This is a genomic window from Chryseobacterium viscerum, from assembly GCF_002899945.2.
Classification (GTDB): domain Bacteria; phylum Bacteroidota; class Bacteroidia; order Flavobacteriales; family Weeksellaceae; genus Chryseobacterium; species Chryseobacterium viscerum.
The window spans coordinates 517161-599917 of the sequence record NZ_PPEG02000002.1 but is presented as its reverse complement, the minus strand read 5'-3'; the positions used below and the strand labels follow the sequence as shown (position 1 = coordinate 599917).

General features: G+C 38.9%; 72 protein-coding genes (1 of these 72 only partly in view). 49 read left to right on the top strand and 23 right to left on the bottom strand.

The features are described from left to right. Positions 1-136 precede the first annotated feature (136 nt). From C1634_RS06345 to C1634_RS06325, 5 genes are all read right to left on the bottom strand, one after another. On the bottom strand, positions 137-1522 hold the full coding sequence (locus C1634_RS06345; protein ID WP_109738062.1) for a phage tail sheath family protein: 1386 nt from the start codon (positions 1520-1522) through the stop codon (positions 137-139). Positions 1523-1544: 22 nt separating this feature from the next. Continuing rightward, on the bottom strand, positions 1545-1976 hold the full coding sequence (locus C1634_RS06340; protein ID WP_109738061.1) for a phage tail protein: 432 nt from the start codon (positions 1974-1976) through the stop codon (positions 1545-1547). Positions 1977-2011: 35 nt separating this feature from the next. Beyond that, on the bottom strand, positions 2012-3739 hold the full coding sequence (locus tag C1634_RS26280; RefSeq protein ID WP_103234550.1) for a phage tail sheath family protein: 1728 nt from the start codon (positions 3737-3739) through the stop codon (positions 2012-2014). A gap of 76 nt (positions 3740-3815) precedes the next feature. Next, positions 3816-5486: a phage tail sheath family protein gene (locus tag C1634_RS06330; RefSeq protein ID WP_103234549.1), complete on the bottom strand. Its 1671-nt coding sequence runs from the start codon at positions 5484-5486 to the stop codon at positions 3816-3818. Positions 5487-5532: 46 nt separating this feature from the next. Next, on the bottom strand, positions 5533-6099 hold the full coding sequence (locus C1634_RS06325) for a DUF4255 domain-containing protein (protein ID WP_109738060.1): 567 nt from the start codon (positions 6097-6099) through the stop codon (positions 5533-5535). 737 nt (positions 6100-6836) lie between these two features. Between C1634_RS06325 and C1634_RS06315 the strand changes: the two genes are divergently transcribed. The 6 genes from C1634_RS06315 (at position 6837) to C1634_RS06290 (ending at position 14172) form a co-directional block, all read left to right on the top strand. Beyond that, positions 6837-7073 carry a hypothetical protein gene (locus C1634_RS06315; RefSeq protein ID WP_123921398.1) on the top strand — a complete coding sequence of 79 codons (237 nt, stop codon included), beginning with the start codon at positions 6837-6839 and terminating at the stop codon, positions 7071-7073. Between the two features lie 55 nt (positions 7074-7128). Continuing rightward, a complete protein-coding gene (locus tag C1634_RS06310) occupies positions 7129-8580 on the top strand; it encodes a contractile injection system tape measure protein (RefSeq protein ID WP_103234546.1) in 1452 nt (483 codons plus the stop codon). An 87-nt stretch (positions 8581-8667) separates the two neighbouring features. After that, positions 8668-10122, top strand: coding sequence for an ATP-binding protein (locus C1634_RS06305; protein ID WP_103234545.1), 1455 nt, complete (start codon positions 8668-8670; stop codon positions 10120-10122). Between the two features lie 42 nt (positions 10123-10164). Beyond that, the gene (locus C1634_RS06300) at positions 10165-13350 is read left to right on the top strand and encodes a peptidoglycan-binding domain-containing protein (protein ID WP_109738058.1); all 3186 of its coding nucleotides are present in this window, start codon (positions 10165-10167) and stop codon (positions 13348-13350) included. After that, positions 13340-13783: a hypothetical protein gene (locus C1634_RS06295; RefSeq protein ID WP_103235512.1), complete on the top strand. Its 444-nt coding sequence runs from the start codon at positions 13340-13342 to the stop codon at positions 13781-13783. Before C1634_RS06300 ends, C1634_RS06295 begins: the two co-directional genes overlap by 11 nt. Next, entirely contained in the window at positions 13780-14172 is a 393-nt protein-coding gene (locus C1634_RS06290) for a hypothetical protein (protein ID WP_103235511.1), read from the top strand. The genes C1634_RS06295 and C1634_RS06290 overlap by 4 nt, the downstream gene beginning before the upstream one ends. A gap of 304 nt (positions 14173-14476) precedes the next feature. Here C1634_RS06290 and C1634_RS06285 read toward each other — a convergent pair whose 3' ends face one another. Next, complete coding sequence (locus C1634_RS06285; RefSeq protein ID WP_103235510.1) at positions 14477-14947, bottom strand: S41 family peptidase; 471 nt, start codon at positions 14945-14947, stop codon at positions 14477-14479. A 360-nt stretch (positions 14948-15307) separates the two neighbouring features. Here C1634_RS06285 and C1634_RS06280 point away from each other — a divergent pair, with 360 nt between their 5' ends. Continuing rightward, positions 15308-15556: a hypothetical protein gene (locus C1634_RS06280; RefSeq protein WP_109738057.1), complete on the top strand. Its 249-nt coding sequence runs from the start codon at positions 15308-15310 to the stop codon at positions 15554-15556. A 78-nt stretch (positions 15557-15634) separates the two neighbouring features. Here C1634_RS06280 and C1634_RS06275 read toward each other — a convergent pair whose 3' ends face one another. Continuing rightward, complete coding sequence (locus tag C1634_RS06275; protein ID WP_103235608.1) at positions 15635-15931, bottom strand: hypothetical protein; 297 nt, start codon at positions 15929-15931, stop codon at positions 15635-15637. Positions 15932-16517: 586 nt separating this feature from the next. Here C1634_RS06275 and C1634_RS06270 point away from each other — a divergent pair. The 6 genes from C1634_RS06270 (at position 16518) to C1634_RS06245 (ending at position 22925) form a co-directional block, all read left to right on the top strand. After that, positions 16518-17351 (top strand): RteC domain-containing protein, encoded by an 834-nt coding sequence (locus C1634_RS06270; RefSeq protein ID WP_109738055.1) that lies wholly within the window; start codon positions 16518-16520, stop codon positions 17349-17351. A gap of 287 nt (positions 17352-17638) precedes the next feature. Continuing rightward, positions 17639-17980 carry a helix-turn-helix domain-containing protein gene (locus C1634_RS06265; RefSeq protein WP_109738054.1) on the top strand — a complete coding sequence of 114 codons (342 nt, stop codon included), beginning with the start codon at positions 17639-17641 and terminating at the stop codon, positions 17978-17980. Between the two features lie 20 nt (positions 17981-18000). Continuing rightward, the gene (locus tag C1634_RS06260) at positions 18001-18315 is read left to right on the top strand and encodes a helix-turn-helix domain-containing protein (protein ID WP_103234138.1); all 315 of its coding nucleotides are present in this window, start codon (positions 18001-18003) and stop codon (positions 18313-18315) included. Positions 18316-18391: 76 nt separating this feature from the next. Beyond that, positions 18392-19924: a DUF3945 domain-containing protein gene (locus tag C1634_RS06255; protein ID WP_109738053.1), complete on the top strand. Its 1533-nt coding sequence runs from the start codon at positions 18392-18394 to the stop codon at positions 19922-19924. A gap of 104 nt (positions 19925-20028) precedes the next feature. Continuing rightward, on the top strand, positions 20029-22104 hold the full coding sequence (locus C1634_RS06250; protein WP_103234136.1) for a type IA DNA topoisomerase: 2076 nt from the start codon (positions 20029-20031) through the stop codon (positions 22102-22104). After that, positions 22104-22925: a DNA adenine methylase gene (locus tag C1634_RS06245; protein ID WP_103234135.1), complete on the top strand. Its 822-nt coding sequence runs from the start codon at positions 22104-22106 to the stop codon at positions 22923-22925. Before C1634_RS06250 ends, C1634_RS06245 begins: the two co-directional genes overlap by 1 nt. 74 nt (positions 22926-22999) lie before the next feature. On the opposite strand, the gene C1634_RS06240 is transcribed toward C1634_RS06245, so the two are convergent. After that, positions 23000-23632, bottom strand: coding sequence for a TetR/AcrR family transcriptional regulator (locus tag C1634_RS06240; RefSeq protein WP_103234134.1), 633 nt, complete (start codon positions 23630-23632; stop codon positions 23000-23002). 300 nt (positions 23633-23932) lie between these two features. On the opposite strand from C1634_RS06240, the gene C1634_RS25900 reads away from it, so the two are divergent. The 5 genes from C1634_RS25900 to C1634_RS06225 all read left to right on the top strand — a co-directional run bounded on the left by C1634_RS25900 (position 23933) and on the right by C1634_RS06225 (position 28073). Then, positions 23933-24088 (top strand): hypothetical protein, encoded by a 156-nt coding sequence (locus C1634_RS25900; protein WP_165835273.1) that lies wholly within the window; start codon positions 23933-23935, stop codon positions 24086-24088. A gap of 51 nt (positions 24089-24139) precedes the next feature. Beyond that, complete coding sequence (locus tag C1634_RS25895) at positions 24140-24289, top strand: hypothetical protein (RefSeq protein WP_165835272.1); 150 nt, start codon at positions 24140-24142, stop codon at positions 24287-24289. A 64-nt stretch (positions 24290-24353) separates the two neighbouring features. Then, complete coding sequence (locus tag C1634_RS26505) at positions 24354-24785, top strand: CPBP family intramembrane glutamic endopeptidase (RefSeq protein WP_103234133.1); 432 nt, start codon at positions 24354-24356, stop codon at positions 24783-24785. A gap of 14 nt (positions 24786-24799) precedes the next feature. After that, positions 24800-25882, top strand: a complete 1083-nt coding sequence (locus C1634_RS06230) for an HlyD family secretion protein (protein WP_103234132.1) — start codon at positions 24800-24802, stop codon at positions 25880-25882. A gap of 37 nt (positions 25883-25919) precedes the next feature. Next, entirely contained in the window at positions 25920-28073 is a 2154-nt protein-coding gene (locus C1634_RS06225; RefSeq protein ID WP_109738051.1) for a peptidase domain-containing ABC transporter, read from the top strand. A 356-nt stretch (positions 28074-28429) separates the two neighbouring features. On the opposite strand, the gene C1634_RS06220 is transcribed toward C1634_RS06225, so the two are convergent. Continuing rightward, entirely contained in the window at positions 28430-28606 is a 177-nt protein-coding gene (locus tag C1634_RS06220; protein ID WP_103231283.1) for a histone H1, read from the bottom strand. Positions 28607-28760: 154 nt separating this feature from the next. Between C1634_RS06220 and C1634_RS06215 the strand changes: the two genes are divergently transcribed. The 3 genes from C1634_RS06215 (at position 28761) to C1634_RS06200 (ending at position 35532) form a co-directional block, all read left to right on the top strand. Continuing rightward, positions 28761-29198: a DUF1896 domain-containing protein gene (locus tag C1634_RS06215; RefSeq protein ID WP_103231284.1), complete on the top strand. Its 438-nt coding sequence runs from the start codon at positions 28761-28763 to the stop codon at positions 29196-29198. Beyond that, positions 29185-34638 (top strand): N-6 DNA methylase, encoded by a 5454-nt coding sequence (locus C1634_RS06210; RefSeq protein WP_103231285.1) that lies wholly within the window; start codon positions 29185-29187, stop codon positions 34636-34638. The genes C1634_RS06215 and C1634_RS06210 overlap by 14 nt, the downstream gene beginning before the upstream one ends. Before the next feature lie 633 nt (positions 34639-35271). Further along, positions 35272-35532, top strand: coding sequence for a helix-turn-helix domain-containing protein (locus tag C1634_RS06200; protein ID WP_103231286.1), 261 nt, complete (start codon positions 35272-35274; stop codon positions 35530-35532). Positions 35533-35713: 181 nt separating this feature from the next. Here C1634_RS06200 and C1634_RS25795 read toward each other — a convergent pair whose 3' ends face one another. The 10 genes from C1634_RS25795 to mobA form a co-directional block, all read right to left on the bottom strand. Beyond that, complete coding sequence (locus C1634_RS25795) at positions 35714-35926, bottom strand: hypothetical protein (RefSeq protein WP_103231287.1); 213 nt, start codon at positions 35924-35926, stop codon at positions 35714-35716. Between the two features lie 411 nt (positions 35927-36337). Next, positions 36338-36970: a TetR/AcrR family transcriptional regulator gene (locus tag C1634_RS06190; protein ID WP_103231289.1), complete on the bottom strand. Its 633-nt coding sequence runs from the start codon at positions 36968-36970 to the stop codon at positions 36338-36340. Between the two features lie 80 nt (positions 36971-37050). Further along, entirely contained in the window at positions 37051-37218 is a 168-nt protein-coding gene (locus C1634_RS25890) for a hypothetical protein (RefSeq protein WP_165835270.1), read from the bottom strand. Between the two features lie 86 nt (positions 37219-37304). Further along, positions 37305-39452, bottom strand: coding sequence for a S8 family peptidase (locus C1634_RS06185; RefSeq protein WP_103231290.1), 2148 nt, complete (start codon positions 39450-39452; stop codon positions 37305-37307). A gap of 115 nt (positions 39453-39567) precedes the next feature. Beyond that, a complete protein-coding gene (locus C1634_RS06180; protein WP_123921396.1) occupies positions 39568-39957 on the bottom strand; it encodes a hypothetical protein in 390 nt (129 codons plus the stop codon). A 327-nt stretch (positions 39958-40284) separates the two neighbouring features. Further along, positions 40285-41175 (bottom strand): PorP/SprF family type IX secretion system membrane protein, encoded by an 891-nt coding sequence (locus C1634_RS06175; protein ID WP_103231292.1) that lies wholly within the window; start codon positions 41173-41175, stop codon positions 40285-40287. Between the two features lie 119 nt (positions 41176-41294). Beyond that, positions 41295-47213, bottom strand: a complete 5919-nt coding sequence (locus C1634_RS06170; RefSeq protein ID WP_103231293.1) for a T9SS type B sorting domain-containing protein — start codon at positions 47211-47213, stop codon at positions 41295-41297. Positions 47214-47279: 66 nt separating this feature from the next. Next, complete coding sequence (gene mobC / locus C1634_RS06165) at positions 47280-49274, bottom strand: conjugal transfer protein MobC (protein WP_103231294.1); 1995 nt, start codon at positions 49272-49274, stop codon at positions 47280-47282. 182 nt (positions 49275-49456) lie between these two features. Then, a complete protein-coding gene (gene mobB, locus C1634_RS06160) occupies positions 49457-50728 on the bottom strand; it encodes a conjugal transfer protein MobB (RefSeq protein WP_109738047.1) in 1272 nt (423 codons plus the stop codon). Position 50729: 1 nt separating this feature from the next. Continuing rightward, complete coding sequence (gene mobA / locus C1634_RS06155; protein ID WP_103231296.1) at positions 50730-51167, bottom strand: conjugal transfer protein MobA; 438 nt, start codon at positions 51165-51167, stop codon at positions 50730-50732. 301 nt (positions 51168-51468) lie between these two features. Between mobA and C1634_RS06150 the strand changes: the two genes are divergently transcribed. From C1634_RS06150 to C1634_RS06025, 25 genes are all read left to right on the top strand, one after another. Further along, the gene (locus C1634_RS06150; protein WP_123921394.1) at positions 51469-51660 is read left to right on the top strand and encodes a hypothetical protein; all 192 of its coding nucleotides are present in this window, start codon (positions 51469-51471) and stop codon (positions 51658-51660) included. 332 nt (positions 51661-51992) lie between these two features. Further along, positions 51993-52760: a ParA family protein gene (locus C1634_RS06140; protein ID WP_103231299.1), complete on the top strand. Its 768-nt coding sequence runs from the start codon at positions 51993-51995 to the stop codon at positions 52758-52760. Positions 52761-52765: 5 nt separating this feature from the next. After that, a complete protein-coding gene (locus C1634_RS06135) occupies positions 52766-53164 on the top strand; it encodes a DUF3408 domain-containing protein (protein WP_103231300.1) in 399 nt (132 codons plus the stop codon). 11 nt (positions 53165-53175) lie between these two features. Further along, positions 53176-53448 carry a DUF3408 domain-containing protein gene (locus tag C1634_RS06130; protein ID WP_103231301.1) on the top strand — a complete coding sequence of 91 codons (273 nt, stop codon included), beginning with the start codon at positions 53176-53178 and terminating at the stop codon, positions 53446-53448. 2 nt (positions 53449-53450) lie between these two features. After that, positions 53451-54077: a conjugal transfer protein TraD gene (locus tag C1634_RS06125; protein WP_109738046.1), complete on the top strand. Its 627-nt coding sequence runs from the start codon at positions 53451-53453 to the stop codon at positions 54075-54077. Positions 54078-54120: 43 nt separating this feature from the next. After that, positions 54121-54597 carry a hypothetical protein gene (locus C1634_RS06120; RefSeq protein WP_123921392.1) on the top strand — a complete coding sequence of 159 codons (477 nt, stop codon included), beginning with the start codon at positions 54121-54123 and terminating at the stop codon, positions 54595-54597. Positions 54598-54666: 69 nt separating this feature from the next. Then, the gene (locus tag C1634_RS06115; RefSeq protein WP_103231304.1) at positions 54667-55305 is read left to right on the top strand and encodes a hypothetical protein; all 639 of its coding nucleotides are present in this window, start codon (positions 54667-54669) and stop codon (positions 55303-55305) included. 107 nt (positions 55306-55412) lie between these two features. Continuing rightward, positions 55413-55727: a hypothetical protein gene (locus C1634_RS06110; protein ID WP_103231305.1), complete on the top strand. Its 315-nt coding sequence runs from the start codon at positions 55413-55415 to the stop codon at positions 55725-55727. Between the two features lie 244 nt (positions 55728-55971). Continuing rightward, positions 55972-56346, top strand: coding sequence for a hypothetical protein (locus C1634_RS06105; RefSeq protein WP_123921390.1), 375 nt, complete (start codon positions 55972-55974; stop codon positions 56344-56346). A 411-nt stretch (positions 56347-56757) separates the two neighbouring features. Beyond that, complete coding sequence (locus tag C1634_RS06100) at positions 56758-57063, top strand: DUF4134 domain-containing protein (protein WP_103231307.1); 306 nt, start codon at positions 56758-56760, stop codon at positions 57061-57063. Between the two features lie 11 nt (positions 57064-57074). Then, the gene (locus C1634_RS06095; RefSeq protein WP_103231308.1) at positions 57075-57407 is read left to right on the top strand and encodes a DUF4133 domain-containing protein; all 333 of its coding nucleotides are present in this window, start codon (positions 57075-57077) and stop codon (positions 57405-57407) included. Beyond that, positions 57404-59902 carry a TraG family conjugative transposon ATPase gene (locus C1634_RS06090; protein WP_103231309.1) on the top strand — a complete coding sequence of 833 codons (2499 nt, stop codon included), beginning with the start codon at positions 57404-57406 and terminating at the stop codon, positions 59900-59902. The genes C1634_RS06095 and C1634_RS06090 overlap by 4 nt, the downstream gene beginning before the upstream one ends. Positions 59903-59959: 57 nt before the next feature. After that, positions 59960-60589, top strand: coding sequence for a DUF4141 domain-containing protein (locus C1634_RS06085; RefSeq protein ID WP_103231310.1), 630 nt, complete (start codon positions 59960-59962; stop codon positions 60587-60589). Between the two features lie 36 nt (positions 60590-60625). Beyond that, positions 60626-61618 (top strand): conjugative transposon protein TraJ, encoded by a 993-nt coding sequence (gene traJ, locus C1634_RS06080; protein WP_109738044.1) that lies wholly within the window; start codon positions 60626-60628, stop codon positions 61616-61618. Between the two features lie 74 nt (positions 61619-61692). Continuing rightward, entirely contained in the window at positions 61693-62316 is a 624-nt protein-coding gene (traK, locus tag C1634_RS06075; protein WP_109738043.1) for a conjugative transposon protein TraK, read from the top strand. Positions 62317-62327: 11 nt separating this feature from the next. Continuing rightward, a complete protein-coding gene (locus C1634_RS06070; RefSeq protein ID WP_103231313.1) occupies positions 62328-62633 on the top strand; it encodes a nitrogen regulatory IIA protein in 306 nt (101 codons plus the stop codon). Further along, positions 62623-63966, top strand: a complete 1344-nt coding sequence (gene traM / locus C1634_RS06065) for a conjugative transposon protein TraM (RefSeq protein ID WP_109738042.1) — start codon at positions 62623-62625, stop codon at positions 63964-63966. The genes C1634_RS06070 and traM overlap by 11 nt, the downstream gene beginning before the upstream one ends. Before the next feature lie 24 nt (positions 63967-63990). Beyond that, a complete protein-coding gene (gene traN, locus C1634_RS06060; protein WP_103231315.1) occupies positions 63991-64920 on the top strand; it encodes a conjugative transposon protein TraN in 930 nt (309 codons plus the stop codon). Positions 64921-64938: 18 nt separating this feature from the next. Next, positions 64939-65502 (top strand): conjugal transfer protein TraO, encoded by a 564-nt coding sequence (locus tag C1634_RS06055; RefSeq protein WP_103231316.1) that lies wholly within the window; start codon positions 64939-64941, stop codon positions 65500-65502. Positions 65503-65519: 17 nt separating this feature from the next. After that, positions 65520-66005: a DUF3872 domain-containing protein gene (locus tag C1634_RS06050; RefSeq protein ID WP_165835268.1), complete on the top strand. Its 486-nt coding sequence runs from the start codon at positions 65520-65522 to the stop codon at positions 66003-66005. 566 nt (positions 66006-66571) lie between these two features. Beyond that, positions 66572-67093, top strand: a complete 522-nt coding sequence (locus C1634_RS06045) for a hypothetical protein (protein ID WP_228410000.1) — start codon at positions 66572-66574, stop codon at positions 67091-67093. A gap of 6 nt (positions 67094-67099) precedes the next feature. Then, on the top strand, positions 67100-73444 hold the full coding sequence (locus C1634_RS06040) for an RHS repeat-associated core domain-containing protein (protein ID WP_109738041.1): 6345 nt from the start codon (positions 67100-67102) through the stop codon (positions 73442-73444). Between the two features lie 2 nt (positions 73445-73446). Further along, a complete protein-coding gene (locus tag C1634_RS06035) occupies positions 73447-74007 on the top strand; it encodes a hypothetical protein (protein ID WP_103231319.1) in 561 nt (186 codons plus the stop codon). 120 nt (positions 74008-74127) lie between these two features. After that, positions 74128-74736 carry a DUF4304 domain-containing protein gene (locus tag C1634_RS06030; protein WP_165835267.1) on the top strand — a complete coding sequence of 203 codons (609 nt, stop codon included), beginning with the start codon at positions 74128-74130 and terminating at the stop codon, positions 74734-74736. Between the two features lie 85 nt (positions 74737-74821). Then, a complete protein-coding gene (locus C1634_RS06025; RefSeq protein WP_109738040.1) occupies positions 74822-75421 on the top strand; it encodes a porin family protein in 600 nt (199 codons plus the stop codon). 278 nt (positions 75422-75699) lie between these two features. On the opposite strand, the gene C1634_RS06020 is transcribed toward C1634_RS06025, so the two are convergent. Further along, positions 75700-76077 (bottom strand): hypothetical protein, encoded by a 378-nt coding sequence (locus tag C1634_RS06020; RefSeq protein WP_103231321.1) that lies wholly within the window; start codon positions 76075-76077, stop codon positions 75700-75702. 479 nt (positions 76078-76556) lie between these two features. Then, the gene (locus tag C1634_RS06015) at positions 76557-77039 is read right to left on the bottom strand and encodes a hypothetical protein (RefSeq protein WP_103231322.1); all 483 of its coding nucleotides are present in this window, start codon (positions 77037-77039) and stop codon (positions 76557-76559) included. Positions 77040-77462: 423 nt separating this feature from the next. Here C1634_RS06015 and C1634_RS06005 point away from each other — a divergent pair, with 423 nt between their 5' ends. The 3 genes from C1634_RS06005 (at position 77463) to C1634_RS05995 (ending at position 80201) form a co-directional block, all read left to right on the top strand. After that, positions 77463-78245, top strand: coding sequence for a helix-turn-helix domain-containing protein (locus C1634_RS06005; RefSeq protein ID WP_109738038.1), 783 nt, complete (start codon positions 77463-77465; stop codon positions 78243-78245). 158 nt (positions 78246-78403) lie between these two features. Next, positions 78404-79873 carry a MauE/DoxX family redox-associated membrane protein gene (locus C1634_RS06000; RefSeq protein WP_109738037.1) on the top strand — a complete coding sequence of 490 codons (1470 nt, stop codon included), beginning with the start codon at positions 78404-78406 and terminating at the stop codon, positions 79871-79873. Between the two features lie 67 nt (positions 79874-79940). Then, positions 79941-80201 carry a DUF6520 family protein gene (locus C1634_RS05995; protein WP_103234252.1) on the top strand — a complete coding sequence of 87 codons (261 nt, stop codon included), beginning with the start codon at positions 79941-79943 and terminating at the stop codon, positions 80199-80201. A 16-nt stretch (positions 80202-80217) separates the two neighbouring features. Here C1634_RS05995 and C1634_RS05990 read toward each other — a convergent pair whose 3' ends face one another. Beyond that, complete coding sequence (locus tag C1634_RS05990) at positions 80218-82731, bottom strand: alpha/beta hydrolase family protein (protein WP_103234251.1); 2514 nt, start codon at positions 82729-82731, stop codon at positions 80218-80220. A gap of 1 nt (position 82732) precedes the next feature. Further along, on the bottom strand, positions 82733-82757 hold the final stretch of the coding sequence (locus tag C1634_RS05985) for a RagB/SusD family nutrient uptake outer membrane protein (RefSeq protein ID WP_103234250.1). The gene runs 1349 nt beyond the window's last position; only the last 25 of its 1374 coding nucleotides appear in the window; its start codon lies beyond the right edge, outside the window — the gene reads right to left on this strand; its stop codon occupies positions 82733-82735.

Below are 82757 nucleotides of genomic sequence, written 5' to 3'. Positions count from 1 at the left end.
AAAGCAGTTTCTGCATTCAATCCTGTTACTTCCTGAAAACCTACCTTTGTTCCGCCCCAATCTACTTCAAAGGCAAATTTTACTAATGGATATGTACTCATAATTTTATTTATATTTAATTGTTATTTAATTTATTCTATGCTTCTTGTAATTTGTGTGAAAAACGCAACACAATAAACTCAGCAGGACGCACGGCAGCCATACCGATCTCGATGTTCATTCTTCCTTCTAAAATATCCTGAGCAGACATTGTTTTGTTCAAACCAACACTTACGTAATAAGCTTCTTCTGGCTTGCTTCCGGCTAATGCTCCGTCTCTCCATTGCTGATCAAGGAAGTTTTCGATCATAGTCTGTACACGGATCCATGTGTTGGCAGTATTGGGTTCAAAGACGAAACGTTCTGTAGATTTCTTCACAGATTCTTCCACCATGTTGAAGAAACGACGTACGGATACATATCTCCATTCATTGCTGTTTCCATCCAGTGTTCTTGCTCCCCAAACCAATGTTCCTTTTCCTGTAAAAGTTCTGATCGCATTGATTGATTTCCCCCCCGTTGGATCTACATTAAGATTCTCTTGTTCTTCATGAGAAATTTTTACTGTAGGTGCTACTACGAAGCTAAGTCCAACGTTAGCTGGTGCTTTCCATACTCCGGAAGTGCTGTCTACTTTAGCATAAACTCCTGCCATTGCTGATGATGGAGCTAAAACCACTCTTTTAGACTCAATGGCTCTTTTAGCCAGGTTGTACAATTCTGAATTGCTCAATTTTAAGTCAGCTAATTTTGTAGCAGTAGTTGTAACAGGTACAAGAACTCCTGAACCATTGGTTTCTTTATAACTCGTGATCGCAACATCTGCATCATCAAAGCTATAGCTCAAAACGGTTTCCAATTTTGGATAATAGGCTGCTCCATATTTTAAACGTTCACCACTTGGCCCAGAAGTAGGCCCAGAAGCTCCTTTAAATGAAGCAACATCTCCAACCACATCCATGATAACAAACCTGTCTTTCATGTCTTCAGCCTGATCTAAAGCCTTATTGTATAACTGGTAAGCATTTGCTCCTAACGCTTCAGCATCCGGGAAAACAATCAATGTAGGTTCGTCTTCTTTTTCTAATGATTTTAATCCGTATAATAAACTGCCAGCCGTAGTTTCTGTTCCTAAAGATGGAGCTGTTCCATACCCGTTTACAGAAACGATATAACATGGTCCGCCACCGTTAGCAAAATACATTTGCATAGCATAATACATTTTAAAAGTACTTACATTGCTATTGTTGACATTTGCCGTAACAACATTATCTTCAATCGAAATAGAGATTGCTGTTTTTTCTTTGTTTGCTGCTCCAAAAATTGTTTCGTATTCCAACATCGAAGCAATTCTTGTTGGTTCATTTCTTGGCCCTTTGTCTGTATGTCCAATAAAAGCTGGGATGGCCGTTTCTACTTGTGCTACTGATGGTGGAAATTTCGCAATTTCCTCTACGTAGGCTCCAGGTGTTTTGTAATTCATTTGTTAAAATTTTAAGTTATTATTAATTATTTTCAATAGTTAATCCTTCGTGTGCAATTTCTAAAGTTTCCACTGCTACCTCATTACCTTCAGCTTTCAAATCTGTTGACTGTAATTTTAGTGGGAATGCATTTTTCACTTTCCAGGTAACTGCCGGTTCTCCGTTCTCATCTAAAAGAGAAATCGTAATGGATCTGCGCTCTACTGTATTAAGCTGAATCGTCTTGAACCACTCAAAATACTCGTTATCACTCTTGAAAGTTCCTCTTTTTAAAGTGATGTTACTGAAGCTTGTCATTCCAGGCATTTTAATCTTGCTAAAATCCGGGCTTGCCCCATGTCTGTATTCAATTAAAGCAGTTTCTGCATTCAATCCTGTTACTTCCTGAAAACCTACCTTTGTTCCGCCCCAATCTACTTCAAAGGCAAATTTTACTAATGGATATGTACTCATAATTTTATTTATATTTAATTGTTATTTAATTTATTCTATGCTTCTTGTAATTTGTGTGAAAAACGCAACACAATAAACTCAGCAGGACGCACGGCAGCCATACCGATCTCGATGTTCATTCTTCCTTCTAAAATATCCTGAGCAGACATTGTTTTGTTCAAACCAACACTTACGTAATAAGCTTCTTCTGGCTTGCTTCCGGCTAATGCTCCGTCTCTCCATTGCTGATCAAGGAAGTTTTCGATCATAGTCTGTACACGGATCCATGTGTTGGCAGTATTGGGTTCAAAGACGAAACGTTCTGTAGATTTCTTCACAGATTCTTCCACCATGTTGAAGAAACGACGTACAGATACATATCTCCATTCATTGCTATTTCCATCCAATGTTCTTGCTCCCCAAACCAATGTTCCTTTTCCTGTAAAGTTTCTGATCGCATTGATTGATTTTCCTGATGTAGAATCTACGTTAAGTGCATCTTGCTCTTTATTAGAAATTTTTACCGTTGGTGCTTCTACGAAGTTCAGTCCAACATTAGCTGGTGATTTCCATACTCCGGAAGTACTGTCTACTTTAGCGTAAACTCCTGCCATTGCTGATGATGGAGCCAATACTACTTGTTTAGATTCAATTGCTTTTTTAGCCTGGTTATACAATTCTGAATTCGCAGATTTCAAACCGGCTAGATTGGTAATACCAGATGCACCAATCACTAAAACATCAGCATCTTTAAAATCATAGCTTAACACTGTTTTCAGTTTTGGATAATAGGCTGCACCATATTTTAAACCTGCAACACTTACTTTACTTCTAAAAGTAGTATCATCTCCAAGAACATCCATGATAACGAATCTGTCCTTCAATAATTCTGCCTGATCTAAAGCTTTGTTATACAAAGAGTAAGTTAAACCGATAGCAGTTCCATCGTTAGATCTGTTAACAACTAAAGTGCTGGAAGCAGCAGCAGCGGCAGCAATAGTATTAGCGGTAGTAAGGTCTGTATCGTAAGCAGTAGCAACAGCCTGGGCAGCAGCCTTAACAGTAACAATACTAGCATTACTAACAGCAGCAGCAACCTGAGTAGCCACTACAATAGCCTGAGCAGCTTGAGCCGCAGCAACTTGAGAAGCATTACTAGGATCAGTAATGACATAAGTAGCAGCCTTAGCAATAGCAGCAGTAACAGCAGCATCTGGAGTAGCAGCTGCTGCAACAACGTCTGAAACGGCTTTAGCAGAAACTTTAGCAGCATTAGCTGCAATTTTATTATTATCTGTAACCAGAGCAGCAGCCTGAGCAGCAGCGACATCTGCAGCTGCAGGAACCAGACCTTGAAGATCCGGGAAAACGATCAATGTAGGCTCGTCTTCTTTCTTTAACAATTCAAGACCATATAATAAGGTTCCTGCTGTTGTAGGTGTTCCTACAGTCACCGCACCCGTGTAATCTCCTACAGAGACGATATAACAAGCACCACCGCCATTAGCAAAATACATTTGCATAGCATGATACATTTTAAAATCGCTGATCTTAGTTTGTGTTGCCGTTGCAGCACCGTCCTTGAAAGCTACAGCGAAAATCTCCGGGTTTGATTTTCCAAAAAGGTCTTCATACTCCAACATAGAAGAGATTCTCGTTGGCTTATTTTTTTGTCCTTTCGCAGTGTACCCAATAAAAGCGGGAATAGCTGTTTCAACTTGCGCTACGGAAGGGGGAAATTTTGCCTGCTCCTCTACGTAAACGCCAGGGGTTTTGTAATTCATTTGTTAAAATTTTAAGTTATTATTAATTATTCCACGAAGTAAAACTTCGAATGTTCATTTGTGATTGATTGTATTTTTAGAATTGTTGTAATTTGTGCGAAAAGGTTAATAAGATAAACTCTGCCGGGCGTACTAATGCTATTTTGATTTCTACATCCATCGTATGAGAACCTTTGATTCCATCAACTTTTACTTCGTATGCTTCTTTCGGAGTGCTACCCGCTAATGCACCATCCATCCATTGTTCGTGAAGAAAATTTTCTATCGTAGCTTTTGCTCTTAGCCATGTGGAGAGTATATTGGGTTCGCTAATAAATTTTTTATCCAGTGCTTCACTGATTGATTGCTTAACCATATTATAATAACGGCGTACCTGTATATACTTCCATTCATTATCTTTCCCATCTACTTTTTTATCGTTTCCTTCAAGCGTTCTGGCTCCCCAAACTAATGTTCCCTTTCCTGTAAAAGTTCTAATAGCATTGATTGATTTCCCTGAAACATCTATGTTGAGATCCGCCTGTTCCTGATCGGAAACTTTTTCTGTGGGACTCATCACATAATTAAGACTTACATTTGCCGGAGCTTTCCACACTCCTTTTGTACTGTCTATTCTACCATATACCCCTGCCATTGTGGATGATGGAGGCAGAATAACTTTTAAAGATTGAATAGCCTCTTTTATTTGATTGTATAATAATGAATCAGAAGTCTGCAGATTTTCCAATGTGATCCCGTGTGCATTTCCAAAAAGGTCTTTTGCTGCTGAAACGCCCTCAATTAAATCATTAAATTCATTTAAAAAGTTGATATCCACGCTGTCAATTGTCCCGTTTTCTATTGCTTCGATGGTAGCAATGGGCTCAATAAGATCAACTTTCTGATCTGCCGTTTCATTGATCTCTTCTACAATGGCTACCGCCTGAGCTAATAAATCAGCAAGTACAAAAACATTGGCAGATGCAAATAATATTTCATCACTGGCTAGTCTTCTTAACTCCTGTAAAGCCTTTTTCTCATTCGCATAGAAACTATCACCATTACTTATTTGCCCGTCCTGCAGACCTTTATGATCAATAATAGCCTTATCGTCAAAAGTATAGTTCAAAATCGTTTTTAAGTAAGGAAAATAAGCTGCAGAATGGCTCGTTGAGTTTACCTCTTTTCTAAAGTTCACAATAGTGTTGAACCCTTTTGAAAGGGCTGTAGAATTTCCATAATACGTATCTAATAAAGCAAATCTATTTTTTGTTTCATCTTTTGCTTTACCAATTACTTTATTATAAATGATATAAAAATCGTCTTCATTGGGTAACGAGATGGCATCAGGGACAAGAATAAGGATTGGCTTTTTTATAGCTTCGATCATATTGAGCCCATCATTCAGTGAAGATAATAACACACCTCCTGTCAAAGGATATGTCCCTACAGAAACAATATAACATGGCCCGCCACCATTAGCAAAATACATTTGAAGCGAATAGTACATTAAGAATTGTACCTGAGGGGCTACAACAGTTATTCCTTTGCCTTCTACATCTTTTAGTTGGAGATTTTCTTTTTTTGCTTTTCCAAAATGATGTTCATACTCCAAAAGAGAATTGATTTTTAACGGCTTATTTTCGCCAGAAGGCATTAATTCGGTATACCCAATGAATGCCGGTATAGCCGTTTCTACTAATGCAACTGAATATGGAAGTTTTGTAATTTCTTCAACTGAAACACCCGGTGTTGTTGGATTTAACATGTTTAAAAGTTTAGATTAATGGTTATTAGTTTTTTGTTTTTTATGGTTAATTAACTTTAATACCTTTTATATTAACGTCGTTAATTAATTCAATAGTGGAAGTACCTTTAGCAACGATTTTTACTACGCTGATTTTGTATAAGGCAGAAGGCATTATCTTTCCGCCCAACAATCCCCAGATATAGCTCAGCTGGTCAAAAGGAATGGAGTGCAGTTCGATTCTGAAATCGACATCTTTTGTCGTCTCAGGGTCAATATAACTCAGCACATTGTTTGTTTGAAAAACTTCAATAACTTTTGAAATATTTATTAAAGCATTGGAATATCTGGTCCTGTTGGCAGAGATCATCACATACAGGTTCAAATAGGCCGGAGCATTCTCCTGCTGCATATCATATCGGGTTGGATTATCGCTTATTTTCTTCTTGGTGTAGCGCGATCTGTTTTTCAATGTTGACTCTTCCTCAACGTTCAGCAGAGTAATGACTACTTTATTTTCAAGACCTGAGGTATCATCATCATGCTTTGCTATGTCATCAACAACAACAATATCACGTAAATCTACTGAACTGTTCAGCTGATCTTTTAAAACTGTTAATACATTATCAATCATAATTTCTGTTTCTTAATTATTATGATGCAAACATACAATCCCCCCCTCCCAAATGACAAATATTTTGAGGTATCAATACAGTCTTTGCAGTAAATAGGATTTTTGTTTTTATGAAAAATTAAAAAAAACAGAACCATCAAAAACCTTATAACCAACTTATTAAGTATTAAAATGAAAAATAAAAATTTAGTCTAAGAACTTTGTTAATCCAATAATGACGAAGTTTGAGCTTATTATTGAAGTCTGTTTTGTAGATAAATTACTGATGCTGTTTAAGCTTTTTACAACCGCAAAAGGCACAAAAGTTTTAATGCTTAAATCTTCGTTTTTGCCTGATATAATAACTTAAGAGTTGAAAATTTTCTTCTTCCGGAGGGGCTGTAAATTGAAGACTGACTGGATGATAAAAATTTCGAATCCAAAATTTTCAGCTTCCAAAATCAAAACCAGTCACTCTTCCCGAGCTCAGGTCTGTTTTCTTATTTTCCTCATCAGAAATATTTCTTTTTTGCACCCAACAATTTCTAAAAATTATAAGCCTTCATCATGAGGAAGTGATTTTGTCTTTTACTGCAAAGACAGAATGCAGGGGTCTTATAATTCGTAAAATGATTTCCCTTCTTCTAATTTTGACCCAATAATTTTTAAATAGTAATCACATGAATCTCAAAAATCTTTTTGGCAAGCGCAATGAAATCATTGGCGGCCATTTCAATGAACTGCGCTCAAAAATGGGCATGGCAGATCAAAACGAAGAATCTATTTTCTCTTTAAGAGAAGAAATCTGTAACGCATGCCCTTTAAAAAACGGCAACAACTGTAATGCTATGAAATGGCTTAATCCTGAGACATTGGAAGTGCTAGATGGTCCACAAGAAGGATTTATCAGAGGTTGCGGATGCAGACTGAGTGCAAAACAAAGATCCAAATTAAGCGTTTGCCCTGCGGGTTTCTGGGGAGGAGAATTCGACTAAAAATAAGATGGTTTGGTGACCATCAATATTGTATAATTAAAACCTATTTAATGTGATGCAAGATCATATCATTCAGAAAGTTGTTGTTGAAATTACACTCAACAACAAAGAAAAAGCATTGAGCATAAAAGAAGATATCAATAGCTTTTTGTCTATTGACGTCTTTCCAAAAATAGAACAATACATCAACGCTTTAGAATATAATTTGACTGATCATACGCTACAAATCCCCCGTTTAGAATTGGATCTGGATGTAAAAAGCAGCTCATTAAATACGGAATTAAAAGATAAAATTGCTCAACTCTTTAAAGAAGAACTGTCAGAAGTTATTAAACCCATTGTAGGTCCGGATCAAAAAACAGAAAGCGAATCTAAGGCATACCTGATTGGCAATCAGGAAAAAATACTCCAGGCTTTTATCCATTTCTTAGAAAAAGGACATATGCCATGGTGGAATTCGGATAGAAAAAGCATTACCTTTTTGGAACCCGCAGTATTTGACATCCTGATTCTGGCTGACAACTTTCAAAAAAGGATCATCCCTGTTTTGTCGAAACCACACGTTCAGGACCGAATGATCAATCAGCTTTCAGACAAGCAAATTGCGCAGTTATGCCTGACAATTGTACAAAATAAGGAGCTAACAATCAATGTAGAGGCTGATATACTTCGTCGTATATCAAACCTGGGCCATCCTGACAGACTCATCGTATGGCGTTTGGTCTTCAAGCTACTATCAGAGTATTTGAACTCATCCAATACTAATCTTCAGGAATATCTTTTACAACAAATATCAAAAATAGAAACAGCTGGTTTACCACAAGCAAAAAAAACGAACCAGAATTGGAAAACCGTAGTTGAGATATTCCCTTTTATTAAAGAAAATGAAATTCTTGAAAGCATCAAGAACAATACAATTGACAGCCCGGAAAACCAAAGAACTTCAGCAGAAACTCCAATGGAAACCATTCATCAAAACAATGCAAAAATCCAGGAAGATCTACTCCAGAACGATGGACAGTATATTCAAAATGCAGGGCTTATTTTGATCCACCCATTCATCAAAACCTTTTTTGAACATTGTGATCTTCTGCATCCAAAAACGCAGCAGCTTACTGACCCTGAATTGTGCGCTCATTTATTACATTATATCGCTACCGGAAATACAAACGCTCCTGAATATGACATGATTTTTGAAAAATTCTTATGTAATATTCCAATGAGCCAGACCATTAACAAGCATGTAAAACTTTCGCGCAAGCACAAAACACAAGCTAAAAATGTAATAGAAAGTGTTCAACACAACTGGAGTCCGATGAAAAAATCATCTGTAGCATTACTGCAAAACGAGTTTTTCCAGCGGCCAGGAAAATTGGCTACCACTGACTATGATTATACCCTTACCGTAGAACGAAGAACACAAGATATTTTACTTGATAGGCTTGGTTGGGGAATCGGTCTTGTTAAGCTGCCATGGCAGGAAAAATTCATATTTATCAACTGGTAATGACCTTTTTATTGATGGGTTTATACAATCCCAAATCTACTGCAGCCCTATCATTCTATTTCAACAATATCAACTCAAAATAAAATTATGGAATCTCTTATTCACCATGAACAGAAATCATTAATAAAAACAAAAATTAATGAAAAAACAGAACGAACCCATCACTTATTTCAAGCCAATGAGGTAAATCACAACTCATTAAATGAAGAAATGAAATGGTTACAATCGCTTATTGAAATACGGTGCAAGGAACTGTTTTTGGAAGATGAGATAGAATTGAATGTAGGGTATGAAATACCTGAACCACCAGAATCAGATGATGAATCACCTTACTCGGTTACGATAAATACTCATCAACTTACCGTTGTAGACAGAATAATTTTAGCGTTGGGTATTGCTTCGGCTCATTATCCATCTATCCTAAAAACATTTGTGCAAATAGAAGAAAGCAGTCATGCATTTGCTATTGAAGCAGGGGGTGAATATGATAAAATCAACCGCAGCTTTAAGCCAACTTTTCAAACCTCACTTTTTTTGCTTGCTGGCAAAGATTTATCCCTGTGGTCACAGTATGGTGCACAGCTCATAAATGGAAGTGTACTCTTGAAAAACGACATTATTTACAATCGTTCTTCCACAGAGTTTATTCATGGAAAAATTGAATTGGATACCGCTTATCTCAACTATTTTTTATCCGGTCAGAAACCACAATTAGACCACGGTTCTTACTTTCCTGGGAAGCTTTACACGTCTGATCTCACCATGGATGATATTATTTTAGAAGAGAATGTCAGAGAACAAATAAAACCCATTGGACATTATATAAAAGCATTGGAAAATGGATTTTTCACAACCAATGAGCACAGCTTTAAACCTGGCTTTATCGCTTTATTCTACGGTGCGCCAGGAACGGGAAAAACGATGTTGGCAGGAATACTGGCCAATACATTTGGTATAGACATGTATCATGTAGACCTCTCACAAGTGGTCAGCAAATACATTGGTGAAACGGAGAAAAATCTTGAAGTGTTGTTCAACAGGCTGCAAGGTAAAAACAGCATGTTATTTTTTGATGAAGCTGACGCTTTATTTGGAAAACGTTCTGATGTAAAAGATGCTCATGACCGCTATGCCAACCAGGAAGTTTCGTATCTGTTGCAGCGAATTGAAAAATTTGACGGATTAACAATCCTTGCCTCCAATTTCGAGAACAATATGGATGATGCTTTTAAGCGCCGTATAGATGTATCTGTAAATGTAATACGACCGACAGAGACGACCAGAAAGACCCTTTGGGAGCATTATTTACCTAAAAATATAACCTTTGAAAGTGATGAGCTTTTAAAATATTTAACGAAGGAGTATTCTTATACTGGTGCTAATATCCGCAACATTATGAAAAATGCAGCTATGGCACTCTATGACCGTAATGAAACCATTATTACGTATTCATTAATAAGTACCTATTTAATGATAGAAAACGAAAAGGCTTTCGGAAAAAACCAGTCTCGTCTGAGCCCATTTGTACAAAAATCAGAATAAACCCTTAGCACATTATAATGAACTTATCTAATAACCAATAACATGAGCAGACTTAAGAAAACATTTGCGCCGAGGGCTGGCAGGTCCGAAACGCAAACCGATGATAATAAAGAGGATGAAAAAAAATATGAGCAGATCACCGATCAGGACAGCAAAATATCTCTTGCAAAAACAGAAGTTACCCAAATAACATACCTCCCTTTCAGAAACAGGGCATTTAATAAAATTGAAAAAGGCTCATCCAGAATACAGTTTTCAAATAGCGGACTGCATGTATTGGCTCTCAATAAAGCACTCAATGCATTAGGCCACAAAGTACCTGAAAACGAAGCTTTTTTTGGGGATACAACGAAGATTGCACTCATCAACTTCCAAAAACAGAATGGTATTACAGGCTCTGGAATTTTTGATAAGGAAACTTTATTGAAAATGAATGAGGTATTAGAAGCAAGTAAAGATAAAGCTAGCAATAATACTGTCTTATCGGCAAAACCAGAAAAGCCTAAGATCATTGATTCTAAAGACTCAGATTCTATTCCTTATCCTATTGTTGTAGTAAAAAATCAAAAATTTAATGGAAAATTAATTCAAACTGATGAAGACCTTAACCGCTTTGCTGAGTATAAGATGAAGATAACGCGCCCTCTTACATGGAAGCCAAAATTTACGGATGAATATGTTAAAGATTTGGTGTCTAAGGGCGGATCTGTTATATATACAATATCTTCGAAAACAAATAATGCAGAAAAGGAAGTGGAAGCACTTTCACCTGCTAAAAAACAATTTATCAGAAATGCAGCAAGTATTACCGATTACATTCAAAACATACGAATACTTGATTTATTAAAACAATTATCAGAGGAAGAAATAGCCGATTATAAGAGTAAAGTTTCGGCAGAAACAGCTAATATGGCTGCAATTGAAGCTTCACTTAAAGCTTATATTAAAGCCCGGGATAAAAACCAGAAAGATAATGACGAATTAGAAACTGTAAAAACCAAGCTTTATGGCTTAGAAGACTTGTATAAAGAATATGCAGAATACAAATCGCTTCTAAGTTATAATAAACCTGTCCATTCCGGTCAACGTTTTAGTACGAGTAAAATAGAAAATGATCGTATTGCTGCCATCAATGCACGCAACAATGTTGCTGCACAAAAACTTACTGAAAATTTACATAAAAATGGATTTAAATCTATTTCAGAATTCGAAAGTTTTATAAAAAGATATGAAACGGCTTTTGAAACCGAAACCGTCCGCATTGGTGTAGAAACATTACAGCATTACAAGCATACTTTATATAAAGAGGCACAAAAGCTAAACGACAATGTCTTTTTAGATAATCTATCGCAAAGTATTATAAAATCAGGAGCTAAAGAAAATTATAAAAGAGGGGCTGAAATCAAAGAAAGCTCAAAAAGAGTACTTGAACATGGAATAACTTATATTGATCATGAAGAATACAATCTTGGACAAAGCAAAGTAAACAATGCCGATAAGTCGATAAGCACACTGTCAAGCCAAACACCATTAGTTAACGATCCTAGTTTTGATAAAGAAGAATTTGCAAAAGTTGGTAACAAAAAAGATTTAAAAATATTTTTACAGAAATACATCACTTCACAAAACCAAAAAGTAGATAGTGTTATCAATAATATAAAAGAGAAGCCAGAGCATATCTATGAACTCGATAATTTATTTAAAGCCTCTTATGCAAAACAACGTATTGAAAAAGGAACTATTTACGATCGGATTATTACGGCAAAATATACAGAATTAAGCAATTTAAAAATACTATTGGGTATTTGCACAGCTATTTTTGCCATTGCTCTTATTGCAGTTACTTGGGGGGCAGCCGCTCCGGTAGTTCTTGCTGGTGGCATTTTATCTCTGGCAGTTAGTATTGATGTTGCTTATGACACCATCAATGAATATAAAAACAACAAAGAGTTTCATGATGTAGGCTTACTCTCTGATGACCCAAGTTTGGTTTGGGTGGTAATTGCCATTGCAGGGGTTGCCTTAGATGCAGCATCGTTAGCAGTAGTATTAAAATCGGCCAAACCTATTTCTGAAGCTGCCAAAGCTTTTAACCAGGCTGAAGACACCGCCAATGCATTAGCTAAGCTGGAAAGCGATTTAGCCAAAATCAAAGGTCTTGAAGACAAAGTACAACTAAATATTGTTAAACAAGCTAAAATACAAGCCCAACAACAAAAAATACTAACCGGTTTTGTAAAATCCAGACAGCTTGTCTACGCAACAATACCATATTTAGAAAAAACAGGTGAGTTATTAGCCCGGGCAGTATTTGCCATTCGAAAAGGATTTGTTACATTTGATAGTTTTGTAGCCGAACTCAAACTAGCTAAGTTAATAGAGGAAACAGGATTAACCTCTCAAGAACTACTTCTGGTAAAAAGCACCTTTGAAAGAGCAAAAACCTTAGCTAAAGATGATAAGCTATTTATTGAACTCGAAAAAGCAATAGCAGATAATGATCTTGCCAAGGTAAAAAATTTATTCGAAGAAAATGGAAAACTGACAGGCGGAAAATTGCCAAAAGATGCTGATTTTAACCCGAAATTAAAAAACATTACATCTGATGAAGAAAAAATAGCAAAAGATATAAGTAAAGCAGAGCCAACAGGAGATTTTAGTAAAAAAGGAACCAAGAAAAGTAGGTTTGAACAAACTGAAGATATTGCCCCTGGAAAATTACCATATGGAGAAGTGCGAATAATGAAGGTAAAAACAATTAGGCTTATGCAGAATTCCATCAGCAACCCTACAGGAGATTATTTTGTGCTTGAAAATGCGTATAGACTATATAAAGGTGAAAAAATACCTACAAGTAATATAAAAGTATGGTATAATACGGCAGAAGATGCAGAAGGAATTTGGACCGTTGACCACCGACGATTAGCCGCATATAAAATTGCAGGACGGGAAAACATTCAGGTCGAATACATATATCCTAAAGAGCTTATGTCTAAAAACACATTCAAAATGACTACAGAAACCAAAGGAACAGATATGAGTATTATCGTTTATTTGGATGAAAATGGGAAATTTGTAAATAATAAAACGGCGCCAAAGGACATTATTATTAAAAGAGAGGAATGGAAATTAATCGAACAGGAAAATGGAAGCATGATTATCAAAAATAACCAAGGAAAAACAGTACCTATAGAAGAAATAAAAAATTATTTACCTAATGAAAAATAACATGGAAGTTTTAGAAAAAATTCAGGAAAGTCTACCAGCAGACTCTATAGATCTTACCTATATTGATGGAGTTTTAAATAAAATAATAATTAAATTTATAGAGGATAAGAAAAATACTGTACTTATTTTTTATAATATTTTAGAGTATAATCAAAAAGCATTTGAAAGTAAAGATAATTTAAATACCCTTTATATTGTCAAATCAGATGTATGGTTAAATAAATACAAAGAAAATTTTAATAAAGAAAAATCAGAAAAGAAAGACATATGGGAAGAAGCAGAAATAGTTATAGAAGATTTTTCCGTATTTAATCATTATATTTTAAATATTGAAGGTTATGAATTTAATATTTTAGCCGAGGGATACAGTATTAAAGAAAGTAATTTCGAAAGATATAGGGATCAAAAAATAATAAAAAAACTAGTATCATGATAACATTTCCAGAATATACAAGAAAATTCAGCCCTGTATTCCCGTTTTTACAAGAAGGAACACAAATGTATAAAGGTAAATCTTTAGAGTATTACCCTACTTCTAAAAAAGCATTTTCAATTGCTAAAATATATAATACAAAAGTAGAAAAGACAATCAATGCTGGTTTTCTATTTATAGATGTACAAGAAATATGTCAGAAATATAAATGTGAATCTCTTGAAAATGAATTAAATTGTGATAAAGATGATTTACTCCTTTCCAGCTATATCCATTCAATAGACAATACATCTGAAATAAAAACCTACATTTTAGACTTCGGAGAAAACATTGTTTTAATAAAAGCAAAAGATGTTCAATTCATTGAAGAAGACATTTATTTTGCGTAATTATACAAGTTTCATAAAAAAACAAAGATATGATCTATCTGTTTTCATATTGAAAATATCAACCTGGCAGGTGATCTGTTATATGGCTTGATAAAAAACCGGTTGGGTGGAAAATCTATCTAATTGGAATAAAAATTTTGTGAGAAAAGGAGACCTGTAAAGTAGCCTGCACACCAATAATATAAAACCACAACGCAAAAAGTTGTGGTTTTACTTTTTTAGTGAACTATGAAATACACTCTATCTATATTACTTTATATCCCAATGTTTTAACTATCAAATCACCTATCTAAATACTATTCACTTATTGCTGTAATCTATGAATAAGACTTTTTATTTCCGAGGGATTCAACTCTGTTTTCGTATCTGTTGCTAAACTATTTTTCAGAATTCTAATCTGGGCAGCCTTTAAAGCATCTTTAGCTTTTACCTCCTGATCGGGCATTACCCCAACGTGCTCCCAATTCTTATGACTGACCAGGGAGGTTACTTTTCCTGTAGGAACAAGTAATAAATATTGATTTTGGATTACAAAATGATCTACCGGATTAGCGGCCCCGGGTGTCTTCTCCCCTATTACTTCAGCCAGTTTATGTTCCTGTAAAAAGTAAGCAAGAGCTTCTGCTGCAGAAAAAGTACTTTTACTGGTAAGGATACAGATTTTTTTATGAAGATATTTCGCTCCCAAAACATCTGGTTGTGTACTGTTGACTACCGTCTTGTCTTCATACCTGAAATAAGTCGTATAAAGATCTGTTTTTTTTATAAAAAACAATTACAAATAATAAAGTAGCTTATATACAGTATTTTACAGAGAAGCTTAAAGAGTCAGGTAACGATTTGGTAATGGTGCTGGTTGCATCCTTTTGTTTCTATTTTCCAAGTAACTTCCTGACAAAAATACGATTTATTTTTCTATTGAACTAAAAATATCAGTGCTTCTTACTTTTTGGAAATGACTCATTTTGAATGAGCAACACGCCTAATCTTACAATTATTTATACTGATTCAATACTTGTCTTTTGTTGGCGGTTAAAATGACATTATGGTTGTTCAACAAACCGGGAGTACTTCAACATGATATTTTATCGAATATAATATATGTAGTTTTAATTTATACATATTTTGAAATACTATGCTTACCAATAAAAAATATAAGTCTGATAAAGTAGTAATTCCTTTACTTGGTATTTTAGTAGTTGCCCTTTTCTTTATCCCCAAGGTTTATACCGCTTATTCATTAATAGTATTTGTCATAATTCTTTTAGGGATCATTATTTTTCGTTATCTCAAAGAGAATAGTAAAAAATGGGCTTTGTATAATATACTGGGCTTAATAGCAGCTTATTTAATCATCGCTTTATATGAAAACCTGGCACATTAAATCACACAACATTCTATTATTGGGAGATGGAGAACACACTGCTATCTTCACTTCATCTAAACAAATCGTTTAAGCCATTTATCCTAAATTGGTAGTTTTTCCTTTTCTAATTTTTTTTTCTTCCTTAATCAGTTCTATGTACGACTTGCAGCTTATCTTTTCATTTGATATCCCTTCCTTCTCAAGACCAAACATTATTTCAAGTTTTCTCCCAATTTCATAAGGAATATCTTGTCCATCCCCAATCTGGATTTTTCTATAATTTTTAGCCGTGTTCATACTAACTCCTAAAGCTTTATGCAAAATTCTTGACAATATTTTGTAGTCTCCGTGATTTAATTTCTCGAAGCAGCTATTTATTTTGTACTTATCCATTTAATTGATAGTTTAATATTGTTCATAAAAAGCAATGATAAAAAAACTAATTTGATTATACAAATAATTGATTTTTAGAATGTTCTAATTTTTCTGCCAAATGATACAGTAATCATTATAAAAAAGCATTATTCGAAATGGCAAGTGGAAAATATTTTACGGGAATTTAAAGGCAAAAAATGCCCTGAACACATTACCCGGTGCAAAGTAATCACAAGTAAATCCAACGGTATGTCCAATAAAAAACCCCGGCATCCACCGGGGTTAGATCTCTATTGATACACTTGACTTACGCCTTGTGAATTCTAAAGTTAAATAAAAAACAAATAAGTTGGTTGGTTCCGATTCTTTATTTCAGTCTGATTTACAGCGTAAAGTGCATTTTATTTCTCAAAGATATTATATATAGTAAGGATCAGTTTTTAGGGAAGCTCGCCTTCCTTTGAGTCTAAGGTTCAATGGATTGCATTAATATATTTTTCATAGAATGTTTTTCACAATAGTGAGAAATATGATTAAAAGTATTAAGTTGAATGCACTAAATCGCCCTCTCGGGGAATATTAATATTCACTTAAAAACTATAGCATGGTACAACGTATCTACAGGGATGCTCTATTGAGTATCTCGCAGCATGAAGACAAGGTCAGTATCGAATCTACACACCTCATTGACGAATCCTACCGGATGACGGTATTTCTTCGGGAGCTGCTCTCCCAGATGAAGGAACACGTTTTGAGCAATGGATTTGCTACTAAACATGAAGAAATAGAATTCTTCAGAAAAATCAAACCTCAAATTTTAGGGAAGCTTATTTATTACAACAAACTCTACCGGATCGAAGCTTCGTGTCCTTTTTCGAGTGGAAAAATGCATCAGAAATACTATTCCGGCGAATTACAGAGCTTAAAGCAGGAATACCAGGACCAGATCTGTAATTCTGATTTTTTTCGCTACTACCGCTCCGGTCGAACTGATCTTGACCACGAATATTTTGAACTCGGAAAGATCAATTTCAATGACGGTCTCAACAGTTATGTTTTTGAGATTGATCCCCATTTTTCTACCTATTATGATTATAAGGTCTCCCGAATTATCGCCAACGAATTGCTTTATTCGTATTTATTATCCAAGGTCACCCCCGGTGATGTGGAAGCCAAGGTAAGTGATAAGGATTTTTATTGGACGGATTCCAAAAATGCACTTATCGAGCTTATTTATGCGCTGTGTGCATCAGAAAGCATCTCAGGCGGTAAAATAGGCATCCGGAAGATGAGCATTGTATTTCAGATCGTTTTCAGGATTCCGCTGGGCGATATTCATCATGCGTTCCACCGGATGAAGGATCGCGTGGGAAGCAGAACCGCTTTCATCGATCATCTTAAAACCTCCCTGGAAGAATATATGGATAAAGACCTGTAGTAAGGTTTTATCTGTCACCATTAATTTTGCCCTTATTTCTTATAAAGGCAGGTATTCTTGGCTCATTATAACAAGATCTATTTTCTCCTCTCCGCCCATGCCTGCCAATTGGCAACAATCGTCCCTTTTTAAATGAACAACGCTCGAAAACACAAAAATTACTGATTTTCAATGCATTATAATAATTGATGTAATTTAAAAAATCTTTGTTTTCCATTGGTGGCACTTGGCGGATATTTCCGGACAGGCTGCTGAATTTTGTATGGTAACTAATCAATACTTATACAATGAAAATCATCACCATTGAAGAAGAGGCCTGGCAGCAGCTCAGTGACCGCATTATCTCGATAAGCACTTATATTAAGAAACAGGAAGATACAAGCTATGATTCCTTATGGCTTAATAATCACGAGGTGTGCCAATACCTGCACATTAGTGAGAAGACCCTTTGGAGAATGCGCTCTAAAGGCGAGATCCCTTATTCCAAAATCTACGGGCAGTACTTCTATACTATTGGAGCGATTAAGAATATGCTCAATGCCAATGCTGTTCAAACCGGAGATGAGTATGTCGAAGAATTGATGACTATAGCCCGCAGCTATGTTCAAAAAGGCAGAAAAATTAAATAACCCCTTGATCTGATATTGCTATGGAAATCGATAAAATGGAATTTAACTTCTGGATGAAACGGATCATGGAACGTTTCGATGTTTTGAACGATCAGCTTGGGGTGAATAATAAGCAACTCAGCTCTATAGACGGTGAACAGCTTCTGGATAATCAGGATGTACTTCAAAAGCTAAAAATAAGCAGACGTTCTCTGCAGCGGTACCGTTCTTCCGGTCAATTACCGTATTCGACCATTAGCGGCAAACTCTATTATAAGCTCTCAGACGTGAATCAGTTTGTACGCGGGAGTTTTTCTAATTCCATTGAGAAATCAGCGCCAAAGAGCGCCAAATAGAGCCTCTGAGGGACAATAGCAGGCTGACACCTGATACGTCTGTTACTTTTAACAGCAAATTTTAAAATCATACATCATGAGCGAATTAGAAAATCCGACACAGAAAACTGTAGATCAGTTGTCACCCGATCAGTTATCTGATATTTTATTAGTACTGAACAAGGAAAAAATGAAATTAGAAGCGGTCAAAGGGATCGGGAAAAATGGTGAACTGGAAACGGTCCCTGTAGATAAGAAAAACCAAAACCAGTTCATGAAAGTGGACAAACACGGGGATGTCTTCTCGAATTTCTTTTCTAATTTCATGAGTCAGCTTAAAAACCCGACCAACTTTTCATTCTTCAAAGTTCCCGGAACCTCAGTAGTCAAGGCATCTAATGAGATTCAGAAAGCCATTGATAAACCCTCTCCTGAAGGAGAAAAGGTTTTGTCAAAATATGAAGTGAATGCCAATAAACCTGTAGAAAAGCAGGAACAATCTCAGCAGAAAACAGAATCGCAAAATGAACAGCAAAATCAAGCTCCTATGGAAACTACACAGACCACAGCAACCCCTGAAACAACTCCTGCCACTGTACCCCAAACCGATGGATACCGCTTCAAAGCGGAAGATATTGATTGGGAAACGATGTCCAATCTTGGACTGAGCCAGGAGAAACTGGAAAAAATGAAGCTTCTCGATCCCTTACTTAAGGGGTATAAGAGCAATGAACTCGTATCGATCAGCTTAAATTTAGGGACGGCTATTGTCCGAACGGATGCAAGATTGTCATTACAGCAGAACAATGAAGGAAAAGTCGTTATGGCAATTCATGGCAAACGACAGGAGCCCTCTTTAAATTACAAGTTCTTCGGTCACGAATTTACAAAGGAGGACAAGGATAATCTGCTAAAAACCGGAAATATGGGACGCGTTGTTGAACTCACCAACGGCAAGACGGGTGAACAGATTCCTTCCATTATCAGCATTGACAGGCTCACCAATGAAGTTATTGCTCTGAGAGTGGATAAGATCAAAGTGCCGGATGAGATCAAAGGGGTACAACTTAATGAGCATCAAAAGCAGACTCTTATAGAAGGTAAACCTCTTCATATAGAGGGAATGATCTCCAAAAAAGGGGAACCTTTCAAGGCTGATGTACAGTTTAATGCCGATAAACGGTATGTAGAATTTCTGTTTGACAGAAGTAATTCCAATAAACAGACCCAAACATATCAGCAAAGCATATCAACGGAAGTCCCTACCGTCTTTAGAGATAAGAGGCTTGATGATGAGCAATACCAGAAATTAAAAGAAGGACAAACAGTCTATGTAGACGGGCTTATTGATAAAAAAGGCAAAGAATACCAGGGGTACATCACGTTTGATAAGGAAACAGGCAAGACCGGTTTTGATTTTAAAAATTCAGATGCATTAAAAGATAAGATACAACCTAGAGAAGAAAATAAGACTCAGGTGGCTGTCAATTCAGAGGGAAAAACCAATGAGTCGACCAAGAACAGTCCTGAACCGTTGAAACCGGAACAGTCCAATCCCGATACTAAAAAGCAGCAGCAGCAAAATGAAACACCTAAACCACCTGCTAAATCCAGAGGCAGAAAAAGATAATCAGAAACATCTTAAAATTAGAGAATGCCTACTACCCGGTAGGCATTTTTTATAACCAATATAAAGGTAATCCAGAGAAAAAACAAACCAAAATAGATAAAGATATGAAAGCAATAATAGCAGAAAAACCAAGTGTGGCACGCGAGATCGCGGCACTTGTAGGAGCCACAGAAAAGCATGACGGATATTTAACAGGTAGCGGCTACGAGGTGACCTGGGCACTCGGGCACCTGATTGCATTAGGAATGCCAGAAGATTACGGAATTCCGGGATTTCAGAAAGATGTGTTGCCTATATTACCCAATCCCTTTGTATTAACGGTACGGAAAGTAAAAAAGGATAAAGGATATACTCCTGATACAGGAGCTTTAAAACAAATAAAGATCATCGAGCAGGTTATCAGCCGATGTGACAGCATTATTGTGGCAACGGATGCGGGTCGTGAAGGAGAGTTGATCTTTCGCTATATCTATGATTTCTTGAAATGCAAGAAACCTTTTGAGCGGTTATGGATCAGTTCCCTGACCGAGAAAGCCATCCGTCAAGGATTTGACAGCCTCAAACCCGGCAGTGATTTCGACGGATTGTATGAAGCTGCAAAAGGGAGAAGCCGCGCCGATTGGCTGGTGGGAATCAATGCTTCACAGGCATTAAGCATTGCCGCCGGAAGCGGGATCTATTCTTTGGGAAGAGTACAGACCCCGACGCTGGCTCTTATCTGTAAACGATATCTGGACAATAAAAACTTTGAGGTTCAAAAGTATTGGCAGATTCAGTTGGAGCATAGAAAAGATTTTATAGATTTTAAAAGCCTTTCGGGCACTAAGTGGGATGATAAGAAAAAAGCAGATGAACTGTTACGCTCTATTGAGCGTAATGGAACTGCAACAGTTACGGCTGTAGACAGCAAAACGATTTCAGAACAGCCGCCGTTATTATTTGACCTGACAGGTTTACAGAAAGAAGCCAATAAAAAATTGAATCTTTCTGCCGAACAAACCCTGAACATTGCCCAAGGTCTCTACGAGAGTAAATTCATCACCTATCCGCGTACGGGAAGCAAATATATTCCAGAAGACCTGTGGGTAGAAATTCCACATCTTGTCAGAGCCCTGGGAGAGAGTTCTTCTTTTAAAGAGGCGGTTTCAAAATTGAAATGGGGACGTTTTAACAAGCGTATTGTCAATGATCTAAAGGTAACCGATCATCATGGCTTACTCGTTACGGATAAGATTCCTTCGGCACTGCCGGCAAAGGAAAATGCTGTTTACGAGATGATTGCGTTTCGATTAGTGGAATCTCTTTCGGGGGCTTGTTCCAAAGAGATCACCAATGTAACCTTAGATGTTCTGCATTGTGATTTTTCGGTGAAAGGAACTAAAATACTGGAACCCGGGTGGCGCAGCATAAAGGGACACTTTTCGGAAGAAGACACCGAATCGGTGCAGGAACTTCCCCAATTGAAGATCGGAGATGAACTAAAGATCAAAAATCCTGTGGTACTGGACAAGAAAACGGCTCCGCCTGTTTTATATACAGAAGCCGGACTTCTGTCCGCTATGGAAACAGCGGGAAAGGAAATTGAAAACGAAGCGGAACGTAAAATCTTACAAAATGTGGGAATCGGAACTCCCGCTACCAGAGCTTCGATCATTGAAACCCTATTTACCAGGGATTATATCAACAGGGAAAAGAAATCGCTTATTCCCACCGGGAAAGGATTACAGGCTTATGAGCTGGTAAAAGACAAAAAGATAGCTGATGCGGCAATGACCGCTGAGTGGGAGCTTATCTTGCAAAAGATTGAAAACGGGCAGGCTGATGCCGGAACCTTTCAAAAAGAAATGGAAATCTATTCGGCTTCTATTACCCAGGAATTATTGGATACCTCTATTGTCGGAGCAAACCTGCCGGAGCTTGTCTGTCCTAAATGCAAAAAGCAGCAGCTACTCATCCGTGACAAGATCGTTAAATGTCCTGACGAAGAATGTGAGTGGGTGCAGTTCCGTACGATCTGTGGGGTGCAGATCAGTATTACCGACATTGAAAATCTCATTAATAAAGGAAAAACCTCGCTTATTAAAGGAATGAAAAGCAAGGCAGGGAATAATTTTGATGCCTATATCGTATTGGGTGATAAAGCAGTGACCTCTTTTGAGAAACCGAAAAAAAAGAAATAATGGGCATCAAGACACCCTTAACCTATTATGGAGGTAAGCAAGCCCTTGTGCCCATCCTTCTTCCCCTGATTCCCGACCATGACACGTATGTAGAGCCTTTTGTCGGAGGTGGTGCTTTGTTTTGGACAAAAGAACCTTCCAAAGTAGAGGTAATTAATGATAATAACCGGGAGCTGATCAACTTTTACGAAATTGTACAAAATGAGTTCGTAGACCTTGAAAAAATGATCCGTATCAGTCTTCACAGCAGATCTTTGTATAATGATGCAACGGTCATCTATAATAATCCGCACTTGTTCAATCGGATTAAACGGGCGTGGGCGGTTTGGATACTAGCTTCACAGGCATTCTGCAGCAAGTTCAATGGCAGCTGGGGATACGAGAAGACACAAAAAAAAATTAGTGGAAGTATCTTAAAAAAAAGAGAAGGTTTTACAGAGGACTATGCGATAAGACTCCAATCCGTTCAGATCGAATGTACAGATGCACTGCGGGTGATTCGGAGCCGGGATCATGCTAAGGCATTCCATTATTGTGATCCGCCGTATTTCAATTCTCATTGCGGACACTACAATGGTTACAATGAGGATGATTTTAATGCCCTTTTACAAACATTGGAAGCGGTACAGGGAAAGTTCTTGTTAAGCAGCTATCCAAGTGATCTTTTGCTCTCCTATACTCAAAAAAACAGTTGGAACACTCAATACCTTGAAAAAAAGGTGAGCGTTTCAGTAGGTCTGGGTGTGACAGGGAAAAGAAAAATTGAAGTGCTGACCGGTAATTATAACCTGGATGCGCCCAATGATGAGTTGCTGAAATAGTATACTTTGTGTTTGATATTTCAATACCAGACATGTAATGCGATAAAAACCTTTCTGCTCAGAAAGGTTTTTATTTAAGAGTAAGTCCATTCAAGAATCTGTTTCATAGCATCCTTTATTTCCTGTTGTCCTTTCTTTTTTTTAAGGTCAATTCCGTTGAAAGTATTCCCATTCTTATGGGCATTTAAGGTCAGGTAATATATGCTGCTCATTAAAATAGCTTCTATTGCCTGTTTGTTTTTGTCAGGATCTTTACCATGGTCCCTGTTTTCCTTATTGAATAGCTGCTTTCTTGATTCCTCACGTTCCCTAACCTGTTCTTTGAGCTGTTGCCGATGCTCACTTAACTCCCAGGCAATAACTCCACGCATTTCAGGATCTTCAATTAGGCTGTCAAACTGATTTTCCAGCAATTGGTAGATTCTATCTTTCTCTGAATTAGATTTGGAATTATTTTTAGTGCTTTTTATTTCGATTGGACTAAGATCTCCAAAATTTCTGGCATTAAAGTATTCTTTTACCAGTTCATCACCCCCTCCGAAGTACTCATAAATCAGCTTTTTGTCATGCTTTACATATCGGGCAATGTTGCTTACCGTAATACATGAAAACCCTTCTTGCGCTATAATTTCACCCACAGAATCGATGAGTTTGTTTTTGGTTCTCTCCTTATTTCTAACAGTACCATTGGTGATTTTTCTCGTCACTTTATTGTATTTGCAAGGATGAATGCAATTTCCATACCTCTCTCAATTCCAAACTACGGACAATTAATAGGGCTTTTACTCCAACCTTTCGGATAATGGAGGTTTCGGAAAAGATTGTTTCATGCAACAGGTCAGCAGTATTTCTTAATTATGTTTCAGCGGGCATAAGAATATTTATAGAAAATTAATACTTAAAAAAATCATATACCTGCGAAAAGACACAGTTGATCTTATAATATTCCAACTATAACTTTATGATATTCAAACAATTAAATAATTTACTAACAAAAATTTAGAATTATGGAATTAAAAAACTTAAACCTGGTTGAGCTGGATGCTCACCAAGCAGAACAAATTGATGGGGGTATTTGGGGGTATTTATTTGAACAAATATCCAGCAATTGGAAGGAGATCAAAAAAGGGGCTGTTGACGGATGGAACGGAACTTATCATTAGAAATAGGCCGTAATTAATCAATTTTTTAATAATTTAACTAACACTATTATCATGGAAAATTTAGAAATGCTTACGGATGAAGAATCAATGAATATTGATGCAGGAGGAGGATTCTGGTATGATGTTGCTTACGGACTAGGTCGTTTTGCCAAAGGATATTGGGAACATGCAGGAAGATGGGGCGGGACGGCTGCTCTTTAAATAGCTGATTGTATACCATTACATTTACAAGGCTATTTCAATACAATGGAATAGCCTTTTACCTATGAAAAATACTTATATATTCATATCTTTTCTGTTTATTGCTATTATCAATGGCTATTTCTTTAATTTTTTAAATGATTCTTTTTTTCATTTAAAAGATAGTATGCATGATGATATCTCTAAGGAGGAGATGGCTTTTCTTGCTGTATTGGTGGCTCCATTTTTGGAGACGCTTTTCTTTCAGTTTCTTTTTTATAAAGTTTTAACCGGGTGGTTAGGTCTAAAAAATGATGTGGTGTGCATTCTGATTATGAGTCTTGCATTTTCACAGATGCATTGGTACAATTGGCTGTATGTTGTGATGACCTTTTTTGGAGGGCTGATACTGAATACATTTTATATTACTTTTCGGGGGAGAACGCGATACTATTTCATGATAACCGTCTTATTTCACGCACTTTATAACCTCTATGGGGTACTATTTGTAAAGTAAATTCTTAAAAATTAATGCTTAAAAATATTATCTACCAGGGAATACTGCTTCTTATTATTGTCTTTTTAGTGTCTTTGCCACTGATTCATATTCCTATTTCTTCCTCTTCAAAGGGGCTCATCCGCTCAATGGAAGAGAACTCACAATTGAGCGCTGTAATTAACGGACGAATCATAAAAACCCAATTGATAAAGAACAATCAATCCATAAAAAAAGGCGATACACTTTTGGTGGTAACTGCTGAACAATTAGATACGCAAAAACAGTTACAGGATAACCAAAGTATGGACTATGGTGCTCAACTTCAGGATCTTATTAAGCTCACGCAAGGACAGTTTAGTGGCCTGGAAACGGGGCAATATCAAAAGGAACTTTCTGCCATGCGGGAGAAAATGGGACAGGTTCAAACTGATCTTTCACTAGCGGAGAAAGATCTGGAACGCTCTACCATACTTTATAAAAAAGCGGTCATCACCAAAGCTGAATTTGAAAAATCTCATTATAAGCATCAGGGTCTTGTCAATCAGTTAGCTGGTATTCGTGAGGCGCAGACTGCACAATGGCAGGCACAAAAAAGAGAAGCAGAACGGCAGCTGCGTTCAGCGGCTTCGGAAATTAAACGTATTAATCAGGAACAGAAAAACTATATTATCACGGCACCGATATCAGGAAGGCTTGTTAACTTCTCAGGGATTCAAAAAGGAAACTTTCTTGTTCAGGGTGAAAAAATAGGAGAAATATCTCCCGACCAATCCCTGGTTGCAGAATGCATGGTTTCTCCCAAAGATATAGGGTACATTTCCGTAGGCCAAAAAGTTAAGCTTCAAATTGATACTTATAACTACAATCAGTGGGGGCTATTGGGGGCAGAAGTAATGGAAGTCGATCCTAATATTAAGATCAATCAGCAAACCGGAGAGGCCCTTTTCAGGGTCATTTGTACAATGGACAGTAATTATCTGCAACTCAAAAATGGATACAAGGCACAAATAGGGAAAGGTTTGACCCTCAATGCACGTTTTCATATTAACAATAGAACTTTGTGGCAATTATTATTTGATAAAATAGATGACTGGTTCAACCCGAAACTTTTGTAAGTATCGGCTTACTGATTAACCCTAATAGCTTTTGCCGATGAAGAAAGATATACTGATCAAACAGCAGGATATGAAAGATTGTGGAGCTGCCTGTCTGGCTTCAATAACTGCCCATTATGGTTTAACAATGCCATTGGCGAGAATCAGACAAATTTGCCATACCGATACCCGGGGTACTAACGTGGCAGGACTGATTCAGGGGCTGGAAGCGTTAGGTTTTAACTCCAAGGGAGCTAAGGGAGCACCTGATGCCCTCCCTAATATACCATTGCCGGCTATTGCACATATAGTGGTCAAGGAACACTACCACCATTACGTTGTCATTTATAAGGCGAATAAAGAATCCATTACGGTGATGGACCCGGCTTTTGGAAAAATGATTGTATATTCCATGGAGGATTTTTCAAAAATCTGGACGGGAGTCCTTATATTAATGGAGACCAATGAATACTTTGAGCAAAAGAATGAGAAAACAAGTCTTTACCAAAGATTCTGGAATCTGGTGCAACCGCATAAAAGCATTGTCGTTCAGGCGCTGGTCGGTGCCGTTGTGTATACGATCCTTGGATTATCTACTTCCATATATATTGAAAAAATTACGGATTATGTATTAATTGATGGAAACAAAAGGTTGCTTAATCTTCTGTCGGTTGGTATGATTGTGATCCTGGTGTTTCAGATCTTTATCGGGGTGATGAAAAGCGTACTCACCTTGAAAACAGGGCAAAAGATGGATAAGCATCTTATTATGGGATATTACAAACATTTACTAAAGCTTCCTCAGCGCTTCTTTGACACGATGAGGGTGGGAGAAATTATATCAAGGGTTAATGATGCCGTTAAAATAAGAACTTTCATTAATGATGTAGCGATTCAAATTTTTGTTAATCTATTTATCATTATTTTTTCCTTCGCATTGATGTTTACCTATTATTGGAAATTAGCATTAGTTACAGCATTGGTCATTCCTTTTTACTTTCTCATCTACTGGATTACCAATCTACTGAATAAAAAAGTGGAACGAAAACTTATGGAAGAAGGGGCTGAACTTGAATCTCATTTTGTAGAATCTCTCAATTCCGTAAGGACCATTAAGCAATTTGGGATTGAGACCTATGCCAATAATAAGACAGATAATTCTTTCACCAAGTTGCTGAAAACAATTTATACCTCGGCAATGAATGCTTTTTTTTCCGGCAATTCATCTGAATTTCTGTCAAGAATATTTACCATTGTGTTATTGTGGGTTGGTGCCGGATATGTCATAGAACGAGCCATAACACCTGGGGAACTTCTTTCTTTTTATGCGTTAATCGGTTATTTTACCAGCCCTGTTTCCCAGCTTATCGGGATGAACAAAACGGTGCAGAATGCCTTAATTGCCGCAGACCGGCTTTTCGAAATTATGGATTTGGAAAGAGAGGAAACCACAGAAAAGCTTGACCTTGCAGTCGATCAGATCGGAGATATTCAATTTAAGGAAGTGACCTTTAGCTACGGAAGCAGAGGCGAAGTATTCAGTGATTTCAGCTGTATCATTGAGAAAGGCAAAACTACTGCTATAGTCGGAGAAAGTGGCAGCGGGAAAACGACCCTAGCATCTTTGATCCAGAATTTATATCCACTAAAAAAAGGAAAAATAATGATTGGTGATTATGATGTGAACTATATATCGAATCAGTCATTACGAACCCTGGTTTCGGTTGTTCCCCAGCAAATCGATTTATTTTCGGGCAATGTCGTTGAAAACATTGCGTTAGGTGAAGATTTTCCGGATATACAGAGGGTCTTACATATTACAAAGAGTCTTGGTATATTAAGTTTTATTGAAAAGCTGCCGAATGGATTTCAGACCTATTTAGGGGAAAATGGCGCCTTATTATCAGGTGGGCAAAAGCAAAGAATAGCGATTGCCAGGGCACTGTACAAAAATCCTGAAATACTCATATTGGATGAAGCTACTTCCTCTTTGGATTCGGAAGCAGAAGAGATTATTCAGAATACCTTGGGAAGACTCAAAAATGAAGGAAAAACGATGATCGTCATTGCCCACCGTTTAAGTACCATTGCGAGTGCTGATACCATCTTGGTTCTAAAAGCCGGTAAAATCATAGAGCAAGGGAGCCACCATGATCTGATCTCCCAAAATACGGTGTATAAATCGATGTGGGAGAAACAAGGGATAACCTAAATAAATAAAAAACCAGGAAGAAATTCCTGGTAACACAAATTAAGAAAAAAATATTAGGGTGTTAAAACAAAAAAACTATCTAATACCAAATGTATAGAATTATGATATACGGAAAAAGCATAATCAGGGATTGCTCTATAACAGCAACTAAATATCGGTAAACAACTGAATAAAGTATGTGATAATTTCTATATGACGAAAATTATTAAGAAGAGTAAAATAAATAAAAGTCAAAATTCCAACTTTGAGTTGTAGAAATACGCTGTCTTATGAATAAAAGCACTGTGAGAATAACGGCTATCTGCAGTCCGATATAGAAACTCCTGCAATCAGAGAATTGCAGGAGTTCTTTTTTTTTACTGCTTGCTATAAGCTACGGAAACTTTTCTGAATTCCTTGAATAATTTACTTAATTCCAGTGCCGATTTACGGGCTCTGGTACCTGCTGCTTTATTACCTTTTTCTGCCTGTTGGTTCGCCTCAGCTGCAAATGCTTCAAACTCTGCATTGATCTTTTCAATCAATTCTTTCATAATCTTTTCTTTTAAAAATTAAGGTACAAAAATAAGCTTTACTATTTAATTACACCAGAGCAGCGCCAAAGAAAGCCACTCAAAGCCTTTAAGTTCCATTAACAGTATCAGGTATTTTTCATGGGCTATTTTCAGAATCCTAAAAAAATACGATATGAATATAGCGCAAAAAGATCTTTCTTATTTCACGTTAAGATTACAGGAATTATTAAACACAAGCTTTCCGGAATTATCCGGTGACAAAACATTTATAATTCATCGTTCCAGGCTTGCTGCCAATGCCTATGAAGGGACATTTATGGCAGGTAACCGTATTGAGCTTTGCAATGAAATTGCTGAATACATCTTATTCGAGAGCCTTCACTTTTCAAAATTCGATACCGTTTTTAAGGTGGTCTGCAATGAATTCTACACCATCATGGCAGATGAAGAGCTTCGTTCTTTTGCCCTGAAGGTATTGCCGGTATGCACCGTTGTTTTTGAGCAGTACCTACTTACTGAGGATTTTGCAGACAGCCCTGAGTTTGAGCTGTTGTACACAGAGCTGACGGGAACCATTCAAATCTGGATTGAAGAGAATGGGCTTCAATAAACGTGAGCATTTACAACAGAATATTGAGGCGCTACGCATTGCATTTACCTTAGAAAAGGAAAAACGCCGGGCTACCGAATCTGAAAGAATGCTACTCATGCAGTACAGTGGTTTTGGCGGTCTCAAATTTGTGCTCAATCCCGTCGATAAGCCGGAAGACAGTAACCGATGGGTCTCATCTGAGCTTAATCTTTTCTCAATGACCCGGCAGCTCCATGAGCTTTTGAAAGAAAATGCTACCGATGAAAAGCAGTATAACCGGTATGTAGACAGTATCAGAAGTTCGGTACTCACCGCATTTTATACTCCTTGGGTGGTGATTGGTGCGATTGCAGATGCACTGCAGGAAAAAGGAATTACCATCAATAGATTTTTAGAACCATCCGCCGGAGCCGGAGCTTTTATCGATGCCTTTAAAAACGAGCACATGCAGGTGACCGCCTACGAAAAGGAAGTCTTAACCGGTAAAATTTTACAACATCTCAATCCGGAAAGCAGTATCAGAATTTCAGGCTTTGAAGAGATCCCTGATCATGAAAAAGAAAAGTATGATGTCATTGCGAGTAACATTCCTTTTGGTGATACCTCTGTTTTTGATCTTTCCTATTCCAGAGGGAACGATGAAGCAAGAAAACTCTCTGCCCGAAGTATCCACAATTATTTTTTTCTCAAAGGAAGCGATATGCTTCGTGATGGAGGTATTCTTGCCTTCATTACTTCACAGGGTGTACTCAACAGTCCGAAAAATGAACCGATCCGCAGGGCACTCATGCAAAACTGTAACCTGGTTTCGGCGATACGATTACCCAATAACCTGTTTACGGATCATGCGGGAACAGAAGTTGGCAGCGATCTGATCATTCTTCAAAAAAATAAGGATAAGACAAGCCTCTCTAAAAGGGAGGAGAAATTTTGTGACACCTACGTTACGGCTGATAAGCTGTCTAACAATATGTTGCTGGATAATCCTGCACTGATTGTTCATAACAAGATGTATAAAGGGACTGATCTATATGGTCGTCCTATCCTGATTTTTGAGCATGATGAAGGAACTACCGGTATTGCCAGGGACTTAAAGCAGATGCTTAATAATGATTTTTCTACCCATTTACATATTGATCAATATAATGGACGGAAGCCTGAAAAGGCGGTCAATACCTCCGGGAACCATACAACAGAACCTACAATCTCTCCGGTTAATCGTAGTACAACGCAAGGAGGAATTAAGAATAGGATTTCTCCTGTTCCAAAGACCTCTGCCTCTACCAATGAAGTTCAGTTAAGCTTGCTTGACCTGTTTGAAAATGTGGTATCAGTGGCGGGTGCTTCAAACAATATTTCTCCTAAAAAAAGAAAACCTACTCAAAAGAAAGTTACCCAAAACAAAAAAACGGTCAATGACCGTGACCGTGACGGTTTTCGTCAGGGAGATTTATTCGGTGCGGAGATGCCGCAGCCTGATGTTCCTACGGAAACGAAGACAAGTGCGAATCCTGTTAATGGTAATCAACAAGTAACTCCTAAGTTAAAGACCTCTCTTGGTGATCTGTTCTCGAATGTCAATGATAATACCGAAAATGAAACGGCTCTTGTCACGAACAATATTCCCGAGCCGGCCATTTATACCGGAACTATTCAACCTTTCCACCGAAACGACTGCCTTGTCACAGATCATGGCTACGTAGGTTATCTCAAAGATCTCAATAAGGAGGAAGAACAGGTAATGTTCCATCCGTTATCCTTGCAGCCTGCCCAAAAATCAAGAGCCGAAGCCTATATTTCGATAAGGGATACCTATATCGATCTGTACCAAAAAGAAGCTGAAAATCAGACTGAACATAAGCAGGAAAGAGAAACCCTTAATACGCTGTATGATGCTTTTGTGAAAAAATATGGCAGTCTCAACGCTGCCGATAATATCAAGCTCATCAAGACCGACTCTGCCGGAAAGGAAATTCCCTATTTGGAGCGTGTGGTGGGCGGTGTGATCCATAAAGCCGATATTTTCCATCGTCCGGTCAGCTTTTCTACCACGACACCGGCTACCAATAATCCTGACGAAGCACTGGCAGCGTCACTGAACCGATATGGAAATGTGAATCTGTTCTATATGTCGCAGATCAGCGATATGTCTCCTGATGATTTAAAAACTGCCCTGCATGGGCGGATCTTCTACAATCCGATGGATCGGGAATTTGAGATTTCTGAAAGATGGATCTCCGGCAATGTGGTGGAGAAAGCCCGGGAAGTAGAAACCTATCTGGAAACTTACCCCGATGATCGGGAAGCCCAAGAAAGTCTTACGGCTTTGGAAGAAGCAAAACCGCGGCCCATCGAATTTGAGGAATTGGATTTTAATCTCGGAGAGCGGTGGCTTGATACGGGGATCTATGAACGTTTCGCTACCCATTTATTCGATACCAAGGTACGAATTCATTATAGTGAAAACACCGATGATTTTTCCATTAACTGCGATCAGAAGAATGCCCATATACGAGATAAATACGCTGTAAAATCAGAGAGCCGTACCTATGATGGTATTGCACTACTGAAAAATGCTCTGGTCAATACCACTCCGGATCTTACCAAGAAGATTACCGTTGGTGATAAGGAGGTAAAAGTTCGGGATATGGAAGCCATTCAACTGGCCAACAACAAAATTGATGAGATCCGTACAGCTTTTAGTGACTGGCTCTACGCTCAGAATGAAGAGTTTAAAGAGCGACTGACTGCTCAGTACAACGATACCTTTAACTGCTTTGTGCGTCCTCAGTACAATGGAAGCCATCAGGACTTTCCGGGACTGGATCGAAAAGCTTTGGGTATCGAAGATCTGTACCCAAGCCAGAAAGATGCCGTTTGGATGATCAAACTGAATGGCGGCGCGATCTGCGATCATGAAGTGGGCGCGGGAAAAACACTCATTATGTGTACGGCGGCTCAGGAGATGAAACGCCTGGGACTGGCCCATAAGCCGATGATCATCGCGCTTAAAGCTAATGTCCACGAAATAGCGGAGACCTATCGAACAGCTTATCCCCATGCTAAGATTCTGTATCCGGGTAAAGAAGACTTTACTCCACAGAAAAGGTTAAGAATTTTCGGAGATATTAAAAACAATGATTGGGACTGTATCATTTTGACCCATGACCAGTTCGGCATGATCCCGCAGTCACCGGAACTGCAAAAGGAAATTTTACAGATAGAATTGGACAGTGTTGAAGAAAACCTTGAAGCACTGCAAGCCCAGGGTCAGGAAATATCAAGAGCCATGCTCAAAGGGGTGCGTATAAGGAAACAAAATCTTGAAGTAAAGCTCAAAACCCTGGAACACGATATCGAAAATCGCAAGGATGATGTGGTGGATTTTAAGATGATGGGCATTGATCATTTATTCTGTGATGAATCACAGAAATTTAAAAACCTTATGTTTAATACCCGTCACGACCGTGTTGCAGGGCTTGGTAACATGCAGGGAAGCCAAAAAGCACTGAACCTTCTTTTTGCGATCCGTACCATTCAGGAAAGAACCGGCAAGGATCTGGGCGCTACTTTTCTATCAGGGACTACGATCAGTAACTCGTTAACAGAGCTGTACCTGCTTTTCAAATACCTGCGTCCGAAAGCTTTGGAGAAACAGGGCATCACCTGCTTTGATGCCTGGGCTGCGATCTACACGAGGAAAACCACTGATTATGAATTCTCGGTAGCGAACAACATCGTACAGAAAGAAAGGTTCCGATACTTTATAAAAGTGCCGGAATTGGCGCAGTTTTATTCTGAGATCACCGACTACCGTACGGCAAAGGACATCGGCATCGATCGTCCTGAGAAGAGAGAGATTCTGTACAATATTCCTCCAACCCCTGAGCAGGAGGTATTTATCAAAAAGCTGATGGATTTTGCCAAAAGTGGCGATGCCACCCTTCTCGGAAGACCAAAGCTCTCAGCGAGTGAAGAAAAGGCAAAAATGCTTATTGCCACGGATTATGCCCGTAAGATGTCTTTGGATATGAGAATGATCAGTCCAAAGTATCAGGACCATCCCGATAACAAAGCCTCTCACTGTGCTGCTAATATTGCCAAGTATTATAAAAAGTTCAATGCCCAGAAAGGAACTCAGTTCGTGTTCTCTGATCTGGGAACCTACAAACCGGGGGTCTGGAATGTGTATTCGGAGATCAAACGTAAGCTGGTGGAAGATCATGGTATCCCGTTTCATGAGATCCGGTTTATTCAGGAAGCGAAGAACGATAAGCAGCGCAGGGAGTTCATTCAGTGGATGAATGAGGGGAAAATACGGGTACTCTTCGGTTCCACCGATATGCTGGGAACAGGAGTTAATGCGCAGAAAAGAGCCGTTGCGATTCACCATCTGGATATCCCTTGGCGTCCGAGTGATCTTGCTCAAAGGGATGGCAGAGCGATTAGAAAAGGCAACGAGATCGCCAAATTCTTTGCTGAAAATTTGGTGGATGTTATTATCTATGCCGTTGAAAAATCTCTGGACGGATATAAATTCAATTTGCTCTACAACAAGCAATTATTTATCGATCAGCTGAAAACGAATAACCTTGGAAAACGTACCATTGATGAAGGGAGCATGGATGAAAAATCGGGCATGAATTTCTCGGAATATGTAGCGATTCTTTCCGGAAATACCGACCTTCTGGAAAAGGCAAAACTCGAAAAACAGATTGCCGGACTGGAAAGCGAGCGCCAGGCATTCAACCGCAGCAAATTTGAGTCTAAATACAAGCTCGATGACAGTACTAAAACACTGGCAGAATCACAATCCCGTCTTGAAAGGTTTAGGATGGACTGGGAGAATTTTAAAAATAGAATGAAATTAGACCCTGACGGAAAAGTCATTAACCGGATTGAATTAACCGGTTTACCACCGGGCGCTGATGTAAAGCAGATCGGAGCCAGATTGAGTGAAATCTCAGCCAAAGCCCGTACCGAAGGACTGTATGAAGAGATAGGAACTTTATATGGATTTACTTTGCTCGTAAAAACGGAGGTTTCTCAAAAGGAGGATGTCAATATCAGGATCAATCGTTTTTTTGCAATGGGTGAAAGTAATATCAAATATACCTATAACAATGGGCTGATGGCCTTGGATCCTAAGCTTGCCGCAATGAATTTTTTGAATGCGCTGGAAAAAATACCGGGACTGATAAAGGAAGAGCAGCAGAAAGTGGAAACACAGAGAAAAGACCTGTCGGTGCTTCAGGATGTGGTCGGTAGTATATGGTCAAAAGAAGGGAGACTTTCGGAACTGAAAACGGAGCTTTCAGCTGTGGAAAGAAAAATACAGCTTTCTATTACCACCGAAGAGCAGCAGGAGCCTGAAAAGGAAATTGAAGAGACATCTGTTAAAAATACAGCTGTTAAAAATGAAAGAAAGATCCCTATTGTAAAATCGAGGTCTTTGTGATTTTGTACACTTTTAAAGTAAATGAACTGACGACAGATCTTTGGACAAAAAAAGCGGACTCCGCATCTCAAGAAGCCCGCCCGTTCATTGGTTGAAGATGAACTATCCCTGATAAAGGGTTTTAACGCTCTCAGGTCAAATGTATATAAAATATTCGCACACAGGTGTGTAATATTAAAAAATATGTTTTGTAGTTTTTGGCAAAAATGTAATGACTTTATCAAATTTTTGGCAAAAAAAGAAAGCTGTGCTTTTACGTGCTTAAAAAAGCGGACTCCGTATCTCACGAGGCCCGCCCGCTCATTAGTTGAAGATGAACTATCCCCTTATTAAGGATTTTGTAATGCTCTGAAGTCAAATGTATATATAATATTCGCATACCTGTATGTAATACCCTGAAAATATGTTTTGTAGTTTTTAGCAAAAAAATAACGACTTTATCAAATTTTTGGAAAATGAAAGCCATGCCTTTTAGAGCAAAAAAAAGCGGACTCCTGTATCTCACACAAAGCCCGCCTACCCATTGTTTGTCTATGAGTTTTCCTCATGGGTATATCTTTATTTCAAACCTATAGATAATAATCGCACACCTGTATATAATATTGAAAATATATTTTATATCCTTTTGTAGAGATGGAAAGTGAGTTAAGCCCAATAGAACAATATGTAGTTGATTACGTAATAAGACTGAGAATAGCAAAAGATCTTACTCAGGCTGATATTGGTGTTATTATTAATACCAAAGGCAGCTTTGTATCCAACGTTGAAAATATTAAAAACCGTTCAAAGTATAATCTTGATCATATTAATGCGCTGGCTGATCATTTTGATCTTTCACCCGGAGATTTCCTGCCTAAGAAAGCACTCCCTGTAAAAGATTCTAACAAAGAGTAATGCCTTTGGCATTGGTCTTTGTTATTTGTAATTAGTAACTGCCACCCTCGACGTCCGCAGAGACCGTCTTTTGAGGGTGGTCAGTTTCCCTATTATACTCCCTATAGTATATGCTCATTATTTTTAAGCTTCATTGATTATCGTATCACTGCATTTGGTTCTACCTTTTGAGGCTTCAATATTAATTTTTTTTGTTTTTATTTTTAGATAAATAAGATAAAAGCAGCCCAATATTGAGCAGTAACGGAATAAACCAGAAGGAGAATCCCAGTATCTCGAGAAAATGGAATTTAGTTTCTATATATAAGCATGTCAAAGCCACCATATTAGTTACAGTGGTGAATATTTCATTTTTCACCTCACGGGATGGTTTTCCGTCTTCGATGTTTTCCATTTTTGTTTATTCCGTTTTTTTCATCGCTTCCATTTTTAGTTTCCAATTTGATTAAAGGCACCCATATTCCTGAAAGCCATCAGCTACTATTGAAACTTTGTTATGATAAAGATAGTACGGAAAATATTTACAGTCAACTGTGTCTTTTCGCAGGTGTCTTATTTTTTTGTCAGCCGTATAATCCGGTAAATACTAAAGAGATAGAAGATGAAATTAAAAATACTCAGGATCAGAACTTTTGTGGAAAGCCCTGTTTTTATATAGTCCTGATAGATCAGATAACTCATGACAGGGCACAGCAACAAAATAAACAGGGTCTTATAGAGTGGATTTTTCTTAGAATTCATTTTTAAAGCTAATAAAGATTTAAAATATGATCAATTAAAAATGGAGAGAGAAACGAAGAATTCTTTACGAGTAAGCCCAATCGATGATCTGTTTAAGAGCTTTCTTGATCTCAGTTTCTCCTTCCGGTGTGTTAATGTCAATTCCGCACATGGCAGCATCATTCATTTTAGCGTGCAGGGTAAGGTAATAGATACCACCGATCAGAATACCTTCTATTGCTCTCATATTTTTGCCTTTGTCTTGGAAATAGTCATCAGTGATCTTGGTGAAAATTTCCTCACCCAGCTGTTCACGCTCCTTATTGAGTTCCTGAAGGGGTTTTAAACTCTCACTGATTCCCCAATGAATGATGTTACGCATTTCTTCACTCTTCATTAATGAATCAAACTGATTCTCCAAGAGCGTATACGCCATCTGTTTGCCAAAATCTTTCCGGCTTTGCTCTATAATGGCCTCTCTATGCTCCAGGCTTACCCGCCAGTAATCCCGGGAGCTCAGATATTGGGCAACAAGACCTTCCATTCCGCCGAAGTATTCGTAGATCAGCTTGCGGTGTACTCCGGCTTTCATAGCGATCTGCCTGGCATTTAATCCTGCAAAACCTTGCTTTTTTAAGATTTTGCCTACGGAATCCGTGAGTTTTTTCTTAGTTCGTTCTTTATCTCTGATGGGACCACTGGTAATCTTTCTGGTCATTGCGTGATGGTTTTCAGGCAATTTGCAATTTTTTACGTTGTATTTCAAAAAATGATGTTTTATTGTCCCGGGAATTTTGCCTATATGCTGTGCCCGGTTCTGTAGAAGTATGCCCAACGTAAGTAAAAACCTGTATTCTTGTAATAGGTAATGAACAGAAGAATGCGATAGCCATCCATCTGATGCAATACCTGAAATTTCCGGATAATGGTGATGGGAACAGCTGAAAATCCATCATAAATTATCATAAAAATGGCTCATTTACTTTAAAATGAGCCTTGCAGAATAAATAGGTATATACCTCCTGTATTCCGTAGTTTAACTCAATCAGCTGCTAATCTATCCCAACTATATTAAATGTCAGTATAACCGGATCGGAACCACATGGTGGCGCGAGCTTTACTACTAATGTTCCTGATGCATCTCCGGTGGTTATTGCTGTTACTCCTGTTTTAATGGTCGGAAAAGGATAAGCAATGGTCCAGGTTGGAGGATACGAGATCACTTCGAGAACCTCCATATCAAAATCCCACATCCAGGAATACGGGGTATTGGCAATCAGTGAACTGTTTTCCGGGCGATTTAAAGTAGTCTGACCGATTCTGGGAGCATAGCCAAACACTACCCCGGTATAAGGGAAATCGGGCCAATATATTGCCGAGTTATTCCTTACATAGACCACTTCAGATGGGTCGTTGCCCAGAGTAATACGTTTGGGTCCGTCTCCAATGGCATAATACTCTTCTGCGCAGGTTCCGACAGCAACATTTTTTGTAATTTCAATATCACATATGCCCCCGACAAGGGTAGCGGTTACTAGTGTCCTCTCATTTACATGATGAGGATTGGTCAGGAGTCCCGAGGAGTTTATCGGAAGATTAGGATTTGATGATGACCAGAGGGGGGGATTTATGAATGGCAGTATCGGTAAGGAATATTGCTGCTGGCTGCCACAAAAATAATTCGGACCATCGATCTTGTATTTATTTGCATAATACTTATCAATTTTTAATCGTCCGTAGCCTGTTTCATAACTTCTCATACCATAGACAGACATATAATAGTCATAAGGACCGACTTTTTCACAACAGTTAATTAATAGCTCCTCAGTTACCTGTGTTCTGCTTAAAAAAATATTATCATGTATGATCAAGGCTATGGCTCCTGCTGCTATGGGGGTCGCAGCTGATGTGCCTCTAAAAGTTGTCGTGTATCCTCCTGTATAAGTAGTCGAAACGATACTTTCACCGGGAGCGATTAAGCTCATATTATAGCCGTAATTGGAAAAGGTAGATTTTTCATCCCAATAACCGGATGATCCTACTCCAATAACTTTTGAATGGCTTGCCGGATAGCCTATCCCTTGTAGGCCATCATTACCGGTAGACGCTACAACAAGAGCGCCGTATCCCGCCCTTCCGGAATCTGCAAGAAAGGCCAGCCGGATGTCAAATGTAGTACTTGGCGATCCCATACTAAACGAGCAGCTTACTACATCGATATTATTAGAATAGGCATAATTCAACCCTCCAACCGCCCAGGCATCTGTACTGTAAAAATCTTTATTGTTAGGATCGGTTGTCGGATTGTATCCGATCCGGATCTGATATAAGTGAGCCATATAGGCTACGCCGCATCCGCCAATCGAATTATCACCTGCTTCAAGGGCTGCCCCTGCACATAATGTTCCATGAGTATCATATCCTAAAGGGAGTCCCGTAGGATCATATGAACCCATGAAAAAGGTAGACAGATCCGGATGTGAAGTATTTATTCCTTCATCCATAATTCCAATTCTTACAAAGCTGCCTGCGTTGCCCCAGCACCAGACGTTATCTGCACCAATTCTTGGAATATGCCATTCAGATGAATAAAATGGATCATTAGGAGTATACCCTAAAACGGGCATTGAACGAAAGAAACTAGGCTCGGCATATTCAATACGTTCACTTTCTGAAATTTTATTGGCAATATCCAGGCTGTCGAACTTGTCATTGTCCTCTACAGTCAATAGAAAAATGTGATCTCCAAATTCTTCTTTTTTAGATATCACTCCAAATTCCTTCAATAATGCATCCAGATCCTGAGTTGAATAGCCGGGTTTAACACCTACAAATAGCTGATTCGTCAGAGCCATTAAAACCTGCGGGCTGTTTTCTGTGGTAAAGACCGCACTGACATACTCAATTTCCGGCTGATCGAATTGCATCTGTACACCCTCTATTAACTTCGCATTGGCGGAGCTCCGCAGATCCAATATCAAAAATTGATCTTCAATCCGATTTTCTTCATCGAAGGACCATACATCTTCCCCAAAACTTTTATTAATCCTCTCTACTATTCCTTTTTTATTTTCTAAACTCGTGGGTTCTTTAAAAGCAATAAGTATTTTGTTTTGTACCGTATTGAGGTACACCCTGGAGCCCTGATAATAAAAATACCTTGGAAATACCGGATTGAGCAGTTGATGAATTGGTTTCATAATCTTTTCTGGTTTTATTTTAAGAATTGGTTAATGTTCTCTATTCTAATTACATTGGCTTTTTGAGTTTGATTGACACTCCTAACAGATTCATCAGAACCTTTTTAGGTTCAGGCTAATTTTTTTTGATCTGATATTTTCCCTGGGTAGCTGTCAGTTCCAGATTGTTGACAAAAATTTTGTCAATGACCCAAACCGGACATACTTCCTGAGTTCTTTTAAACTTGCTGACTAATTTATCTTCAGGCTTATTTCCAATCTTCATAATAAGGGTGTCTTGAGACTTTGGAATGTCTAGGGATAATTTAAAGATTCTTGCCCCTGCGGTTCCTTCGATCACCGGGCGTATGGTATCCTTTCTGTTTACATCTTTTGTTTTGAAAAAGTACATCTCTTTCAGCGCAAAGGCAGGTGTGGCAGAAAAAAAAAAATCTTGTCCTGTGGATGAGTCAACGACATTAAAATTCAAATAAACAGGCGGTATCGACTGTGTGCAAATGATCATGTTATCGGATTTTTTAGTGCAGCCCATTAAAATTGCAGCTGAAAAGGATAATGCTAAAAGGGATTTAATAGTAATAGTATTCATAGCAGTTAATTAAAGTTTATAAAATGGTTAGGTTAATAGGTATCTGAAACCGGCAATGTTGAAGAGAGCAAATAATGCAGGTTTTCAGTTCTTACAATTATACTATACAATAAAACGTAACTCGCTGTTAAAGTGCTACATCGGAAATGTAATCTTTTAATAATAGGATCCCTTTCCACTTTTTATTTTAAAAATTTCAGTTACGAAGCAGCCCATATTGTGAATGGACTGCTTTCTTTTTTCTTATTTGAATTGATATTGTAAAGCGATCTCAAATTCTCCATTGCTGTATTTCCTGAGATCAGAGGTACCACTTGTGTACAAACAGAGTATCCGAAGTTTATTCTGATAAAAAGTTCCGGCACCAAAAGTGACAGCATTGGTACTGTGATAAATGGCACTGAGCATCAGTTTGTCGTTGTAGCATTGAACCTGGGCACCAAGATCAATGAGGTCTTTATAATTTTCTACCCCACGATACATGATTTTAGGCTCTATGCTTGATATAATGCCACTTTGATAAAAGAATGTATAGCTTACCGCTCCCATATACAATGACCTGTCAATCACATTTCTTGTGAGATCTGTAGTGAGCAGTCGCTTTATGTTAGATAAACTTCCCTGAACCGTTAACCGTTCGTTCCTGTAACTGATTCCAAAATCTCCCTCCACATACAACGGACGGATGTTAAACTGATGAAGACTCTGATCTTCCGGGTCACCAACCACTTTATTAAAGTCGATCCATTCACTGATGATATTGCTTGATATTCCAAAATCCAAAAAACTGCGATTGTCATTTAACGGAATGTGGTATGCGTAGGTTCCTTTTACACTGTTTCTGCGGATAACCCCTGCGTTTTCGTTATAAAAATTCAGTCCAAATCCGAGTTTCCTGTCGGGTAGCCCATAAGTAGCGGTAAGGGTCTGCATGGAAGGCGCTCCGTCAATTGCCGTCCATTGGACTTTATAAGCACCATTAATGACCCAGCCTTCCTGTATGCCTGCCATGGCAGGGTTGGCTGCGTATTGATTTTGAAAGTAGATGCTTCCCATCGGGTTAAGCTGTCCATACGTTGTACTGCTCATCAGCAACAAACTTATGGTGATGATGATATTTTGAATTGTTTTCATGTCTTCTTAATTAAGTTGTATAAAATTGGAATCGTTATCTGCATCGATATTGATTTTGAGGATGTTTGGGTTTGAGGGTCTTGATTCTTTTGTTGAATAATTTTGTAGGATCTGATATTTTATTGATGATCCCAAATAATAGAAACCGTTCCCCTAATGAAGTGCTTCCCATTTCCGGGCTCTATAACATAGATATAGGCATCTTCACTCAGAAGCTTTCCATGTAAAGTTCCATCCCAGTCATTGGAATACCCGGCTTTGCTATACAGTAATCGTCCCGCTCTGTCATAAATATATACCCTGTTATTGGGATAAGCTTCTATGTTTTTGATGATCCAGGTATCATTTTTTCCGTCACCATTGGGGGTAATCACATTATTTGGGATTAAACTCATATCTTCTTTGACTATAATGGTAATTTCTGTAACAGCAGTACATCCGCCCAAATTGGTGGCAATGGCTTTATACGTGGCTGTCTCTTTTGGACTGACTTTTATTGATGTCGTATTCTGTCCGCTCTGAATATCTGTACCAATCCATGCGTAGCTCGTACCACCCGAAGCAGTTAAGGTGAGCGTTTGTCCTTTTAAAATCTCTGTTCCAAGGTCACTTGTTATGGTAATGGTGGGGAGTGCATTGACCATAATGGTCGTAACTGCTGTTTTTCGTAGAGAACCATCGTTATAGGTGTAAATTACCTCATACATTCCGGGAAGACTTCCTAACAAATCAATAGTACCGGTCAGTTCATTGATTTTTAGTCCCGATGGACTCGCGGTGTACTTACCGGTTGTAAGGCCTGTTTGATGAACTTTTACGCTGCCGACCGCACAATAATCTTGAAAAGGATAAGCAATGGTAACCGGCGAAAGGTTTATTCTTATTGAAGCAGTGGTACTGCCTGTGCAACCTCCATGAGAAAAAGTGTAGGTAATTGAATAAGACTGATTGGGAGTAGAACTTGCCAGATCTATACTTCCTGTTTTGGGATCAATTATCAAACCTGCAGGAAAGGAAGAAAAACTTCCTCCGGCTTGACCGCTTTGTACAACATCCACTTTTCCTATTGCCTGAAATTCACCCATTCCATAGCTAATGCTTGCTGTGGGAGGTAATGGTTGTGGATCTATTGTAACAATGACAGTATCACTTAGGCATCCCGAAGCGTTTTTTGCAGTGATTGTATGTTTACCGCTTACAAGATGGTAATACAAAGTTTCTGAATATGGGCTTCCATTGACACTATACAGTATCCCTTTCGTTGGCGTTATATTAATTGCCCCACTGGCAACAGTGCAGGTGGGCTGGGTGATTTTGATTTGGGCAGCAAGATTGGTGACAGGATCTATGGTAATCACGATATCATCTGTTACTTCGCAGTTGGAACCGTAGACCACTTTAATGCGATAAGTCCCTCCGGCAGTGATCGTCTGCCTGATCCCGCTCCCCAAGATCTCACCGGTGGTTAGATTCATCCACTGAATATCCGAATTGTCATTGGGCATCAACGCACCGGCATCTAGCATGATCGGCAGACTGCCGGCACAAATTTTTATATCCGGTCCTAAAGCACCAATTCCTGTTCCCGGACTTAGCTGAAAGGTAATATTAGTGGTATTCCCGGCATTGGTACTCTGTGGAAGGATCGTAAAAGGAAGGCAGGATGCGTTAATATCTTTTATGGAGATGAAATTAAAAGTGGTGTTACCCCCTTTTACACAAAGGCTGGCTTGTTTTCCGGCATCTGTCGATTGTATCTGAACGGTAGAACAGTTAGTGCCGCTTATTTTTAATAAATTATTGACCGTTATGGTTTTACCGGCTTCGACTTGGTAAGTAGAATTTTTAGAAGAAAATATAAGACTATCAACCAAAATACCTCCATACAAAACGTTATTATGATTATCACCGGCATTAAAAGTGATAGTATGGTACAGATCACCATCTTTTCCTTTAAACTCGTTGGCAGACTGTGTTAACTCAATGTTGCTTGTTCCCGCATCTAAATGGGCACCGGTGTACAACCAGCCTTCACCTGTCAAATAGATTTTTGAGCCGCCCAATATGAGTGATTGTCTATCACCTCTGTTTCCGCCATTAAAAGATAAGGCTTTAACGGTTTTCCCATTGGTATTGAGTATTCCACTCGTGAAATTAATCCTGGTATGGGTCGTAAAGTCATCTAAGAAAGTATAGCTGCCGGTACCCGAAAAATTCATATCAAAGTTTGTGGCAACAATAGCCCCATTTGTTGTAATGGTGCTTCCTGGCTCTGAGGATAGAAATTGAACGCCTCCAACATGCGATAAAGAAGACTGCAAAGTCATTGATCCATAACAGGATAATGCTCCTCCAATGGTAGGTTTACCCGGCACCTTATTCCAGGTCATATCATGGAAGTCTGCTAATTGGGGAATATTGATTACAGGACTTTCACCCGAATACTCATTAAAGAAAACATTATCAAAGCGGGTCGGCAGACAGCCTCCTTCCGATGGGGTTCCATCTGAATGAGTCGTCCAATGACTCGGATCATTCCAGGAGCCGCTGCCACCGATCCAATATAAATCCTTCGCCTTTGGCTGAGAAAAAATCCATCCCGAATTATTTCCTAAATCAATGCCTGTCGCCGTGTAACTCGCCCCACCGATTACTGCAATACCGCTCATCCTAACGTTATTGAGTGATAAGTTCGAAAGAGTTTTAATGATGGCTTTTGGAGTTGAATTACAGGAAGAGCTTTCAGAAATACAGTTATTATCAAGATTCCAAAATCGGCAAGATGAACTTGCGATCAGCCGGTTAACCGTTTGGGTGGAACCCGGCATCAGGCGGCTGTTTTTACCTGTTCCTAATGTCAGAATATTAAATTGATTTGAACCATTAATGCTTGATTCTCCGGCAAAACTTACGGTATTAAAGGTATTTCCGCTCGTAGCATCATATCCAATGATCTTTCCCGGTAATGCTTTATTTAGAAAATAAAGATCGTTATACACAAGCCCGGGCTTGGACCTAAACTCATTGTTATTCACTCCGCCTCCCGAGGAATTGGAATCCGGCATGGTACCCATCATATTGATGATACTAGTCCCGGCATTCAATTTTGAAATACCTGCGCCATCCCAATATCCTGCGATGTTAATTGCCGATGAGCCCAAATTAAGGACAGACGCTGCGCTCCCTGAAATAGAGAAGTAGTTATCAGCATTGACCGTTTGATTATTGGTGTCAAAAGTACCGCTGAGTACTCCAAAATTTTTGACGTTAAAAGTATCGGACAATGACCAGGTACCGGAAGCACTATTAAAAAATACGCCTTTTCCTGAAACATTCGCTGCGGAATAATCCATCGTCACGCCGTGAGTGGTGATGGTATTCCCTGACGTATTGCCTACAAAGTTGGTGCGCTCTACATCATAATCCATCCCGGTTTGTAATACCAGTGAGCCATTGATGTTTAAGGGATTTGCCTGAAGACCTTTGAGTACCGGCTTACTTCCCGGTACTTCTTCCCAGGTCATGGTATTACAATTGGCGGGAACATCAAAACTTAGGATATAGTCTGTACCGGAGTAGCGGTTAAAGAATACGTTATCCATCGCTCCCGGTAGACAGGTGTTCGCCGGATCAGCACTTCCATTAGAAGTTTCTGTCCAGTGTTTGGGATCACTCCAATTTCCGCTTCCTCCGATCCAGTAGAAATTTCGTGATGTGGCCGGGCTAATTACAACATTTTGATTATTGCCACCGTCTATCCCCCCTGTAACAGTCAAGGTAGAACCGGTGGCATGGATACCGTTGAGTCTGGCACCCGTAATAGTAGCGGGACTCACTAAATTCAGCCTGGCTTTTGTGAGCCCTGAATAAGAGCTGATATCCGTCATACCGCTGCAAACAGGACCGTCAATAGTTAAATTACCGATCTTCACTTCCATATTCGTTCCCAACACATATTTCTTTGAAGCAGATAAATGGAGATTTGTTGTTGCAATAGGTGTAGGATTACCCCCTGCATTAATAAAAGCACTGCCTGCAAAGGTTACGCTATTGAAGGTGCAGGGAGTTGTTGTACTGTATAGTAATGAAGATAAATTGGCACTGCCCCCGGCAGTAAATGCCAGATTGTGGTACGTGAGTCCTGAATGATAATAAAAATATGCGTTGTCTGAGGTTAAATTGATCCGGCTGGTACCTGCATTCAGATGGATCGCTGATCCGCCATAGTTGATATACGACCAATTGCCATTAACCGTGATAAGTGAACTTCCCAGAGTTAAGGTACGAACTCCGAGTCCCGAAGTCGCAGAGCCGAAATTTCTCACCGTTACCGCTTGGTTATTGGTATTGAGATGCCCGTTTCTAAAGAGTATATCGTTTTCAGGGCTTGAAAAAGCATCATTCAAGATCCACCCACCGCCAGTTGAGAACTCAGTATTCCCGTAAATAGTTATTCCATTTGAGGTAAGGGTATTTTCTGTATCGGGGCTCATATATCGGGTTGTGGCAATTTGGTAGACCATTCCTTTCTGCCATGTGCTTGAACCGAAAATACTGAGCATATCTTTTGGAGCTGCGGTTGTAAAGACAGGATTTCCCGGCACGTCGTTCCAGGAAATATTTTTACACTCAGCATCAGGGGAATTAACGATCACGGGATCTGCCGAAGAAATTTCTCCCGAAAATCGGGTGAAAAATACATTATCATTACGGCTCGGCAGACATCCTCCAGAAGGAGTTCCATCGGCATTAACAGTCCAATGGGCGGGATCATTCCAGTTCCCACCACCACCGATCCAATAGAAATCTTTAGGGGTATTTGTAAAAACCCAACCTGAATTCTGTCCGCCATCAATTCCGTTATCGATAGAAAATAACCCTGTACCTACAGCTTTAAGGTAATTGAGCCTGACATTGCGCAAGTTCAGTGGGCGATTACTTTTTATAACGGCTTGTTTACCTCCGTAACCGCTTAACGTCCATAATTCCTCACAATCCTGTGTCGGATTATTAATAACACTGATATTTTGAGCTCCATACACAAAATAGGTCTTTGACCTGGCGAGGTTCAGGGTATCTATCGTGCAGTTAGAGGAAATAAATCCTGAACTTGCAAAGGTCAGATTATTAAAGGTACAATTCCCTTCTGCGACGGAGTACCATCCATAGGCAGATGGATTGATCGGATTTGCTCTACTGGTAAAGCTGACATTATGATAGATATGTCCATTCTTTCCTATAAAAGAAACGCCGTATCCGTCATCAGCTCCTTTGGTTAGGTTAATTTGAGAAGTACCTCCGATGAGTGTGGTTCCGGTATAATTCCATGATGGCGATCCGCTGAGTTGTGAATTTCTTTCGGTGAGGGTAACAATGGACGATCCTAAATCTAAAGACCGCGGTTCTACCACAGCCGATGGTACAGAGCCGCAGCAACCGGTTTGATCAAAAAAGCCCGTTGTAATCCTGCTGGAACCAAAATTGAGTGATCCCTGTAAAAAATACATTTTTCCGGTACTGTTCAGGGTTCCACTAATTTGATATAAGCCGCTTCCTATAAAATATATCGCTGCAGAACCTCTTACCTCTGAATTAAAACTCACCGAGTCGGTGTCACGGGATCTGAAATAAATAGTACTATTTATAATAGTCCCGGTTTGAAAATCGGCAGTTCCATAGATATGGAGGATCGTTCCTTCAAATACCGGAGCTTGGATAGCTCCTGTAATGGAAAAATGATGGCATGAGGATTCCTGATTGATGGAGACGGTTTTACTATTTGCTGTAAAACCTGAATTATGATCAAAGATCACGTTATCTCCTGCCTGGGGAATACTTGGGGATAGCTGACCCCCTGAATTCCCAGAACTCAGGGACCAGTGATTAATATCACTCCACCTGCCGCTGCCTCCGATCCAGTAGAGATCTGCGCCTTTCGTAGCGAAAGAAGATAGCAGGAGAATACAAATAAAAGCAGGTATTTTCATGCAAATACCTGCTGGCGACAATTGCTTGTCAGTGATACATTGAAGTAACATAAGATTGAAAGTTAATAATGGTGAAAAAATGAAATGTGAATTTGTTTTTGTGATTAAAAAGTCTTTTTATTCCTGGGTAAGTAGGTGTTGGAGGTCTGGATCATTTCCGATCCGTTCCAGTTCATCGGTTACAATTTTTACGATATCGGTTTTGATCTGGCGATAGTTCGCCTCAATTTCCTGCTTCATGTTGTCTTCCCCATTTTCGTCTTCAAATGATGCGATCTGTGGAATCTTTTGATAGGCTTTGGTTTCCTGGGCTACCTTTTCATTGTCTACGACAATCTCGGCGTGGAAAATCTTCTGATCGATACGTTCCTCGAAATTGTCGGATACTGCTCCAACAAATATTCCCTGGGTAAGTGTTGATATTTTAGAGGCTGGAATCAGGCTGTCCAATTGGGTAGAAATAGAAGTCGATTTATCATTTCTGTTGATACTCAAACTTTGGCGTTTCTGCAGTACCTTCCCAAAACGTTCCGAAAGACTTTTGGCTGTTTCCCCAACGACTTGTCCACTGAAAATGTTACCAACCGTATTCTGTATTACCTTAGCTTCTTTATCCCCATAATCACGTATTAATTGCGAAAAATCTTGAAAGCCAAGCGTAACTGCAACTTTGTTGCTTCTGGCGGTTGCGATGAGATTGTCCAGTCCCCTAAAATAAATCGTGGGCAGCTCATCTATGATAACAGAGCTCTTTAACTTACCTTTCTTATTGATCAGTTTGACGATTCTCGAATTGTATAGCCCCAAGGCTGCTGAATAGATATTCTGACGGTCGGGGTTATTACCGACACAAAGGATTTTGGGCTCTTTAGGATTATTAATGTCTAATGAAAAGTCATCACCGGTCATTACCCAATACAATTGAGGTGAGATCATTCTTGATAAAGGAATCTTCGCCGAAGCGATCTGTCCTTGGAGCTGATCCTGCGCACCTCCCTGCCAGGCGTCCATAAAAGGAGAGATATAATTTTCCAGTTCAGGATATGAGGTAAGGATGGTGAATACATCCGAATACTTTTTGTTTAGCAGCTCGATGGCATGGGGAAAGGTGCAGTATTTACCATTTTCATAGATTTTCAAAAACCAGATAATGGCTGCCAATAAGATAATTGGTGACTCGACAAAAAAATCCCCACTTTTCTGAATCCACGACCTATTGAGGTTCAACATGATGGTGAATGCGGACTCATAGGCATCCGATATGTCTGTCATGAAATCGGGATTTATGGGGTTACAGCGGTGACTTCTTCTGGGATCATCAAAATTGATGACGTAGAATTTTGGTTTTACCGCGTACTTATCAGTATGTTTCAGTAGGTGATTATAGGCTATGGTGGAAAGATCATCGAACTTGAAATCATAGATATACATGGAAAAGCCCTTCTCAATTTGCTGTTTGATGTAGTTGTTGACAATAGCATAGGATTTTCCGGAGCCCGGGGTTCCCAGTACGATAGTGGCCCGAAATGGATTGACAATGTTGATCCAACCGTCATGCTGCTTTTTCTCGTACCAGAACTTGGTGGGCAGGTTAATGGAGTATTCATTTACCATGAGCCTCATTTCCTGCATGAAACTTTCATTCTCGGTATTGAATACATCATCCATTAGGTTGTTTTTGAGGAGTCGGCTCATCCAGAGCCCACCCACCATTAAGGCGATATACCCCAAACCCAGACTCAGAATATAAAAGAAAGCTGCCAGAGGCAGTTTTAACAATGGGGTGTTGAAAAAAAACAGCACAAAACCAATCGCGAGTACCGTGTAGATCTTTTTCCAGGTGATCTTTTCATTCTTTACCCCTTTAGTTCCCAAACAGCTCAGTGCGAGCAGTAGTACTGCAAATACTTTGGTGTAGAGTGTATGCGAAAACAGACCTGCTGTCTTCTGGAAATTACCGAGTATCTTATTAATAACTTCCAGTGTCCAGCTGCGCCCGAGAAAAAATCCGTAGCAAAACCAATAAAGGTGTATCAGTACCAACAGGATACTCACAGCTCTCATAAATGCCATAATCTTGGCAAGCCCTCTTAAATCGTCTTCTCCTTGCATTTTTTTAGATTTTAAATGTTAGAAGCGGGAATGTAGAGGAGCTATGAAAGAATTATTGTGAGCTGGCACCCGTTGGCGCTTAGTGGCTGCCGATGGCGCTGTGAAGTGTAACCGATGGTCACGTTCAGGATTTGATTCCTTATCTATGTAAAATTAAAATGCTCATTGTTTTTTATGAGAATCTAGCTTTGGCGTCCGGGTTTTCGTTTTTTCTTCTTCATTTGGTTTTCAAAAGCCAGGTCCTCATAATCCTCTCCCTGAACTTCCGGTAATAATCCTCCAAGACCTTCTATAAAGTCAGGCTCATTTTTATCAAGAAAATCAAACAGAGTATGTAATTTTTCTTCCGGATTTGCATCTTTAGGTTGAGTTGATTTTTCCGATGCTGTCGTTTTGATCTCCGGTTTTTGATCATGGCTCCACCATTCATTAAAAACATTAGCGGAAAGTTCTTTTCCTAAGCGCGATCCATTCCATACCGTTTTAGAGTTGTGATCGATAAAGGTGACCCCATAAACCCGCCCCGTATCATTACGCCGTACGACTGTATTGATCCCCTGCTGCTGTAATTGTTTTTTGAAACTGATTTCATCAGCTGCCGTGTGCAGGGTAGCCTCAATGGTATTTTTCAGGAGTGCCTTTACCGGTTCTTTTTTTAGAGATTCCTTAGATTTAAGAAAATGTTCCTGCAACATCATATATCCTGCGCTTTTACCAAATAATGATGCTTTGAAGGGATTGCCTGCTTTTTCTCCATTTTCATTCTGGGCAGAGTAAATGAGTCCTTGTTTCTGTATTCCATGCAGCTCTCCTTTAACCTCTTCAGCAGTAATATTGAAAAGGGATAAGAGCGCGTTGTATTCACCCATACTTTGAAACCTGTAATAGTTAGGCAGATGCCGGACCACTGAGGCGATCTGACTTTTGATATCCCCTTTTTTATAATCTATAGGCTTAAAAATCCGGTCATCCTGTGATGGGCTTTGCTCTGTAGCGGGTATCAATCCATGCTTTTCTTCCAGCTCACGGCAGAGCTTCATCGAGCGTCTTTTTTCAAAAGTATCCGATATTTTTTTGCCTTCTTCATCCACGCAAACGGATACAATATGAATATGGGTTCTGTCAATATCGGTATGTTTAAATACTACAAAAGGCTGATTCCCGTACCCCATTTGCTCCATATAGTCCTGAGCTATGGATACAAACTGGTCATCACTCACCTTATCTTTGGGATCAGGATTGAGTGAAATATGCAGAACTGGCTTCTCTGTTTTGTTATTGGCAATGAGGTAAGGTTCAAAAGAACGAGCCAATTGTGCTGTAGTATACTGCCCATTTACTGTTTCAGCTATCTTTTGAGTAAACAAAATCTGTCCGTTTTCTTTGTCTACTTTCAGCTGATTATAAGCAAGTGCCCCCAATAAATTCTCTCCTCTGCCAATTTTTGCGATCATATTACGGGTCTTTTTTCAGATGTTTTTCTTCAAATTCCCGGGTCAAATGCATCATTTCTTGGATTAAATTAGCCATTTCTGCGGTCTGTTTTTCCAGTTTGTAGAGATAAGCTGCTGCTTTCTTTTCGGAAAAATTGCGGTAAAGAAGCTTTACGATCTGATTATAATTGACCCCGATGGCACGAAACTGACCATATAAGGTGGTGAGCCGCATATAATAATCTGTGGATGCCTTATCAATTTTTACCGTTTTAATGGTTCTCTGAAAAAGGCAGGCCGTTATAAAATGTGCCATTACTTTCATTTCCGACTGCTCAAAAAGAGAAAGGAACCTGGCATTTTCTTCAGCATTCAAACTGATTGAATACCGAAATATGGCGGGATCTTTTTTAGGATTCCTTCCTCCTTTTTTGGGTCTGTGATGATTATTTTCTTCCATAATAAATCCATTATTAAATTTTTACAAACTCTCGACTTCGGAGGGAGTTTTCAGCCCCCTGCAAGGGCAAGGTTTTGAGCTGCGGAACTGATTTCCAGCAGCTCAGAACACAACTTGCCGTGTTCCGGTGAACACAAAAACCCGTTCTGAGGAACGGATTATAGATAGCAGGGAAAACAGCTTCAAGCTGTTCACTATAGTCCCTGATCTATTCATGCACTTATACCCATCATCCATTTTGAAATCTTTTGACAAAGTTCGGGCAGAGAAATGGAAGGATCACTACTGAAATGAGCGCCAAATGAAGCCAATGAGTGCCAATGAGCGCCATGTTCCTAAAAGATGGTACCGATCTGAATTTCTTTGTGATAGCAATCAGGCAGGTGGCTCTTCTCACAAGAGCCCATTCCGGACAGCCATTCTGAAAGACATCATGAGTTTGGAAATGCCTGAGGACCTGAAGGATTTTGATCCGGGAGATTGGAATGCCTGAGCGTGTGAATACTATTCAATTGTTTCGTATTCAGGCAGGACGGCAAGCAGGCAGCCTGTCTTGAAGATGTAAAATACAGCTTGTCGGAAGGATCGCAAAAATGAACGCATGATTGATTGATTGATTGATTGATTGATTGATTGATTGATTGATTGATTGAAAAACTGATAGCCGGAAGCGAGGTAAAGAAGCATGAAAATCATCAGGCAGGTAATCATGATGGTGTGGCAGAATGATTCTCATCCACCGTGATAACAATCAGCCTTCTAAGAATGACATCCGAGAGGTCGTCAAGATAACAAACAAGAAGTTTAACTTAAAAATTGAATACAATGGACAACAAAAACAAAACCTTATTTATTGCTTTTGCGAGCCAAAAAGGAGGCGTAGGCAAAAGCACTTTTACGGCAATTATTGCCAGTGTCTTACATTATCGCATGGGTTACAATGTCGCTGTGTTTGACTGTGATTACCCGCAGCACAGTCTTATACAGATGCGGGAAAGGGACCTGCAGTCAATCATGCAAAATGAAACATTTAAAAAATTGGCATACCGCCAGTTCTCTACGATCAACAAAAAAGCATACCCTATACTTCAATGCAGGGCGGATGAAGCGTTGGCAGAAGCTGACCGCTTTTTACAATCTTCAGCTATTCCTGTTGATATTATTTTTTTTGATCTGCCGGGAACGGTTAATACGCCGGGCTTACTCAGCACGTTGGCGGGAATTCAGCATATTTTTTCACCCATCACTGCAGATCGTTTGGTCATGGAAAGTACATTGAGGTTTACCGATGTAATGGCCAATGTATTGATGAAACAAGGAAACACGTCCATTGAAACGATTCAGTTGTTCTGGAACCAGGTGGACCGGAGGGAAAAATCGCCTTTATATGAATCTTACGAAAAAGTCATTACAGATCTTCGCCTACATCTAATGACCGTCCAAATTATGGACAGTAAACGCTTTCGTAAGGAAAGTGAGGCGGCAGCAAAGACCATCTTCCGTTCTACTTTACTGCCTCCTGATGAAAGGTTGATGAAAAGCTGTCATCTGGACGTGTTTATCGACGAATTTTTAAGAACGATCAAATTGTAACTCGTATGGAAAATGAAAATAAAAGGAATGATAATCCAAAGGTTGATGAAGAACACGTAATGGCTATCATTGCAGAAAACACCAGGGGTCTCAACCCAACAGAAACTCCGGGAGAACCTGCCGAAGAGAAGCCGGTAATTAAGGAGAAATCGAAACCGAAAAAACTAGTCGATACGAGTTACGGTGAGCGTTTCCTGGGCAGCCACACAATGACACGCAGGGGTGAAAAAAGTATATACATCCGCAGCGAACATCACGAGCGTTTATCCCGCATTATACAGGTTATTGGTGAAGACAAAATTCCACTATATGCCTATTTGGATAATATCATCGAATATCATTTTGAAGAGTTTGAGAAAGCCATTACAGATGATTTCAATAAAAAATACAAACCCATTTTTTAAATATTTTAATTATGAAAAAGACATCACAAAAAAAGAAAGGAGAATTGCGTAATACCCGGTATGAAGAGATCTTCTTCGTCAATCCGTCCACGAGTGCCCGTCATGGAAAATCGGTGTATATCAGTCCTGAATTTCATGAAAGGCTCTCCCGTATTGTTCAGGTTATAGGTGAAGATAAGATCACCATTTATGCGTATCTGAATAATGTATTGGCTTATCATTTTCAGGATTTTGGAGAAGATATTACCAAAAGCTTTGCGGATAAATATAAACCTATTTTATAACGATGGAAACACTCATTCTAACATGTCTGCTGCTAGTCATCGTTCTACTGGTACAGGATAAGATCGTCATTAAAAAACCGGTGACAAACAAAGAAAAACCTAAGATCAGGTTGCCTGATGTCATGGGTATTCCCAAACAGGTAAAGCGCCTTTCGACGCCAAATGGTGCCACTGAGCGCCAAGATAAAAAACAGGAAGAGGAATCCGATAATTTTGACCATGAGATCGAAAAGAAAGATCTCGACAGCCAAATTCCGCAGGAAGAGCCGGATGAAGTTTTTGGAGAAACACCTGATCTACAGCAGGAGGAAGAAGAATGGAACAGCTATGGAGTTTCCGATGATGGAGACGGTTTTGCTACAGGGGTCACCTTTGAAGAACTTGGTACCGTGGGGATGGTGCTTGCGCAAAAAATGCCTGAGCCTTCTTTACAAAAACAAGCGGTAACCATCGTTCACAGAATACAGGGAACCGAACTCTTCAGCCTATTGGAAAACTCCATGGAAGGAGGTTCAAGAAAAATAGCCGAGCTATTGGATCGAAGCCTTTCCTCTTCAGGGACTGATTCCGGCTCTTCCATTATGCGGGATCATACACTCGATGATTTTGATATCAGGGAGTTTGTCTGAAAGGATATCTTCCTTTTTTTAAACGTGTTCAAAAATGTTTACCATGAAAGAATTATTAACAGCGGCTGAGGAACTCGCCGAAAAAATGAAAGAAAAGGGATATGAGTACTTTAACATCAAATATGGAGGAACCGGAAGTGATTTTAAGACAGGTATTGCCTCTTATCTGCATAACGCAAATTTCAACAATACAGAGCCCATATTTCCAATTTTTGCAAGTTCGGCAGTAGCCGCCACATCTCCTGATAATCCCTACACCCAAGCTACATTTAAGGTAGGAGAAGATGCCCAAAAAAGTTTGCGGGTTGATGCAATGAGTATTTCCATGTATGAATGCTACGATGGAGCGTTAAGAACTTCTTTGGAGTTACATATTAAGTCGCCGGATGACATTCCATCGAGACAAGATGCAGTTAAGCTGATTGAAGAAAAGTGGGAAAAACTCCGTCAGGATAACAGGAAGAAATGGAATAACCCGGTAACTGTAACCCCAAAAAAATCTAAAGGAAGAAAACTGTAAACTGACAAGATAAAGAGCAGATAAGTTTGTGTAAAAAGAGTCTTATTTAATTGTAATTAAAATCTACCTATGAAAATAGAACTTAAAAACATTCACTTCAGCGAGCAGCTAAGTGAAGAGACCAAGGCATTCTCAGCCAATGTGTATATAGAGGGCGTAAAAGCGGGTACTGCTTCCAATCGGGGACGTGGTGGTCCCACTGTCTGTAAGGCTGCAGATGAAAAGGGGGATAAACTTATTATTGCTGCTGAGAAGTATTGTCATTCACTGCCATCGGAGAAATCCGGCTTAGGTAGTGAGCCGCACGAATTGAAAATGGATCTTGGAAGATACGTCGATAAGCTGCTTGTGAAATACCTGCAGGACAAGGAAATTCAAAAGTTCCAAAAGAAACTTGAAAAGGCAATCGAAAGAGGTATTGTTGTAGGCATTGCTGGTAAGTCATTTGAAGTGTGGGAGTTTACACAGCCTATAGGAATATTGCTACAGCATCCGAAAGGACCTGATATGATTAAAAAATCTCTTAAAGAAGATATAATTTCGGAATTAACGGGAGGGAAAATCATTATGAATACCAATATTCCTCAAAAGCTGTTAGAAGAAGCAGGATTGAAAAAAAATCAATATGCAGGACCGGTTTCCGGTGAAACTGCAATACAACAAAAGGAAACAGAAAATAAGCAGCTACGAAAAGGTCGCAAGCTTTGAGTTGTAAAACAAGGTTCATTTCACCTTTGAAGAACCCGGAACCTTCTCTTTTGAAAACGTAAAAAGATAAAGAAAATCCAAACAGATAATTATTTAACAGATACAGCATGATTAATTCAAATGATCACCCGGATTATATATTCGAGGAATATAACGGATATACAATCGCCAGCCATAAAGACAACGTTGTTGGAAAAGACGCTGATAATCTCATTATTGTTTACCGGACAGACCAGTTTCCCAATTACGGATTTATTATCGGCCTTGATGACAGTAAGCTGTCCGGTCGGAGAAAATCATTTCCGCACAACACAGAAGATGCAAAAACCTATATTGACTGGGTGGTGAAAGCCCGTCAGGAAAAGCCCGCAATAAAGCCGGAAAGTATCAAACCGCAAAAAAGCAGAAGACGAAAAATGTAAAAAGAAAGCCTAAAATAATGGAGCGTCAAACACAAAAAAGTTTGGCGTTTTTTATGGCTGATCCTTGTACTTCATTATCCGGTATTCATGTTCTGAGCAGAGTAATGATAAAATTTGGATCTTTGTATAAGCCGGAGTACATGAAATTTTAACTAAAATGATCCTATATCTATAGGTCAATACAATATCTGATATGGCTAAGAAAAGAAAGAAAAAAGGCAATAATAAACAGCCCAAACGTACAGTGCCGCGCGAAAGAAGATTACAATCGGCAAAGCAGTGGCTTCCTACTTATACCGGCAAGCACCTGGTGCGGGCTTATGCGAGACGTTACCATACTGATCTTCTGTGTTCGATCACAGAGTTACGGATGTTAGGAATCGTCATTCCAGAGGAATATGAAGCTGCCGTCAAACGTTCAGTGGAAGTAAATATTGCACAGAAAAAGCAAAACAAAGAATCAGCATTGGCAAAAAGTAAGGGACTTATATGGGACCAGGATGAACATTTTGCATTCATTGTCGGGTATACAAATGGTGGAGCGCCTTACGGACTTCGATGGGATGAGTTAACGGAAAAAGAGCGGGAACTGTATTCTGAAGATGAAAAATTACTTTAGGAGAACTCAGCTAAAAAAACCGAGAATGAATTCCCGGTTTCCCTAATTTTCACTCTTGATTTAATGAATGTTTTTCATTGTAAGAGGGTTTCTATAAGCGGTAGAAAAAGAAAAAAACGGAGATAAAACCGGTGCCTCCTAAAGCTCAAAAAAAGCAAAGGAAGGAGAATATAGGGGACTGATTTTTCTAAAAAACCCCAATATTTTAACTTCAAATTCCTCACTATCCAAGCGTCAAATCTGTATAGATCTGACGCTTTTTTTATGTCCAAAAAACAGAATCCCAACGCCACTGAGCGCCAAACAATTCCACTGAGCGCCAATCCGTAAATCCGGCTCTATTGCCCCGATACATTTGTTTCCAAGCCTGCATAAAGCAGGAAATCACTAATCAATTAATGTGTTTTAATTATGGAAAAACAAAGAAAAAAGCTCCTGCTGATGGGGATGGTATTGCTGTCAGTTTCGGGGGTGTTTGCTCAGGGAAATGGTAACGCCGGGATCAATGAAGCGACTCAGATGGTGACCTCTTATTTTGATCCTGCGACGAAGCTGATCTATGCGATTGGAGCTGTCGTAGGACTGATCGGCGGGGTCAAGGTGTATAACAAATTCAGCAGCGGTGATCCCGATACCAGCAAGACGGCAGCCAGTTGGTTTGGTGCCTGTATCTTTTTGATCGTAGCAGCGACCATCCTTCGTTCATTCTTCCTATAACCCCTTGCCTTATGAATAGCTATAATATCAATAAAGGCATTGGGCGCAGTGTAGAATTTAAGGGTCTTAAGGCACAGTACCTCTTCATATTCGCAGGCGGGCTGCTGGGAATCCTCATTCTGGTGATGATTCTTTATATGGCCGGCGTTCATTCCTACATCTGCCTGTTCATTGGAGGTAGTGGAGCTACACTGATCGTGTGGCAGACTTTCAAGCTGAACAAAAAATACGGTGAACATGGGCTCATGAAAGGCGGTGCCGTAAAAAGCCATCCCAGGTACATCATCTGCCGTAAAAGGGTTCATCGCTATCTGAAATCAACCTTTAAAAACCCTGCCCTATGAGAAATATGAGTAAGACCAGCACGTTGGAAAGTAAGTTTCCTCTGTTGGCAGTAGAAAATCACTGCATCATTTCCAAAGAGGCTGATATTACGGCCTGTTTCAGGGTTCATCTCCCGGAACTTTTCACGGTGGCAGCTCCCGAGTATGAAGCCATTCATTCTGCCTGGCATAAAGCGGTCAAAACACTTCCGGATTATACGGTGATTCACAAACAGGATTGGTACATCAAGGAAAACTACGCACCGGATATTACCAAGGAAGGACTGAGCTTTTTAGCAAAATCCTACCAGCAGCATTTCAATGAGCGACCGTTTTTGAACCACTACTGTTATGTGTTTATCACCAAGACCTCGAAAGAAAGAATGCGGATGCAGAGTAATTTTTCATCCCTCTGCAAAGGAATATTGGTTCCAAAGGAAATTCGGGATAAAGAAAACATCTCCCGGCTTATGGAATCGGTCAGCCAGTTTGAAAGGATTGTCAACGATTCAGGACTCATAAAACTGGAAAGGCTGAGTGAAGAAGATATTATCGGAACAAAAGATAAGCAGGGCTTATTGGAACAGTATTTCACCCTGTCAAGACAGGTAGGAACCTCATTACAGGATATCGCTTTGGGTGCTGAGGAGATGCGTATCGGGAATAACAGACTGTGCCTTCATACCCTGTCTGATACCGATGATCTTCCCGGAACGGTATCTACGGATCTCCGATATGAAAAATTATCCACCGACCGCAGTGACTGCCGTTTATCGTTTGCCGCTCCGGTGGGATTGCTCTTAAACTGCAATCATATCTACAATCAGTATTTATTCCTGGATAACAGTGAGGATAACCTGAGAAAGTTTGAAAAATCTGCCCGGAATATGCATTCTCTTGGAAGGTACAGCCGATCAAACCAGATCAATAAAGAATGGATCGAGCAATATTTGAATGAAGCCCATTCTTTTGGTCTGTCTTCCATAAGAGCGCACTTCAATGTGATGGCATGGTCGGATGATCCTGTGGAGCTCAAGCAGCTGAAGAATGATACCGGGAGTGCATTGGCGCTGATGGAATGCAAGCCCCGTCATAATACGACGGATGTTGCGACATTGTTTTGGGCAGGGATTCCCGGCAATGCGGGTGATTTTCCAAGTGAAGAGAGTTTTTACACGTTCATCGAACCTGCTTTATGCTTTTTCACAGAAGAGACCAATTATCAAAATTCACTCTCACCCTTCGGGATCAAGATGGCAGACAGGCTCACCGGAAATCCTATCCATTTGGATATTTCCGATCTGCCGATGAAAAAAGGGATTATTACCAACCGGAATAAATTTATTCTGGGACCATCAGGGAGCGGGAAATCCTTTTTCACCAATCACATGGTCAGACAGTATTATGAGCAGGGAGCCCATGTATTGCTCGTAGATACGGGAAATTCCTATCAGGGACTCTGTGAGCTGATCAAAGGAAAAACCAAAGGGGAAGACGGGGTTTATTTTACCTATACCGAAGACAATCCGATTGCCTTTAATCCTTTCTATACCGATGACGGCGTATTCGATATTGAAAAAAGAGAAAGTATCAAAACTTTAATCCTGACCTTATGGAAACGTGATGACGAACCGCCCACCCGCGCTGAAGAAGTTGCCCTTTCCAACGCAGTGAGCGGTTATATCGAAAGGATCAAACAGAATGACACCTATCCCTCTTTCAATGGGTTCTATGAATATGTAAAAGGAGATTACCGCAAGATCCTGGAAGAAAAGCAGGTTCGGGAAAAAGATTTTGATATCGCCAACTTTCTCAATGTATTGGAACCCTATTACAAAGGGGGGGAATATGATTACCTGCTCAATTCCGAGAAGCAGCTGGACCTGTTAAACAAGAGGTTTATAGTCTTTGAAATTGACGCGATCAAGGAGCATAAAATTCTTTTTCCAGTGGTTACGATCATCATTATGGAGGTCTTCATTAACAAGATGAGAAGGCTCAAAGGGACACGAAAGATGATCCTCATTGAGGAAGCCTGGAAGGCCATTGCGAAGGAAGGTATGGCGGAATATCTGAAGTATCTTTTTAAGACCGTCAGGAAGTTCTTTGGTGAAGCGATCGTCGTGACACAGGAGGTTGACGACATTATTCGCTCGCCGATTGTAAAGGAGAGCATCATTAATAATTCCGACTGCAAGATCCTGCTCGATCAAAGGAAATACATGAACAAGTTTGATGATATCCAGGCAATGCTGGGACTGACTGACAAGGAAAAAGCCCAGGTACTTTCGATCAATATGAACAATGATCCTTCCAGGTTTTATAAAGAAGTATGGATCGGCCTGGGCGGAACCCACTCTGCGGTCTACGCTACAGAGGTTAGTTTAGAGGAATATTATGCCTACACCACCGAAGAAACCGAGAAACTCGAAGTGATGCAGCTCGCTCAGGAGCTGGGCGGTAATGTCGAACTGGCGATCAAAAGGATCGCTGCAGACAAAAAAGAAACCCTTTAAATCTCTAAAGGGAATTAAAAAAAATCAACGAATAAATAACATTTAAAATTCAAAACAATGAAAAAATTCATGGTAATGATGAGTATTGCCCTGTTACTGGCTTTCTCACCAGCAAAAGCACAATGGGTCGTTACTGACCCTACCAATCTTGCACAAGGTATCGTCAACTCTGCCCAGCAGATCGTACAGACTTCAAGTACCGTATCCAACACGCTTAAAAGCTTTCAGGAGGTGAAAAGAGTCTATGACCAGGGGAAGGAATATTACGACAAGCTCAAAGCGGTCAACAATCTGGTGAAAGATGCCCGAAAGGTTCAGCAGACGGTCCTTATGGTCGGAGATATATCGGAACTCTATGTGAAGAATTTCGGAAAGATGATGAATGACCCCAATTTCTCACCGCAGGAGCTTACCGCAATTGCCTTTGGCTATTCAAAACTTCTGAATGAAAGTGGTGATCTGCTCAAAGATCTCAAACAGATCATCAATACATCAAGCCTTTCCCTGAACGATAAGGAACGTATGGAGATTGTTGATAAGGTCTATAAGGAGGTGAGCGAATACCACAAGCTCGTGCGCTACTACACCAATAAGAATATTTCGGTGAGCTATCTGAGAGCTAAGAAGAAAAACGATGCCCAGCGTGTGCTCCAGCTCTATGGAACGGGTAATCAGAAATATTGGTAAGCCCGTTTACCCACAAACTCTTTAAACTTTATTACTATGGACTTTAATAATCTTCATGAGATCCTTCGCTCGTTGTATGACGAGATGCTTCCACTGTCCGCCACTATGGCGGCAGTGGCCAAAGGGGTTGCCGGCCTCGGTGCCTTATTCTACGTCGCCCTGAAAGTGTGGCAGGCATTAAGCCGCGCGGAACCCATCGATGTGTTTCCCCTACTACGACCTTTTGCCATCGGCATCTGCATTATGTTTTTTCCTATCATCGTATTGGGAACCATTAATGGGGTACTGAGTCCTGTGGTGAAGGGAACTCACCAAATGCTTGAAAACCAGGTGTTGGATCTTAATAAATTACAAAAACAAAAAGATCAGCTGGAACGTGAAGCCATGCTGAGAAATCCCGAACAGGCTTATCTGATCTCCGATGAGGAGTTTGATAAAAAGCTTGAAGAACTGGGTTGGTCGCCATCCGACCTGGGGACGATGGCCGGAATGTATATGGAAAGGCAGACCTATGAATTTGAGCAGACTATAAAAAACTGGTTACGGGATCTGCTGGAGATTCTGTTTCAGGCTGCGGCTTTGGTCATTGATACCATACGGACCTTTTTTCTGATTGTTCTGTCAATTCTGGGGCCTATTGCCTTTGCGATCTCGGTTTGGGATGGCTTTCAATCTACCTTAACGCAGTGGATATCGAGATATGTCAGTGTGTATTTATGGCTGCCTGTAGCGGATATATTCAGTGCGATGCTGGCTAAACTGCAGTCCCTGATGCTGGAAAAAGATATCCAAAGTCTTTCAGATCCCAATTTCATTCCCGATGGTTCAAGTACGCTCTACACGATTTTTATGATCATCGGTATTGTAGGCTACTTCACGATACCAACAGTGACAGGCTGGGTCATTCAGGCAGGTGGCGCCGGCAATTTCATGCGTAATGTTACCCAAACGGCACAGAAAGCAGCCAATGTTGCCGGAGCGGGCGCCGGAGCCGCAGCCGGAAATATTGGCGGTCAGCTTCTGAAATAATCAATCACGATTTGAATTCATCAGTCATTAGAATTTGAATTCATCATGTAATACCTATCATAAAAATTTTAAAAATGGAATTTAAAACCCTCAGAAATATTGAGAACAGTTTTAGGCAGATCAGGCTTTACGCTCTTGTATTTGCGATACTGTGTATCTCGGTGGTAGCCTATGCGATCTGGCATTCCTATCGCTTCGCGGAAGCCCAAAGACAAAAGATCTATGTACTGGATAATGGTAAATCATTGATGCTGGCACTCTCTCAGGATGCAGCGATCAACCGTCCTGTGGAAGCCCGGGAGCACGTGCGCCGTTTCCATGAACTTTTTTTTACCCTGGCTCCCGATAAAAATGCCATAGAGAGTAATATGAAGCGGGCCTTCAATCTTGCCGATAAAAGTGCCTTCAATTATTACAAGGATTTGTCGGAGAAAGGCTATTACAACCGGATCATTTCCGGCAATATCCAGCAGCGTATTGAGGTAGATAGTGTACAATGCAATTTTGACACCTATCCATATGCCGTTAAAACCTTTGCCAGGCAGTACATTATCCGTTCAAGCAATTTGACAGAGCGAAGCCTGGTTACTTCGTGCTATCTCCTCAATTCGGTTCGCTCGGATAGTAATCCCCAGGGATTTAACATTGAAAAGTTCAGTGTGGTGGAAAATAAAGACCTGCGGGTGACAGAACGCTAAAAACAAAAGCTATGAAAAATATAAGAACAATGATAAGCAATCGATGCGAAAAGCTCGATGCGGAGTGGCAGAAGCTTTCTGCCAGGAAACAGAAAAAATGGGTGATCCTTTTTTTTACAGGATACCTCTTTCTAACAGCAGGGGTTGTCCTGACGGTCTGGTATGATGCCAGAAACAATGCTGTCAAACAGAAGCCCGTCACGGGCCACATTCAAAACCCGGTAATAGAACAAAAAAAATACGGATCAGAAGTAAAGGATTCTCCATTACAGGATTCTTCACAGGCACTTATAAAAAATAAAGATCATGAAAGATAATGATAACAGTAAAAAGGAGGTCAGGCTCACAGAGGTAGGCCAGAAAGGAAACCCTGAAGCAGACACACCTTCGGGTGATAACCTGCAAAAGCTCAAAAAGCCGCTTATCTTCGTTTTGATGGCTGTCGTATTTCTCGGGTGTATGTACCTGATATTTGCGCCATCATCGGATACTGAGGAAAAGCAGCAAGCCGGACTTAATGAAGCAGTACCCCAGGCTACAGAGGCCGGTATGCAGGCTGATAAGGGAAAAGCGTATGAAACAGATCTGCTGGAACAAAAGGAACTCGAAAAAAAGCAGTCATTGACCGATTTATCGGACTATTGGAATGCGGATAGTTCTTCCTCACAGTCCGGCAGTACAACTTCAATAAATACCCCTATGGGGTCCTCCTCTCAACATGAAGCCCTTAACAGTTACCGGAATATTCAGGGGACATTGGGCAATTTTTATCAGGATAATGGACAAAACTCCCAGCTTCAAAATGAAGTACGTTCCTTAAAGGCTCAACTGGCGCAAAGGGAAGCACCACCGGCTAATCCTGTGGAAAGTCAACTCGCCCTGATGGAAAAGTCCTACCAGATGGCCGCCAAATATTTTCCTACAACCGGTACTACTAATGGTATAAATAGCACCCCAAAAACAGAGGAGAAAAACGGAAAAGACACAAGTGTAAGGACAGTCGATACCGTAAAACAACAGAAGCAAAAAGTTTCCTTTGCAGCGTTGTATCCTGCACATAAAAACATTGTATCTGCCTTATATAGGGAACCTTCGGATTCTGCTTTTCTTTCTGAGTTGAGCCGGGTGAAAAACAGAAACTTTTATACTGCCGGAAAGGTACAGGAAACTTCTCAGGCAGCTAACAGCATCCGCGCCTGTATTCATGAAACCCAAACCATCACCATTGATCAGACAGTCCGTATACGATTGTTAGAAGCAGCAAGGCTTTCAAAATTGATGATCCCTAAAGGAACTGTAATCACTGCCATTGCCAAATTTCAAGGAACCAGGCTTCAGCTTTTGGTCGGGTCCATAGAATTTGAAGGGCATATTATCCCTGTAGAACTCACTGCTTATGATCTATATGGACAAGCGGGATTAACCATTCCATATTCCGCTGAAAGAAGTGCCCTTACTGAAATGGCTGCTAATATGGGGAATACGGGAGGAACGAGTATTTCATTGAGTTCCTCCGCGGGTCAGCAGATTACGTCAGACCTTAGTAAAAGCGTAGTGCAAGGCATTTCAGGATACTTCGCAAAAAAGGTAAGAATGCCTAAGATCACCCTTAAAGCCGGACATAAGATATTCCTTGTTGCCAAAAAATAATGATTAATCCAAAATTTTAACAATATGAAACACCTATTAAAAAGTCTGCTGATGATCATGTTCCTGGCAAGCTTTACCCTACAACTTAAAGCTCAGGAGCAGGACAGCATCCCTGCTAAAAATACCGATACCCTTATTACGGAATCGAGACTCAAAACCGGAAAAATTAAACCGTATTGGCTCACGGTTACCTATGACAAGACCACCCATATCATTTTTCCCTCTAAGATCAAATATGTAGATATGGGAAGTGAAAATCTGATTGCCGGAAAAGCGGATGAAGTGGAGAATGTCCTGCGTATCAAAGCGGCAGTACGAAATTTTGAAGCCGAAACCAATTTCTCTGTGATTACTGAAGATGGTCGTTTCTACAATTTTGATGTTTTCTACAGCTGCTGTCCCGTCTCTTTAAATTATGATGTACAAAAAATGCTGCAAACCCAGGAAAAGGAAAAAGTAAACGATGTCTTATTTGAGGATCTTGGCGGTAATCAGCCCTCTTTATCGGAGGCCGCTCTGAAAGCCATTTACTCGAAGAATAAAAAACTGATCAAGCATATCGGTTCTTACAGCTTCGGAATCAGTTTCCTGCTCAAAGGTATTTATATCTATAACGGGAAGTATTACTTCCATACCGAACTAAAGAATGACACAAGTGTCCCTTTTCCAGTTGACTTTATGACCTTCAAAATCGTTGATAAGAAAACATCCAAACGAACTGCTGTACAGGAAAATGAGATCGTTCCTTTAAGGACCTATCTTCCTTTGGCTGATGTAAAGGATACCCGATCAGAGCGCAATGTTTTTCTGCTGGATCAGTTTACCCTGGCTGATGATAAGGTGCTGGTGATTGAAATCTTCGAGAAGAACGGTGGAAGACATCAAAGACTGGAAATAGAAAATATGGATCTGATCCATGCCAAGCCGGTCACTGATTTAAAACTGATCTTCTAACTCTTAAAATAAATTGAAATGAATAAATATATTGTGACCATCATGATGGTTGTAGTTAGTACTACCGGCATCTATGCCCAACGGCTGATCAAAGGACAGACGGGTTTTGAAGCCACTATCGGACTGATCTCGGATAAAAAGCCGCTGCATGATTACTTTTATCTGCAGGCGGGAATGACCATTAATGGGAAAAACGGAGGTTATCAGCTATGGGCTGTAGAATATTCCCGTAAGAAGCATGAGTTTGAAAGCTATGCTATTCCTGTAGAAACATACTGTGGAGAAGGCGGATACAGCTTTGTACTGCTCGGTGACCATGCAAAGAATATTTCCTTGAATTTGGGAGTGACAGGCGTTGCAGGATATGAAGTCATCAACCGGAGTGAGCGTTTCCTGCCCAGTGGTGCTGTCATTCAAAATAAAGATAGCTTTATCTATGGCGGTGGTTTACGGCTTTCTTTGGAGACCTACTTGGGAGATCATCTGGTGATGCTCGTGCAAGGCAGAACCAAAGCAGTATGGGGAACTTCCGTCGAAAGGTTCAGACCTTCGGCTGGTGTTGGACTCCGCTATATTTTCTAATCTTTAAATCTTACAAAATGAAATATTCTGTCAATAAAAATATCTCTTATATAAAGAGGCTACGATCTCTGGTATCGATGATACCCATACTAATGATCCTCTTTACCCTCTCATCCTGTAACAAGGAGTTAGACGTAAAAACGGACTTTCCTTTTGAATTTCAGGTAATGCCTGTTCCTAAGAGCATCGCCAAAGGAGAAACCGTAACCATCAGGTGTACGATTAAAACAGAAGGTAATTACCAGAGGACTAAGTACTACATCCGTTATTTTCAGTTTGAGGGAGCCGGAAAATTGCTCTTAGCAAATGCAAACAGTAATATAAACAGCAAGATGCTGACACTAAAACCCAATGACTCATATGTTTTACCGGAGCAGCAGTTCAGATTGTTGTATGTCTCCGAAGGAAATTCCTCACACGAGTTTGATGTCTGGATTTCGAACAATCATGGGCATGAACAAAAAGTGAGTTTTCAGTTTAATACCAAAACAAAGGAAGACTAAGGCATTTACTCCCATTTAAACCAAAAGGTTCTGCACTCAGTGCGGGGCCTTTTCAATTTAAAAATTTATTGCGACAAGTTCTGTCGCTATGCTGTCATAGCTCTGCCATAGAAACAAATTAAAGATTAACAAAAATTAAAATAAAACAAAACGCAATGAAACAATGTATTTAGCCAGGTTAAAATAACTTACCGTAAAAACCCGGATATGATTTGCCGTGAATTTACGGATTGTAGAAAGAGTGGAAAAGATCTAAGTTCGCTTAAAAAAACATTAGAATGAGAAAAAAGAAATTCGGTTCTCAAACTTAATTTCTTGTATGCACAATATAAGGGGCTCCTTATTTCTTTTTGTGCAGGGCTTATAAAGCCTAAGGTCTCCCAGACTACCCATTTCATCCCCTGATTTTTAGTCAGGTTATATCCTTACACCCTAAAAACAAAATGTATGAAAACATTCTATCTATCAGGATAAGAGTTCCCTGTCGCACAAAAGGCCGTTAAATACTGCGGCTATCCCTTTTTATTGGGATCACTAAATCTACTTTTCACTAACAACAAAACACAATGAAAAAACTTTATTTGGGTACACCTTCGGTGTGTACCACTCCGGGCATGTCGGCTCGGAAAATTTTATTGCAAAGGAAAGTTCTTCCTTTGTTTTGCCTCCTGATCGGATTTTGGGGCTATTCCCAAACCGAGGTATATTTTAAATATGATGAAGCAGGCAGCCAGAGATACCGTGGTCCTGATGATTTTGCCAAAACAGCTTCAACACAGCTTAAAACCGTTTCACAACCTACAACCCAGATGATAGATGAAAAAGACTTCTGGAAACAGGTGCGGTTGTACCCGGTTCCGGTAAATGATGTTTTAACCATTGATTGGACGGAGGAAACTGACAAGCTTATAGAATCTGTTTCCCTTTATCAACACAGTACAGTCCACTGGAAGTTTCAGCAGAAGAATATTCCCAGACTTAACAGGCAGTTAAAAATCAATATGACTGGTTATGATTGGGGAGTATATGTACTGCGCTTTACGCTGAAAGACGGAAGGATTTTCAGTAAAAACATCACCAAAAGATAATGCATCATGAAAAAGTACAATCATAAGAAAATACAGCTATTTTCATCGCTGATATTATCTTTCACTTCAATATTCTCCTTTGCCCAGAATTTCCATGATACAAAGGGAAATATTGAAGTCAACAGAGTTGGGCAGCTACAGTTTTCATTGCCTGTAGACCTTCCTCCGGGAGTGAAAACAGTATCACCCCAGGTGAGTTTGGTTTATAATAGTGAATCAGGCAATGGTATAGCTGGATATGGATGGAGTATTTCTGGAATAACCGCTATCAGCAGAACAGCTAAAAACATAGAAAATACCGGAGAGGTAAAAGGACTTCAGATGGATTTCTCTGATTATTACAGTTTTAATGGTAAAAGACTGGTACTGAAATCAGGAGAATATGGCAAAGACGGTGCAGAATATGTAACAGAGAAATACTCCAACACGAAATTTAAGTCCATAGGAGCTTCTGCCGGATGGTATGGCCCGGAATATTGGGAAGTGACTTTCGAGGATGGTTCCCAGGCATGGTATGGACGTAATCCAGTTGCCAGAATTCCAAATGAGTATAATATAAGTGAATGGAAAGATCCACAGGGAAATTACATTTCATACAGCTATGTACAGGGAACCCGTACTGCCATGATAAGCAGCATAAGCTGGGGTGGGAATAAGGATATGAATACCCCTCATATGAACACCATCCAGTTTTCCTATAATGACAGAGACTTAAAAGAAGAATCTTATGTGCAAGGACTTAAATCTTACCAAAACAAGATTCTTTCGGAGGTAAAGGTACTTACCAATAATAATCAGTTTAAGCGGTACAGCATAGAATATACAGGCAATGGAACCAATTACCAGTTTGTCGGGAAGATTACCGAATATAATGCTAATAACGAGCCTGCCAATCCCGTTACATTCAATTATCCGGCAATGGTAAACTCTTCTTATGCAGAGTATACAGCAGAGCCTGAACCCTTTAATGATGTTAAATTAGTAGGAGATTTTAACGGAGATTCTTATCTGGATTTCCTGATGAATAATGGTACGGTAAAACTGGGCGCTTTCAATGAGACCTTTACAACCGTTTCTACAGGGAAATTTTTTGCTGGTAACGCTAAAGTAGTCAGCACATTATTAGACGAAACCGGACAGGTATATAACGGAAATGGAATTGTTGAATATAAAGACAGTAGAATTTATGGGTATATTTTTAGGAACAATGATTTTGTAAAAGTATTCGATAAAAGTCTGGGTAATACCGTTTTTTATGGACAAGGTGATAATTTAATTCTTGAAGTAGGTGATTTTAATGGGGACGGAATACCTGATGCTTTTCTTGATGATGGAGGTCTTCCCGGATTTAATTCAAAAGGTATTGTAGACCTTAAAAACCCGGCCACTCCTTTAATAGGATTGCTGCTTGATTCGGGAATCAATGAAAGTGGCTATAAGGATCGCAAGTATACAGATATAGATGGAGACGGAAAAGTAGAAATTATCAGTGTCGCAGATTCACAGTATACCGTTTTTGAGTTTGTAAAATACAGTGCCGATGCATACCTGCAGAAAATAAAATTTTCCGGAAACCTGCTTGAAACCAAAGACCCTGAATTTCCGGTCTTATATGGGGATTACAACGGAGACGGAAAACTTGACTTTGCTATTCCTGTTACCGATTACGCTATAGGAAAACCTGATGACTGGAGATTCTATATGGGCACAGACAAGGGTTTTGCCCCATTCCTAAAACAGGAATTTTTCACCTACAGGAAGTTCCAGAAAGAAATGACAGGTAATTATGCCAAATTTGCCAAACAATATTTCTTTTCGGTTACCGACATGAACAAAGACGGTAAATCTGATATTGTTCAGGTATTCTCCTATAACCAGATCAATATGTTTAACGCGGGTGGCTCAAGAGATTTCGGTTATGTTGTAAGTGCAAAGATGGCTAATGGATCAGATGGTAATGGAACACCGAACTTTACTCCCAACTGGCTATTTCAAAGCCCGTCATATAGCACACAGGACCTGCTTGATCTTACGCTCTTTACTCCGATTACCAATTCTATAAAATCCGGGAATAATTATTATAATGTCTTTTTATACTGGAAGCAGTTCCTGAAAAAAATAAAAGGACCTACTCCTGTTTCTGAATTGGCCAGAATGGCTTCAATTACGCAGGGAGGGGTTACTACCTCGGTAAAATATCTGGAAGTAGTTCCGGGCAATACTACTACTCCTGACTTCTACAAGAAAGAAAAGAAAGAGATTTATCCTAACTATGCCATGGCAAGGGTAGATCAGGCATATGCCGTATCACAGCTTATAGAAGAAGGCAGAAAGCAGGATTTCCGTTATAGAGGACTTGTAGGAAACCTGCAGGGTAAAAAATTATTAGGCTTTCATCAGATCGCCCGTTCTTCATGGTATGCTGATGGCTTTGAAAACACCAAGATATGGTCAGGATCACAAATAGATCCATTTTTGGATGGTGCACCTGTAAAAGAATGGAGCATCAGAACCAATAATGAAAGTAATATTTTCCCGGCAGATATTTCAGAAAACAATACCCAGCTTCTGAGTTTTGAATCTGTAGACTATAAGGCGGATAAGCTGCTGAATGGTCAGGTAGTTACTTCTATACCTTCAGGAAGTCAGTCCAAAATTGTTACGGCTATTGTTCCTAAGTTTACCAAAACAAAAGATTTTTTAACCGGAACATTCACTCAGAAAGTAACGAGCTATGAAAACTATTACCTGCCTTCTAAAATAGAAATAAATACCAACAATGGCTACGGAATATCTACCACTGAGTTTGACTATACCCATAATATTTGGGGTACAGGAAAAGATTATTATGTGGGCAGACCTACCAATAAGGCCGAAAAAACGGAAGCTTATGGTGATATACAAAATACCTTTACGAGCTATACCTATGAGAACAACCTGTTAAAAAGCAGCCAGTTTTTTCCCGGAAATGATGCTACACAAGCTACAACAGAAGAATATTCTTATGATGGGTTTGGGAACATTATATTCAAAAAAACAGTATCTGGTATCGACGGAAATTCAAAAGCTCAGAAAGATGAGTACGACTCCACAGGAAGGTTTATCATTAAAAAAACGGATAACCTGGGACTGGAAACCGGGTTTACTTATAACAGTCTGGGACAGGTCCTGACCCAAACAGATCCAAATGGTAACTCCCTTACCAGTACATATGATGTATGGGGTAAGCTCCAGAGTTCTGCTTCCAGCTTAACTGGAACTACGACTTACCTGTACGCAAAAGATAACCAGTACAATGAGACCATTACCCGTAATGATGCTGATGGTGATGTTGCAAAAGTTTTTACCAACAAGCTGGGACAGGAATATAAAACATCTTCCAAAGCCTTCACACAGGGACAGTATGTTTCTAAAGACGCTCAGTATGATGTCCTGGGTAGGAAGCTCAAAGAATCTGAAACTTATTTCGAAGGGCAAAGTGCCAACCAGTGGAATACCTTTGTTTATGATGATACTGTATTCCCTGCAAAGGTAAAAGCTACTGCATTTACCGGAAAGCAGACAGAAACCATTATATCAGGACTCACTACAACAGTAAAAGAAATTAGCCCATTGGATTATGGAAGAACAACTTCCCAGACATTGGATGCTTTAGGAAATGTACTATCATCTACCGATAAGGGAGGTACGGTACAATTTTCTTATAATGCATCAGGTCAGCAGATCCAGGCTAAATATGCGGAGCATATTGTGACCACGATGTATGATGACTGGGGAAATAAAATACGGGTGGAAGATCCGTCTACCGGGGTATATGAATACCAATATCTTGGTTATATGGGGACTCTGTCAAGAGTAATAAGCCCAAAGGGTGAGAAAAGATATCAGTATAACAACCTTGGGCAGCTTGTAATTCAGAATGAAAAATCCACTACAGGAAACGAAACGGATAAAGCAATAAGCTTCTCCTATAACAATAAGGGAAGGCTTACTGAAAAAACAGGAACCTCCAATGGGAAGAAGTACACCTATACCATAAACTATGACCCTCAGGGAAGAAACACTTCTTCTTTTCAGGAAACTCCTGACGCTTACTTTTCGCATAAAAATGTTGTTTATGACAGCAAAGGAAGGATAAGCTCTTATGAAAAAGCAATACAGACTTCCGTAGGCACAACTAATGTTTCTGTCGAAAACCTGTACAATGCATGGAATGGTGAGCTGTACCAGGTTAAGGATAAGACTTCAGGGAAAGTTTTATGGGAACTGAAAGAAACTAATGCGAAAGGGCTGTTGGTAAGGGCTAAATTGGGAGCGGCTGAAATTAATAATGAATATGATGGTAACGGATTTTTGACAAATGTTAATCACTCCTCACCCATAAAACCGGATATTTTTAAGGCCACTTACAATTTTGATGCGATTAAAAATGAGCTTAAAAGCAGAAAATCAGTATTACCTTTTGAAACAGAATATTTTGATTATGACGATAACAACCGTCTGATCAACTGGACAGACCCGATATTAGGACTTAAGCCTTCTACCAATAGAAATATCTATGATGTAAAAGGCAGGATCTTGATAAATGACCAAGTGGGAACCATTAAGTATGAAAATACAGACAAGATTTATCAGGCTACCGGAATGACTCTAAATAATGACGGGATGCAGAATTATGATCAGGATCTGGTTCAGACAGTTGTTTATAATGAGAATAATGATCCGGTATACATTGCAGGAGAAAAAGGTTCTGTGGCATTCCAGTACGGGTTAAGCGGTATGAGACAAAGAGCAACCTACAAAGGACAATTCTCTCCGGAAAATGACGGAGAATTCACCAAGCTATACAGTGAAGAAGGAAGCTTTGAAGTCGTAAGGAATAATATCAATGGAAAAGAAAAACACATCATTTATATTGAGGGTAATCCATATGAAAGTAATATTGTATTTTTGAAAAACTTTGATGAGAATAGCGGTTCTTTTAAATTCCTGCATAAAGATTATCTCGGAAGTATCTTAGCGATAAGCGATGAGGCCGGAAATATGCTTGAACAAAGGCATTTCGATGCGTGGGGTAATTTAACTCATCTTCGCATTGGGAAAAGTAAACTGGCTGTCGACAAAGCCAGCATTACTGTCCTTATAGATTTTTCCGGAGGATTACTGATAGACAGAGGCTATACAGGTCATGAGCATTATATGGAAGTGGGGATTATCCACATGAACGGAAGGCTTTATGATCCACTGCTCAGAAGATTCCTGAATGCGGATGAAAACATCCAGGACCCATTTAATACTCAAATTTACAACAGGTATGGGTATGTAATGAATAATCCCCTAATCTACAATGATCCAAATGGAGAGATTGCATGGATTGTTGTAGGAGCAGTTATAGGCGGTTATTTAACAGGAGTAAAAGCCAATGGTGGCTCATTAAACCCTTTAAAGTGGAACTGGGGTGCTACCTGGGGGAAAATTGCAATGGGAGCTGCCGTAGGTGCATTTACCGGAGGTGTAGGTGCTGCTGTTGGTTCTGCATCCCTTGCTGCTGCTGCAACCTATGGAATACAGGGAGGTCTCTTAGGGGGAGCGATTGCAGGTGCTTCAGGAGGTGCTGTAGCTGGTGCTATTAACGGATTTGCAACAGCAGTAATGTTTGGTGAAAATGTAATCGAAGGAACTGTAATGGGCGGATTATCTGGTGCTGCCATAGGAGGTGCTTTAGGAGCAGTATCCGGAACTATAGGCCAAATGGTAAAAAATGCACAGGCCGCTAAAATAGGCGCTCCACAGGGAACTATCCTTAAAGATGCTCCTATTGCCCAAGGCAGAAGTGCATGGACGTTGAACAATACACCGAAAACTACTACTGTTGGGGCAGTTCCTGTAAAAAGAACACCTGTAGAAATTGGGGATATAGGCTTTAGTACTGATGAATATGCAGGAACAAAGTTTGTGGATGAGCAGCCCGTAGCAATGTATAAGGAAGGGCCACAAAGAATATATGAAGGGAATTATGCAAGTAATAAGGGAAGGCTTGGAAATGCTGCTACCAGGGAGCAACTATCTGAAATAGCAACGGAACTGGAAAGTAGAGGATATAGAATTAACGGTGGTGGTGGTCAAAAAACCGAAGAATATCTTAAGCCTTTAGGTGGGGGAAGAAAGGGAGGATCTTATCTCGATATTACTGCTACTCATCCAAAATATCCGACTTTAAGAATAAACACAGTTGACGTTTTAAAAGATGGAGTTACTCCAACTGCAAGAGAATTGAGGAATGCTACAAGAATTCGCCTTCAGATTCAGCCAGGAGAACATCTATTATTAGTACCAAAAAAATTGAAGTAAATATGAAAAATGAACAATTAATGTTTCATGCAACAAAAGGGGATATTATTCCTATTTTATCTCATCTCGAAAATACTTTTGATATAAGGTATGCTAAAATCGGAATGTTCGGTGAAAAGAAAGTTATTTATTATAATACCTATTCAGATATAGAGGAATTAGGTTATACTGAGAGTTCTTTCTACTTATCATCTCCAAACAGCTATATGATAATTGAGAAAAACATGGAAGTAATTATTAGAGATATTCCCCAGAGAAAAGGAGGTATATTATATGCTGTTGATCAAAAAGAAAATCCGAAAAGTATAGAGCTAACATTAGGTGGAATTTATACGGAGGGGGAAAATACCTTAGTGATGAGTCGCGCAGCTTGTATAAGTGAATTCACATTCTCGAAATCTATCTATAAGGAGCTTACAAAAAATATTAAAAAAGCTTTTAAGAAGTATGATTTTATGGAATGGGTTGGACCGGAAGCAGAACAAAAGCTCAAAGAAGGTTGGCGATTAGTGCAGGATGCAAAACGCTCAACGGATTATGATTTGAAATATAAAGAAGTATAAGCACTTTTTCAGGCGGTATATAGCAAGCCGCCTGTTTCCATATCCATGCGGTATATAACAAGCCGCTTGTTTTTCCATATCCACTTGCAAAATAAAATTTTGCACAGCAATATTTATATCATGGACAGATTAAAAGAAATTATAAAATCTATCACTCCATTTCTTAAAGAAAAAGGATATAGTAAAAAAGGAAATAGTTTTCACTTAAAGTCAGATAAAAATTTTGGAATTATAAATTTTCAAAAAAGCCAAGATGGTAATAAAGATGAAATAAAATTCACAATTAATTTTGGTGTGTATTCAGATCTTTTAGTAAAAGTTGTAGATTTTGATTATGATAATTCAAAAGTACCAGATGTATGGTCATCCCAATGGCAAGCTAGAATTGGACATTTTATGCCTGATGGTAATGATTTTTGGTGGAAGATTCAACCAGAAGGTAATTTAAGTGAGATTATTTCAGATATAATAGATAATATCCGAAATATTATTTTACCTGAAATTGATAAGCGCTTAACAGATGAAGGTCTTATGAAGAGTTTAATAAAAGGAGATTTTATTAGATCAACAGCTGTCGAAAAATTTAAATATTTGACCATATTTTTGAAAGCTAAAGGAGATATTGAAACCTTAAATGAAGTTGTTGAGAAATTTATGCAACAACCAGACGGTAAGAAATATCATGATATAGTTAAAGAACATTTGGAGGAAATAGAATACAGTAATTAACTACTTAGCGGTAGCACATTGATTTTTTCAATGTGCTACCGCTTTTATTCTTATTTAAACTATTAACAATTATGAAACCTATCTTATGAAAAAACAATTACTAAACTTATGCATAGTTATCGGAACTATGTCGTTTGCTCAATCTACAGACGAACCAAGATTTGGTGTTAAAGCCGGAGGAAACCTTTCAAGTATATCTGGAAGTGATTCCAAATCTAAAATAGGATTTTATGCCGGAGCTTTTGTTAATGTCCCAATTTCTGACGCATTTAGTCTTCAGCCGGAGATTGTTTACAGCCAGCAGGGAGCAAAAGTAAAAGGTGATTATGAAATGGCCACTTACACAATAAAGAATATGCAGCAAAACTTTGGTTATATCAATGTTCCTGTAATGCTTCAATACAATGCCACTCCAGAATTTTATCTTGAAGCAGGACCTGAGTTTGGGCTTCTTGTCAATGCGCAGGCGAAAGGTAATATTAATGGCCAAACTTATAAGGCCAATAATAAAGATTCATTCAGAACCTTTAATTTTGGAGCAGGGATTGGGCTAGGATACAGATTTACTCCGAACATCGGAGTCAATGTCCGTTATATTGCTGGTTTAACCGATACTATAAAGTATGGGCTTGGAGAAACTTCAAGAAATACTAATTTTCAGTTAGGTATAAATTATCTTTTTTAAACAGTAAAAAAGAGCTTGAAGAACTTATGATGTAATTATTAAGTTCTTATAATTTTAAAAAAGTGCTATCCGAGAATTCGGGTAGCTCTTTTTTAAAATAAATTTATTAATCTCATTTTTAAAACAATCAGCATGTAAACATCCGCCTTTTAGGTTATGTAAACCATTATTTCGGAAATTTGCTCCGGTATATCGGTTTCAATCAGAGTGTCCTTACATTTCTTATTCAAAATATCTAACTAAAAAATAGCGGTTCTGAATGAGACATACCTTCATCTTCATCTCTCGGTATTGGTGTGATATCCCTTATTCAGATCCGTTCCGAAGGTTACAATTTCACCATTTATGGCATAGGGAAATACTGCCTGATACTTTTCTTGGAGATTTGTAAAAATTTCTATCACTACTACATCGTAACCATCTGCTTTACCGGTAAGAACTATTGCTGATGCTTTGATATTATTATTTTTCAAATCTTGTTGTACGTTCTTCAGAAGTAATTCATATATTATTTCTAGCGAATAAGATTGCGAATCATTTATAATATCTTTTATTTCTCCATCAACCTGCACAATCGCACTAAAAGGTTTAAACTGACCCATTTCGATCAAAAAAAAGCTTGCTCGTTCTTTAAGAGCCTCTAAGAATTTTTGCATAGTTTACTTGTGGTTTTTTATTTAATCTTTATTTTAAATTGTTAATGTGTGTGCTGGCTGGAACGATTTTAGTCGATACGATTTACGGCTTTTCATTTTCAGATTCTGAAAGGTTGAGCCACAAATAATTGTGAGTGGTAGCCTATCATAAAAATCACCTTATCTTTAATCACTCATGTAATAGAAAATTTATTAATTATATCTTTTATAGCCTCTTCATTCAAACTTTCCAGATTATTGGCAACTATAGATATTGAAAATAGAAGCCCATTTCTTTCCGCTAAAATGAGTTTTAAATACTTAACATCTTCAATATTTGCGATTTTAACTTGTATTCCTCGACTTACAGCAAACCACGTACCATCATATTTAATTCGCTTAATTTTATCAAAACCTTCCTCAACGCCTTTTATTTCAATAAAAGCCTGTACATTCTAATGAAATCCCATACTTAATAGAGAGGTAAGAATGAATATTATTTAGTTCTGTTGATTTGGACGTTTGGGAATGAAAATCAATTCATAAAGATTTTGTTCTGCGAATTTTATTTTCAGACTATCAGATTTTCCTTTTTTTGGATCAGATCCACTTGTAAACGAAAAAATACTGGGTCGTTTCCGTAATTCTATGTATTTAGCACCGCCATTTTCGTATCTGTTGTTCGACAGGGACACGTTTTTGTCTGAATTTTGCCAGATTGAGTCACTCTCTTTAGAGGCGTGGACAACGCTAAGTGTATGGCTTTTATCCCGGCTGTATTTAATATGTTTTTTGATGAATTTATTCTTAATTCCACAATGGAAGTTCAACAGATTTTGATCCTTACATTCTGGCGCTTCATGGGAACTGGGATTTAATTTTTCCCACAATTGTAATTCTGAGGTTACTAACTGTGAGAAAACAGAACCGGAGCATAAAAAAAATGTGACTATCACAACTCTAGAAAAAATAGATTTATTCATACTATAAATTTTTTATCATTTTTTTACCTGATGCAATACCATGGGAATTGTACCTAACAGGGAATAAGTGGTAAGAGAATTGGAATATTCTTATAATCACGATATTAAAACTTTTTTTTAGTTTTAATTTTACTCCAATATTAGTGATTTTTGTTATTATGTCAAGGGGTTTTTCCCTGTAATTATATGGGTTTTTACGGTAATTTTTTTGGTTTGTGATCATCTAATGGCAATAAATGTATATTATTAACTATAATGGAAGTTTACTAAATGGAAATCACACTATTTTATTTTTTACATAGTCTTCTTTCTTGTAATATATTAATTCTCTATAATGAGAAATACTTTGATATTCTGAATGGAAAATTGTAAATTAACTTTTTAAACATTTAGTTTTTTCCCCAGGACTAAAATAACGCGCTCATGAATATATTTTTACTTTCTTTGATCAACAAAAGAATTGAAGGAGTGATGACCAGGTTCTCACAGCTTTCTGTAAAATTATCCTTATTAAGTCCCAACCACTATGAACTCCTGGCAAAACTGACGAAAAAGGTTATTGATACCTATATCCGTTTTTTTCAATGTGTCCATATTGTTCCAAAGGAATATGAGTATGTTGAAAATGCCATTGTAAAAAGATTTAATCTTTCTGACCTCAATTTGGAAAAGTTGAAAGGCATCGACAAAGAACTTATTGATCTTACCACTGTCTATGCCAGCACTTCCATGATCCCTGTTAATCTTCATCTTCACAGATCCGGAAAAATATTTTTGTATACCGGAATAGGTATTTTGGAAAGTTCTTCTCACTCGGTTGTTTTTTTTCTTTATGAACTCTCCATTCCGGCATCTTCAATTCACCACAGTCCCAGTACCCTTTACTATCTAGAAGCAGCCCTTCATCAGGTTCATCATGATGAGCCATCAAAGTCCAAACCCCTTAGAAAACTGGCTGCCGATTATGGTAAGAATTACAATCAGTTTCAAAAGGATTGTAAGGAGTATTTTGGTGATACCTTCCATCGATTCCACAATAAGATGAAAATGCTTAATGTGTTTGAAGACATGCTGTTTACGTCATATAGCTTAAAAGAGATCGCCTATAGAAACGATTTTTCAAATTATAACAGCATGTATTTTCTATTTGGCAGAAAATATGGATTTCCCCTCCATTCTATTCCCAGATTATTGACTGTAATTTAGAAAAAATAGAATTTTTTGAAATTCAGTACTATTTTCAATATATCTGGTACTTTATTCACTGTTTTTTATACTTTTTCGCATGTTTTTGGTACTATTTGATGTTTAATTCTATTTTTTAATAGGGAGCTTTACTTCAGTGAACTGAAAAATTAATCCCTATGAAAAAAAGTCTCCTCATATTGCCTGTTATTGCTGCGTACTTCTTTGTACTGCTGTTCTGCTATGCGGCAGTAAGTAAAATACTGGATTTTGAGAATTTTCAGGTTCAATTGGCACAGTCACCACTACTGAGTGCCTATGCAGGATTGATTTCTTATACCGTTATTATCATAGAGCTCATCATTGCATTACTTCTTTGCATCAAGAATACTCGACTCATAGGGCTATATCTTTCCCTGGGGATCATGGTGAGCTTCACCGTTTATATTTACCTCATTTTGAATTACAGCGATTTTGTTCCGTGTTCCTGTGGCGGGATTTTGGAGAAATTAGGCTGGACTGAGCATATGATTTTCAACATAGTCTGCGTTCTGATGGCTTTTACCGTACTCTATATATTAGAGCGACAAGAAGAAAGAAAGCTATACAGAACTATGATCAGCACCGGAGCAATAAGTTTTGTTTCTGCCGGAATTGTAATCGTTTTATTTTTATCCTCCGAAAATATCATTAAAAAGGAAAACAATTTTACTAGGCGTTTTCTACTACATCCAGTCATTGAGGATAAAGCTTTAGATCTGGGAATCAATTCCTATTATTTTGCCGGAGTTAATAATGGCAGCATCTACCTGGGCAATGTTACGGCACCTTTGATCCTGACATCGGTTGATACAGCCTTAAAATCGAGTTCATCAATGAAAATCCACCTTGACAGGTCAGATTACAAATTCAGAAATTTACAGGTTCAGGAGAAATCTCCTCATTATTATCTGTATGACGGCAGTGTACCTGTTATATACAGAGGTGTTTTAGGAGATTCATCTGCACGAACCATTAGCTACAGGGATGCCTACTTTACCCAGCTTGTGGTAATAGATTCTTCCAGATTTACGATCAGAACACAGAGCCGTCAACATAGGCAATACACACTGGCGAGTATGGACCTTAGTACAAATCCAAAACTAAAGCTGTACCCCTCTATTCTTGAAAAACAGATCGACGGTGTGTTTGATTCCGATGGTAAACTCATTGGAAGTTTGGGAGCTACAGAGCTTATTTATACCTATTTCTACCGAAACCAATTTTTGGTAATGGATCATGATCTCCATGTAGTAAAGAGGTTAAACACGATCGATACAACGAGCCGGGCTAAAATAGAAACACGGCAGCTTTCTGACGGAAATCATAAAATGACAGCGCCGCCACTGGTGGTCAACAAAACAATGACGGCTAGTGGTCAGTTACTATTCAATCAGTCCAATTTGATGGGAAAACATGAATCTGCTAAGGAATGGAAAAATGCTGCTATAGTGGATGTATACCGCACTGACAGACAGGAATATGTAGGAAGCTTTTATATACAGAACCGGAAGGAAAATACAATGTCACAGATGCTGGCAACTGATAAATACCTGTATGTGCTGATTGGAAATGAACTCATCAGATACAAATTCAGAGTACCAATATAAAAATACCAAACCAGGGGAAGCCGAAAACCTTATAGAGTAGGCACAATCAAACCTTAAATTTTTTATTATGAAAAAGTTTATTTTTCCTGCTGCTGTTATTCTAATGGGTGCAGGCGCTGCTTTTGCGACAAAAGTAACAACAAGTAAAAGTGTTCTTGTAGATGCATACCGCATCGAAACCTCTTCGGGTCGATGTATTAAGGTACAACAACAACAATGTAGCCCCACAGGAAGTGAGACATGTACTTGGTCAGTGGATAATGTGACGCCCCTGCATGATGCACCAATATCTGCAACGATGTGTGGAGAAGAGCTATTTAAACCGTAAAAAAGAAAAAGGATGCCTAGGCATCCTTTTTTATTTGCTTATTGATCCAAGGGACATTCTTCTTATCTTTTAGAAAATAATCCCACCATTCTAATATTCTTCTGTTCAAATCTTTTCTTTCCTCTGTATTGATGCCCAAACTGTGTCCTTGATTTGGATAGAATAAAGCAATAACTTGCTTTTGATTTCTCTTTAATCCAATATAAAACTCCATCGTCTGATCCCATGCGATGTTTTCATCTTTCTTACCAGCCCAAAGCAATATCGGAGCATTAACCTTTTCTACATTATAAATAGGGTTATTTTTGAAGTATAACTCCTTGTTAGTTGCAAAAGCACCTTTCATTTCGTATTGTCCATTCTCATACTGCCAATAAAAAGGACTATTGAAATTATTATTGTATGAGAAATAAGAACGTATAATATCACTGTTAGCTGCACCAGAAATGTACGTAGCAAAACGGTTAGAATGGGTAGCTATAAAATTTGTCTCGTAACCACCGTGTGACTGACCAATAAGACCAATTTTAGCTATATCAATATTTGAGTTGCTACTTATAGCATTAATAGCATTTTCAACACAGTCCAGGGCAGATAAGCCTGTGCCCGACTCACTGAAAACGATATCCGGAAGGTATACAAAATAGCCATTTTGGACTAATGTGCGAAGATCAAAACCTATTGGGTTTATATATCCCGGAGCATGATACTTGCTAGATGTATCACTTTGCACTTGATAAATACGGACTACCATAGGATACTTTTGCTTTGGATCGTAATTTTCCGGATAATATAAAAGACCTTTTAGCTGCTTTCCCTGAGAATTTGTATAATTAATAATGTCTTGTCGTAAAATGGAAGCTACTTTATCCTTAATATTGCCTTTATACAACATTACCTTACTTTTTCTTTGCAGGTCGGTCAAAAATAACTGGGGAGGGGTATTGTAATTCTCCTCTATGGTGCAAAAGTTTTGCATATTTTTATCATGTTTGATTTCCTTTATATTTTTGTTTGAGTACGCTATGACTTCTTGTGCTTGATCATTATGAAAGGTAAGATAAGAGATTTTATTATCAGTCATATTCGATGTTTTTAGAAGCATAGGCTTTCCCTGATCAACAGTACTATTGAAAAAGTTAAAGTCCTCTACTACAAAGGATTTCTCATAGGTCATAATTTGTGTATTTTTCCGAGGTGCAATTCCTAGTTTTATTAGCTTATTGGTTTTTATTTCATAACGCCAGAGATCATCCGGGCTTTCAAAGAAAATATACAGGCCATCCACTGTGAAAACTGGATTTTGTATATTTTCCCCAGCAATAATTGTTTTATTTAGTGTAAGAACATCAAAAAATGTCCATTTTTTCCCGTCTTCACTAGCCAAGAAAGATTTCCCGTTGGGGGAGCAGATGATTTCGGGTGATTCATAATGCTTACCTTTTAAAGCACCTATAAATCTATAGGTACCTTGCTTAGTATCATATAAATGTACATTCAATTGAGGTTTCCAAGTAATGTAATTGTGTTGTTCTGTTGGGTTGAAAGCTAACAAATATCTGTCATTATTTAGAGAGGTAATTGTTGAGAATTTATCATTAGGAATTGACAGTGCTTTAATTGACCCAGGTCTCCACAGCCAATACCTATACTCTCTAACACCATATTTTTTAGCTGCTAGATCACTATCGTTACCATACCAAATATCAACCAGAGTTTTATCTTGCGGTTTAAAATAACTATTTGAGCTAATCAAATAAGCTTTCCCTTGTTGAATTTCTCTAACTTCAACAAAATCAGAATATTTTGTAGAAATCCCTTCTGGTTTAACGATTTTACCATTTGCAGTATTGATGAAAACAATCCCTTGTTTGGAATTATCAAAATAATTTTCCTTAATGATTAACAATTTACCTGATGGGCTTATCTCTATTTTTTCTATTTTACTTTTGGTCGAATATAATTTTGTAACATTAGCTAATGACACATCGAGGATCTCAAAAAGACTATCAATTTTGCGATATACATATAATTTTCTTTCACTTTGAGCTACTTGAAAATCTATTACATGTTCTATCTGATTTACTTTTTCTCCTACCGAGGAGAATACTGTGAAAGTTCCATTTTCGTCTAAAATGCAATAGCCACTTAAGAAAACTAGGACTGCTGTTTTTTTTACATTGCTATAAAAAATTCGTTCATTTTTTTTGAGATTCCAGTATTCTGCTCTTGTAAGATCTGAAGCAAGTAGATGACTATCTCCTAAAAAGGATATATTCCCCATCCTAATTAGATTGCCAATAAATGGTGGCCTGCTTTTTTGGGTATTGAATACCATTATTGTATCACTGTTATAATCATACCATTTTTTAACAGTTACCCACCGACCGTTTTCTGAGTATTCAAGGTTACCTATTTTATAAAATTTTGACATCCAGCTTTGCAGGGTATCCTTTGCTTTTTGTGCGGGATACCAATTGCTACTAATAAATAGTATTAATAACCAAAGGATAAATATTGATTTTTTCATGCTAATATCCGGTATTTTGTGGGTTT

Bases quoted from the DNA above. Each gene is read 5' to 3' on its own strand.
- C1634_RS06345 (WP_109738062.1), bottom strand. From the start codon at position 1,522: ATGAATTACAAAACACCTGGAGCCTACGTAGAGGAAATTGCGAAATTT.
- C1634_RS06340 (WP_109738061.1), bottom strand. From the start codon at position 1,976: ATGAGTACATATCCATTAGTAAAATTTGCCTTTGAAGTAGATTGGGGC.
- C1634_RS26280 (WP_103234550.1), bottom strand. From the start codon at position 3,739: ATGAATTACAAAACCCCTGGCGTTTACGTAGAGGAGCAGGCAAAATTT.
- C1634_RS06330 (WP_103234549.1), bottom strand. From the start codon at position 5,486: ATGTTAAATCCAACAACACCGGGTGTTTCAGTTGAAGAAATTACAAAA.
- C1634_RS06325 (WP_109738060.1), bottom strand. From the start codon at position 6,099: ATGATTGATAATGTATTAACAGTTTTAAAAGATCAGCTGAACAGTTCA.
- C1634_RS06315 (WP_123921398.1), top strand. From the start codon at position 6,837: ATGGCAGATCAAAACGAAGAATCTATTTTCTCTTTAAGAGAAGAAATC.
- C1634_RS06310 (WP_103234546.1), top strand. From the start codon at position 7,129: ATGCAAGATCATATCATTCAGAAAGTTGTTGTTGAAATTACACTCAAC.
- C1634_RS06305 (WP_103234545.1), top strand. From the start codon at position 8,668: ATGGAATCTCTTATTCACCATGAACAGAAATCATTAATAAAAACAAAA.
- C1634_RS06300 (WP_109738058.1), top strand. From the start codon at position 10,165: ATGAGCAGACTTAAGAAAACATTTGCGCCGAGGGCTGGCAGGTCCGAA.
- C1634_RS06295 (WP_103235512.1), top strand. From the start codon at position 13,340: ATGAAAAATAACATGGAAGTTTTAGAAAAAATTCAGGAAAGTCTACCA.
- C1634_RS06290 (WP_103235511.1), top strand. From the start codon at position 13,780: ATGATAACATTTCCAGAATATACAAGAAAATTCAGCCCTGTATTCCCG.
- C1634_RS06280 (WP_109738057.1), top strand. From the start codon at position 15,308: ATGCTTACCAATAAAAAATATAAGTCTGATAAAGTAGTAATTCCTTTA.
- C1634_RS06275 (WP_103235608.1), bottom strand. From the start codon at position 15,931: ATGGATAAGTACAAAATAAATAGCTGCTTCGAGAAATTAAATCACGGA.
- C1634_RS06270 (WP_109738055.1), top strand. From the start codon at position 16,518: ATGGTACAACGTATCTACAGGGATGCTCTATTGAGTATCTCGCAGCAT.
- C1634_RS06265 (WP_109738054.1), top strand. From the start codon at position 17,639: ATGAAAATCATCACCATTGAAGAAGAGGCCTGGCAGCAGCTCAGTGAC.
- C1634_RS06260 (WP_103234138.1), top strand. From the start codon at position 18,001: ATGGAAATCGATAAAATGGAATTTAACTTCTGGATGAAACGGATCATG.
- C1634_RS06255 (WP_109738053.1), top strand. From the start codon at position 18,392: ATGAGCGAATTAGAAAATCCGACACAGAAAACTGTAGATCAGTTGTCA.
- C1634_RS06250 (WP_103234136.1), top strand. From the start codon at position 20,029: ATGAAAGCAATAATAGCAGAAAAACCAAGTGTGGCACGCGAGATCGCG.
- C1634_RS06245 (WP_103234135.1), top strand. From the start codon at position 22,104: ATGGGCATCAAGACACCCTTAACCTATTATGGAGGTAAGCAAGCCCTT.
- C1634_RS25900 (WP_165835273.1), top strand. From the start codon at position 23,933: ATGGAATTAAAAAACTTAAACCTGGTTGAGCTGGATGCTCACCAAGCA.
- C1634_RS25895 (WP_165835272.1), top strand. From the start codon at position 24,140: ATGGAAAATTTAGAAATGCTTACGGATGAAGAATCAATGAATATTGAT.
- C1634_RS26505 (WP_103234133.1), top strand. From the start codon at position 24,354: ATGAAAAATACTTATATATTCATATCTTTTCTGTTTATTGCTATTATC.
- C1634_RS06230 (WP_103234132.1), top strand. From the start codon at position 24,800: ATGCTTAAAAATATTATCTACCAGGGAATACTGCTTCTTATTATTGTC.
- C1634_RS06225 (WP_109738051.1), top strand. From the start codon at position 25,920: ATGAAGAAAGATATACTGATCAAACAGCAGGATATGAAAGATTGTGGA.
- C1634_RS06220 (WP_103231283.1), bottom strand. From the start codon at position 28,606: ATGAAAGAATTGATTGAAAAGATCAATGCAGAGTTTGAAGCATTTGCA.
- C1634_RS06215 (WP_103231284.1), top strand. From the start codon at position 28,761: ATGAATATAGCGCAAAAAGATCTTTCTTATTTCACGTTAAGATTACAG.
- C1634_RS06210 (WP_103231285.1), top strand. From the start codon at position 29,185: ATGGGCTTCAATAAACGTGAGCATTTACAACAGAATATTGAGGCGCTA.
- C1634_RS06200 (WP_103231286.1), top strand. From the start codon at position 35,272: ATGGAAAGTGAGTTAAGCCCAATAGAACAATATGTAGTTGATTACGTA.
- C1634_RS25795 (WP_103231287.1), bottom strand. From the start codon at position 35,926: ATGGAAAACATCGAAGACGGAAAACCATCCCGTGAGGTGAAAAATGAA.
- C1634_RS06190 (WP_103231289.1), bottom strand. From the start codon at position 36,970: ATGACCAGAAAGATTACCAGTGGTCCCATCAGAGATAAAGAACGAACT.
- C1634_RS25890 (WP_165835270.1), bottom strand. From the start codon at position 37,218: ATGATAATTTATGATGGATTTTCAGCTGTTCCCATCACCATTATCCGG.
- C1634_RS06185 (WP_103231290.1), bottom strand. From the start codon at position 39,452: ATGAAACCAATTCATCAACTGCTCAATCCGGTATTTCCAAGGTATTTT.
- C1634_RS06180 (WP_123921396.1), bottom strand. From the start codon at position 39,957: ATGATCATTTGCACACAGTCGATACCGCCTGTTTATTTGAATTTTAAT.
- C1634_RS06175 (WP_103231292.1), bottom strand. From the start codon at position 41,175: ATGAAAACAATTCAAAATATCATCATCACCATAAGTTTGTTGCTGATG.
- C1634_RS06170 (WP_103231293.1), bottom strand. From the start codon at position 47,213: ATGTTACTTCAATGTATCACTGACAAGCAATTGTCGCCAGCAGGTATT.
- mobC (WP_103231294.1), bottom strand. From the start codon at position 49,274: ATGCAAGGAGAAGACGATTTAAGAGGGCTTGCCAAGATTATGGCATTT.
- mobB (WP_109738047.1), bottom strand. From the start codon at position 50,728: ATGATCGCAAAAATTGGCAGAGGAGAGAATTTATTGGGGGCACTTGCT.
- mobA (WP_103231296.1), bottom strand. From the start codon at position 51,167: ATGGAAGAAAATAATCATCACAGACCCAAAAAAGGAGGAAGGAATCCT.
- C1634_RS06150 (WP_123921394.1), top strand. From the start codon at position 51,469: ATGAAGCCAATGAGTGCCAATGAGCGCCATGTTCCTAAAAGATGGTAC.
- C1634_RS06140 (WP_103231299.1), top strand. From the start codon at position 51,993: ATGGACAACAAAAACAAAACCTTATTTATTGCTTTTGCGAGCCAAAAA.
- C1634_RS06135 (WP_103231300.1), top strand. From the start codon at position 52,766: ATGGAAAATGAAAATAAAAGGAATGATAATCCAAAGGTTGATGAAGAA.
- C1634_RS06130 (WP_103231301.1), top strand. From the start codon at position 53,176: ATGAAAAAGACATCACAAAAAAAGAAAGGAGAATTGCGTAATACCCGG.
- C1634_RS06125 (WP_109738046.1), top strand. From the start codon at position 53,451: ATGGAAACACTCATTCTAACATGTCTGCTGCTAGTCATCGTTCTACTG.
- C1634_RS06120 (WP_123921392.1), top strand. From the start codon at position 54,121: ATGAAAGAATTATTAACAGCGGCTGAGGAACTCGCCGAAAAAATGAAA.
- C1634_RS06115 (WP_103231304.1), top strand. From the start codon at position 54,667: ATGAAAATAGAACTTAAAAACATTCACTTCAGCGAGCAGCTAAGTGAA.
- C1634_RS06110 (WP_103231305.1), top strand. From the start codon at position 55,413: ATGATTAATTCAAATGATCACCCGGATTATATATTCGAGGAATATAAC.
- C1634_RS06100 (WP_103231307.1), top strand. From the start codon at position 56,758: ATGGAAAAACAAAGAAAAAAGCTCCTGCTGATGGGGATGGTATTGCTG.
- C1634_RS06095 (WP_103231308.1), top strand. From the start codon at position 57,075: ATGAATAGCTATAATATCAATAAAGGCATTGGGCGCAGTGTAGAATTT.
- C1634_RS06090 (WP_103231309.1), top strand. From the start codon at position 57,404: ATGAGAAATATGAGTAAGACCAGCACGTTGGAAAGTAAGTTTCCTCTG.
- C1634_RS06085 (WP_103231310.1), top strand. From the start codon at position 59,960: ATGAAAAAATTCATGGTAATGATGAGTATTGCCCTGTTACTGGCTTTC.
- traJ (WP_109738044.1), top strand. From the start codon at position 60,626: ATGGACTTTAATAATCTTCATGAGATCCTTCGCTCGTTGTATGACGAG.
- traK (WP_109738043.1), top strand. From the start codon at position 61,693: ATGGAATTTAAAACCCTCAGAAATATTGAGAACAGTTTTAGGCAGATC.
- C1634_RS06070 (WP_103231313.1), top strand. From the start codon at position 62,328: ATGAAAAATATAAGAACAATGATAAGCAATCGATGCGAAAAGCTCGAT.
- traM (WP_109738042.1), top strand. From the start codon at position 62,623: ATGAAAGATAATGATAACAGTAAAAAGGAGGTCAGGCTCACAGAGGTA.
- traN (WP_103231315.1), top strand. From the start codon at position 63,991: ATGAAACACCTATTAAAAAGTCTGCTGATGATCATGTTCCTGGCAAGC.
- C1634_RS06055 (WP_103231316.1), top strand. From the start codon at position 64,939: ATGAATAAATATATTGTGACCATCATGATGGTTGTAGTTAGTACTACC.
- C1634_RS06050 (WP_165835268.1), top strand. From the start codon at position 65,520: ATGAAATATTCTGTCAATAAAAATATCTCTTATATAAAGAGGCTACGA.
- C1634_RS06045 (WP_228410000.1), top strand. From the start codon at position 66,572: ATGAAAAAACTTTATTTGGGTACACCTTCGGTGTGTACCACTCCGGGC.
- C1634_RS06040 (WP_109738041.1), top strand. From the start codon at position 67,100: ATGAAAAAGTACAATCATAAGAAAATACAGCTATTTTCATCGCTGATA.
- C1634_RS06035 (WP_103231319.1), top strand. From the start codon at position 73,447: ATGAAAAATGAACAATTAATGTTTCATGCAACAAAAGGGGATATTATT.
- C1634_RS06030 (WP_165835267.1), top strand. From the start codon at position 74,128: ATGGACAGATTAAAAGAAATTATAAAATCTATCACTCCATTTCTTAAA.
- C1634_RS06025 (WP_109738040.1), top strand. From the start codon at position 74,822: ATGAAAAAACAATTACTAAACTTATGCATAGTTATCGGAACTATGTCG.
- C1634_RS06020 (WP_103231321.1), bottom strand. From the start codon at position 76,077: ATGCAAAAATTCTTAGAGGCTCTTAAAGAACGAGCAAGCTTTTTTTTG.
- C1634_RS06015 (WP_103231322.1), bottom strand. From the start codon at position 77,039: ATGAATAAATCTATTTTTTCTAGAGTTGTGATAGTCACATTTTTTTTA.
- C1634_RS06005 (WP_109738038.1), top strand. From the start codon at position 77,463: ATGAATATATTTTTACTTTCTTTGATCAACAAAAGAATTGAAGGAGTG.
- C1634_RS06000 (WP_109738037.1), top strand. From the start codon at position 78,404: ATGAAAAAAAGTCTCCTCATATTGCCTGTTATTGCTGCGTACTTCTTT.
- C1634_RS05995 (WP_103234252.1), top strand. From the start codon at position 79,941: ATGAAAAAGTTTATTTTTCCTGCTGCTGTTATTCTAATGGGTGCAGGC.
- C1634_RS05990 (WP_103234251.1), bottom strand. From the start codon at position 82,731: ATGAAAAAATCAATATTTATCCTTTGGTTATTAATACTATTTATTAGT.